This is a genomic window from Bradyrhizobium sp. 482_C4_N1_8, from assembly GCF_052075965.1.
Taxonomy (GTDB): domain Bacteria; phylum Pseudomonadota; class Alphaproteobacteria; order Rhizobiales; family Xanthobacteraceae; genus Bradyrhizobium; species Bradyrhizobium barranii.
Window position 1 is genome coordinate 8615736 of sequence record NZ_CP197231.1, and the last position, 112609, is coordinate 8728344.

Genomic DNA, 112609 nt, shown 5'->3' on the forward strand with positions numbered 1-112609 from the left:
CATCTGCTCGCCCTTGGTGATGTTCACCGGGACCACCTTGTAAGGCAGCCCCATTTCCTCCAATGCGACCGAGATCTTGCGGCCGTTCGGCGTGTTCCAGGTGTGCAGCTCGATGGTCATTCAGGCATTTCCTTCCCCGAGATATCTGGCATCCAACTACTCCAGAAGGTTGCACCCCCACAACTGACGGACCGGGATGGCCGATCCCTGTTGACTCGACCGGTCCCCTCTGGAATGTCGCGGCCGTCGCGGATAAATTCCGCCACCTCCAAAAAGCCCCGAGGGACCGCCGTGTCGAAATCTGCCTCCCGCGCCCGCCTGTTCGAAATCATCCGCCGGCGCTCCTTCGGCCGCGGTGACGTCACGCTCGCGTCGGGCCGCAAGAGCGATTTCTACTTCAACCTCAAGCCGACCATGCTCGACCCCGAGGGCGCGACGCTGCTCGCCGAGCTGACCTATGAGGCGCTGAAGGACGACCAGCTCGACTTCATCGGCGGGCTTGAGATGGGCGCGGTGCCGCTGGCCGGCGCGCTGGCGCAGATCTCCTGGATCAAGGGCCATCCAATCGCGGCGTTCTTCGTGCGCAAGAAGCCGAAGGAGCACGGTGCGAAGCTCGCGATCGAAGGTCTGCCCAAGGGCGAGACGCTCGAAGGCAAGCGCGTCGTGATCGTCGAGGACGTCACCACCACCGGCGGCTCGGCGATGAAGGCGGTGGAATCCGTACGCGAGACAGGCGCCGAGGTGGTGCTGGTGCTGACCATGGTCGACCGCGAGGAAGGCGCCACCGACACGTTTGGTGCGGCCGGCCTGCCGTTCCGCTCGCTGTACAAGGCGTCGGAGTTCCTGAAGGCTTAAGGCCGCGAGACAGTCCGTCCATGCCCGGGCGTTGCCCGGAAGCAACCATCCGCCGGAAGCTGTGCCCGGCCTTGAAGAGGTCACGGCCTCGACTTGAAATCGCCTCCGCTCAACTGCTCATTTACCATCCAGCACTATGGTGAATCATGTGCCGAGACCTCGGAAGGTTCCGGCCGGTTCAGTAGCGTCGGAGTGAGCATTGCGTACAGCCTTGTCCCATGCGCGTCGCGCGATGCTTGTGGCCGCCAGCCTGGCGGCCCCGCTGCTTGCGGTTCCAGCCCCGGCTTCGGCCGAAGGCCTGTTCGACTTCTTCTTCGGCGGAATGCAGCGGCCCCGGCCGCAGCGTGAGGTTCCGCAGCAGTCGAACTCCTTTGCCGATCCCTTCGCCAGCCAGCAGAATCCCGCAAACCCGCAATATGTGCCCCCGACACGCGCGGCGGCGGCCGGCGGCTCCGGCCCGGCCTTCTGCGTGCGCACCTGCGACGGCAAATATTTTCCGCTGATGCGCGGCCTCGCCTCGCCCGCTCAGATGTGTCAGGCGTTCTGTCCTGCCACCACGACAAAGGTCTATTTCGGCTCTTCGATCGACGGCGCCGCTTCGCAGACCGGCGAGCGCTACGCCGACAGCGAAAACGCGTTCGCCTATCGCAAGGCGCTACGTGCCGACTGCACCTGCAACGGCCGTGAGCCGGTCGGCCTCGCCCCGGTCGATCTCGCGCTGGATTCCTCGCTGAAAGCCGGCGACGTGATCGCGACCAGCGACGGCCTCGTCGCCTATACCGGCATCCGCGTCGGCAATGACCAGGCTGCGGACTTCACGCCGGTTGCCTCCTACCCCGGCCTCACCGCGCAGGTCCGCGCGCGGCTCGGCGAGATGAAGGTGGCACCGGTGCGCGCGGAGACGGTCGCAGCAGATGCGCCGGCCTCAGTCGAGATCGTGCGCGAGGCGCTGCCTGACGTGACGGTGCCGAAGACCCCAGCACAGAAGCCGGCGAAGCGGGCGGGGCTGGACTAAGCCCGAACTGAATCAAAAGTCGTCATTGCGAGCGCAGCGAAGCAATCCAGTCTGTCACCGCGAACAGATTATGGATTGCTTCGCTACGCTCGCAGTGACGGAGAGTGCTGCGTCACCTTCCGATGATCACCCCGATCACGTTCGGCGCCGCCAGATATTTTTCCTCGATCGCCGCGCGCGCGGCGGCGCGGTTTTCCTGAGTCAGCAGGCCGCGCTTCTCGGCCAGGATCATCCAGCAGAAGCCCCACCAGTCGGTGAGCATGCCCGCCTCGCCGATGAGATCGTAACCCTGCTCGGCTGCGAAGATGCGCGCATGCGCTTCGTCCAGCGTGTCGAGGAACAGATGATCCTCGGTCGAGAACAGATCGTCGCTGACGTCGTCGATGGTGTAGCCCCAGATCGACTGGCACACCGCGTTGAACTCGCGGTCGAACTGGTCGTCATCGACCGCGTAGCGCCGCGCGGCCTGATGCAGCCGCGACAGCGAGCGCGCGAAATCGGCGATCCGGGTGAGGGCAAATTGATCGAAGGCGATGGTGGACATGTAGTCCTCGCAAAGTCTGACGGACGCTAGATATTGTGTCGGCAACGCACCGAATCACAATGATATATCAAAGACTTGCCAAAGTGTTCTTAATTTGTTCCGGAACAGGGGACAAAGTCCGACCGGCGGAATCGAAAGGGGTCGCCTCGCAGCGACCCCTTTGCCGGTTGCAATCGTGTTCGGGATGAAATCCAGCCCCGGCAATTGGCAAGTTAGAGGTACCTATGAACTTAGGCGATTCCGGATAAGTACTGGACGTAGTCCTGTCCTATTTTCCGTTGCCGGGCCCGATGGATCCGGTTGGCACGAGGCCGGGATCTCAACAACAGCGCGAGGCCGCAATGGCGTGGACGCGGCGGTCACCGAGCAGATGGGCGACAAAGCCATTGCTGGGAAAGATCCTTGCGAACGCGGCATCGCGGATGCTGAGACCGCCGGCATAGGCGCCGAAGGCGGGCATCACGGCGCGCATCCCATCGCTGGCGAAGCAGCGGCGTTCCATCGAGCGGCCGCGTGCGGAGACGCGCGCCTTCGGATGCAGATGGCCGGCGATCTCGCCGCGCACACCTGTTGGCTCATGACGGAAGGTGATCGGGCCGATCGCGACTTCGTCGGCGATGGTCCCGCCGAGATCGCGCGGCAGCATGGGATCGTGATTGCCCGAGATCCAGATCCAGTCGCGGCCGGTCTGGAGCGCGGCGACAGCATCGCGATCGTCGGACGACAACCGCTCATGCGCGGTTCGGTCGTGAAAACTGTCGCCGAGCGCGATGACCGTTCGGGGATTATGGCGGGAGATGACGGCAGCGAGACGGCTCAGCGTTGCCAACGTATCGTAAGGCGGCAGCAGCACACCGCGCGTGGCGAAGCTCGACCCTTTTTCCAGATGCAGATCGGAGACGACGAGCAGGCGCTGCTCTTCCCAGAACAGCGCGCCGGAGAGATCGGCGTGGAGCGCGATGCCAGCCACATCCAAAGTGCGTGTCGATGAGATCGATAGCGCCACTTGCTCCGTCATGGCCGGGCTCGTCCCGGCCATCCACGTTCTTGCCGCGGAAGCAAAGACGTGGATGCCCGGGTCAAGCCCGGGCATGACGATGTGGATGGAGTTGCGCGCACCACTGGTAAAATTCTCTACGACATCGCCTCTTTGACCAGCTCGTCGGCGGCCTCCGCCAGGAGCTCGTCGCCAGCTTCGCCATAGACTGACTCGCGGCCGATTTCCAGCATCACGGGGACGGCGAGCGGCGAAACGTGATCGAGTTCCCGATGCGTGATGCGGCCCTGGATGCGGGCAAGCATGGCGCCGAGACGGCGCAGGTCGAGCAGGCCGGTAGCGGCATCAGCACGGGCGGCGCGCAGCAACACGTGATCGGCCTGGTGCTTGCGCAGGACGTCGTAGACGAGATCGGTCGAGAACAGCACCTGGCGGCGGCTCTTGTCCTCGCTGGTGAAGCGCCGCTCGATCAGGCCGGAGATCAGCGCGCAATTGCGGAAGGTGCGCTTCATCAGCGCGGATTCCGCGAGCCAGGCTTCGAGATCGTCCCCGAGCATGTCCGGGTTGAACAGCGCGTCGAGGTCGAGCTGGCCGTTGCGGATCATGAAGGAGGCATCGCCAAGCCCCCAGATCGCCACCGCATATTCATTGGCGACGAAGCCGAGCGGCCGGGCGCGCATCCGCTCCAGCCGCCGCGTCAGCAGCATGCCCAGCGTCTGGTGCGCGAGCCGGCCCTCGAAGGGATAGCAAATGAGATAATGCTTGTTGCCGCGTGGAAAGGTCTCGACCAGCAGTTCGCGCACGCCGGGCACACGTGAGACGTCTTTCTGCAACGACAGCCAGTCGCGCACCTGTTCAGGCAAACCATTCCATGCACGGCGATCATCGAGCAGGCGCCGCACGCGCTCGGCAAGATAGGTCGAGAGCGGAAATTTGCCGCCCATATAGGACGGCACTTTCGGGTCTTTGTCGTTGGCGCGGGAGACATAGACCTGATCCTCGGCCAACGCCTCATAGCGCACGACTTCGCCGCCGAACACAAACGTGTCGCCGGCGGTCAGGCCCTCGATAAAATATTCCTCGATTTCGCCGAGCACGCGGCCGCCGCGCGCTATGGCGCCGGTCGAGCCGCTGCCGGTGGAGCGCCCACGAACGAGCCGCACCTTCAGCATCGGCTCCTCGACGATGGTGCCGACATTGAGACGATAGCTCTGCCGCACCTTTGGATTGGCAACGCGCCAGCGGCCCTGCTTGTCCTGCCTGATGCGGGCGAAGCGCTCATAGGTCTTCAGCGCGTAGCCGCCGGAGGCGACGAAATCGACGACGTCGTCGAAATCCTGCCGGGCGAGATCTGAGTAAGGCGCGGCCGTGAGCACCTCGCCGTAGAGATCATCGCTCAGAAACGGCTCGCCGCAGGCGCAGCCGAGCACGTGCTGGGCCAGCACGTCGAGTGCGCCGGTGCGCAAGGGTGACGTATCCTGCGCATTCTCGGCGATCGCATCGATCGCGGCGCGGCACTCCAGCACCTCGAACCGGTTGGCCGGCACCAGCACCGCGCGCGAGGCTTCATCAAGGCGGTGATTGGCGCGGCCGATCCGCTGCATCAGACGCGAAGAGCCTTTTGGCGCGCCGATATTGACGACGAGATCGACATCGCCCCAGTCGACGCCGAGGTCGAGCGAGGAGGTGCAGACCACGCCGCGCAGTCTGCCCGCCGACATCGCGTCCTCGACCTTGCGGCGCTGGGCGACGTCGAGCGAGCCGTGATGCAGCGCGATCGCGAGGTTGTCGTCGTTCATGCTCCAGAGATTCTGGAACAGCATCTCGGCCTGGCTGCGGGTGTTGACGAAGACGAGCGTGGTCTTGTTGGCCTTGATCAGCTCGTAGATTTCAGGAAGCGCGTGGCGCGCGCTGTGGCCTGCCCAGGGCAGGCGCTCGCGCGTATCCAGCATCTCGACCAGCGGCGGCGCGGCACCGCCGGCGACGACAATGTCGGCGGCCGCCTCCTTCCCGCCGGGCTGCGGCACCAGGAAGCGCGCAAGCTGGTCCGGCTCGGCCACGGTCGCCGACAGGCCGATCGCGCGCAGCTGCGGCGCCAGCCGCCAGAGCCGTGCCAGACCCAGCGAAAGCAGATCGCCGCGCTTGGACGTCACCAGCGCGTGGAGCTCGTCGAGCACGATGCGCTTCAAGGAGGAGAACAGGAACGGCGCGTCGTCGGAGGAGAGCAACAGCGCGACCTGCTCAGGCGTCGTCAGCAGGATATCGGGCGGATAGCGCCGCTGGCGCTGCCGCCGCGACACCGGCGTGTCGCCGGTGCGGGTCTCGACGTTGACAGGCAGCCCCATCTCCGCAATCGGCCGCTCGAGATTGCGGGCAATATCGACGGCGAGCGCTTTCAGCGGCGAGATGTAGAGCGTGTGCAGGCCATCGCTGCGGCGAACATCGCGGCCGGTGGAGACGAGGCTTTGCTTCGTCCTTCCGTCCCGCTCGACCGGCTGCGTCGAGAGCTCCACCAGCGTCGGCAGAAATCCCGCCAGCGTCTTGCCCGCGCCGGTGGGCGCGACCAGCAGTGCGGAACGATCCTCGCGCGCCTTGTCCAGCAGCGCGAGCTGATGCTCACGCGGCGACCAGCCGCGGGCCGCGAACCACGCCTGGAAGCGGTCGGGCAGCAGCGTGGCCGGCTCGGCCGGAATTTTGAGGATGCGGGGCGGCACGGCATCACAGGTAAGCCGTGGGGGTGGGTTCGTCGAGGGGTGGAGATGTGAATAGCGGGGCGCCCCTTTTCCCTCTCCCCTTGCGGGAGAGGGTGGCTCGCCGCGACAGCGGCGAGACGGGTGAGGGGTATCTCTCCGCGCGTCATTCTCCTTCGAGTACGTGGAGAAGACCCCTCATCCGGCGCTTCGCGCCACCTTCTCCCACAAGGGGAGAAGGAAGAAAGCGCGGCCTACTCCGACATCGGCTTGTCGGAGATGTCCCAGTCCTTGCCGCTGAAGGTGGAGATGAAGAGCGTCTTCATCGGCGTGTAGTCCTCGGGCGTGTAGCTGTAGGTGACGCCGTCGAGGAAATAGGGCGAGTGGAAGCCTGCGAGCGTGGACGCCTGCTTCAGCACGTTGGCGCGGGTGAGATCGTCGCCGCAGCGGCGCAGGATCTCGCCCATGGTGACGGCCTGGCCGTAGCCGGCAAACGCGATGGTGTTGTCTTGATCGATCGCCGGCGTGTACTTCTTGCGCAGCTCCTCGAACGCCATCACGTCGGGGTCCTTCTCCCATTTGGGCAGGCCGACCTCCTTGTTGTAGCGGATGGCGACGATGCCGGTGGCGTTCTCGAGGCCTGCTGCGTTGAGGATCGAACGACCGGTCGAACCGGCTGACAACAATTGCAGCGGCTTCCAGCCGAGCTCGGCCACTTTGCGGATCGACTGCGACGACGCCTTGCCGGTGGAAATGTTGTAGAAGACGTCGGCGCCCGATTTCGAGAGATTGATGAGCTGGGAATCGACGGTCGGATCGGTCAGATCGTAGGTCTGCTCCATGATCACCTGCGCGGTGCCCCCGGCATCCGCCAGCACCTTCTTGAACGGACCGAGGAAGTCACGGCCGAAATCGTCGTTCTGGTAGAGAATGCCGACCTTGGCATTCGGCTTCACGCTGAGGACGTGCCGCGCCAGGATGCGCGCTTCGGTCGGATAGAGCGGCAGGCCCGCCATCGTCCATTTGAACTCTTTTGGATTGTTCCACTTGGACGCGCCGGTGTTGAGCAGCAGTTGCGGCACGCCTTTCGAATTCAGGTATTTGTGCACGGAGGTCTGCGGCGCGGTGCCGAGCGAGCCATAGAGCGCCAGCACCTCTTCCTGCTCGACCAGGCGCCGCGTCGCCTCGACGCATTTCGGCGCGCTGTAGGCGTCGTCCATGGTGAGGAACTTGACCTTGCGGCCGTTGATGCCGCCCTTCTCGTTCAGCATCTGGAAATAGGCTTCGCCGATGCGGCCGAGCACGCCGTACAGCGAGCCGGGCCCGGAATGCGGCACGGTCTGGCCGATCTTGATCTCGGTGTCGCTGGCGCCCGCATCGTATTTCTTCTCCGCGGCCCAGACATACGGCGCAGGCAAGGTGGATGCGGCGATGGTGGCGAGCGCGCCGGCGCTGAAATCGCGCCGCGTTGGATTCTTCGTCATTTTTTGTTTCTCCCTAGCGCCCGCATTGTGCTGGCATCGCAGCGCGGGTCGCAAGTGGGAAGTCGCAGCTCAGCGACGCAATGACGCTTAAATCGCGGGGCTTTTAGCGCCTAAACTCAAGTTTTCTCGGCGACGACGACGAGGCCGCGCACCGGCTCGTTGTTCTCGATGCGTGGCGATGCCGGCTCCAATGTCAGCAGCTTGAACCCGGCCTTCGCCATCGCACCACGCACATATTCCGCCGAATGGGCATAGCGCAGGCCTTCGCCGAGCACGATGCCGCTGCCGTCATGCGTCTCCAGCGTGAAGGCGAGCACGCCGCCGGATATGAGCACGCGCTTCGCCTCGATGAGCACTGGCGCGAGATCGGAGAGATAGACGAAGGCGTCTGCGGCGACGACGAGGTTCGCGCTCGCATCGGCCTTGCCGCGCAGGCCTTCGATCATGTCGGCGACTTCGAGTTCGGCATAGAGTTCGGTGGCGCGCGCCTCCTTGATCATGCCGGGCGACAGATCGATGCCGATGAAATGATCGACCTGTTTGGCGAAGGCGGCGGCCGCGAGCCCGGTGCCGCAGCCGAGATCGATGGTGCGCTTGAACAAGGCCGGCTTCTTCGCGACGACGCGCGCGGCCACCACCGCCTTGAAGATCAGCGACGGTGCGCGATAGTCGAGATCGTTGATCAGCGTGTGCTCGAAGCGCGGCGCGTACTGGTCGAACAGCGCCTGCACGTAGGCCTTGGGCATCTCGGACAATTGCTCGTCGCCGAGCCGTATCAGATGCAAATGGGCGCCGTGCTGATCCTCGGGATCGGACTCGCGTGCTTTGCGAAATGCTGCGATGGCCTTGTCACGCTCCCCGAGCTGGCTGCGGATTTCACCGAGCGTGAACCACGCGGACGTAAAATTGGGCGCGAGCTCGATCGCCTGCTCGATGAGGTCGGCGGCAGCGGGCAGATCGCCCTTGAGCTGGAGGTCGCGCGCGAATTCGAAACGGCGGTCGGCCATGAGATCGCCGGAGGACTGGAACAGGCGCAGGGGCATAGGAACTCGGCTCGTCATCGCCGGGCTCGACCCGGCAATCCATCAAAAAGGGAACTGTTTAAAAGGATGGAGGCGCGGGTCCCGCCTCCGCCAATTGGCTTCGGCGGGCTTTTACACCGCCGGGCCGGCGAAGCCTAGCGGAGACGGCAAGCCCGCGCATCACGGGTTCATTTGGGGTGGCCGCTCCCTATATGACGCATATGCGTCCGCAAGACATCCTGCTGCCAACTGCTGACGGCCTGTGCTGCAAGCCCGGCACCTTCCACATCGACCCTGTCCGCCCGGTCGAGCGGGCCGTGATCACCCACGGCCATTCCGACCATGCCCGCGCCGGCCATGGCGCGGTGCTGGCGACGCAGGAAACGCTGGACATGATGCGGCTGCGCTATGGCGAGAACTTTGCCGGCTCGACGCAAGCGATCCGCTATGGCGAGGAGATCCGGCTCGGCGACGTGCGCGTGAGGTTTCACCCGGCCGGTCACGTGCTGGGCTCGGCGCAGATCGCCGTGACCTGCAAGGACACCTGCATCGTCGCCTCCGGCGACTACAAGGATGCGCCCGACCCGACCTGCACGCCGTTCGAGCTCGTGCCCTGCGACGTCTTCATCACTGAAGCCACCTTCGGCCTGCCGGTGTTTCGCCATGGCGATGCCGCCGGCGAGGTGAGGAAGCTGCTGGCCTCCGTTGCATTGTTTCCCGAGCGCGCGCATCTCGTCGGCGCCTATTCGCTCGGCAAGGCGCAGCGCGTGATCGCGCTGTTGCGACAGGCCGGCTATGACGCACCGATCTACCTGCATGGCGCGATGGAGAAGATCACCGAGTACTATCAGAGCCGCGGGATCGATCTCGGCGAGCTCAAGCCGGTGCTGGGCGTCAAGAAGGCGGCGCTCGCCGGCACCATCACGCTGGCGCCGCCGTCGGCCACCTCGGACCTCTGGACGCGGCGCTTTCCCGACCCCGTCACCGCCTTTGCCTCGGGGTGGATGCGGGTGCGTGCCCGCGCACGGCAGCGCGGCATCGAGCTGCCGCTGGTGATCTCCGACCATGCCGATTGGGATGGCCTCACCGCGACCATCGCGGCGACCGGCGCCAGCGAGATCTGGGTGACGCACGGCCAGGAAGACGCACTGGTGCATTGGTGCAAGTCGCAAGGTCTTCGCGCGCAACCGCTCGATCTCGTCGGCTATGGCGACGAGGAGGAGAGCGAGACACCGCTTCAAGATGAGGCCGAAGCATGAACCGCTTCGCCGAACTGCTGGATCGCCTCGCCTACGAGCCCGGCCGCAACAACAAGCTGCGGCTGATCACCGGCTATTTCCGCGAGGTCGGCGATCCCGACCGCGGCTACGCCCTGGCCGCGCTGACCGGCGCGCTGAGCTTCAAGCATGCCAAGCCCGCGCTGATCCGCGATCTGATCGCGGCGCGCACGGATGAGGTGCTGTTCGGGTTGTCTTACGATTACGTTGGCGATCTCTCGGAGACGGTGGCGCTGATGTGGCCGCGGCGGGTGCCCGGTCATGACGAATCTTTTCCGGGCCACCCCTCTCCCCCTCCCTCCCCCGCAAGGGGGGAGGGAGCGCAGCGGAGCGCGCGGCGGCCGGTGAGCATCACGACCGACAGTGATTCAGCGAGTGATGGAGGCACCACTCTCTCCGTTCCCTCCCCCCTTGCGGGGGAGGGGCAGGGAGAGGGGTACCGCGGGCGGGATGCTCATGAGTCCACACATCCAAGCAACCACAACAACCCGCCGCCCCCAACCCTCACCGAGGTCGTCACCACGCTGCGCACGCTCGGCAAGACCGAGCTGCCAAAGCAGCTCGAACGCTGGCTCGACGAGCTTGACGAGACCGGCCGCTGGGCGCTGCTGAAGCTCGTCACCGGCGCGCTGCGCATCGGCATTTCCGCGCGCCTCGCCAAGACTGCAGCCGCAGCGCTTGGCGACAAGGACCCGCATGAGGTCGAGCTGATCTGGCCGGGGCTCAGCCCTCCCTATCTCGACCTGTTCGCCTGGCTCGAAGGCCGCGGCGAAAAGCCGGTCAATCGCGATCCCGCGCCGTTCCGGCCGGTGATGCTCGCGCACGCGATCGAGGACACGGATTTCGCCGCGCTTGATCCCGCCGACTACATCGCCGAATGGAAATGGGACGGCATCCGCGTGCAGGCGGTGGCGGGCCGCGATGAGCGCGGGCAGATCACGGCGCGGCTCTATTCGCGCACCGGCGAGGACATCACGGGGAGCTTTCCGGATCTCGTGCCGTCGCTGCGGCTCGCGGGCGCAATCGACGGTGAGCTTCTGATCCTGCGCGAAGGCCGCGTGCAGAGTTTCAATGTTCTGCAACAGCGCCTCAACCGCAAGGTCGTTTCGCCGAAGCTGATCAAGGAATTTCCGATCCATTTGCGCGCCTATGATCTGCTCGGCGACGACGCGAACGATCTGCGCGAGCTGCCTTTCGCGGAGCGGCGCGAACGGCTGGAGACGTTCATCGGCAAGCTCGACGATCCCCGCATTGACCTGTCGCCGACCGTGCCTTTCGCAAGCTGGCAGGCGCTGACCGCGGCGCGCGCCGATCCCGCGAGTGCCGGCGCGGGTGCGGATGCTGATGCCGTCGAAGGCGTCATGCTGAAGCGGCGCGATGCGCCTTACCTGCCGGGGCGGCCAAAAGGCCAGTGGTGGAAGTGGAAGCGCGACCCGCACATCATCGATGCCGTGCTGATGTATGCGCAGCGCGGCCACGGCAAGCGCTCGTCCTATTACTCCGATTACACCTTCGGCGTCTGGACCGAAGGCGAAGCCGGCGAGGAGCTGGTGCCGGTCGGAAAAGCCTATTTCGGCTTCACGGACGAGGAGCTCTTGCAGATCGACCGTTTCGTCCGCCGCAACACCACCGAGAAATTCGGCCCCGTGCGCCACGTCGTGCACGAGCGCGACAAGGGGCTCGTGCTGGAGGTGGCGTTCGAGGGGCTGCAGCGTTCCCCGCGGCACAAATCCGGCGTCGCCATGCGCTTCCCCCGCATCAGCCGGCTGCGCTGGGACAAGCCGCCGCGCGAGGCCGACCGGCTGGAAACGCTGGAAAAGATGCTGAAGGCTGACGAATCCCTACCAACAATTAAGGTTGCAGCGTCCGCCGACAGCCATTGACGAGGGAATGCGGGTTCCCCATGTGCCCCGCCGTGACCTATAATGGGGTCGAATCCCCGCGAGGAGTTTTGAGATGGTCCAAGACGTCAGAGATTTGCCGGCCGGCCGCAGCGATGGGCTGAACCGCTTTCTCGGCGGCTCGCCGCTGGCGGTCGCGTTTCGCCTGGTCCTGCTCTCGATCCTGGTCGGCGTCGTGCTCGCCGCGATCGGCTTCGATCCCTGGAATATCATCTACAGCATCCGCTTGCTGTTCCAGCGCCTCTGGGATCTCGGCTTCGACGCGGTGAACTGGCTGTGGCGCTACTTCCTGCTCGGCGCCGTCATCGTGGTTCCGATCTGGCTGCTCTCGCGCGTATTCGGCGCGCCGCGCAACAGGTAAGGATTTGGGAGCCCGCAGCCGATGCAGTTACGCTTTGTCGGCTGCGGCGACGCCTTCGGCTCGGGCGGCAGGCTCAACACCTGCTTCCACGTCTCGGGGCGCGCGGCCAACTTCCTGATCGATTGCGGCGCGTCGGCCCTGCCGGCGTTGAAGCGACTCGAGATCGACCGCAACGAGATCGACCTCATTCTCATCACGCATTTCCACGGCGACCATTTTGCCGGGCTGCCGTTTGTCCTGCTCGATGCGCAATTCTCGCGGCGGACCCGGCCGCTGACGATCGCGGGCCCGCAAGGCCTCGAGACGCGGCTCGCCCAAGTGATGGAGGCGCTGTTCGAGCACTCCTCGAAGACCAAGCAGCGCTTCGAGCTGAACGTCATCGAACTCGCGCCTGGGCAAAGCCAATCCTTCGGCGGAGTGAATGTAACGCCCTACCCGGTGGTGCACGGCGAATCCGGCGGGCCGCATCTGGCCTACCGCGTCGAGGTTGAAGGCCGTACGCTCGCCTACAGCGCCGACACCGAATGGACGGAGACACTCATTCCGCTGGCGCATGGCGCGGACCTTTTCATTGCTGAAGCCTATATGTACGAGAAGGTGGTCAAGAACCATCTCAGCCTGAAGACCTTGGAACAGCATCTGCCAGCAATCGGCGCGAAACGCCTGGTCCTCACCCATATGAGCGACGACATGCTGTCGCGCCTGGACGACGTACCGCATCTCGCCGCCGAAGACGGCATGGTGCTCGTGTTCTGACATGCACGCGCCCGTTCATCCCAGGATCGGCTCCCGCCAGGTGTTCGCCATTGCCGGTCCCGCGATGGTCGCGAACCTCACCACGCCGCTGATCGGCGTGGTCTCGACCACCGCGATTGGGCGGCTCGACGATGCCGCGCTGCTTGGCGGCGTCGCGATGGCCTCCGTCATCTTCGACTGCCTGTTCTGGCTGTTCGGCTTCCTGCGCATGAGCACGCTCGCCTTCACGGCGCAGGCGCTGGGCGCGGGCGAGACGCGCGAGGAGACCGTGATCCTGGTGCGCGGCTTCATCGTCGCGGGCCTGATCGGCGCCGCGCTGATCGTGCTGCAACTGCCGCTGGCCGCCGGGCTGTTCGACCTGATGGGCGGCAGCGAAGGCGTCACGCGCGCGGCAAAGACCTATTTCATGATCCGGATCTGGTCGTCGCCGTTCGCCTTCGCCAACTACGTCATTCTCGGCTGGCTGGTGGGGCAGGCGCGCGCCAATCCGGCGCTGCTGCTGCAGGTCGTCATCAACCTCATCAACATGGCGGCGACGATCTTGCTGGTGCTGGTCTACGACACCGGCATCGCGGGCGCGGCGATCGCCGCACTGATCTCGGAGACGATTGGCTTCGTGCTCGGCGTGATCGTCTGCCGGCGCTATGCGGATGGCGGCTTTGCGGTGCCCCTTGCCACGCTGCTCGACCGGGCAAAACTGATGCGGCTGCTGGCGGTGAACTCCGACATCATGATCCGCACCGCGGCGCTGATCGCCGTGTTCCTGTTCTTCACCGCCAAGGGCGCACGCGCCGGCGACGTCACGCTGGCGGCGAATTCCGTGCTGAACAATTTCCTGCTGGTCAGCGCGTTCTTCCTCGACGGTCTTGCGAACGCAGCCCAGCAGCTCTGCGGCCGCACTTTTGGCGCGCGCGATGCCAGGGGCTTTGCGGACTCGACACGGCTGGTGCTGCTGTGGGGCCTCGGCTTCGCGCTGGTCGTCGCGGTGCTGTTCGCGCTGTTCGGGCCGAACCTGATCAATGTCATGACAGCGAGCGAGGACGTCCGCCGCGCCGCGCGCGAATTCCTGCCGTTCATCGTGCTTGCGCCGATCCCCGGCGTGTTCGCGTTCGGCTTCGACGGCATCTATGTCGGCGCGACCTGGGCACGCGAGATGCGCAATCTGATGCTGTTATCGTTCACGATCTTTCTCGGGGCCTGGTGGGCGCTGCAATCGTTCGGCAATGCCGGGCTGTGGAGCGCGCTGATCGCCTTCTACGTCGCCCGCGGCGGGTTGCAGGGCGCGCGCTATCCGGCGCTGTATCGGGTGACGTTTCCGAAATCGTAGATTCGTAGCCCGGATGGAGCGCAGCGAAATCCGGGGTCTTCGTGCTCGCGGAAAGATTCCCGGATTGCGCTGCGCTCCATCCGGGCTACTGGACGGTGGCTACATCCCCGGCCAGTCTTCCGCCGTGAGTGTCGCCGCGTCGGCGCCGACGATTTCGGACAGCGAATCCCGCCCTGTCCGCAGCAGCGTCGAGGTGAGATCGCGTTTGATCTCGTCGACGAGGCCGAGGCCCTTGTAGACCAGCGACGAATAGAGCTGGATCAGGCTCGCGCCGGCGCGGATCTTCGTCAGCGCGGCGCCGCCGGAATCCACGCCGCCGACGCCGATCAAGGGGAACGCGCCCTCGACGCGCACATAGGTCTCCGCGACCATGCGCGTCGACAGGCGGAACAGCGGCCGGCCGGACAGACCACCCTGCTCCTTGGCGCGCATTTCCTCGCGCAGCGTGCTCGGCCGCGCGATCGTCGTGTTCGCCACGATCATGCCGTCGACCCGGCGCGAGCGCGCCACCTGCACGACGTCGTCGAGCTGGGCGAGGCTCAAATCAGGCGCGATCTTGAGCAGCACCGGCGTGTCGCCGGCCTTCTGGCGCACCCGCTCGCGCGCGTCGATCACCCTGGCGAGGAGATCGTCCAGCAGCGCACCTTCCTGCAAATTGCGCAGACCCGGCGTGTTCGGCGAGGAGACGTTGACGGTGAAATAGCTCGCGACCGGCGCAAAAGTCTCGATCAGCTTGACGTAATCGCCAACGCGATCCGGCGAATCCTTGTTGGCACCGACATTGACCCCGACGATGCCGCCGTGCTGCGCGCGCGCCGCGAGCCTGCGCAGCGCGACTTCCGCGCCGTCATTGTTGAAGCCCATGCGGTTGATCACGGCCTCGTCGCGCTCCAGACGAAATAGCCGCGGCCGCGGATTGCCGCTTTGCGGCTTCGGCGTCACCGAACCGATCTCGACGAAGCCGAAGCCGAGCCGCAGCAACGCATCCGGCACCTCGGCGCTCTTGTCGAAGCCCGCGGCCATGCCGATCGGATTGGGGAAGTTGAGCCCGAAGGCACGCACGGCGAGCTTGGGATCGTCAGGCCGCGGCTTGACCGGCGGCAGGAAGCGCAGGCCCTGGATCGCGAGGCGATGCGCATCCTCCGGATCGAGCCAGCGCAGCACCGGCAGCGAAAAGGCGTCGAAGGCGCGGATCACGGGTTAAGCTCCGGAACGTCGTGGCCGCCATCGGAGCGCATGTTGAGATTCATCACCGACAGCACCGCGCCGAGATCGAGCTCGCCATAGAGGTGCGGAAACAGCTCCTCATTGCGCGAGCGCTCCCAGCGCAATGCGCTGCCGAGCGCGTCGCCGTCGACCTCGACCAGGAACAGCGCGCGCTGCCCGAAATAGTGCTTGCGCAAGGTCTCGGGAACCTGGGGCGCGGTCGAGAAATGGATGAAACCGTCGCGCGAATCGTCCGCGCTGCCCCGGTAGACACCCTGCCGTTCCGCCTCGCGCCAGGCCGAGGCCGGACAGATTTTGTAGATCTTGACCACCGCTCACGCAGCCCTGTTTGCTCTTTGAGTCTTTTGGGTTTTTTCGTCTCGTGCGGGTCCTCAAAACCCGGGCGCGACCGTAATGGCCGCCCCCTCCGAACTCAAGGCTTAGAGCCATTTCCGTTCCGATGAAATCGGAACGGGGCTTTAAATTCTTGTTTTGACGCGTTTTCTTGACGCGAACCGGTATCCGCTTCGCTTGAAAATGCTTCTCCCGCCACCCCTTGCGCGAAAAACGGAAAACCGGTTGATTTGAGGACAGTTTTCCTGAGTTGCGACGGGCTGGACCTTCCATGGTCAGACAGGCCAAAGCGCAGAGGATACTGACTCACGACCAGATCTGGGGAGCGCTGGATCGGCTGGCGGAGCGTGCCGGCCTGTCGCCGTCCGGCCTCGCCAAGCGGGCCGGGCTCGATCCCACCACCTTCAACAAGTCCAAGCGTGTCACCCCCGACGGGCGCGAGCGCTGGCCATCCACCGAATCGATCGCGAAAGCGCTGGCGGCGGCCGGCTCCTCGATGGACACCTTTGCCGGGTTGACCGGTGACGACGCCAGCGACGGCCGCTCGGTGCCGCTGCTCGGCCTCGCACTAGCCGGCGCGAGCGGAGCTTTCGACGAATCCGGCTTTCCATCCGGCAAGGGCTGGACCGAACTTGCGTTTCCCACCGCCGAGGACAGTCGCGCCTTTGCGCTGGAGATTTCCGGCGATGCGCTTGCCCCGGCCTATCGCGACGGCGACGTCATCCTGATCTCTCCCCGCGCGCCGATCCGCAGAGGCGATCGCGTGGTGGTGAAGACCAAGGCGGGCGAGGTGACGGTCGCGACGCTGAAGCGCCGCACGGCAAAGGCACTGGAATTGCAGCCGCTCGATGCATCGCAGGCGGAGCACACGATGGCGCCGAGCGACGTCGGCTGGATCGCGCGAATCGTGTGGGCGAGCCAGTGATTGCGTCGTGACTGGACCATGACGCCGGCCGCGCCGCTTCTCGCCCCGGCGACCTTGCGACTCACCACCCCTCTCGCATAGGTTGCGGCCGATTTTGCCGATCAAATTCATCGCAGGGGGATATGATGAATCGCCGTCACGCATTGAAGGCCCTGGCGGGTCTCGCGCTTTGTCCGCTGTGCAAGCCGGCCTTTGCCGCCGAAGGCACGCATTGGAGCTACGAGGGCGCCGGCGGCCCGGCCAAATGGGGCGATCTCGACGCGGCCAACAAGGCCTGCGCGGTCGGCCTGCAACAATCGCCGATCGACATCGAGGGGACGATCAAGTCGCAATTGCCTGTTCTGAAGCTGAACTGGGGCAAGAGCGCCGACACCATCGTCAACAACGGGCACACGATCCAGCTCAACTTCGCCGAAGGCAGCACGCTCACGCTCGGCGACGTCAAATACAAGCTGCTCCAGGTGCACTTCCACCGGCCGAGCGAGCACATGATCGGCGGCAAGAACTTTCCGATGGAAGCGCACTTCGTGCATCGCAACGATGCCGGCGGGCTCGCCGTGGTCGGCGTGCTGATGGCGGAAGGCAAGCCGAACACGGCCTTCGGCAAGATCGTCAAGACCATGCCGGCGGCGGAAGGCCCCGCGGTGAAGGCCGATGCAGCGATCGATCCCCACGCCATGCTGCCGCACAGGCTGAGCTACTTCCGCTACTCCGGCTCGCTGACGACCCCACCCTGTTCGGAGGTCGTCGAATGGCTGCTGCTGACCGACCCGATCCAGGTGTCAGCCACCGACGTCGCTGCGTTCGCAAAGCTCTATCCGATGAACGCGCGCCCGGTGCAGAAGGACAACCGGCGCTTCGTGCTGCGCTCGATCTGAGGCGCGCTTCAAATCTGTAGCCCGGATGAGCGTGGCGACATCCGGGCTACGTACGGCATCTACTACGCGCTTCGCGCCAGCGCACCGTCGATCATGTTCACCGCGTTCTGCACGCCGTAGACCGCGACGAAGGAGCCGAAGCGCGGGCCCTTCTCCTGGCCGAGCAGCACCTGGTAGAGCATGTTGAACCAGTCGAGCGTCACGCCCGGACGGCCGTCCTTGCCCTTCTTGACCTGGTCGAGGAACGGCTCGCGGCGGCCGATCTCGTAGACGACGTTCTGGATGTCCTCGGCCGAGGATTCCTGCGGAAGCTGCGACAGCGCATCGCGCAGATCCTGCAACGCGGCGCGCTCAACCTCGGTCGGCTCGCGGAACTGCTTCGTCGGCGCCACGAAGTCACGATAATAGTTGATGGCATAGCCGACCATCGCATCGAGCTTCGGATGCGTCTGCGGGCTGACGCCGGGACGATAGCGACCGATGAAGCCCCACAGCGTCTCGGCATTCTCCGCATTCGACGACGACACCAGCGTCAAGAGGAGCTGGAACGTGACGGGCATGTCGCCCTTCGGCGGATGGCCGTTGTGGATGTGCCAGACCGGATTGCCGAGCTGCTGCTTGCCATCCTGCTTGGCAAAGCCATCGATGAACTGCTGGTAGTCGTCGACATTGCGCGGGATGACATCGAAATACAGCCGCTTGGCCGCCTTCGGCTCGCGATACATGAACAGCGACAGCGATTCCGGCGAGGCGTAGCGCAGCCATTCGTCGATGGTGAGGCCGTTGCCCTTCGACTTCGAGATCTTCTGGCCCTTGTCGTCGAGGAAAAGCTCGTAGTTGAAGCCTTCGGGCGGCGTGGCGCCGAGCGCCCTGGCGATCGCGCCTGACAGCTTCACGGAGTCGATCAGATCCTTGCCGGCCATCTCGTAGTCGACGCCGAGCGCGACCCAGCGCATCGCCCAGTCGGCCTTCCACTGGCACTTGACGTTGCCGCCCGTCACCGGCGTCTCGACTTCCTGGTTGGTATCGGGATCGACATAGGTCACCGTGCCGGCCGCGACGTCGCGGCGGATCATCGGCACTTGCAACACGACACCGGTGGTCTTGCTGATCGGCAGGAACGGCGAATAGGTGGCGCGGCGATCGGGGCCGAGCGTTGGCAGGATGATCGCCATCACCTTGTCGTAGGCAGCTAACATCTTCAGCAACGTCGCGTCGAAGCGGCCGGACGTATAGTAGTCGGTCGAGCTCGCGAACTCGTAGTCGAAGCCGAAATGATCGAGAAAGGCGCGCAGGCGCGCGTTGTTGTGGTGCCCGAACGACGGGTACTCGTTGGAGAACGGATCCGGCACCCGCGTCAGCGGCTTGCCGAGATGCGCGGCCAGCATCTCCTTGTTGGGGACGTTGTCGGGCACTTTCCGAAACCCGTCCATGTCGTCGGAGAACGCCAGCAGGCGCGTCTTGATCTTGTCCTCGGTGAGCACACGGAAAGCATGGCGCACCATCGAGGTCCGCGCGACCTCACCGAACGTGCCGATATGCGGCAGGCCGGACGGGCCGTAGCCGGTCTCGAACAGCACCTCGTCCTTCGGGCTTTTCTTCAGCCGCGCAACAATGGCCTTCGCCTGCTCGAACGGCCAGGCGTTGGATTGTTCGGCGAGCGCACGCAGATCGCTCGGGTTCGCGGCAAGATCGATGACAGACATTCAGGGGCCTCCGGGCCGCGGAAAATAGCGATTTCCGGGCAGAATGCAAAAGTAGCAGCGCCTTTATCGTGGAATCGTAGGGTGGGCAAAGCGAAGCGTGCCCACCACTGCCAAAGACGGTGGGCACGGCGCTAGCGCGCCTTTGCCCACCCTACGGCACTAAAACGGGCTCACCGAAAAATACCGCAGCCACAGATCGGTGTAGCGGCCTTTCTCCCAGACGCGGAACAGGGCCCAGTTCAGGGCCTGGCGCAGCACGTCGTTGCCCTTGCGGACGGCGATGCCGATGCCCTCGCCGAAGAAGCGGCTCTCGACGAAGGGGCCGCCGGAGAAGGCGCAGCAATCGCCGGAATCCGTGCCGTTGATCCAGAACGCCAGCGAGATGGCGTCGCCGAAGATGAAGTCGACCTCGCCCTTGCGCAAGGCGGCGCGCATCGCGTCGTCGTTGGGATAGGGGTGCAGCTCGGCGTCGGTGAACATCGCCTTGAGATAGGCTTCGTGCGCGGAGCCGGCGATGACGCCGACTTTCTTGCCCTCGAGGTATTCGGGCCGGATCTCCGGCATCACCGCATCCTTGCGCGAGGCGAAGCGCGCCGGCACGCGGTAATAGGGATCGGTGAAATCGACGCGGACGCGGAGCTGCGGACTCACCGCCATCGAGGCGATGATGGCATCGCCCCGGTTGGAGGAGAGCGCGTCGACCAGGGTCTCGAAGCGGCGCATCTGCACCGTGCAGGTGACCTTGATCTCCTCGCACAGCGCGCGGGCGAGATCGACGTTGAAGCCGGCCGGATTGCCGTCGGCGCCGGTGTAGTTGAACGGCGGATAGTCGGTCTCGGTCAGGAAGCGGATCACGGTCAGGCGCGACAGGTCGGGCCGCTCCGGCCGCCGCCGCGGGTCCCAGAAGCCGGGCACGGCCTGCGGGGCAGCCTGAGGCGCGACCTGCGGCGTGGCCTGGGGTGCCGCCGGAGGCTGCTTGGCCGGGGCCTGGGCCTTTGCGGAGGGCAGGCCTGCGAGCAGACATGCGCAGGCGACCAGCCCGGTCAGGACGCGGCGCACGGTTTTGGACGATTTTGCCTGTCGCGACGGGGCCATCGGCGGGAAATGAACGAATTTCGTTGGGATCGGAAGGCGTTATAGACCATCCCGCCGGGAACGCGAGCGCCGATTGCGGGATGGGTAAAGGTCTCTCAGCCGTCATGCCCGGGCCCGTCCCGGCCATCCACGGACTTTCTCGCCCGCCCAAGAACGTGGATGGCCGGGACAAGCCCGGCCATGACGATGTGGAAAGGACTGCACCCAAACAGGGTCCTCAGAGATACCGCTTCAAATCGGCCGCGGCCTCTTCCGGCGTCCGCTTCATGTTGAACGGCGATACGAACCGCCCGTCGCGGTCCATCAGGTAGATCAGCGCGGTGTGGTCCATGGTGTAGTCGCCGTCCTTGGTCGGGACCTTCTTGGCATAGACCCGGTAGGAGGTGATCACCTTGGCGGTCTCGGCGGGGTCGCCGCTGAGCCCTTCGAGGTGCGGGTCGAAGCTCGACAGATAGTCCTTCATCGTCGCCGGCGTATCGCGCTCGGGATCGACCGAGATGAAGACGGCATTGACCTTGTCGGCATCCTTGCCCATCGCGCGCAGCACTTCCGAGATCTCGAACAACGAGGTCGGGCAGACGTCGGGGCAATGGGTGTAGCCGAAGAAGATCAGGGTCGGCTTGCCCTTCAGGTTCTTGTCGGTGACGGCCTTGCCGTGCTGGTCGGTGAGCTGGAACGGGCCGCCGATCGCGGCCGGCTGCGCCACTTTGCTGACCCCGCCCATCGCCCAGAACACGATCAACAGTCCGACGACGAGGCTTGCAGCGAAGGCGGTCGCGATCACCAGCGGACGGGCGGTGGAGCTCATGAGCGGAAAACTTCCTGTCGCAGGTCAGAAGCAGGCGGCAAAGCCGGTCCTGATCATTTCGAAGAACACCTGGCTGCCGTAGTGGAACCAGAGCGCCAGCGCACCGAGCATGACCAGACCACCGATCCCCGCGCCAGCCAACAGCAGCACGAACGGCAGCCGGCCGGCAGTGGGCGAATTGTCCTGTAGCGGTTGGGCCGGGTGCAGTGGTTGAGCCATAACAACGATCGGGGCGAAGGCCCCGGTTCCCTTGCCATTCAAATAGGCGTTGGCCTGGGCCCGGGCAAGCGCCACGGGTGCTCCAAGGAATACTTCCCGGAATCAGATCGCGCCGATGACGTCAGCGAAGCAGCTGGCCCCGAGCGGACTCCAGCTCTTCCGCCTGCGGGAGAGCCCGGCGCAGGGGGCGGTTGGTCGAGGCCTGCGCGTCGAGGTAGCAGGGCTTGTACATGGCCTGGAGCTGCTTGCCCCTCAGGAACAGCATGTGCGGGGTGAGGCCGCCGCGCTGGTTGATCCAGCGCTTCACCTGCGAGGGATACATCGCATAGAGCATCTGGGTCGCTTCGGAGTTGGTCACCGCACGGCCGTTGGCGCCAAAATCCCAGGCGGCGTGGAAGCCGAGGGTCGCGTGCGAGGTCACACAGATGCGGTCGCGCGGAATGGCGCCGAGGACGATGGTGCAGGCCGAGGCACAGAGACCGTCGATGATGACGGTGTCGCCTGACTGGCGCAGGTCCTGGTATCTGTCGACGTAGGTTCCGATCCGGCCACCGCGGTCATCCGCAATCCGAACCACTGCGTGAGAAGCCCCCATGCTCGCGATGAGGAGAACCGCCGCGAGCAACCCCGTCAGAAACTTCATTGTCCCCCGCCCCAGTCGAATTCGAATCTGCGTGTCAGGTGGTGATGCGTTGCTAGCGTCCGTCGTAACCGTGGTTTTGTCTAGGCGCGCCGGCTGGCTCAAAACAAATTCAAATCCAGTGTTGCGCCCGCGCTGCACCAGGCCCGACTCGGTCCCAAACCGGAACAAGTTAACGATGTCTTACGCGCCAAGCCCTTGATCTCAGTTGCAACGGCTGGCTTCAATCCGGACAACTACAGGGGGGAACCTATGGCGGAAGAGACAGACGTCATCGTCGTCGGCGCGGGACTATCGGGACTGGTGGCCGCAACCGAGATCGCCGACGCCGGCAAGCGGGTGATCGTGGTCGACCAGGAAGGCGAGCAGTCGCTCGGCGGCCAGGCGTTCTGGTCGTTCGGCGGCCTGTTCCTGGTCAACTCTCCCGAGCAGCGCCGGCTCGGCATCAAGGACTCCTTCGATCTCGCAATGCAGGACTGGCTCGGCACCGCCGGCTTCGACCGCGACGAGGATTTCTGGCCGCGCCAATGGGCCGAGGCCTATGTGGCGTTTGCCGCGGGCGAGAAACGCGACTGGCTGCGCGCGATGGGGCATCGCATCTTCCCGGTGGTCGGCTGGGCCGAGCGCGGCGGCTATGACGCGATGGGCCACGGCAATTCGGTGCCGCGCTTCCACGTCACCTGGGGAACCGGCCCCGGCATCGTCGAGCCGTTCGAGCGCCGCGCGCGCGAGGCCATGAAGAGCGGCCGGCTGACCTTCAGGTTCCGCCATCGCGTCGATGCGCTCTCCATCACCAACGGCACGGTGGACGGCATCAGCGGCGCCGTGCTTGCCCCTGACAATGTCGAGCGTGGCAAGAGCTCGTCGCGCAACGTGGTCGGCGAGTTCGCGCTGAAGGCGCAGGCCGTGATCGTGGCGTCCGGCGGCATCGGCGGCAATCACGAGCTGGTGCGGCAGAACTGGCCGAAGCGGCTCGGCGAGCCGCCGAAGTTCATGATCTCCGGCGTGCCGGAGCATGTCGACGGCCGCATGATCGGCATCACCGAGAAATCGGGCGCGCGGCTGATCAACCGCGACCGCATGTGGCATTATGTCGAAGGCATCCAGAACTGGAATCCGATCTGGCCGCGCCACGGCATCCGCATCCTGCCCGGCCCGTCCTCGATGTGGTTCGACGCAACAGGCACGCGGCTGCCGGCGCCGTTGTTTCCCGGCTCCGACACGCTCGGCCAGCTCCAGTACATCATGTCCACCGGCTATGATTATTCCTGGTTCATCCTGACCCAGAGCATCATCAAGAAGGAATTTGCGCTGTCGGGCTCGGAGCAGAATCCCGATCTGACAGGCAAGAGCTGGCGGATGACCCTGCGCCGCGCCACCAACAAGGGCGCGCCGGCGCCGGTGGAGGCATTCAAAAGCCATGGTGTCGACTTCATCGTACGCGACAAGATCGAGGATCTTGTCGCGGCCATGAACAAGCTCGCCGGCAGCGACCTCCTCAAGCTCGAGCATGTCAGGATGCAGATCGAGGCGCGCGACCGCGAGATCGCCAATCCCTACGTCAAGGATGCGCAGGTGATGAACATCCACAATGCGCGGCGCTATATCGGCGACAAGCTGATCCGCACCGCCTCTCCGCACCGCATCCTCGATCCCGCGCAGGGGCCGCTGATCGCGGTCAAGCTCAACATCCTCACCCGCAAGACGTTGGGCGGTTTCGAGACCGATCTCGACTCGCGCGTGTTCGGCAGCGAGGGCAGCGTCATTCCCGGCCTCTATGCGGTCGGCGAAGCCGCAGGCTTCGGCGGCGGCGGCGTGCACGGTTATCGTTCGCTGGAAGGCACCTTCCTCGGCGGCTGCCTGTTCTCGGGCCGCAATGCCGGCCGCGCCGCGGCGAAGGCCGTGGGCTAGATCATGCGGAGGTGGATGCAGATCGGGGCGCTTCTTGCGGCATTGGCCGCAGCCTCGGCCGCATCCGCCGATACGATCGACGTCAACGGCGTGAAGCGATCCTACACCGCGCAACTGCCGGCGAAGCGGCTGGTGCCGCTCGTGGTCGTGCTGCACGGCAAGACCCAGCGCGGCGCCGACATGGTCGCGCGAACAGCGTGGCCGCAGGTCGCGAAGCGCGAAGGTTTTGCCGTGGTCTTTCCCGACGGGCTCAACCATGCCTGGGCCGATGCGCGGACGAAGGCTGGACCGGCGCTGCGTGGCCCGCCCGAGGGCACCGACGACGTCGCCTTCATCGCAAAGCTGGTCGAGACGCTGGTGACGAACGGCACGGCGGACCCGAAGCGTGTCTATGTCGCCGGCATCTCCAATGGCGGCGCCATGGCGATGACGCTGGTTTGCGCGCGCGCCGATCTGTTTGCGGCGGGCGCGAGCGTGATCATGAATCTCACGGATGAGGCCGCAGTCACCTGCCATCCGTCGCGGCCACTGCCGATGCTGCTCATCAACGGCACCGCCGACCCGCTGGTCCCCTACGAGGGAGGACGGGGATCGAGCTATTATGCCGCAGACGGGTTCTGGTCCACCGAAGAGACGCTGGCTTTCTGGCGCAAGCTCAATGGCTGCGAGACCGACGATGCCGAGGTGACCGATTTGCCCGAGAAGGCGCCCGCGGACCAGTCCACGGTCACACGGATCTCCTCACGCTGTCCCAAAGGGCACGACGTCGTGCTCTATCGCATCAACCATGGCGGCCACCGCATGCCCGGCTTCGCTCCGGATGCCCGCTTCCCGAAGGTTGCAACCAGCCTGCTCGGGCCACAGAACCGCGACATCGACGGTGCCGAGACGATCTGGTCGTTCTTCAGTCAGTTTCCGTGAACGGCGCATGCATCAGCGGGCCACGCATGCGTACCCGGCAACGCATGCGTGCCTGGGGTGGCAGAGCTGGGGGCGCTGGGTTAGACAGGGCCGCCATTCCCACCAGGAGATCCCCCAATGAGCATTCAGCGTTTCGAAACCGGCCCGCGCATGAGCCAGGTCGTCGTGCACGGCAACACCGTCTATCTCGCCGGCGTCGTCGCCAACAAGGCCGCCGGTGAAAGCGTCACGAAGCAGACCCAGGACATCCTGGCGACCATCGACAGCCATCTCGCCAAGGCCGGCACCGACAAGTCGAAGCTGCTCTCGGCCACGATCTACATCACCGACATGAAGACCTTTGCCGAGATGAACGCGGTGTGGGACGCCTGGGTCTCGCCCGGCAACACCCCGGCTCGCGCGACCGTCGAAGCCAAGCTCGCGGCGGCTCAGTACACCGTCGAGATCATGGTCACCGCGGCGAAGTAAATTCGCGCTGAAATTGTTGCGAACGTCCGAAGCGCGATGAGAGCATCATCGCGCTTCTTTTCTGCGTGCGCATGACCTCCGGGGTAATCGATCTGCGCGTGCGAACCTTCGATAGTCGAGACAGCCGAACACGGCGCCATCGAAGGAGAACACCATGACCGACCCCGTCACCATCGCCCGCCGCTACATCGAGCTCTGGAACGAGCGCACCGCAGGCCGCCGTCGCGAACTGCTCAGCGAAAACTGGACGGCGGATGCGAGCTATGTCGATCCCCTGATGAAGGGCGACGGCCGGGACGGCATCGACGCGCTGATCGCGGGCGTGCAGCAGCGTTTCCCCGACTTCAAGTTCACGCTGATCGGCGAGCCCAACGGCTACGGCGAGCATGTCCGCTTTTCGTGGGGCCTCGGTCCCGACGGTGTCGACAGCCCGATCAAGGGCACCGACTTCGCCGTGCTGAAGGACGGCCGCATCAGGAGCATCACGGGATTTCTGGACCAGGTGCCCGCGGGCGCGTAACGCCTCTTACCCTCCCCTGGAGGGGGAGGGTCGGCTCACATTGAGCGCAGCGAAATGTGAGACGGGGTGGGGTGACAGTCTCTCCACCGATGCGGTGCCCGAGCGGAGAGATCACCCCACCCCGCTCGCGCTACGCGCGATCGACCCTCCCCCTCCAGGGGAGGGTAAGCAAGAGCCCGGCCCTTAGCTTGCAGTTGCCAGCCGATAGGCTCGCTTCGCATTCACACCAAATGCCTTCTCTCGAACATTCGGCCCAAGCTTCGCCAGGCACGCTTCCAGCGCCCCCTTGATCTCGCCATAACTCCCGGCAAGCAGACACACCGGCCAGTCCGAGCCGAAGATCAGGCGATCCTCGCCAAAACATGTTGCGGCATGTTCGACGAACGGAAACAGCCGCTCGGCATCCCAGTCACTCCACACCGCTTCCGTCGCGAGGCCCGAAATCTTGCACCAGACATTGCCGCAGGCCGCGAGAGCCGCGATGCGATCGGCCCATTCGGCGCTTCCGCCATCGGCGATCGGCGGTTTTGCGGCGTGGTCGAGCACGAAACGCGCTTGCGGAAAGGCCTGTGCAGTTGCGATCGCGGCGGGCAGTTCGCGGGTGCGGACCAGGAAATCGTAGGCGAGATCGCGGGCGAACGTTGCGGTGAGGCCGCGTTGAACGTCCTCGCGCAGCAGCCAGTCCGGATCGGCCTCGTCATGCACCTGGTGACGAATGCCGACCAGCTTGTCGCCGCCGGGCGAAGCGCGCAGCCGATCGAGCGTGTCGCCAAGCGCACCGTCCGTCAGATCGGCCCAGCCGACGACGCCAATCACCGAGGGCGTCGCATGCGCGATCCGCAAGAATTCCTCAGTCTCCTCCAGCGCGGAGCGGCACTGCACCACGATGCTCGCGTCGATGCCGTTTGCTTTCAACAGCGGCGCGAGATCGGCGGGGCCGAAGGCGCGGCGGATCGAGGCCAATTCCGGCGCGTCCATCCAGGGATAGTCGGCGCGCGAAGGATCCCAGAAATGCTGATGGCCGTCGACGATCATGCCTCACGCTCCGCCCGGCAACGGCGCGCGTGCGTCGACGAGCTTGCGCGCACGCAGCTCCTGCCAGAAGGCTTGTGGCACCGCCTTCTCCGACATCGCGATGTTGTCGGACACTTCCGCGGCGTTGCGCGCGCCCAGCACGGCAATTGTGACCGCCGGATGGGCCATGCAGAACTGAAGCGCGGCGGCCTTCAGCTCGGTCCCGTGCTTGCGGCAGAGCTCGTCGAGCTCGAGCGCACGCGCGATCAGCGCCGCGTCGGCGTCCTGATAGTTGAACTTCGCGCCAGGATGCGGATTGGCCAGAATGCCGCTGTTGTAGATGCCGCCGAGCAGGATGCCGATGTTCTTCTCGCGGCAGACCGGAAATAGCGCATCCAGCGCGCCCTGGTCGAGCAGCGTGTAGCGGCCGGCGAGCAGGAAGCAGTCGACCGGAACGGCCTGGGCAAAACGGACCAACATTTCCGACTGGTTCATGCCGGCACCGATCGCCTTGACCGTGCCGTCGGCGCGCAGGCGCTGGAGTGCGCGGAAGGCGCCGGCCACGGCATCGTCATAGTGATCGTCGGGATCATGCACGAGCAGGACATCGATGCGATCGAGCCCAAGGCGCGTCAGGCTCTCCTCCACCGAACGCATCACGCCGTCATGGGAGAAGTCGAACACCGGCCGCTCGCGCGACGTACCCTTGTAGTGCGCGTCCTCGGCGGCCGCGCCATCCGGCGCGCGCAGCAGACGACCGACCTTGGTCGAGATGACGTAGGAGTCGCGCGGCTGCTGCCGCAGGAAAGCGCCGAGCCGCCGTTCGGCGAGGCCAAAGCCGTAGAGCGGCGCGGTATCGTAGAAGCGGATGCCGGCCGACCAGGCGCGCTCGATCGTGGCGAACGCATCGGTATCGCTGACGGCGGTGAACAATCCGCCGAGCGGGGCCGAACCGAGACCGATTGAGGTGACGTCGAGGGAGCCGAGCCGCGACCGTTTCATTCCCATTGCCTTCCAAAAGTCTTCCTTCCAACCGTCCAATCATCTCTCCCGCTTGCGGAAACCGCAAGCGGGAGAGGTTCGCAGGAGCACGGGGCTGGCGACGCTCCTACTTCAACATCTGCGCAACGTTGTCCTTGGTCACGAGATCGAGGCCGGTATAGACGATCTCGGGTACCTTCTCGCCCTTCTTGATGGCGAGCAGCGTATCCATCGCCTTCTCGCCCATCTCGAACGGACGCTGGCCGACCAGCGCATTGGCGTAACCGTCGCGCAGCAGTTCGAGCTGCATCTTCAGCGTATCGGCGACGACCAGCGTGAACTTGCCGGAGTCGATGTCCTTCTTGTTCCTGGAGGCGAAGGCCTTGAAGCCTTCGGGGGCGAACATCGGCCAGCCGCCGATGGGAACGATCGAGGCGAGGTCGGGCGTGGCGGTGCGCATGTCCGTCATCTGCTGGACCGCCAGCGCCGGATCGTCGTTGCAGAAGGTCGGCGAGCCCGCGACCTCGGTCCATTTCGAGCCCTTCAGCGCCTCGCGGACGCCGTCGACGCGCTCGGCGAGATTCTTGGCGCCCGGACCGCCCGAGACCATCGCGTATTTGCCGCCATCGGGCCGCAGCTTCAAGAGCTCCTTGCCGAGCGCGACGCCGAACTCCTTGTTGTTGGTGCCGATATAGGCGATCCGCTTGGAGCCAGGCGCATCGGCATCGAAGGTGATGACGGGGATGCCGGCCGCGGTCGCCGCCTCGATCGACTTGGTCATGGCCGCAACGTCGGCGACCGAGATGGCGAGGCCGTCGACCTTCTGGGTGACGAAGTCCTGGATGATCTGCGCCTGCGTCGCCGGCTCATGCTCCACCGGCCCCTTGTAGATGCACTCGATGTTGCCAAGCTCCTTGGCACGCTTCAGGCAGCCGTCGCGCGCGAAGTCGAAGAACGGATTGTTCATCGCCTTGGGCACGATCACGAAACGGTAGTTCGCGGCAAACGCCGGCGTCGCCATCATCGCGACCGCGATGCCGGCAAGAAGAAGTTTCCTCATTGTTTCCTCCACCCTTATCTGGCGCCCGTCCTCTTAAGATCGTCCGGGGAGCGGACAGGCGACATTTTCGTTGCCCTCCCGGAACGACGTCATTTCAGATCATCCGCGAGCGGATGCGGTCGACCAGCACAGCCAGGATGATGATCACGCCGACCAGCGTCTGCTGCCAGTAGGAGCTGACCTGTGCCAGCACGAGGCCGTTGCGGATCACTTCCAGCAACACGCAGCCGACGATGGCCCCCAACGGACCGCCGATGCCGCCGGCGAGGTTGGCACCGCCGATGACGGCCGCCGCGATCACGTTGAGCTCGTAGGACGTCGCCATGTTGGCGGGCGCCGATCCGAGCCAGCCGGAGATGATGATGCCTTGCAGCCCTGCGGCAAGCGCGCAGATCACATAGACCTCGATCTTCACCCGCACGACCGGTATGCCCGTGAGCTCGGCGGCCTTCTCGTTGCCCCCGAGCGCGAACACGTGGCGGCCGAACGAACTGTGGTGCAGGACCACGGCCATCGCCAGCGCGAGGACCACGAGATAGATGAAGGGCACGGGCACGCCGAGCACATCGCCCGAGGTGAGCGCGTAGAAGTAATCAGCGTCCGGCCCACCCGGAAAACTGCCGCGGCCGTTGGAGACGACGTAGCCGAGCCCACGCACGATCGAGAGCATGCCGAGCGTGGTGACGAAGGGCGACAGGCCGAGCACGGCGATACAGAAGCCGTTGACGAGGCCCGCGATCAGCGCGACGCCGAGGCCCGCGAGGATCGAGATCAGCAGGATCAGACCCGGCACGTTGGCCAGCACGGTCTTGCCGTCAGCGGCCATATGCACGAACAGCGAGCCTGCGGGCGAGCCGGGCGCCGACAGCTCGGTCATGACCATCGAGGTGATCATGGCGGAGAAGCACATCATCGAGCCGACCGACAGATCGATGCCGCCGGTGATGATCACGAAGGTGACGCCGAGGGTGGCGATGGCGATGAAGGAGAAATTCTTCGCCACGTTCTGCATGTTGCCTTCGGTGAAGAAATAAGGGCTGGCGAAATGCATCACCACCAGCAGCATCGCCAGCGCGAGCAGGACATAGCCGGTCTGGGAGGCGAAGATGCCGCGCTGCCACCATCTGATCCGGCCGACATTGGTGAAGCTGATCGGAGATTCCAAGGGCATGGCCATCACGCCGCCTCCTTCGCGCCGGTGATCAGGGCGGTGACTTCCTCGGGCGACGTCTGGTGGATCGGCTTGTCGGCCCGTTTCTCACCGCGGCGCATGACGATCACGCGATCGCACACCGCGAACACGTCGGGCATGCGGTGCGAGATCAGCATGACGGCGACGCCCTGCTCCTTCAGCCGGTGGATCAGGCCGAGCACCTGCTCGACCTGGCGTACCGAGATCGCGGCGGTCGGCTCGTCCATCATGACCAGCCGCGCGTTGGACAGCCGCGTCCGCGCGATCGCAACCGCCTGGCGCTGGCCGCCAGACATCTGCTTGACGAGATCGTCGGGGCGCGTCTCCGAGCGCAATTCGCCGAACAGCTCCAGCGCACGCGCCGCCATCGCCTTGTGGTCGAGCAGTGCGAGCGGGCCGAACCTGCGCTTCAGCTCGCGGCCGAGGAAGACGTTGGCAGCAGCCGTCAGATTGTCGGCAAGCGCGAGGTCCTGGTAGACGACCTCGATGCCGACGCCGCGGGCATCGACGGGCCGGTTGAAATGGACCGCGTTGCCGGCAAAGCGGATCTCGCCATGGCTGGGACGGAAATTGCCGGCGATGATCTTGACCAGCGTGGACTTGCCCGCGCCGTTGTCGCCCATCAGGCCGACGACCTCGCCGGGCTGGACCTGCAGGTCGACGCCGTGCAGCGCGCGGATTGCGCCGAACTCCTTGCCGATGCCGGTCAGCTCGAGGACCGGTGTCGCTTCAGCCTTTGTCATCAGCGGCCTTCCTCAGACGTAGCGGTTTACCAGGGATTCCAGATATTCCTGCCGTCCCGAGCGCGGCCGCGGGTCGAAGCCGGGGCTGAGCGCACGGTCGGCAAGTTCGGCGAGCGAGCGCTGGCCGCCGAGAATGGCCCGGCCTTCGGGTGCCGCCCATCCCTCGTAGCGCTGCGCGAGCGGTGCGGTGAGGGCGCCGGCATCGAGCATGTCGGCGGCGGCGAGGAACGCGCGCGCGCAGGCATCCATCGAGCCGACATGGGCATGGATCAGATCGTCGGGGTCGATCGACTGCCGCCTGATCTTGGCGTCGAAATTGAGCCCGCCCGAGGTGAAGCCGCCGCGATTCAGGATCTCGTGGAACACCAGGGCCAGCTCCGGCACGTTCATCGCGAACTGGTCGGTGTCCCAGCCGAGCAGATCGTCGCCGCGATTGACGTCGAGCGAGCCGAAGATGCCGAGCGCCTCGGCGAGCGCCACCTCGTGATGGAAGGAGTGGCCGGCGAGGATGGCGTGGTTCTGCTCGATGTTGAGCTTGACGTCGTTCAGCAGGTCGTAGCGTTCCAGGAAGCCGTAGCAGGTGGCGACGTCGAAATCATATTGATGCTTGGTCGGCTCCTTCGGCTTCGGCTCGATCAGGATCGGGCCCTTGAAGCCGATCTTGTGCTTGTGCTCGACGACCAGCGAGATGAAGCGGCCGAGCTGGTCGAGCTCGCGCTTGAGATCCGTGTTGAGCAGCGTCTCGTAGCCCTCGCGGCCGCCCCACAGCACGTAGTTCTGGCCGCCGAGCCGGTGCGTCACCTCCAGCGCGGCGCGGACCTGGCCGGCGGCATAGGTGAAGATTTCGGGGTCCGGATTGGTCGCGGCACCCGCCATGTAGCGGCGATGCGTGAACAAATTGGCTGTGCCCCAGAGCAAGCGGACTTTTGCGGAGGCCATCTTCGCTTCGAACAGATCGGCGATCGCGTTGAGATTGGCGACGGACTCGCTGAGCGAAGTGCCTTCCGGCGCCGCATCGACGTCGTGGAAGGTGAAGAAGGGTACGTCCAGCAGGCGGAACAGCTCGAAGGCGACATCGGCCTTGGCGCGTGCCTGCGCCATCGCATCAGCACCTTGATGCCAGGGGCGCAGAAAGGTCTCGCCGCCGAAGGGATCGCCGCCCGGCCAGCAGAACGAATGCCAGTAGCAGACCGCAAAGCGCAGATGATCCTCGAGCCTGCGGCCATGCACGAGCCGGTCCTTGTCGTACCATCGGAAGGCGGGCGTGTTTCCCGCATCCTTGCCGCCGAAGGCGACAGGGGCGCTTGCATCGAAGAATTTTGCTGGTGCGTTCACTTAAGGCTCTCCTTCAACGCAGGATAAAGTTCGCGCCACCGCCGATAGGCGTCGTCATAGGCCGCAGTGACGGATGCGCGGGGCGCAAAGCTCGCGAGCCGCCGCGGGCGCTTGCACACTTCCGCGGGATCTTCGCCGGTAGCGGCGAGCCGGCCGAGCCTCGCGGCGCCGAGCGCCGCCCCGACCTCGCCTTCCTCGACGCGGTGGACGGGAATGCCGAGCACATCGGCGCAGATCTGCGCCCACAGCGGCGAGCGCGAGCCGCCGCCGACGAGATCGACCTCCGCGATTGGCCCGCTGGCCGCGCTCAGCGCCGCGAGGTTGTCGCGCGCGGCGAAGGCGACGCCTTCCAGCACGGCCTGCACGATCTGGCTGCGCCCGCTCGCACCGCGCAGGCCGACGAAGGCGCCGCTGGCGGCGGCATCGTTGTGCGGCGTGCGCTCGCCATCGAGATAGGGCAGGAATTTTATGGAGCTCGGTCCGTCGACACGCTCGCCGAGCGGCGCCAGGAGCGCGGCGGCCGGCGTCTCCATCACGCCCGCGAGCCAGGCCAGCGAAGCCGCGGCCGACAGCATTACGCCCATCTGATGCCAGAGGCCGGGCAGCGCATGGCAGAACGCATGCACGGCCGAAGCCGGTGCCGGTGCAAACCGGTCGGTGACGCGGAACACCACGCCGGATGTGCCGAGCGACAGGAATGCATCGCTTGGCGCGATCGCGCCGAGCCCGATGGCGCTCGCGGCATTGTCGCCGGCACCGCCGGCAATCACGACTTCATTCGTCATGCCCCAGCGCCGCGCGAATTCGGGCGCGAGCACTGCACTGACCTCGCTGCCCTCGACGAGGCGGGGCATGTGGTGGAGATCGAGCCCGACGGCATGCAGCAGCAGCGCCGACCAGCGGCGCAGACCGACATCGAGCCACAGCGTGCCCGCGGCGTCGGACATGTCCTCGACCATCTCGCCGGTGAGGCGATAACGCACATAGGCCTTCGGCAGCAGCACCTTTGCCACGCGCTCGAAGATCTGCGGCTCGTGCCGCGCGACCCAGAGCAGCTTTGGCGCGGTGAAGCCGGGCATCGCCAGATTGCCGGCGATCGTGTGCAGCGACGGGCAGCGCCGCTCGAGCGCGACGCATTCGGCGTGAGAGCGGCCGTCGTTCCACAGAATAGCGGGGCGCAGCGGCCGTCCGTCCTCGTCCAGCAGCGTCGCGCCATGCATCTGGCCGGACAGCCCGATGCCGCGCACCTGCGCGACCTCGCGCGGATGGCGGGCGGCGAGATCGTCGACGGCGCCAACCGCCGCATCGACCCAGGCGTCGGGATTCTGCTCGGACCACAGCGGCGCGGGATGCGACAGCGCAAGCTCGCGCGCGGCCGTCGCGACAATCGCGCCGGTTTCGCTCACGAGCACCGCTTTCACACCGGATGTGCCGATGTCGATACCGAGATACACGCCGTCCTCCCTTTCGCCTGATGCGGTGCGCGATCTCAGAGTCGCCCTTTCCGCAACGGACCGTTTCGAAATCCACCCGCCCCTAGGGCAAATTGTCCCGCATCACGATGTCGATCCTGATCTTCTCCTGTTCGCGCAAGATCGGCTCGCCGCGCGCAAGCGCGAGCAGCACGCGCACGGCGGCGCGCGCTTCATGCCCGGGGTTCTGCGAGATCGCGGCATCCATCACGCCCTGCAACAGAAGCCGGCGCGTCAGTACGGTGACGTCGTGTCCGACGAATACCACCTGCTTGCCGCGGCCGGCATCGCTCAACGCTGTGGCGACGCCTTGCGTGCCTGCGCCGACGTTATAAAGGCCGACAATGTCAGCATGCCTGCCGAGCAGCTGCGCCAGAACCTGTTCCGAACGGCCGTCTTCGTCGCGCCCTTCCAGCACCGGCAGCACGCTGAGATCGGGGAATTCCGACGCCATCACCTGGCTGAAGCCGAAGATGCGTTCGGAATGGTCGCGCAGGCCCTGCGAGCCCGCGACGATCGCGACCTTGCCGGACCGTTGGCCGACCAGCCGACCGACCAGCGCGCCGGCGGTGCGTCCCGCCGCAATGTTGTCGATGCCTACATAATGGTGGCGACGCGAGGACGGGACGTCCGAGACCAGCGTCACGACCCTGGTCCCGGCGTCGACGAGATCGTTGATCGCGGCGCGGACCCCGGGATGGTCCAGCGCCACCACGGCGACGCCGTCGTAATCGCCGGACAGCGCCTCCAGCGAGGCCGCGAGCACGGACGGGTCGAACACATCCGTGGCGACCACCTCGACGCCGAGACGGCGGGCCGAGAGCCAGGCCGACATCTCGCCGAGATAGGCCTCGATCTGCTGCATGAAGGGGTTCGGCCCCGCCGGCATCACGAAGGCAAAGCGGCGGGCACGGCTGCGGGCGAGCTCGGCGGCGGCGACGTGCGGCTGGAAGGCGTTGCGCTCGATCGTCGCCTTGACCCGCCGGACCGTATCGGGCCGCACGCCCGGGCGGTTGTGCAGGACGCGGTCGACCGTCGCAAGGCTGACACCCGCCTCGCGGGCGATGTCCTTCAGCGTCAGCGCGGTCGCGGTGAGAGTATCGGCCATGGCTGAAGGTTATCGAGGTGTTTTGAGGTACGCAACTCATTTTGAGGCGCACGACGATGTTTTCGGGTCCGGGTCACACCGCGCGGCCTCAGCCGCCCATAAGGTCGCGCGTCAGGAACAGGCTGTTGGGATCCTCGACATAGCCCTCGAACGGGCCGCAGAGCACAAAACCGTGCGCCTGGTAGAGCGCATGCGCGGGCTTGAAATAATCCCAGGAGCCGGTCTCGAGGCTGAGCCGCTTCAAGCCACGCGCGCGGGCCTCAGCGATGATGTGGCGGAGCATCCGGCCGCCGAAGCCGCGCCTCCGCGTGGTTTGCAGCGTGTGCATCGACTTCACCTCGCCATGGTCGGCCGAGAGCATCTTCAGCGCGCCGGTGGCGACCAGCGTCTCGCCGTCCCAGCCGGTCCAGAACGCGACGTCGCTCGCGCGCAGCCCAGCGAGATCGAGCGCATGGGCGCTGCCCGGCGCGGTCTGCGCCCGCGCAGCCGTGACATGATGGTCGAGCAGCTCAATGACGCGCGGATCAAAGGTGTCGCCGGTACGGACCTGCATCGTCACGGCCTCACCTCACTTGAAAGCCGCTTCTGCATGAGGACCATATCGAGCCAGCGGCCGAACTTGCAGCCGACCTCAGGCATACGGCCAACCTCGGCAAAGCCGAACGACGCGTGCAGCCCGGTCGAGGCGGAATTCGAGGCCTCGATCGCGGCGACCATCGTGTGCTTGTTGAGCGCAGTAGCGCGCTCGATCAGCGCGGCCATCAGGCAGCGGCCGACGCCGAGCCGATGATGTTGCTCGCCGACATAGACCGAATTCTCCACGGTGTGGCGATAGCCGGGCCAGGGGCGGAAATCGCCGAATGATGCGAAGCCGACGACGTCCCTGCCCTTCATTGCGACCAGCACGGGATAGCCGGCCGCTTGCCGAGCGCGCATCCACTCGCGCCGCGAATCCAGATCGGCCGGTCCGTCGGTCCACACCGCCGTGGTGTTGATCGCGGCGTAGTTGTAGATGGCCAAAATATCTTCGGCATCCTCCAGCGTGGCGTCCCGCACGATCAGCGACATCACATTTTCCCATACGATGTGCCGCGCCGCGTGATGATGACGTAGCGCGCATCCTGTTTGGTTTCGTTCTCGAAGGTCACCGCCCGCATCACGTCGAAATCGAGACAATCGCCGTCGCGCAGCCGCACGGTCTTGGCGTCGATATGCACGCAGACCGCACCCTCCAGCATCAGGAGCTGCTGGGTGAACGCGTTGCGGCCCCAGGGGCTGTAGGAGACACGCGCTCCGGCCGGCAGGTCGACGACGATGATCTCGATGCCGCTCGCCGCATCCGGCGGCGAGGCATGACGCCGCCGGTAGCCGCTGTCGGGATCGCGCCAAAGCGGCTGGTCGGCAAGCCGCATCAATCGCTCCGGCGGTTTCTCGGCGAGCGCGACGACGTCACTGAGGGTGACATCGAGCGCCGCGCAGAGCTTGTTGAGCAGCGCAGCGGTGGCGCTGCTCTGCGCCCGCTCCACCCTCCCGATCATGGCCCGGCTGACACCGGAGCGCGTCGCGAGTTCGTTCAACGTCATGCCCGCCTGCGTCCTCAAGGTCTTCAAGCGACGACCGATCGCACGGTCGAGTTTCTGCTGGTCCATGGCTTTCATCCGAATATTGCCCGACAGGAGGACCGCACCCATCAGGGCGGGAGAAGCTTAAGCCGGGCGGGGCGCGCATGCCGGATGCGAAGAGCTAATATATTAGAATTTTTGCGCGGCAAATTCCCTGGCGAATTGCCACAGCCCGCCTGGACATGGCGGGCTCGGCAAAGTGTCCTTGGGGAAATTCGCTAGACCAGAAAATCCGGCGCCGCGCCGTGGGCCTGCGGGATCAGGGATCCGGGCGCGAGGTGAAGCGTCATCGCATGATGATCCGCATCGGTCAGCGTCAAAATATTGGTCTGAGTGTCGAAGGCCGCGTTCACCTTGGCGTCGAAGCCATCCAGCACCAGCGTCGTGCCTGGCGTATAGTTTGAGATGACACCGGATGTTTGCCGGGCGTCGGGCCCGAAAACAAACGTGTCCGTACCCGTCAGAACGACATTGCTGCTCAAATTACCGGTGACCACCAATGTCCCGTTGTTGACGTTGACCGTTCCGGTCCCGCTCAAATTGTCGACCTTGAGCACGCCATTATCCAGGACAGTGGCGTTGTTGACGAGGTTGCCCGAGACATCCACCTCACTGCCGGCGTGGACATTGACGATGCCGCCATTGGTCAAGCCATTCCCGAAATCGATCGTGCCGCCCTGATCTGCGGTGATCGTTCCAAAGGTGTTGAAAACGGCGTCGTCGAAATCGAGCGAGGCATGCACGGCTTCGATCAGGCCGCTGCTGGTGACGGAATTGCCGGTATTCACCGCAAGCGGCTGGGACCCGTTCGCCTCGAGCGTGCCGGAGACGCCGATATCCAAGGTGAGGCTGTGATCTCCGTTTCCGATCGTGCCGGCGCCGTCGATCGTGCCGCCGTCAAGGTCGAGCGTGTGATGTGCACCGCTGTTCAGGATCGAGGAGCCCGGATCGAGCTTGATCTCGCCATTGCCAATGACCGTGGCGTCGCCGGTCAGGATGGCTTTCGCGAAATTGAAGAACTCGATCTTGCCGCCATTGTTCAGCGTGCCGCTGACATTCAGAACGCTTCCGGCACTGTCGTCAAACACGGCGCCAGCCTTGAGTGTCACGTTGTTGAAGCTGTTGGCGCTGCCTGCAACGGATTCGATAAGCCCGCCTGACGTCGCATCCAACGACGTCCCGTCCAGATGCACGTTGTCGAAGGTGATGGTGCCGCCATTGGCGACGATCGCACCGAGGGAACCGCCGGCGATCGTATCGTTCACGAACGCGAGCATCGCCTGGGCTTCGCTCAGTGAACCGAGATTGTTGATCGTGCTGTTGCTGATGACACCGGCGCTGCCGGTCTCGTGCAAATTGCCGGTCACGCTGATATTGATCGTGGCCCGGTCAATCGACGTGAAGCCGGTCGAGCCGGTGACCGTCAGAACGCCACCGCCGCCGCTGGTGTCATTCACGTCAGTGACCGTGATCGCGACGTTCTTTGTCGCGATCTCTGTCCCGTCGCTGACCGCGACGGTGACGTCATAGACGTTGTCGTGGTTCGCGTCTTTCGGCGCCTCGAAGTCGGGCGCGGACTTGAACGTCACATCGCCCGTCGCCGACACGTCGAACAGAGCCGCGTCAGTGCCGGACAGCGAATAGGTCAGCGCGGGACTGTCCACATCGGTCGCCGCGACGTGGTAGGCGACGCCAGAGCCATTCTCCGCGAAGCTTGCCGTCGTGCCCGAGCTGATCACGGGCGCATCATCGATTCCCCTCAGCGTCACGGTGATGCCCTGTGTCCCGTAGAAGCCGTCGAGGACCAAGATGAAGATGTCGGTATGGGTCTGTCCGGCCGCGAGCGGAGCGATGTCGGCATGAGAGACATCATAGCTCCACGTCACCTTGCCATCGGCAACGTCGATGGTGGCCGTGAGTGTGCCGAGATTGCCGTCTTGCGGTGCCACCGCGACCGTGTGGGCACCGGCAAAGAAACCCGCCTGCGATGTCGAAACATGGGCAGCGCCATTGTCCGTCAGCTTCGCTGCGGTGAAGGAAGGCGTAGTAAGATCTCTTACAAAGATGTCGTAGGTATGGTTGGTATCGCCCGGCACCAGAATGCTGGATAAAGACTCGAATGCCACCTTGGTGCCATCAGGCGAGAACACGGGAAGCCGGCTGCCGCCTCCGAATTCCCACGGCCTGCCCCCATTGGTCGAGACGGCCGTGATGGCACCCGTGGCCAGGTCCTTCACATAGACGACCTGATCGGCATTGACACCCGGCACGAGATTGGTGGCACTGGAATAGAACGCAATCTTGGTGCCATCAGGCGAGAACACGGGTTTCTGGGCTTCGCCGTTGTTCTGCGGGACTCCGTCGGCATCGGTCGATACCAGCGTGACCGCGCCTGTGGTCAGATCCTTAATGACGATGTTGCCGATTAGGTTGTTAGAACTACCCGGCACAAGATTGTCGGCAAAGGTATAGAACGCCACCTTGGTGCCATCTGGCGAGAACACCGGGTCGAAGCTGCCGCGATCCCCACGAGCGCCGCTGGCGCTCTCCGACACCAGTGTGGTGGCCCCGGTGGAAAGGTCCTTGATGTAGATCTCGGTGGTGTCGCCGCGCACTGTGGCCGACCCGAACACGATTTTGGTGCCATCGGGCGAGAACGAGGGGGGGGGGAGGTAAAGCCATTCTCAAGCCCGCCGCCGCCGGGTCCTCCGTTGTATGGACTGGGCGCTATGAGCGTTATCGCGCCAGTGGTCAGGTCCTTCACGAAGATGTCGCGCACGTGGTCGGTATCATCAGGCACGAGATTGTCGGCATCGGAATAGAACGCAACCTTGGTGCCATCAGGCGAGAATATCGGGTTGGTGGTCGATAAGCCGTCCGCCTGCTCCCCACTGGCACTCGTCGATACGCGCGTGAGGGCACCGGTGGCCAGGTCCTTCACGAAGATGTCGACGCCCGTTGCGAACGCCAGCTTGGTGCCATCGGGCGAAAAAATCGGCTGGTAGCCACCCAGCTGAACCCCGCTGGCATCGGTCGACACGAGCGTGATCGCCCCGGTCGAAAGGTCCTTCACGAAGACGTCGGGTGCACCGTTGGTATCGCCGGGCACCAGATTGTCGGCATAGGATGCGAACGCCACTTTCGTGCCGTCGGGCGAGAACGCTGCCTGGACACTCGCGCCATCCGCCTGCGCCCCGGTTGCGCTGGTCGACACGCGCGTGAACGCATCGTCGCTGCCACCGCCAGCGGTGAAAACAGGTGCTGAATTTGTCATCAATGCCTCCGTTTGCCCGGCAACAGGCCGGACCCGAATGTTTTGCACGACAATCAGAAACAGAAACGCGGCACCAATGAGTCCCTGCTGTCCAAGGCAAGTTTAGTGCCCCTAGATGACGAACGCTTGATGCAGCCGCGAAGGATCAGATGAAGGATCAGATTGAGCGTCGTTGGCTGCGCCGCTGCACAACAGGCAATCAAAACTGCGCCAGCAGTCTTTCACGATACGCAGCCGCGCCGAACTGCGAGAGCGCATAGCATCCCTCAGGGTGATCTCGTGTCGTCGGGATGAATAAGCCGCTCCATTCTGAAATGCAGCGCGAGCGGTGATCCGTTACATCACCAAGAATTGCCATCGCCAAAAATTGGCCACTTTAACCGACGCTGGGGAGACCGACGCCATTTGGCGGATCTTTGGCCCCTTCATGCTTCCGGATACGCCAAGATGAACGTGGCCATGGGTCGGAGAAACATCCAACACGCCAAATCAGCGGCCATCAATTTTTGAATGGAGCGGGCGAAGGGAATCGAACCCTCGTATGCAGCTTGGGAAGCTGCCGTTCTACCATTGAACTACGCCCGCTTATGCGCATGCAGCGCCCGCTCTGATTAGCCGAGACGGCGCCTCCCGCCAAGCGGTTTGGCGCACCCGGCCGGACGCTTCTTAACGTTTCAGTAAGATTCCAGGTGCGCCGGATTGTGGCGGTGTTATGATCGCGCGTCTGGGGAGAGACGTGCACTGAGTGGGGCGTGTGCATGCTGGGGCGTGGCTACACGATATTCAACACGGCCATAGGGCGCTGCGGCATCGTCTGGAGCAGCACCGGCGTGGTCGCCGTGCAATTGCCGGAGGCGCGGGAGATCGATACCCGCCGCCGGATTTTCGCGGTCCATCCCGAGGCGCGCGAGCAGCAGCCTCCGCTGAATGCCGAGCTTGCGATCGAGGGCATCGCAGGCTTGCTGCAGGGCGGCGACCCTGATTTTTCCGAGGTCAGCCTGGACGCCGGCGGCGTCCCCGGCTTCCATCGGCGCGTTTATGAAGCCGCCTGCGCCATTCCGCGCGGGGAGACCCGCACCTATCACGAGATCGCCAAGGCGCTGGGCGCCTCCGGCGCCGCGCATTCGGTGGCGCAGGCGATCGCCAAAAATCCCTACATGCTGATCGTGCCCTGTCACCGGGTGCTGGAGGCCGGCAATTACGCCGACCGACTCTCGCCTTACGGCGGGGTGATCTCCAAGCGGCGGCTGCTGGCGCTCGAGGGCGCCCATCCGGTCGCGAGCAAGACGCTGTTCGAGGTGCTGCTGCCCGTTGCGCCACCGAGGCCCAGCTAAGGCGCGATCGGAATCGCACCTTAGCTTTGTTTTTTTGGGCATGATCTTGTCGGACAACCGCTACACACTTGTCCGGACCATGCCTAGATAGGTGGCATGGATGCGACCACGCTGCTGACCACGCAATCGATGACGGTCTCGGAGTTTCGCTGCGATGCGGGACCGGACGACAAGCCGTTCGCGGAGTGCCGCACCGGGCATTCCATTGCCTATGTCCGCTCCGGCAGCTTCGGCTGCCAGTGCCGCGCCGGCTTCTTCGAGCTGGTGGCGGGCTCGATGCTGGTCGGCGCTCCACGCGAGGAATACACCTGCACGCATGAGCACGTCAGCGGCGACGTCTGCCTGGGCTTCTTCTTCAGCGAGGACCTGGTCGGTGCCCTCGGGGGACGGCGCGAGATCTGGCAGGTCGGCGCGACACCGCCGCTGCCCGAGCTGATGGTGCTGGGCGAGCTCGCCCAGACGGCGGCAGATGGCAACAGCGACCTCGGTCTCGACGAGGTCGGTCAAATTCTGGCCGGCCGCTTCATCGATGTCGTCTCGGGCAAGGCGCGCAAGCCGGCCACGCCCACCGCACGCGACCGCCGCCGCGCAGTCGAAGCCGCGCTGTGGATCGACGCCAACTCGCATGCCGAGGTCGACCTCGAACAGGCGGCGCGGCAGGCGGGCCTCAGCCCGTTCCATTTCCTGCGGCTGTTCTCGGCCGTGCTCGGCGTCACCCCGCATCAATATCTGGTGCGCTCGCGGCTACGCCATGCGGCGCGGCTGCTGACAGATGATGACATCGCGGTCACCGACATCGCCTATGACGTCGGCTTCGGCGATCTCTCCAATTTCGTCCGCACCTTCCATCGCGCCGCCGGCGTGTCGCCGACGAAGTTCCGGCAGGCGTCGAAGGGCGAGCGCAAGATTCTCCAAGAGCGCGCGACCCTCAACTGAATAGGGTCGTCTCCGGCGCGCGCCAGTTGCGGCGCGCTTTGCAATGGAGACGATCATGTACGACCACATCGGACTGCGTGTTGCCGACCTCGACGCCGCCACGCGCTTCTACACCGCGGTGCTGGCGCCGCTCGGCTACGCCCTGTGCTCGAGCGGCGACGGCTATGCGGGCTTCGGGCCGAAGGGCGAGCCGGCGCTCTGGCTGCACCTGAACAAGGGACGCAAGGCCGACGGCGCGCATATCGCGTTTCGCGCCAAGGACCATGATGCGGTCAAGGCATTCCACAGCGAAGGCTTGAAGAGCGACGGCCGTGACAATGGCGGCGCCGGCCCGCGCAAGGACTATAGCCCGACCTACTACGCGGCGTTCCTGATTGATCCCGATGGCAACAACATCGAGGCGGTTTGCGTGTGAGCCCGCCGCGCACGAGCACTCGCAGGGTGGGCAAAGCGACTTGTCCGCCGTAGCTCGAAGAGCGAAGGCGGAAGCGTGCCCACCATCGCGTGCGACTGTGCCGATGAATGGTGGGCACGACGCGCGAAGAGCGCGCCTTTGCCCACCCACGAACCTCTCAATCAAGGACACCTTCATGGCCTCCATCCACAACGACATCCCCCTCCCCGTTCCCGCCCGCGACGTCTGGGACGCCGTACGCGATTTCGGCGCGCTGCCTCAGCGGCTGGCGCCGGGCTTCGTCACCGCCTGCACGCTCGACGGTGATGCACGCATCGTCACCTTCGCCAATGGATCAGTGGCGCGCGAGGTGCTGGTCGATTGCGACGATGCGCGGCAGCGGCTGGTCTACGCCATCAACAACGAGCGGCTCAGGCATTACAGCGCCTCGGTGCAGGTGATCGCCGAGGGCGAGGCGAGCTGCCGCCTTGTCTGGATCATCGACATGCTGCCGAACGAGCTTGCGGCTTATGTCCAGGGGCAGACCAGGGACGCCGTCGCCGCAATACACCGGGCGTTCCCGGCCGTGGCTGCGTGATCTTTCGCACAGAGCCCTGCCCTCGCCGGCCCTAACCATGGCCGCGTGCGTCCGGTTGGCTCCGCTCTCCCGGCGGAGCCACGCACGCGAGGAGCAGGCCATGAGAGGTGCGGATAAGGTGATCTGCCAGGCGGCCGCCGTGCTGCTGCTGTTTTCGATCTCGAGCGCGCCGGCAAAGGCGCAGTTCCTCGGCGGCGGAGGCGCCGGCGGCGAGGACATGATGACCCAGATGGCGCCGATGCTGGAGATGATGAAGGCGAAGATGGGCAAGCGCCGCTTCGCCATGCTGATGCAGACCATGGGTCCGATGATGAGCCGCATGATGGAGAACGGCGGCGGCGGGCTCGGCGGCATGATGGGGGGCGGCGGCAGCCTGAGTGGCGGCAATTTCGGCGGTGGCTTCGGCGCGCCGAACTACGGCGGCTACACGCCGATGGGCGCAGGCGGCTACATGCCGACCGGAATGGGCGGCATGGGTGGCGGCGACATCATGGGTATGCTGGGTGGTTCCGGCGGCGGCGACATGATGGCGATGATTCCGCAGCTGATGCGGCTCGCCAATGTCGGCGGCGGTGGCGGCCATCGCCGCCACAGGCACCGCTAATCGGCAGCCGACAGAGCCGGCCTGATCGCAGGCTTGCTCTCGCGCGGCCCCCAGCGTGTCAGCACCACGCTGGAGCTCGAGAGCAGGCCGAGCACGACCATCGAGCTCGCGGCCAGCCAGAAGAAGCTCTGCGCGGTGGCGTCGTGCGTCGACAGCCACCAGCCGATCGCCGCGATGTAGATCAGGCGCGCGGTCTGCGCCAGCACCGGCCCGATCACCTTGGCCGCGCCCTGCGACGAGAAATACATTGTCGAGGCGAGCCCGATGAAGGCGTAGAACGGCGCCACCGTCGACAGATATTGATGGCTGGTCGCACGCACCGTTGCGCTGTCGGTGAAGATGTTGACCCAGAGATCCGGGAACAGCGCGACGAGGCACGCCGGCGCGCCGACGGCGACGAACGCGCTCGCACCGGCGATCCAGGCGATGCGCCGGGCGCGCGCGATGCGCACCGCGCCGATCGCCATGCCGATCATCGGCACCGAAGCGATGCCGAACGAGAACGCGATCGAGGTCAGCAAAAATTCCAGCCGCGCGCCGATGCCGTAGCCGGCGAGGATCGCAGTGCCGAACTTTGCCAGCATGTGGGTGAAGATCGAGATCGTCAGCACCGATTGCAGCGGCGAGAAGCAGGCGATGGCGCCGACCTTCAGGATATCGAAGAACATCGCCCATTGAACGCGAAGCCCGCGCAGTTTCGGCACGATTCGGGCGCGGCCGGATAACAGGTACCAGCCCATCACGCAGATATTCACGGAATAGGCGATCAGCGAGCCGGCCGCGACGCCGCGCATGCCGAACTGCGGCACGGGCCCGAGCCCGAGGCCCAGCGTGCCGCCAAGCACAACCTGCATGACCGCGGAATTCAGCATCAACAGCGAGGGCAGCTTCATGTTGCCGGTGCCGCGCAACACGCCCGCCATGGTGTTGAGCAGCCACGGCAGCACGGCCCCGCCAAAAAACACCTGTGTGTAGGCGACCGCATGCGTCAGCACATCCCCCCGTCCGCCGAGCATTTCCAGAACGCGCGGCCCGAAGATCAGCATGCCCAGCATGAAGACGAGGCCGAAGGTGATGCCGATCAGCAGCGCATGTGCGGCGAGCGTGCCGGCGCGCTCGCGGTCGCCTGCGCCGAGCGCCCGCGCGATGGCCGACGCCACGGCGCCGCCCATGGCCCCGCCGGACATGGTCATGGTCAGGATCACTGTCGGAAACACCAGCGCCATTGCCGCCAGCGCCTCGACGCCGAGCCGGCCGATATAGGAGGTCTCCGCGATCACCACACAGGTGCCGGCCGACAGCGCGACCACGTTCGGCCAGGCGAGGCCGAGCAGCGTGCGCAGAATCGGCCCGTCCATCAGCGCGCTTCGTACCGGCCGCGGAGGCGGCGGCAACGGACGCTCTTGTTCATCGACCGGGATTTCGGCGATGTCGGACATGTCCTCTCCCGGGCGCAGGCCATTCGCGGCGCGGCAATGCGTAGGTGTGCCAATAAATTTCGTCGCGCGGAAGGCGCGGCGACAGGCTTAGCACGGCAATTGCCGATTCCTCCTGCGCCGGATGCAGGCGTGCCCTGCGGCAGCGCATTTCAAGTGGTGGAATTACTCAATGGTCCACACCAGCGGCGGCCGACCGCCCGCTGTCGGGCGCAGGTGCACGCCGATGTGCCGCCCGCATCCGGCAGCGAGCCCCTCGAACAACCCTTCCAGCACCTTGGTGCAGGCGCGATGATAGTCGGCGACGTCATCCATCAGCTTCCAGCTCTGCTGACGAAATTCAAACGTGCCTTCTGACGCGGTCGTCTCGGCAGAGTCATCCTGCGCGGCAATCAGCGCATTCAGGAACGCTGCGAACTCGCTGGCGCCACCGCGGCTCATGGACAGTGCCGCCGCGACCTCGTCAAAATACTGCATCCCGATCAGCTTGCCGGTGAGGTGCAGGAGATAGCCGGCGTCTTCCGGGCCGAACAATTGCACCATCACGGGCGCGGCGGTGCGCACATATTCCATCGCGTAGTTGCGATAGGCTTTTTCCAGCCGCGGTTTTGGCCAGCTCGAAACAGGTAGCGCAGGCGCACTCTTCGCATCGAACAGCGGCGCTTCCAGATGACGCGCGAAGACCAGGCGCTGATCCAGCTCGAGCGGGTGGTCGTACTGATAATAATAGCCTTCGAGCCCATCCTGACCGTCGACGCTCTGCTTGGTGCAGACGAAGCCGAGCCTGGTATCGCCGAGCGCGACGCCATTGTTGGCGTGCCAGCCGCGCAGCATCGCGCGGCTGACCTCACCCGGCACGCCGCAGATCGCGGTGCCCTTCCAGATCCAGCGCGGCGGCGGATAGCGGATCCAGGCTTTGCGATCGCTCTCATACATGTACTCGACATGCACGCCGCCGATCCAGTTGGAGAGATAGTGATATTGCGCGGCGGCCACCGCAGGCGGCAGATGACTGAGACCGAGCTTTTCGAGCCCCGGCAGGAAGCGCTCCTGCTGCTGGCGGCGAAACACGCGGAAGACGAATTCGGCAGCATCCGCCGTGCCGCGCCGTGTGACGACGGTGAGGATGAGTCCGGTGAAATAGGCGTGATAGAGGTCGGCGACCGCACGCCAGCGCTTCCATTGCGCTTCCTCTGCTGCGTCTGTTGCGGCGGTCATGTTCGCTCCCGATCGTTGTTTTGATCGAGGGTGTCACTGCGCCCTGTACGAGGCAACCTGACGCTCAAGCAGAGCGCCCTGCACGCCAGCCCGTCAATTCCGCATCACGAATTTTGCGCAAGCCTGGCCGCGCGCTCGCGCTCGACGCGTTCGGTGACGTCGCGCGCCATCGCGACCGATCCGACCACGGCACCACCGGCATCGCGCACCAGCGCGAAGGTCATCTCGATGTAGAGCTTGCGTCCGCTCTTGTGCAACGCGCGGGTCAGCGTCGGCCTGCCCGCGAGCTTCATCGCCCCGGTGGCAAGCGCAGCTTCGAAGCCCTTCCAGTGCGCGGCACGCAGATGTTCGGGAATGATCAGATCGAGGTTCTGGCCGAGCGCCTCGTCCGCCGAGAAGCCGAACAGTGTGGTCGATGCGCGATTCCAGCGCGTGATGGTGCCGGAGCGATCCGAATAGATCAGCGCGTCCGCGACGTCGTCGACGATCCTTGCGTCGAGTTCGGATTGAACACTCATCTCGCCACCTCGCATGCAGCCGGATTTCAGCTTGCATCCCGGCAGTAGTCAATCGAGAGGCTGCGGCGTACTGGATGCCCCGGTCAAGCCGGGGCATGACAGTAGGGTGTGTAGCTACACCCGAAAATGCTTCGATAGTTTGAGCCCCTGCGCCTGGTAGTTCGAGCCGATGCGCTGGCCGTACATCGCGTCGGGGCGCGACAGCATTTTCTCGTAGACGAGACGGCCGACGATCTGGCCGTGCTCGAGGATGAACGGCACCTCGCGCGAGCGCACTTCGAGCACGGCGCGCGATCCCTGCCCGCCAGCGCCGGCATAGCCGAAGCCGGGATCGAAGAAGCCGGCATAGTGCACGCGGAACTCGCCGACCAGGGGATCGAACGGCACCATCTCCGCGGCGTAATCGGGCGGCACCTGCACGGCTTCCTTGGAGGCGAGGATGTAGAACTCGCCGGGATCGAGGATCAGGCTGCCGTCGGGACGCGCCGAGATCGGTTCCCAGAAATCCTCCACCGCATAGCCGGAGCGGCGGTCGACGTCGACGACACCGGTGTGGCGCTTGGCGCGATAGCCGACGAAGCCGTTGGCCTTCTCGCCGGAGAGATCGACGGAGACGGCGACGCCGCCGGTGAGATCGGCATCATCGAGATCGACGAGACGCTCAGTCGCATGCAGCGCCTCGAGCTCGTCGATGTTGAGGATCGCATCTCCGGTGCGGAAGCGCACCTGACTCAAGCGCGAGCCCTCACTGACCAGCACCGGAAACGTCTTCGGGCTGATCTCGGCGTAGAGCGGGCCGTGATAGCCGGCGCCGATCATGTCGAAGCGGCGGGTGCCGTCGGCGATGACGCGGGTGAAGACATCGAGCCGGCCGGTCGAGCTTTTCGGGTTGGCGGCGGCGACGATCTCCGGCGGCAGCGCCAGGCTTTCCAGGAGCGGCACGATGTAGACGCAGTTGGTCTCCAGCACCGCGCCATCGGCGAGGCTGAACTCGTGCAGCTTCAACTCGTCGATGCGCTCGGCGACGGTCGCGCCGGGACCCGGCAGGAAGCTGGCGCGAACGCGATACGCGATGTCGCCGAGGCGAAGGTCGAGGCTCGCCGGCTGGATCTGGCTTTCGACGAAGTCATAAGCGGGCAGGATGAGGCCCGCCTTCGCCATCGCCGCGATCATGCGGTCGGGCAGGATACCATTGGCGTCGGCGGCAACCGTGAAGCTCAACCGGGGGTCCTCGTCAGGGGTCAAATGCATCCGGACATGCGGGAAATAGCAGCCTTTTACGGCTATCCGATGGACGCCTTGACGGAAAGGCCATTGCGGAATATGAGCATCACTTATCCCGTGGTGATTTGAGCCGGCCGGCTTGCAGCCACGTTAAATAAGTCGCTAAACAGGCCGGGGACCTCTGTGATCCCGGCCCGTGGAAGTTATCCAGGCCGGTTTTTTTGTGACCATTTTCGATGGTCACGCAGAGGAGGTCCTATGTCGAAGTCCCCGGCGTCCACCACGCAATACCGTCCCGAAACCCGACTGGTCCATTCCGGCACCCTGCGCTCGCAATATGGCGAGACGTCGGAGGCGCTGTTCCTGACCCAGGGCTACGTCTACAACAGCGCCGAGGAGTGCGAGGCGCGGTTCAAGGGCGAGGACCCCGGCTTCATCTATTCGCGCTATTCCAACCCGACCATCTCGATGTTCGAGCGCCGCATGATCGAGCTCGAAGGCGCCGAAGCCGCCCGCTCGGCGGCGACCGGCATGGCCGCGGTGACGACCGCGATCCTGGCGCCGCTGAAGGCCGGCGATCATGTGGTGGCCTCCCGTGCCCTGTTCGGCTCGTGTCTCTACGTCATTCAGGATCTCTTGCCACGCTACGGCATCGAGACCACGCTGGTCGACGGAGCCGATCTCGACCAGTGGCAGCGCGCCTTGAGGCCGAACACCAAGACGTTTTTCCTGGAGAGCCCGACCAACCCGACGCTCGACGTGCTCGACATTCCAGGGATCGCCGAGATCGCGCACAGCGGCGGCGCGCGGCTCGTCGTCGACAACGTGTTCGCGACGCCGATCTGGCAGAGCCCGCTCGCGCTAGGGGCAGACGTCGTCGTCTATTCCGCGACCAAGCACATCGACGGCCAGGGCCGTTGTCTCGGCGGCATCATCCTGTCGTCGGAAGCGTTCATCGCCGAGCACATCCACAATTTCATGCGCCAGACCGGCCCGTCGATCTCGCCGTTCAACGCATGGGTCCTGCTCAAGGGCCTGGAAACGCTGGGCGTACGCGTGCGCGCGCAGACCGAGACGGCGGGACGCATCGCCGACGTGCTGGCGAGCCATCCGAAGATTTCGCGGCTGGTCTATCCCGGCCGCGCCGATCATCCGCAGGCAGCTCTCGTGAAGAAGCAGATGCGCGGCGGCTCGACGCTGGTCGGCTTCGAGGTCAAGGGCGGCAAGCAGGGTGCGTTCCGCGTGCTCAACGAGCTCAAGCTTGCAAAAATCTCGAACAATCTCGGCGATGCCAAGAGCCTCGTCACGCATCCGGCGACCACGACGCATCAGCGCCTCAAGCCGGAAGACCGCGCCGCGCTCGGCATCAGCGAGGGCTTCATCCGCTTCTCGGCGGGGCTCGAGCATGTGGACGATCTGATCGAGGATCTGACCGCGGCGCTGGAGAAGGCGTGAGGCGATTGGGCTCTTGTAGGGTGGGCAAAGCGACTTGTCCGCCGTAGCTCGAAGAGCGAAGGCGGAAGCGTGCCCACCATTCACGATCATATCGCCGATAGATGGTGGGCACGGCGCGCGAAGAGCGCGCCTTTGCCCACCCTACGGCACCGAGCCTACATCGGCCGATACGTTCGCACGTCCGCGGGCACGTTGACGCCGAGCTTGATCTGGCCGACGGAGCGGATGATGTCGTCGCCGAGGATCTGCGCGAAGCAGGCATAGCCCCAATCGTTCATATGCAGGCCGTCGGCGATCACGAAACTCTCGACCGGGATCGATTGATTCTCGTGCCAGTCGCGCATCACCTCGAAGCGGGGGAAGATGCCGACGTGACGGAGCTCGGCGACCTTCCCGAGCAGGTGCACCATCTTGCCGGCGCTCTCCTTGCGCTGGTTGACGGCTGGCGAATATTGCGGATCGACCAGCACGATGTCGGCGCCGCCAGCGGCCTGGATGCGGGAGATGCCGTCCTCGACCATCTTGGCGGTGTCACCGGGATCGAGATTGCGCAGCACCGCATTGGTGCCGACCTGCCAGATCACGAGATCCGGATGCACGTCGATCACCTCCTTCTGGAGGCGCTTCATCATCTCGGGCGCGTCCTCGCCGCCGACGCCGGCGTTGATCACGGTGATGTCGGCGGTCGGATATTGCCGGCGGAGCTGCGCGGCGAGACGGTTCGGATAGTTGAAATCGGGCGAGCTCGCGCCATAGCCCGCCGTCGACGACGAGCCGAACGCGACGATCACGACGGGTTTGCCGGCGACGAGCTTGCCCGCGACATGCGGCAGCGAGCCCATCGCCTTCGAGCCACCCTTCGGCGTGAGGCAGGGCACGCGGCTGAAAATGTCCCCGGCGGATTTCGCGACCTGCTTCACCTTGTCGATGGCGCGGGCGGTCACGCCGCGCTGCTCGTGGGACGTCGCGGCGACGGTGGTCTGGGAGGGCGAAGCGGAAGCCGGACTAGCGGCCTGCTGCGGCGCGGGCGTTGCCTGCGTGGCCTGCGCCTGCACTGGTGCCAGCGACATCGGCGTCAGGAGCAGCAGAGCCGCCGCGGGCGCAGCCAGCCATGCCGTCAACCAAAAAGGGCGGAGAGAACTCATTAACGCTAGACCTCAATTTTGCTGCTGGGCCGGCCCCAGATGGGCTGCGTCGATCACAAACTGTGCCAACGCCCGGCCAAGGCAGTCATGGACCTGTTTCGCCAGCTCTGGCCCACGGGACGGGCTGAACAGGTCGAACTGACCCTGATCATTCCACTGCCGCATGATCGCGAAACGGTCGAACAGCGGGATGTCATGCTCCTGCGCCACCACCCGCATATTGTCGAGATAGGGCGGCACCGAGATCATGGTTTCGGTACGCGGGCTGTACTGCAAGTTCATCAACACAACGTCAGCCCCTGCTTTTTGCAGCGCGGAAACCCCTTCGGTCACCGCCCCGCGAAAATCATCGGGATCAATCGCTCGGATAGCATCCACAGTCCCGGTCTGCCAGATGACCAAAGTAGGCCTTTTTGCTTCCATCAGCTTAACGAAGGTCGCGGCCGCCTCCTCGGCCGTCTTCTTGCTCTGTATTTCTACGGAGACGTGCACGGTCTCCGACGGCAGCAGCCTGTCCTGCAGGATGGCCTGCATGCGCGCCGGGTAGGAGCTGTCCTCCGAGGCCGGAATCGTGGTCGAACGGCTGCCAATGACCAGGATTTCGAGCGGTTTGCCGGCCTTGATGGCATCGGCGACCCTCGGAAGCTGGCTTTCAGTGGTGAGCAGATAGGATGGCAATTCGCAGGCCGGGGGCGCGGCCGGAGCAGCCGGCACGGCATCGCCCGCGCGCGCCAGGGGCGCGGCGAGGTTACCGCACAGCAGGACCAGGCTCAGGAGAACCTTCGCCTTCATCAGCCCCCTCCCGCCAGATCGGCGTTGCCGACGGCGTTTTTGGTTTTCGCACCGCTCTTGTCAGCCACGCGCTTGTACCACGAAATCACCCAGGCAACGCCCCACATGATCAGGATTCCGGAGAGACTAATCAGCGCATGCATGGCTGCGCCGCCGGAGACTTCGGCCAGGATGAAATGGCCGGCGAAGGCGAGGAAGACGCCGAGGCAGAAGATCTCCAGGGAATGCTGGCCGCAGAGGATCAGCGGCCGCAGCCAGGGCGATTTCAGGCCCGGCCATTCCCGGGGCAGGAAGCGAACGGTGAGTGCGGCGAACGCCAGGAAATGCGTGAAGCGCAGCACGTCGAGATCGGCCTTGTCGATCGGATACATCCACTGCTCGAGCCGCCTCGGCATGAAGTGGGAGAGCTGCGGCACATACCAGGTCAGCGTCACGTAGAACGCCGCGACCAGATAGGCGATCGATATCCACATCGTGACGCGGGACGCCAGGATGCGCGACATGCGTCGCGCACCTCCGAGCGCACACCATGCGCCGAATACGAAAAGCAATTGCCAGGCGAAGGGATTGAACGCCCAGAAGCCGTTCGGATAGGCCGACAGATACAGGTCGTATTCCCAGGTCACCGCGTAGAGCAGAACCGAGAGGCCGAGCGTCACGTCGGGCCGCCATTTCATCAGCCACAAGATCAAGGGCAGCGCCAGCATCAGCACGATATAGAGCGGCAGCACGTCCATGTTGACCGGACGAAAGCGCAGCAGCAGCGCCTGCACGATCGTGACGTCGGGCTGCTTGAGGAAATCCATGATGCCCATCTCTTCGGTGTAGAGCGGGTTCTCGAACCTGGTCGCAACGTAGGAGATTTCGGCGAGGAAGATCGTGAACAGAAAGACGTGGGCGACATAGATCTGCCAGACGCGCCGCAGGATGCGCGCGGTAGCGACGACGAAGCCGCTTTCGAGCATGGCACGACCGTAGACGAACGCCGCGGTGTAGCCGGAGATGAAGATGAAGATCTCGGTGGCGTCGCTGAAGCCGTAATTGCGGATCGTGAACCAGGTCAAAAGGCTCGGCGGCAGATGGTCGACGAAGATCAGCCACAGTGCGAGCCCGCGGAACAGGTCGAGCCGGAGCTCGCGCTCGCCGATGGCGGGCAGCGTGATGGCCGGCGCGGCGGAGCGCAGCTTCGCCTCCGCAGGTCTGGCCTCCGCAGGCTTGCCGGTTCCCGCGATCGTCGATCCCGTCACTTGGTCGGCAATGGTCATCGGGGGTTCGAAACCCTTCCGCAAATCGCGACGTGTCATGGAGTGTACAGGTCCGGCCGTCGTCTCGCAAAGCGGCCGGATCACATTGGGTCTACTTCCTCGGCAATTCTGGCGGCACGATGTCACCAAAACCGCCTGCGGGCGTTGGTTCCCGGCCGGGTTTTCGTTATGATGGCAGCCATGTATCGCGCCGTGACCCGCCAGATCGAAGTGACCGTCGAGCCGAACTTTGTTCCGGAGCAGTCGTCGGCTGACCGCTCCCGCTATTTCTGGTCCTACACCATCGTCATCACCAATTCCGGCGACGAAACCGTGCAGCTGAAGACGCGGCACTGGATCATCACCGACGCCACCGGCCGCCAGCAGGAGGTCAGGGGCGAGGGCGTCGTCGGCGAGCAGCCGACCCTGGCTCCCGGCGAGCGCTTCGAATACACCTCCGGCGTGCCGCTCGCGACCGCCTCGGGCTTCATGACCGGCCGCTACCAGATGGTCAGCGAAAGCGGCGAACGCTTCGAGATCGATGTGCCGACGTTCTCGCTGGACAGCCCGGACAACAAGCGGGTGTTGAACTAGGGGCAGGCGATTTCGTGCGAACACCCACAACTGTCATGCCCCGGCCTTGACCGGGGCATCCAGTACGCCGCGGCTTTTCGAATCCATCACAACAGTTTCGGAGTACTGGGCGGATTCAAACGGTCGTCGCAACACTCGGAGGTTGGAGGTTGCGATGAACGTTGTAAGGCGCCGATCGGCGCGGTCAGGACGAGCCCCATTGCCATCGCCAGGACGGCCGTCTGTTGCAGGACGCGATGAACAGAATAGATTTTGGCTGGCGATTGCCGCGGGGCTAAGCAGCGAGGATGCTGCGCTGGAAGCCGGATTGTCACAACCTGTCGGAAGCAGATTATTCCGAAAGGCGGGCGGCATGCCACCAGCGATGTTCAGATCTTCGGCAAAGGTACTCTCCGGGCGGTACCTCTCATTGGTAGAGCGCGAGGAGATCGCACTCCTCAAGGTGCAGGGCCATTCCAGGCAAGAGATTGGACGTCGCCTGGGGCGGGCTGCTTCGACAATATCCCGTGAACTGCGACGCAACGCGGCTACCCGCGGCGGCGGGTTGGAGTATCGGGCAACAACTGCCCAATGGCATGCGAATCGATCCGCCCGCCGACCCAAGCCGACCAAGCTTGCGCTCAATGCAACCTTGCGCACTTATGTGGAGGAGAGACTTGCTGGCGGCGTCGTAGCCCCGAGCGGCGCGCTCGTTCCTGGTCCCGCCGTTCTGTGGAAGGGCCGCCGGCATGGCCCACGCAAGGATCGGCGATGGGCCAAAGCCTGGAGTCCCGAGCAGATTGCCCGACGCTTGCCGATCGACTTCCCGGACGACAAGACGATGCGCATCAGCCATGAAGCTATCTATCAAGCTCTCTTCGTTCAGGGCCGTGGGGCGCTGCGCCGCGAGCTGACGGCCTGCTTGCGAACCGGGCGTGTATTACGGATGCCCAGGGCGCGCGTACGCAGGCGAGGCAAGGGGTTTGTCTCGCCGGAGATCATGATCAGTGAGCGCCCTGCTGAAGCTGCCGATCGAGCAGTGCCGGGACATTGGGAGGGAGACCTCATCCTCGGTCTTGGCAGCTCGGCAATCGGCACGCTGGTCGAGCGCACGACGCGCTTCACGATGCTATTGCACCTTCCCCGGTTGGCGGGGCACGGCGAAGCTCCGCGCGCGAAGAACGGACCTGCGCTCGCGGGACACGGGGCCGAGGCCGTGCGCGACGCGATCACGCGCACCGTCATCACCTTGCCCGAAGAACTGCGTCGCTCGCTGACCTGGGATCAGGGAGCCGAAATGGCTCAGCACGATCGTCTCAAGATCGATGCGGGTATCCAGGTCTACTTCTGCGACCCGCAAAGCCCTTGGCAGCGCGGTACTAACGAGAACACCAACGGGTTGCTGCGACAGTACTTCCCGAAAGGCACAGACCTCAGCATCCATAGCGCCGACGAGATATCCGCTGTGGCAGCGGCCCTCAATGCCCGTCCGAGAAAGACACTAGGCTGGAAAACGCCGGCGGAGGCGCTTGACGAATTGCTGTTATGAGTGAAAACAACTGGTGTTGCGACGACCGTTTGAATCCGCCCTGGATCGCCCGATCAAGTCGGGCGATGACACCGAGTGTGTGGCTTGCAACGACGGAGGATGCGACGCCTACGCGTCTTCCACGCCCGCCTCGTGCGGCGTGAACTGGTACACCGACGAGCAGAATTCGCAGGTCACGACGACCTTGTCGTCCTTGACCATCGCGGCGCGGTCGTCGGGCGAGAAGCTCTTCAGCATCGCACCAACCGCGTCGCGCGAGCAGGAGCATTGCGCCTTCAGAACCAGCGGATTGAACACGCGCACGCCGCGCTCGTGGAACAGGCGGAACAGCAGCCGCTCGCCGGAGAGTTCGGGGTCGATCAGCTCGACGTCCTCGACGGTCTCGACCAGCGAACGCGCCTCGACCCAGGCGTCGTCTTCGGCGACAGCATGCACCTCCGCGCCTTCGGGCGCATCGCCGGGATGCAAATCGGCCTGACGCGCGCGCTCGGGCGCCTTCGGCAGGAACTGCATCAGCATGCCGCCGGCGCGCCAGCGATGCTTGCCGCCGTCGTTCGAGCGCCACTCCTCGCCGACGGCTAGACGCACGCGCGTCGGGATCTGCTCGGAGCGCAGGAAGTATTCGTGGGCGGCATCTTCCAGGCTGCCACCGTCGAGCGCGACCAGACCCTGGTAGCGGCTCATGTCGGGACCCTGGTCGATGGTCATGGCGAGATGACCGTTACCGAGGAGCGTGCCGGAATCTTTTGTCTCGCCGAGGCGCTCGGCATCGTAGCGCGCATAGGCGCGCAGGCGATCCGGCGCCATGTAGTCGACGACCAGGAACGACACCGGACCGTCGGTCTGGGCCTGGAGGATGAAGCGGCCCTCGAACTTCAGCGCCGAGCCGAGCAGCGTCGTCAGCACGATGGCCTCGCCGAGCAGCTTGCCCACGGCAGCGGGATAATCGTGCTTGGTCAGGATCTCGTCGAGCGCGGGACCAAGCCGCACCAGGCGACCGCGCACGTCGAGTGCGTCGACCTCGTAAGGCAGCACGGCGTCATCGATGGGAACCGCTGATGGCGCGCGAACCGGGCCTTCAGGCCCGGTTTTCATGTCAGGGGATTGGGAAACCATGGCGCTTTATCTGGGGTCGATGGAGGAAAATGGAAGAGGGCGCGGAACGCTCCCCGGCATGCAGAAAAGATCGCACGAAAGCACGACAAACTCAGGGTCGTCCCGGGGGTGCGCAAAGCGCGAGCCCGGGACCCATAACCACAGGATTGCAATGTAACCGGCGACGACCACTCCGCGTCCTCGCCAAACAACTTCCTGTGGTTAAGGGTCCCGGATCGGCGCGCCGCTGTGCGGCGCTGGTCCGGGACGACAGCGGTGGATGCGGCCGCCAGCGCGGCCACCCGCTCCACCGTCGCGTTACTTCACCGCGTCAAAGCACCAGGCCAGAATGCCCTTCTGCGCATGCAGGCGGTTTTCGGCCTCGTCGAACACGACCGATTGCGGGCCGTCGATCACTTCGTCCGTGACTTCCTCGCCGCGATGGGCGGGCAGGCAATGCATGAACAGCGCATCGGGCTTGGCCAGCGACATCAGCTTCGAATTGACCTGATAGGGCTTGAGCACGTTGTGACGGTGCTCGCCTTCCTTGTCGCCCATCGACACCCAAGTGTCGGTGACGACGCAGTCGGCCCCCTTCACGGCAGCCTCGGGATCGGTGCCGAGCACGATCGGCGCGCCGGTGGCCTTGATGAAGTCCCGCATCACCTTTTTCGGCGCAAGCTCCGGCGGCGTCGCGACATTGAGCTTGAACTTGAAACGCTCGGCGGCATGCGCCCAGGACGCCAGCACGTTGTTGTCGTCGCCGGTCCAGGCCACCGTCCTGCCCTCGATCGGGCCGCGATGCTCTTCGTAGGTCATGAGGTCGGCCATCACCTGGCAAGGGTGCGAGCGCCGTGTCAGGCCGTTGATGACGGGCACCGTCGCATATTCCGCCAGCTCCAGCAGGGCCTCGTGATTGAGGATGCGGATCATGATGGCGTCGACATAGCGCGACAGCACGCGCGCCGTGTCGGCGATGGTCTCGCCGCGGCCGAGCTGCATCTCGGCGCCGGTCAGCATGATCGGCTCGCCACCGAGCTGGCGCATGGCGACGTCGAACGAGACGCGGGTGCGGGTGGACGGACGCTCGAAGATCATCGCCAGCGTCTTGCCTTCCAGCGGCTTCACCGGCTGGTGCGCTTTCTGCTTCGCCTTCATGGCGGAGGAGGCCGCGAGCATGCTCTTGAGCTCCGACAACGGGAGCTCGTTGATATCCAGAAAGTGCTTCGGGGACTTGCTCATCAGCTCGCCGCCCGCTTGGTCTGACTGGACGAGATCGCGGCGCAGGCGCGCTCGAGCCGCCCGACGCTGTCCTCGATTTCGGCTTCGGTGACGATCAAGGGCGGCAGGAAGCGCACGACATTGTCGCCGGCGCCGACCGTGAGCAATTTTTCGTTGCGCAACGCCGCGCCAAGATCGCCGGATGGCACCACGGCCTTGATGCCGATCAGAAGGCCTTCGCCGCGCACTTCGCTGACGATGTCGGGATAACGATCGATCACGGAGGCGAGCTTCTGCTTGAGCAGCAGCGACATCTTCTGCACGTGGTCGAAGAAGCCGGGCTTGAGCATGACGTCGAGCACGGCATTGGCAGCCGAGATCGCGAGGGGATTGCCGCCGAAGGTCGAGCCGTGCGAGCCGGGCCCCATGCCGGCAGCCGCGTCCGCGGTCGCCAGCACCGCGCCGATCGGGAAGCCACCACCGAGCGCCTTGGCCAGCGACATCACGTCAGGCGTGACGCCGGTGCGGCGATGCGCGAACAGATCGCCGGTGCGGCCCATGCCAGTCTGCACCTCGTCGAACGCGAGCAGCAGGCCCTTCTCATCGCAGAGCTGGCGCAACGCCTTCAGGAAGGCGGGCGTTGCCGAACGCACGCCGCCCTCGCCCTGGATCGGCTCGATCAGGATGCCGGCGGTCTGCGGACCGATCGCCTTCTTGACGGCTTCGATATCGCCATGCGGGACCTGGTCGAAGCCGTCCATCGGCGGGCCAAACCCTTCGAGATATTTTGCCGAACCGGTCGCGGCGAGCGTTGCCAGCGTGCGGCCGTGGAAGGCGCCTTCGAAGGTGATGATGCGGTAACGTTCCGGATGACCCTTGGAGAAGTGATGATGGCGGACCAGCTTGATCACACCTTCCAGCGCTTCGGCGCCGGAATTGCAGAAGAACACGAAGTCCGCGAAGCTTTCGTTGCACAGACGCGCGGCGAGCTTCTCGCCGTCCGGGCTCTGGAACAGGTTCGACATGTGCCAGAGTTTGGTGGCCTGCTCTTGCAACGCCTTGACCAACGCAGGATGAGCATGGCCGAGCGCATTCACCGCCACACCCGAGGTGAAATCGAGATAGCGATCGCCATTGGTCGCAATCAGCCAGCAGCCTTCACCGCGCTCGAAACCGAGGTCGGACCTGGCGAAAACGGGGAGCAAATGCGGCGCTGCGCTGTTAGTCATGACGATCACTTGAATGTTGCGGACGGTGTGAGCGTGCATTGCGCAACGCACCATTGACCGGCCCGGAAAACGAAACGTGCCGCCTTTTAAGGGCGGCACGCCTGACTATCTTATGCCTGGTGAAACCGGTGTCAATGCCGCCCGGAAAGCCTCGCGAAACGCAGAATCCGTAGTCTTGCGGTGGCGATTTTGCGTATTTCCGCCACGGAACATGTGGAAGCGAGTCGGCGGACTCTTGCGCGTGAGTCACGCCATATTGTAGCGTTTGGCTTGTCAGATACGACATCTCGTGCAGCAGTTCTGATCCTCTAAGTCCTCATGTACCGGCGTAAGCGTTCGGGCGCATCTGGTGCGCCCGGCGAGCCTTAAGGGATTCTGGCGGCACGGGTTTTTCGAAGCTTAGGCATTCGCCGTGCGGCCGCCAGGATGGCAGGCGCCGGCGAAGGAAAGGGTGCAATGACCGTTTTGACCTGGTCGGATGATCGCGTCGAGCAGCTGAAAAAGCTCTGGGAGGCCGGACTTTCGGCCAGCCAGATCGCCGCTGAACTCGGCAATGTGACCCGCAATGCCGTAATCGGCAAAGTGCACCGGCTCGGCCTGTCGGGCCGCGCCAAGAGCCCTTCATCGGCAGCGCCGCGGCCGCGCAAGGCGCGCCCCGCCCAGCACATGATGCGGGTGACACGCCCGATCGCGCGCGGCAACACCGCGCTGGCGCAGGCCTTCGAAGTCGAGGTCGAGGCCGAACCGGTCACCTACGACAACGTCGTGCCGATGAGCCAGCGGCTGTCGCTGCTGGAGCTGAACGAGGCCACCTGCCACTGGCCGGTCGGCGATCCCTCGAGCCCGGATTTCTTCTTCTGCGGCGGCAAGGCGCTCTCCGGCCTGCCCTACTGCGCCCAGCACTCGCGCGTGGCGTATCAGCCCGCGGCCGATCGCCGGCGCGCGCCGGCGAAGCCGGGTCCGCGCTGAAGTCGTTCTGAGCTCAGAAAGGAGCCGTCACACGATGGCGGCTCAACAAATCCGATGTCGTCCCGGACAAGCGCGCCTCGAGCGCGCGCAGATCCGGGACCCTTAACCACCGCAAGATGTGGCTACGGGGACTCGGAGTTACCTTTTCACAAAATAACCGCTCGCTGTGGGTGTCCCGGACCCGCGCTTGCGCTTGTCCGGGACGACACCGAGAGTGTGGCCGCAGCTCACCGAGCTACGCCTGCTCCGCCTTCGCAAAGCGATCGTCCAGTGCGTAGCCCGCGCCGCGGACGGTGCGGATCGGGTCCTGCTCGCGGCCGAGATTGAGCAGCTTGCGCAGGCGGCCGATATGGACGTCGACGGTGCGCTCGTCGATGTAGATGTCACGGCCCCAGACGCTGTCGAGCAGCTGCTCGCGCGAGAACACGCGGCCGGGATGCTCCAGGAAGAACTCCAGCAGGCGATATTCGGTCGGACCGAGATCGATCGGCCGGCCCGAGCGCGCCACGCGGCGCTTGTCGCGGTCGAGCTCGATGTCGCCATAGGCGAGCACGGTGGCGAGCCGCTCGGGGCTGGCGCGCCTGAGCAGGCCCTTCACGCGTGCCAGCAGCTCCGGCACCGAGAACGGCTTGACGATGTAGTCGTCGGCGCCGGTCGCAAGGCCCCGCACCCGCTCGCTCTCCTCGCCGCGCGCGGTGAGCATGATGATCGGGAGCTGCTTGGTCTCGGGCCGGGTGCGCAGCCGCCGGCACAGCTCGATGCCGGAGAGGCCCGGCAGCATCCAGTCGAGCACGATCAAATCGGGGATGTGCTCCTTGAGGCGGGTGTCGGCGTCGTCGCCGCGCATCACCGTCTCGACGTCATAGCCGTCGCCTTCGAGGTTGTAGCGGAGAAGCTCGGTGAGAGCTTCCTCGTCCTCAACCACCATAATGCGTGCGCCCATGGTGTTCGTCGCTCCTTAAGTGTTCGGGACCGTCGTGGCGAAGGTCGTCATGTCGCCCTTCGGCCGCTTGTCGGTGATCGCCTGGCCCTCGATCATGTAGAACACGGTCTCGGCGATGTTGGTGGCGTGGTCACCGATGCGCTCGATGTTCTTGGCGCAGAACATCAGATGGATGCAGAACGAGATGTTGCGCGGATCCTCCATCATGTAGGTGAGGAGCTCGCGGAACAGCGAGGTGCAGATGGCGTCGACTTCCTCGTCGCCCTTCCACACCGCCATCGCCGCCGGCAGATCGTGCGCGGCATAGGCATCCAGCACCGACTTGACTTGTTGCTGCACGAGGTCGGTCATGTGCTCCAGACCGCGGAACAGCTTGAGCGGATGGAAATCCGTCTCCAGCGCCGCGACGCGCTTGCCCATGTTCTTGGCGAGGTCGCCGATCCGCTCGAGATCGGTCGCGACGCGCATGGCGCCGACGATCTCGCGCAGATCCACCGCCATCGGCTGGCGGCGCGCGATGGTGAGAACGGCGCGCTCCTCGATCTTCTTCTGGAGCGCGTCGAGCTCGGCGTCGATGGTCACGACGCGCTGGCCGAGCGCGACGTCGCGGCGGATAAGCGCGTCGACGGAATCGACGATCATGCGCTCGGCGATGCCGCCCATCTCGGCGACCAGGCGCGTGAGCTCCTGGAGGTCGGTGTCGAAGGCCTTTGCGGTATGTTCAGAACCCATGTTCCGTCTCCTCAGCCGAACCGGCCGGTGATGTAATCCTGCGTGCGCCGGTCGGTCGGCGACGTGAAGATCTTGCTGGTGTCGTCGAACTCGATCAGCTCGCCGAGATACATGAAGGCGGTCTTGTCGGAGACGCGCGCCGCCTGCTGCATGTTGTGGGTGACGATCGCGATCGTGTAGTTCTCGGACAGCTCCTGGATCAGCTCCTCGACCTTGGCGGTCGAGATCGGGTCGAGCGCCGAGCAGGGCTCGTCGAACAAGATCACCTCGGGCCGCACCGCGACCGTGCGGGCGATGCAGAGGCGCTGCTGCTGGCCGCCGGAGAGCGACAGGCCGGAGGCGTTGAGCTTGTCCTTGACCTCGTTCCACAGCGCGCCACCGCGCAGCGCCTTCTCGACGCGGTCGTCCATCTCGGACTTCGAGATCTTCTCGTAAAGGCGGATGCCGAAGGCGATGTTCTCGTAGATCGTCATCGGGAACGGCGTCGGCTTCTGGAACACCATGCCGACGCGGGCGCGCAGCAAATTGAGGTCCAGCTTGGGGTCGAGGACGTTGGTCTGGTCGAGCATGAGCTGACCGGTGACGCGCTGGCCCGGATAGAGGTCGTACATCCGATTGAAGATGCGCAGCAGGGTCGACTTGCCGCAGCCCGACGGGCCGATGAACGCCGTGACGCGGTTGGTGCCGAGCGCCAGATTGATGTTCTTCAGCGCGTGGTGCTCGCCGTAATAGAAATTGAGGTTGCGCACCGTCACCTTGGCCGGAGCTTCGGGCAGCACCGGCGCCTGGGGCAAACCACCGGCCGCGCTCATCGATACGGAAAGATCACTCATTTTGCGGTCCTCTCGGCGCTCAGAATGCGCGCGCCAATATTCAGGGCAAGAACGGTCAGGGTGATGAGCAGCGCGCCGCTCCAGGCGAGCTGCTTCCAGTAGGCGTAGGGGCTCTGCACGAAATTATTGATGGTGACCGGCAGGTTCGCCATCGTCTTGTTCAGACCCAGGCTGAAGAACTGGTTCGACAGCGCGGTGAAGAGCAGCGGCGCGGTCTCGCCGGCGACGCGGGCGGTGGCCAGCATCACGCCGGTGATGAGGCCCGAGCGCGCCGCGCGATAGGCGATGCGCTTGATCACCAGCGAGCGCGGCAGGCCGAGCGCCGAGGCCGCCTCACGCAGTGCGTTCGGCACCAGCAGCAGCATGTCCTCGGTCGTGCGCAGCACCACCGGGATGACGATCACCGCAAGCGCGAGGCAGCCGGCAATCGCCGAGAAGCCGCGCATCGGCACCACCACCGCACCATAGATGAACAGGCCGATGATGATCGAGGGCGCCGAGAGCAGGATGTCGTTGATGAAGCGGATCACCGAGGTCAGGCGGTCGTTGCGGCCGTACTCGGCGAGATAGGTGCCGGCGAACAGACCGAGCGGCGCGCCGATGCCGACGCCGAGCACGGTCATGATGATCGAACCCACGATGGCGTTGCGCAGGCCGCCCTCGGTCGAGCCCGGAGGCGGCGTGTCCGCAACGAAGAGCTCCAGGTTCAGGCCGGCAATGCCGTTGTAGAGCAGCGTCATCAGGATCAGCGCGAGCCATGTGACGCCGAAGGCAGCGGCAGCCAGGCAGAGCACACGGATGACGATGTCCATGCGGCGGCGGCGTGCGTAGATCGGGTTCATGTTACTTCCCCGCCTTCTTTTCAAGACGCATCAGCATCAACCGTGCAGCCGCGAGCACGAAGAATGTCAGCACGAACAGCAGCAGGCCGAGCAGGATCAGGCCGGACTGGTGCAGGCCGTCGCTCTCGGCGAACTCCGATGCGATCGCCGCCGAGATCGTGGTGCCCGGGGCAAAGATCGACGACGAGATGCGGAACGAGTTGCCGATGATGAAGGTCACCGCCATGGTCTCGCCGAGCGCGCGGCCGAGCGCCAGCATGACACCGCCGATGACGCCGACGCGGGTGTAGGGGATCACCACGCTGCGCACGACTTCCCAGGTGGTGCAGCCGACGCCGTAGGCGGCTTCCTTGAGCACCGGCGGGACCGTCTTGAACACGTCGACCGAGATCGAGGTGATGAAGGGCAGCACCATGATGGCGAGGATCAGCGCCGCGTTGAACAGGCTGAGATAGGACGGCGGGCCTGCGAAGATCGCGCCCAGCACGGGGACGCCGTCGAAGATCTTGATCATGAAGGGCTGGAACGTGTTGGCCAGGAACGGGCCGAGCACGAAGAAGCCCCACATGCCGTAGATGATCGAGGGAATGCCGGCGAGCAGCTCGATCGCCATGCCGATCGGGCGGCGCGCCCATTGCGGGCAGAGCTCGGTCAGAAAGATCGCAATGCCGAGACCGACCGGAATGGCGATCGCCATCGCGATGAAGGAGGTGATGAGCGTGCCGTAGATCGGGCCGAGCGCGCCGAGCACGGGCGGATCTGCCGACGGCGCCCAGCGCTGCGTCCACAGGAAGGCGAAGCCGTATTCCTTCATCGCCGGGAACGCGCCGACGATCAGCGAGATGATGATGCCACCGAGGATGAGGAGCACCGAGATCGCGGACAGCCGCGTGATCCAGTAGAAGGTGAGGTCGCCGAGCTTGAAGGCGCCCAAGGCCTTGGCGCGGTCATACGGTCCGGCGTCGTCGATTACATCGCTCTGAACGGCCATCTCTGCCACGCCGATCCCCTGTGCCCGTTTGATATACGCTTGTTGTCGGTCTTGTTGTTGGTCTTGCGCTCCGGATGCGGCGCGAGGCCGATCCGGAGCGGAGGTCTTGTGAGATCCCGGCGCCCAGTCCGGGACAAGAGCGCTTAGCTCTTGATCTCGGCAGCCCAGGTCTTCTCGATCAGCTGGACGACCGGGTCCGGCATCGGGATGTAGTCGAGTTCTTCAGCCGCCTTGCCGCCGCTCTTGAAGGCCCAGCGGAAGAACTTGATGGCTTCCTGCGAGGCTGCCTTGTCGGTGGCATCCTTGTGCATGAGGATGAAGGTCGCCGCCGTGATCGGCCAGGACTTGTCGCCGGGCTGGTCGGTCAGGATGACGTAGTAGCCGGGCGCCTTGGCCCAGTCGGCATTGGAAGCCGCGGCCTGGAAGGCCTCGACGGTCGGCTGCACCGGCTTGCCGGCCTTGTTGACGAGACCGGTGTAGGTCAGCTTGTTCTGCTTGGCATAGGCGTACTCGACGTAGCCGATCGAGTTCTTGGTCTGGCTGATGTTGCCCGACACGCCTTCGTTGCCCTTGGCGCCGACGCCGACCGGCCACTCGACCGCCGTGCCCTCACCGACCTTGCTCTTCCAGTCCGCGCTGGCCTTGGCGAGGTAGTTGGTGAAGTTGAAGGTGGTGCCCGAACCATCCGAGCGGCGGACCACGGTGATCGCGTCCGACGGCAGCTTCACGTTCGGATTGAGCTTCTTGATCGCGGCGTCGTCCCACTTGGTGATCTTGCCGAGATAGATGCTGGCCAGGGTCTCGCCGTCGAACACCAGCTCGCCGGGCTTCACGCCCTCGATGTTGACGACCGGAACGATGGCGCCCATCACCATCGGCCACTGGACGAGGCCGTCCTTCTCGAGCTGCTCGGCCTTGAGCGGCGCGTCGCTGGCGCCGAAGGTCACGGTCTTGGCCTGGATCTGCTTGATGCCGCCGCCCGAGCCGATCGACTGGTAGTTCAGACCGTTGCCGGTCTCCTTCTTGTAGGCGTCAGCCCACTTGGAATAGATCGGGAACGGGAACGTCGCACCGGCACCCGTGATGTCGGCAGCAAACGCCGCCGTCGCCGATGCGGCGACCAAGCCGGCAGCGACGATAGTTTTGATGAAATTCATGGTGGTCTCCATACAGGGGAGCGAAGCGCCATCCGCGCCCGATCGCGCTCCCCGTGCCGCCCCTTTAGGAGCGGTCGGCTGTGCTTTTACGAAGGTTTCGTGACAGCTGGATGACACGGCCAAGCGATTGAAATCGCTTGAATATCAGGTTGAAGCCGCGGTCTTCGCCTGGGGAAAACAGGCCGTGAAAACGGCGCCCTGCTTGGGCACGCTCTCGATCAAAAGCCGGCCGCGATGGCGGTTAAGAATATGTTTCACCAGCGATAATCCGAGCCCCGTCCCGCCCTGCGAGCGGCTGTCGCCGACGTCGACCCGGTAGAACCGCTCGGTCAGTCGCGGCAGATGCTCGGGCGCGATGCCGGGTCCGAAATCGCGGACCAGGACCCGGATTTCCTGAGTTCCATCAGTGGCTGCCGCGGCGGCCAGCGACACGATGACACGTCCGCCCGACGCCCCGTATTTGAGGGCGTTTTCGATCAGGTTCTCGAACAGGCGGAGCAATTCCTCGCGATCGCCCGCGATCATCACCGGGGTCTCAGGCAGATGGGTTTCGACCTCGACCTGGCGCTCCCGCGCCAGCGGCTCGAGCCCGTCGGCGACCTGGAAGATGATCGGCAGCAGGTCGACCAGGGTGTCGGGCCGCACATGGGCCGACAGCTCGACCCGCGACAGCGAGAGCAGATCGTCGATCAGGCGCGCCATCCGGGTCGCCTGGTTGTGCATGATGCCGAGGAACCGCTCGCGTGCCTTGGGATCGTCCTTGGCCTGGCCCTGGAGCGTGTCGATGAAACCCGACAGCGCGGCGAGCGGCGTGCGCAGCTCGTGGCTGGCATTGGCGACGAAGTCTGCGCGCATCTCCTCGACCCGGCGCAGCGGCGTCTGGTCGTGGAATGTCATCAGCATGCATTTGTCGGCGCCGCCGAAGGAGGTCGGCACCGGCACCGGTGTGATGGTCAGCTCCATCCAGCGGTCGACCGGCACATGGTCGAGATAGGTCGTGCGCCGCGGCTCGGTGGTCGCGATCGACTCCCGCAGCGCCGTGATGATCTCCGGCGAGCGCAGCGCGAACTGGGCGAGCTCGTTCTTGCGCAGTGCCGGCGCCAGCTGGGCGGCGGCGGCATTGAGATGGATGACACGCCCGGCGCGGTCGAGCAGCACCGCCGGATCCGGCATGCCGGCGACGACCGCGGCCACCGCCGCGCTCTCGACCGGGTTGACGCGGCGGGTGTCGTCGCGCGAGGCGGCATTGTCGTGCAGCCGCCAGGGGATCAGCGCTGCGGCCGCGATGCAGAGGAACACCGTCGCCGCCCGCATCACCGACAATTCGCCGAGCGAGACCACCACCGACAGCGCCAGCGCCGCGGCGATCAGGATGACGGTCGAGTGCCGCAGCCGGTCGGACCAGGGCTGCGCGGAGGGAGAAGATGGGGCGTCGATCGCCATCGGGGCGGGCTTCTCCTAAGGGGATGCGCCGGTCAGGCGCCGGTGTCGCTGCGCTCTCTCACATAGGCGGCTTCACGCGCCGGGCCGGGGTCGAGCTTGAGCGCCGCCTGCTGCAAGCGCTTCGATCGAGCGCCGATTATAACCTCGCGAAACGTCAGCAAGATTACAGATATGACGAAGGGGGAGAGATAATAGAGGACGCGGAACAGGAGCATGCCACCCAGCAGTTCCTCGCGGTCCATCTGCCAGAGGCCGACCAGCATGGCGGCATCGAACACGCCGAGCCCTCCCGGCGAGTGGCTGGCGAAACCGAGCAGCGTCGCCGAGACGAAGATCACCGCCACCACGACGAAGCCGAGATTGGGCTCGTCCGGGACCAGCACGTACATCGCCAGCGCACAGAAGCCGAGATCGATGATGCCAATGGCGATCTGGAGCAGCGTCAGCGGGCCGCCCGGCAGCACCACGGTCCAGGGCCCGCGGCCGACCACCCGCGGCTGGGTCCAGACCCAGACCACATAGGCGACCAGCCCCGCGATGATCATCATCGCCAGCATCCGGTTCAGCCAGGGCGGAAGCTGGTCGATCGCGGCAGCGGCTTCCGGATGGTAGGAGATGCCGAGGCCGAGCACCGCGGCATTGCCGAGCCAGAAGGTCAGGCCGGCGAGGAAGCAGATCTTTGCGACGTCGATCGCGTTCAGGCCATAGGCCGAATAGATGCGGTAGCGCACCGCGCCGCCGGTGAAGACGCTGGCGCCGACATTGTGGCCGATCGAATAGCTGGTGAAGGCGGCAAGCGCATTGATGCGGTAGGGCACATGGGCGTGACCGATCGCGCGCACGGCGAACAGATCGTAGAAGGTCAGGGTGAAATAGCCCGCGGCCACGAACAGCGCCGCCATCGCGATCTGGCTCGGCTCGGTGCTCTTGATCGCTTCGAGGACCTCGTTGACGTCGATGCCCCGCAGCATGTGGTAGAGCACATAGCAAGCGATGCCGATGACCGCGACGCTGATCACAACTCCAAGCTTATGCAGGACTTGCTTCTGGCGCAGAAACGTCATCGCCCTGCGTATGGCTTCCAGCATCTAGACCTCGAACAACGCTTCAGCGGCCGGGGTGGCCGGCGGACAGGCGGACGACGCACAGGCATTCAACGAACCCTTGCCGCCGGCTCCGGCATCGCGCATGCCCCATGCCCTTCCACTAGCGCGTTTTGGGGCGGAGTGGAATTCAGCAATTCGAACAAAAACTCGTGCCTTCAATATTTTAGGCAGGGTTGCGGGCTCCTGATGCACGGATTGGCGCTTTCGGCGGCAAGACTGACGCGAATCTCCATGGCAATCCTGCGCAGGCGCCATGAAGTTTTGATGATTTCGACCGCACAATGTTCCGTCACGACTTAAGCCGACGTCAATCCATGGGCCGCCCCCGCCTGGCGAAAGAGGGGGTGGCCGGCGCTGTTGTTCAGGGATTCAGGTGGGCCGAAAGGCCGCGGCGACGGTAGCGGCCTCAGGAAGCGATCGGAATCCGCCCCGGATCAGTGCCACGCGGAAGTGACGGCGGCCACGATTTCGTCGGTACCGGGAAAGTGGCCCTTCCTGCGGCTGGCGACGATGCTGTCGCCGACCTTGACCTGGAAGATCCCACCCTTGGCGGGCACGAGAGCCGCCTCCAGCGCCAGATGCTGCCGCAGCGCAGCAGCGGCGTCCTTGGCGCGCTTCTCGTAGCCGCAGGGACGACAATAGATGATGGTCACATCAGCCATCTCGCCCGCCTTCAGGCAGCGCGCTGCTGGCGCACGGCCTCGATGCCGGCGATCCAGCCGGCGACGGAGCGGCCGATCGCCTCGGGGTGATCCTCCTGGAGAAAGTGCAGCCCAGGTCCGAGGCGCACCAATGCGCAGTGATTCAGCGAGGCTGCGAACCGCTCGGCGAATTCGGGCGCGACGAGCGCGCCGGGCATGCCCGAGAACAACAGCTTCGGATAGGACGATGCAGCCAGCGCCGCATGCGCGGATTGGAGCATCTCGTAGACGTCGGCAGGCTCACCCGCGATCGGCAGTTCGCGGGGAAAGGCGAGAACGGGCCGGCGGCTCTCCGGCGTCGGGAATGGCGCACGGTAAGGCGCCATCTCGTCCTCGCCGAGCTTGCGAACGATGCCACCGGGCAGCACGCGTTCGACGAACGCGTTCGCCTCGAGGATCATCGCTTCGCCCTCGCCCGGCGTCCTGAATTTGCGGAACGCCGCCCTCGCCGCCTCGGCGTGGTCCTGCTCCTCCGCGACCTCGGTGTGGTGAAAGTCCTGCCAGGTCGGCATCGGGCGGATGAACTCCATGAAGGCAAGGCCGCGCACGAAATCCGGCCGGCGCGCGGCGAGATGGAACGCGAGCGCGGTGCCCCAGTCCTGCGCGACGAGGTAGGCCGATTTGATGCCGCGCTGTTCGATGAATGCATCGAGATAGCGGACGTGGTCGACGAAGCGATAGCCGATGTCGGGCTTGCCGGATTGGCCGAAGCCGACGAGATCGGGCGCGATGCAATGTGCGACCGGCGATACAAGCGGCAGGATGTTGCGCCAGATATGTGACGACGTCGGGTTGCCGTGCAAGAACAGGGCAACGGGCGCATCGCGATCTCCCGCCTCGCGATAGGCCATCGTGCCTCCCAGCACAGACGTTTTGAGAATCTCGATTTCAGTTGGCTTGCTCATGTCAGCTCCCTGAAGACGGTTTGAAAGGCGATGGTCTTGAAACGTTCGAGGGCGTTGGGATTTCGGTCGACCTTCATGCGCAGGATCGCGCCCTGCCAGGACGCGAGCAGGAAATCGGCAAGCTCTTCGGGCTCGAAATCGGATGCGATCTCGCGGCACGTCTGGGCGTCCCTGATGCAAGCGGCGAACGGCGCGCGCCATTGGGCGAAGATTTCGGCGAGACGTACACGCAGCATTTCGCTGCTGGCCGATGCCTCCAGGCTGAGATCACCGATCAGGCAGCCGCGGCCATAGCCGTCGGCCTCGAGCCGGCCGGTGATGATGTCGAGATAGCGCCGCAGCCGCGCGCGCGGCGTCAGCGAGGTGTCGTCGAGTGCCTGCGCGACCAGTCCCCTCGTGGTGTCGAAGTAGCGGTCGAGCACCTCGGAGGCGAATATCTCTTTGGAGCGAAAATGGTTGGTGAAGGACCCCTGCGGCGCGCCTGCCGCAGCGGTGACGTCGCGCACGCTGGTGCCGTGATAGCCGGTCCTGAACATGACCTTCAGGCCGGCATCGAGGATGGCGTCTTTGAGTGAGGGCTTTGGCACGAGGGAATTAATACGTACGTACGTATTAATGTCAAGCGCATTCTGATCGTTCAGCAATTTGCTTGCCGATCAGGCCGTTATCGCAATGTTGGATAGAGGCCCGCCCTCCGAGAGAGCCCAAGGACTCAGGCCGCCGGCTGGCTCCGCGAGACCACCCTGTCGCGAAGCCAGGCGCCGATGGTGCAGCCGACTAGGTAGCAGGCGAACATGACCAGCCCGAGATCGAGCCAATAGCCGAAGCGGCCGGGCACCACATGCGCGAAGGAGGCTGCGACCAGGGCGGCGGCAAGCACGGCGAGCCAGCGCGCGGTCACCTTCGAGGTACCGTTGCCGCGCTGGACCACCGAGATCCAGCCCATGCAAAAGCCCAGCAGCAGCGAGCCGATCAGCCAGCCCAGATGGAATGAGACGAGATAGGGCATCGTCACCTCACCAGAAATTCGATGCGGCGGTTCTGCGCCTTGCCTTCGTCGGTGTCATTGCCGGCGAGGGGCTGCGTGGCGCCATAGCCGACCGGGGTGAAGCGGGTGGCCGGCAGCCCGGCCTTGACCAGATAGTCGATCACGGCCTGCGCGCGCTTCTCCGAGAGAGCCTGGTTGAAGGAGTCCTCACCGTCGGCATCGGTGTGCCCGGCCACCTCGATATTGGTGGTGGGGCAGCGCAGCGCCGTCTCGATCAGGTGGTCGAGAATGCCGGCGGAATCCGGGTCGATGTCGGCGCGTTTCGTTGCGAAGCGGATCTTGCCCTTGTTCAGGAGCTCCGTGAACAATTGCTGGCAGACCGTGCCGTCGACCGGGCCCGCGGCAGGCTTCACCGTAATCTCCGGCTTGTACTGCCAGTTCTTCGGGAAGTCCTTGCCGAGGCCTGCGCGGATGTCGTTGGCGGCCCCTTCGTAGAGCGCGTCACCCGACAGCTTCACCTCGCGATCGGACACCACGAGCGTACCGGTCGACAGCCGCGACAGCCCGCCTAGCGCTGCGACCACGGCAGTATTGAAGGAGCCGGGTGCGCCGACGCTGGCCTTGAGATTGTCGACGACCTTTTCGGTGAAGAACTTTCGCGAGGCACTCGTTGCAATGGCCGCGTGCACGTTGTTGTCAGGCACGTAGCCCGTCAGCGTCACCGTCGCAGCAACCGGGTCCTTGTAGGCCTGGAAGATGTAGGGCGGCGCCTTGACATCGTTGGCGGCGACCGAAAAGCCCTCCGGCAGGTTCTTGAGCGCGGCCGCGATCGCCTCACGGCCGCCGAGGTCGCGCGCCATGCCCGACAGATTGACCTTGGTGTCGGTGATCGTGATCTTGCCGTCCTTGAGCTTGCCGATCTGGTCGAGCAGCAGCATCGCTGCGGCCTCGAACCGCGGCGGTGCGCCCCTGGCCAGGCCCATCTGATCGGCGACCTCGGTCCCGTTGACCTCCTTGCGCGCGGCCTCGGTCAGGCGCGCCTTCATCGACGGCAGGGGCGCGGAGCCGGACAGCGTCACCCGCACCACGTCACGCTCGGCATTCCAGACGAAGGGCGTTGCTTCGGGAACAAGGCGGGTCCGGTCGTCGACCAGGCGCACGCCCGGGACGAGCTCGACCGCCATCACGGCATCGCGGCGCCCCTCCTCGGAAAAGGCGTCCGCGGCCAGGCCGACGTCCCGGCCGTCCACCGCGATCCGGGTCTTGTCCAGAACGGTCTCCTTGAGCGCCGCCGAGCTGCGGGCGGACAGGTCCGCCTCGACCGGCAAGGTATTATTCCAGGCCGCAAATCCCCACATGACGGCCAGGGGGATCAGCCCTGGCCACCATTTGCTGGCCCACCTGAAAAGCTTCTGCATTCAACGACCCGAACTCTGGAACCGGAGACAAAACAAACCCTTGGCGGGCTGTCAAACCGGAAATGATGCCCTTCCGAAGGCCATGCGTCGACAATTGGAATAACTTTTTCTTCAAGGGTTCTTCCGTAAGTTGAAAGTGGAATGCCAGAGTTCGCCAGCCGGTCATGAAACAACTCCGAAACAACGTCATCCGCGCCGGGCTGGGGGCACTCTATTTCAGCGGGGCGCACCACCTGTTGCGCCCGCTCTTGTCGGGCGTCGGCGCCATTTTCATGCTGCACCATGTGCGGCCGGCCCGCGAGGCCGCGTTCCAGCCGAACCGGCACCTCGAAGTCACCCCCGATTTCCTGCGCGCCACGCTGAGCCATTTGCGCTCGCGCGGGATCGACATCGTCAGCATGGACGAGCTGCATGAGCGGCTGGTGCAGGGCCGCTTCACCCGCCCCTTCGCCGCCTTCACCCTCGACGACGGTTACCGCGACAATCTCGAATTCGCGCTGCCGGTTCTGCGCGAATTTGACGCGCCCTTGGCCGTCTATGTCGCGAGCGAGTTTGCCGAGGGCACCGGACGTCTGTGGTGGACCGCGCTGGAAACCGTGATCGCCAAGGCCGAACAGATCGACATCCAGATCGGCAATTCCGCGCTTCGGCTGGATGCAACGACCCCTGCTGCAAAACAGGTTGCGTTCGACCGCCTGCACGATTGGCTGCGCGCGCTGCCGGGCGAACATGATCTCAAGCGCGAGATCGAGGCGCTCTGCGCCAGATACGACGTCGACATGGCCGCGCTGTGCCGCAGCCTGTGCCTGTCCTGGGACGAGGTGAAGGCATTTTCCGCCGATCCGCTGGTCACGATCGGCGCGCACACCATCAGCCATTGCAATCTCGCCAGGCAGAGCGAGGGGATCGCCGCACAGGAGATGGCGGTAAGCCGCGCGCGGATCGAGCAGGCGCTCGGCCGTACCGTGCTGCACTTCGCCTACCCCTATGGCGACCGCGAAGCGGCGGGCGAGCGCGAATTCGCTCTCGCTGCATCGGCCGGCTTCAAGACCGCGGTGACGACCCGGCCCGGCATGCTGTTCGCCGAGAACGCCGGCCACATGACCGCGCTGCCGCGCGTCTCGCTCAACGGCAATTACCAGGACGCGCGAATTTTGCCGGTGCTGACCTCAGGCGCCGCGACCGCAATGTGGAACGGCTTTCGCCGGATCGCGGCGGCCTGATCCATCAACACACTCAGACCTCATCCTGAGGAGCGCTCCAAAGGAGCGCGTCTCGAAGGATGGCCGCCCGCATCCTTCGAGACGCGCTGACGCGCTCCTCAGGATGAGGGCGGAGCTGGCCAGCGCCTTCCTTGACTCCCCTCTCGGCCGCGCTCAAAACGGCGTCAACCAAGGGAGGCACCATGTTCAACGATCTGTTCTCGCTCAAAGGCCGTGTCGCGCTCGTGACCGGCGGGTCGCGCGGCATCGGCAAGATGATCGCGGCGGGCTTCCTCGCGCAAGGCGCGGCGAAGGTCTACATCACCGCGCGCAAGGCCGGGCCGTGCGAGGCGACGGCGAAAGAGCTCTCCGCCCAATATGACGGCGAATGCGTCGCGCTGCCGATCGATATCTCGACCATCGAGGGCTGCGACAGGCTGGCCTCCGAAATCATCAAGCTGGAGCCGAAGCTCGACATCCTCGTCAACAATGCGGGTGCGGCCTGGGGCGCGGATTTCGACGAATTCCCGGAGAGCGGCTGGGACAAGGTGATGGACCTCAACGTCAAGTCGCTGTTCTTCCTGACCAAGGCGCTGGCAAAGCCGTTGCGCGCGGCGGCCTCGCACGAGCGGCCAGCCAAGGTGATCAACATCGCCTCGGTCGACGGCATCTTCGTCAATCCCAGCGAGACCTATTCCTACGCCGCCAGCAAGGCCGCCGTGATCCATCTGACACGGCGCATGGCGACGAAGCTGATCAAGGACAACATCAACGTCACCGCGATCGCGCCGGGCGCGTTCAAGTCCGACATGAACCGCGCTGCGCGCGACCATGCGGACGAGGTCGCAAAGCGCATTCCGGCGCGGCGTATCGGAACCGATGAGGACATGGCCGGCGTCGCGATCTACCTCGCCTCGCGCGCGGGTGATTACGTGGTCGGCAACACCATCGCGGTGGATGGCGGCGTGGTGTACGCCAATGCGGGGCTGGAGATCGCCGGGTAGGCGGGGCGTTTCAGCACAGAGCGCGCGTCACACTCCGCAGTCATGCCCCGGCTTGACCGGGGCATCCAGTACGCTGCAGCGTCTCGATCTATCTCTGCCGCCTCTGGAATACTGGATCACCCGCTTTCGCGGGTGATGACACCATTTGCATTGTGCGAGGGTCGAACCCTGACTCTTACGACTCGATCTTCACGTACTCGAAATCGCCGGGCTTGTTGTCGATGCCGACCTTCGGCGGCGAGATCCAGGAGGCGAACTGGCCGGTCTCGGTGACGGGCTGCATCAGCGAGGTGATGAAGTCGCCGTCGGCGGTCGAGGGCAGCCACTCGTCCTTGCGCTTCGCCCAAATGGCATCGTCGATCAAAAGACCATCCGGCGTCGCATGGATGCCCTTGAACTCGCCGATATGGCGATGGAAAGCGACGTTGGGCAGTTTGAGCTGGAAGTTATAGCCGGCGGTCGAGATCACCTTGTTCCAGCGCAGCATGCCCTTGACGCAGTCCTGGCTGTAATCGTCGCGCAGGCGCATGTTGAGCGCCGTCAGCGCCGGCTCGTCGACCAGCTTGATCTCACCGTCGATGAACTTGAGCACCGGATAGGTGGCGTTCTTGAGCTGGTGATCGTCGTCGATCTGGGTCTCGTGATAACGGCCCTTGATGCCGGTGTTGAAGGCGTTGGCCGCGTTGGTCGAGACCTCCGAGCCGAACAGGTCGAGCGACAGCGTGTAGTGCAGGTTCAGCTTCTTCTGGATCGTCGGCAGGTCGATCACGCCGAGCGCGCGAACCTTTGCGATGTCGGTGGGATCGGTGATGCCGGCTTCGCGCATCGCGTCACAAGTGCGCTGCACGACGCGGGTGATGCCGGTCTCGCCGACGAACATATGGTGCGCTTCTTCCGTCAGCATGAAACGGCAGGTGCGCGACAAGGGATCGAAGCCCGACTGCGCGAGCGAGTGCAGCTGCATCTTGCCGTCGCGGTCGGTGAAGTAGGTGAACATGAAGAAGGACAGCCAGTCCGGCGTCGCCTCGTTGAAGGCACCGAGCATGCGCGGCGCATCGGCATCGCCCGAGCGACGGCGCAGCAAGTCATCCGCTTCCTCGCGGCCGTCGCGGCCAAAGTACTTCTGGAGCAGGTAGACCATCGCCCAGAGGTGGCGGCCTTCCTCGACATTGACCTGGAACAAATTGCGCATGTCGTAGAGCGAGGGCGCGGTCTTGCCGAGGTGGCGCTGCTGCTCGACGGAAGCCGGCTCGGTGTCGCCCTGGATCACGATCAGGCGGCGCAGCATGGCGCGATACTCGCCCGGGACTTCCTGCCACGCAGGCTCGCCGAAATGCTCGCCGAACGGAACGACGCGGTTCTCCTCCTGCGGCGCAAGCAGGATGCCCCAGCGATAGTCGGGCATGCGGACGTAATCGAACTTGGCCCAGCCGCGCGGATCGACGGAATAGGCGGTGCGCAGGTACACCAGCGACTCCTGGAAGCCCTCCGGCCCCATGTCGCTCCACCAGTCCATATAGCCGGGATGCCAGCCTTCCAGCGCCTTCAGCACCTGGCGGTCTTCGGCGAGATTCACGTTGTTCGGAATCTTGGTCGAGTAGTCGACGTTCATGATGTTCATGGTGGACCTCCCGTGGGGGACTGATTCATTCAACGATTGGCATCGAACCGTGAGCTTGCGAATGGCGAATGGTGAGTAGCGAATGGAAATCCCTATTCGCCATTCACCACTCCTACTCGCTAAACTCTCGTCATATCGAATTTCGGCTTCTGGCCGCTGCCGTAGCGGCGCAGCGCGCCTTCCTCGCCGACCGCGTTCGGGCGCTGGAAGATCCAGTTCTGCCACGCGGTGAGGCGCGCGAAGATTTTTGATTCCATCGTCTCGGGGCCGACGAAGCGCAGGCTGGCTTCCATGCCGGTGAGGCTGTCGGGCGAGAAGCTGGCGCGCTCCTCGAGGAACACGCGCACCTCGTCGTCCCAGTCGATGTCGTCGAGCGCGAAGGTGACGAGGCCGAGCTCTTCCGCCTGCTCGGCGTCGAGCGCGGTGCCCATGGTGGCTTCCGCACGCTCGACGTCGGACGGATCGGCCTGGAAGCGCGATTCCAGCCGGGTCAGGCCGTGGCTCATCGGATACGGACCGAAGTTCATGGCCGACAATTCGATCGACGGCGGCGGACGGTTGTCGCCCTGGCGCGTGCCGATCAGCATGTAGGAGCGGTCGGCGGCGAAGACGAGCTCGGCGAGCGTGCCGGCAAAGCAGGAGCCGGGCTCGACCAGCGTCACCAGCGTGCGCGAGGTGACGTCGATGCGCTTCAGCACGCGCTTCCAATAGTGCCTGATTTCGTTGACCAGCCAGTGCGCCTTGTTGGCTTCGAGGAAGCCATCGGATGCCAGCACATGGGCGCGGTCGCCATGGCTCTTGAAGACGAGCATCGCAATCTCGAGCTCGTTGATGCGCAGATGCAGGATGGCGTCGTCGAGCTCGCGCGCGACCTGGAGCGGCCAGAACGAAGATCCCTGCGCCATCACGCCGTCGACGTCGGCCGGCGGAGCGGCCTCCGGCGCCTTGATCGAGATGGTGGCGATGCGCGCCGTGCGATCGATGTCGACGCTGACAAAACCGTAGCGGATGCTGGTCTCGTCGATGACGCGCCTGAGCGGCGTCAGCGCGATGCCCTTGCCGCTGCCCTTGCGCTTCGACTGGCCTGCGAACTCCTTGGCGCGCTCGGCGATCTTGGCCTCGAGCTTCGAGTTCGGCGCGATCTCGTCGACGAGGCGCCACTGCACGGCGCGCTTGCCCTTCACGCCTTCCTCGATGGTGCAGAAGAAATCGGCGTGGTCGCGGCGCACCTTGCGCTTGTCGACGACGCGGGTGAGGCCGCCGGTGCCCGGCAATACCGCGAGCAACGGCACTTCGGGCAGCGCAACGGCCGACGAGCCGTCATCGGCGAGGATGATGTGGTCGGTCGCGAGCGCCAGCTCATAGCCGCCGCCGGCGGCCGAGCCGTTCACCACCGTGATGAAGCGCTGGCCGGAATTCTCCGACGAATCTTCCATGCCGTTGCGGGTCTCGTTGGTGAATTTGCAGAAGTTCACCTTGTGGGCATGGGTCGAGCCCGCAAGCATGCGGATGTTGGCGCCGGCGCAGAACACGCGGTTCTTGGCCGAGCGCATCACCACGACCTTCACCTCGGGGTGTTCGAAACGCAGGCGCTGGACGACGTCCGCCAGCTCGATGTCGACGCCGAGATCGTAGGAATTGAGCTTGAGCAGATAGCCTTCGAACAGGCCGCCATTCTCGTCGACGTCCATGGTCAGGGTGGCGACGTCGCCATCGACCGCAAGCTTCCAGTGCTTGTAGCGGGACGGGACGGTCTGGAAATCGATGAATGTCGCGCCGCCTGCGAGGCGCCGATCTTCCCCGGCCATGGGCCACCCTTGAGCTTGGTTATGCGTTTTGGCTGTAGCGTTAGATGCACAATAGTGCATCTTTTCGAAAGCGTCTAGCCCTTAACGGCCATCGCATGCACTTTGTTTCATGAGGCCTATTGAGACCGCACAATGGCGCCGAGGGTGATCCAGTCCGCCTTCGAGAGTTCGGAACGGCCCAGCTTGGCCTGGAGCAGAGCCGTCAGCGCCGGAATGGGGAAGCTCTCGACAAAGCCGTCGCCGCCCGCGGCTGCCTTGCGCGAGTTCAGCGCCCGTAACTCTGCCTGCGCGTCGCCGAACAGGCGCGCGGCCGAATGCAGCCGCTGCATGCGCAGTCGCAAATTGGCATTGGCGATGTGAATGCAGGCGCGCAGCAGAATACGCTCGCGGCCGCCTTGCGGGGCTGCGGCCCACACCGCTTCCAGCACCTCCTGCGATTCCCAGAAATAGCCGCGGTCGTTGAGCGCGAGCCCGTAGCGCAGCGCCGGATGGCGCGCCGGCACGTAGCCGCGGAAGGCCGAGGGCACCAGCACCTTGGCCAGGTCAAGCGTCTCGTAATCCGCGTCGACCCCGTCGGTCTCGCCCGGCACATAGGCCCATCGCGGCCACGGCAACGGGCCGCTTGCATCCGAAGGCACATTCATGGATGTGCCTTCGCAGAATCATGCGGCGCGTCCTTGAAGTCCCTGATCGTCGCGCAGGGCCGCTCTTGCAAATTGCTCAATCGCGTCAAGCGTCGCCCCCGGCGCTTCACGATGCGGGGAATGTCCCGCGTCTGAAATAATTTTCAAATCTACCGGACAATAACACTCTTCCTGCGCAATATCGACCTGTCGCAGTGTCCCATATTGGTCGTCCTTGCCCTGCACGACCAGGATGGGAACGCGGATGTAGGCGAGGTATTCCGAGATGTCCCAGTCGCGGAATTTCGGATCGAGCCAGGCACGGTTCCAGCCGTAGAAGGCGTTGTCGACATCCTTGTGCCAGCGCGCCAGCTTCGCCTTGAGGTCGGTGGTCTCGAAGGTCGTCTTGATCGCAGCGATGGATTTCACCGAGATGTCCTCGACGATGAAATGCGGCGCCATCAGCACGAGGCCTTGCAGACGGTGATCCTGATGCGCACCGGCATAGATCGTCGCGATCGAGGCGCCGTCGGAATGGCCGAGCAGGAGGCCGCGCTTGAAGGAAATCGCGTCGAGGATCTTCGGCAGCACATCCAGCGCCTCGCGCTGCATGTAATCGAGCGGCCGCGGCAGCGTGACCGCGCTGGATTGGCCGTAGCCCGCGCGCGAATAGACGAAGATGCCGGCGCCGGTGGCTAGCTGGAGCTTCTCGGGGAAGTCGCCCCACAGGCCGACGGAGCCGAGGCCTTCATGCAGCATGACGATGGTGGGTGCATCGGCGTCCTGCGGGGCGAGCCATTTGTATTCGAGGCTGGCGCTGCCGATGGTCAGGAAGCCGGTGGGGGTGAGGTTGGTCATTTCTTCGCTCTTCTTTCTCCGTCGTCATGCCCGGGCTTGACCCGGGCATCCACGCCTTTCCTCAATCGCGGATGCACGTGGATGGCCGGGTCAAGCCCGGCCATGACGACCGATTGCTAGTTTGCGCCCTCGCGCAATTTGAACCGCTGGATCTTCCCCGTCGCCGTCTTCGGCAGTGACTCCACCACGTCGATCCAGCGCGGATATTTCCACGGGCCGATCTTCTGCTTGACGTGCTCCTTCAGCATCTCCTGCAAGTCCGCCGTCGCCGCGCCCGGACGCAGCACGACGAAGGCCTTCGGCTTCAGCAGGCCTTCCGGATCGGCTTCGGGCACGACGGCCGCTTCCAGCACGGCGGGATGCGTGATCAGCGCGCTCTCGACCTCGAACGGCGAGACCCAGATGCCGGAGACCTTGAACATGTCGTCGGCGCGGCCGCAGAAGGTGTAGCGGCCTTCGCCATCGCGGACATATTTGTCGCCGGTGCGGGTCCATGGCCCTTCAAACGTGCGGCGGCTCTTGTGGCGCTGGTTCCAGTAGCCCTCGCCGGCGGAGGGCGCATCGACCAGCAGCTCGCCGACCTCGCCGTCGGCGACATCCTGGCCGGCCTCGTTGACGAGCCGCACCGCATAGCCCGGCACCGGCTTGCCCGAGGAGCCGTATTTGATGTCGCCGGGCGCGTTCGACAGGAAGATGTGCAAGAGCTCGGTCGAGCCGACGCCGTCGAGGATGTCGACGCCGAAGCGCGCCTTCCAGCTGTTGCCGACGGATTCCGGCAACGCCTCGCCGGCCGAGGTGCAGATGCGGAGCGACTTGCCGCCGCGCTCGGCCTTCATCGTCTCGTCGTTGAGCATCGCCGCGAACAGCGTCGGCACGCCGTAGAAGATCGAGGGATTGTACCTGTTCATCAGGTCGAACATGCGCGCCGGCGTCGGGCGCTCGCTGTTCAGCACCACGGTGGCGCCGACCGACATCGGAAAAGTCAGCGCATTGCCGAGGCCATAGGCGAAGAACAGTTTTGCCGCAGACAGGCAGACGTCGTTCTCGCGGATGCCGAGCACCTGGCTCGCATAGGTGTCCGCGGTCGCCTGCAAATTCGAATGGATGTGGCGCACGCCCTTGGGCATGCCGGTTGAGCCCGACGAATACAGCCAGAATGCGGGCTCGTCGGGATGCGTCGCGGCGGTCGTGAACTGGTCGCTCTCGCCGGCGAGCTCTTCCGCGAGCTGCTTGTGGCCGTTCATCTTGGCGCCGGAGACCACGACATGCTCGAGATCCGGCATGCGGCCGACGACGTCCTTGATGACGGGATAGAGTGCTTCGGAGACGAACAGCACGCGCGCGCGGCAATCGGCGAGGATGTAGGCGTATTGATCTGATGTCAGCAGCGTGTTCAGCGGCACCGGCACGATGCCGGCGCGGATCGCGCCCAGAAACACGATCGGGAAATCGACCGTGTCCAGCATGATCATCGCCACGCGCTCCTCGCGGCGGACCCCGAGCCGGCGCAGCATGTTGGCGGCGCGCCGGGTCTCGCGCTGGAGCTCGCCATAGGTGAGCCGCGAGACGGTGTCGTCGAAGGCGAGCTTTCCTCCCCTGCCGTCCTCGACGTTGCGGTCGAGCAGCCAGGTCACCGCGTTATAGGATCCCTCGCTCACGGACTTCTCCCCCGATTTTAGAATTATAATTCATAGAAAGACACCGCGGCGGCTTGCTGTCAATGCTGGCAGGCACTATGTTTCATTAAAACGCGCCGCAGGGCATCAACTAAAGAAGGCCCATGATCTGCAGTCCATGACCGACAGTCCCGACGCCGAATCCCGATTTCTCGAACAGCTCGGCCAGCGCGTGCGCACCATGCGCGCGCTGCGCGGCATGTCGCGCAAGGTGCTCGCCAAGGTATCGGGAATTTCGGAGCGCTACATCGCGCAGCTCGAGAGCGGCAAGGGCAACGTCTCCATCGTGTTGCTGCGCCGCGTCTCCGATGCGATGGGTGCGCATCTCGAAGACCTGCTTCCCTCGGCCGATCCGACGCCGGACTGGCAGATGTTTCGCGATCTCCTGCGCAAGGCGACGCCGGCGCAAATCGCTCAGGCCAAGGACGTTCTCGCCGGCGGCAGCGCGTCGGCGCCGCGGCGCGCACCGTTCTGCGGCATCGCGCTGATCGGCCTGCGCGGCGCCGGCAAATCGACACTTGGGCGGATGCTGGCGAAGAAGGTCGGCTGGAGTTTCGTCGAGCTCAACAAGGAGGTCGAGCAGCAGAACGGGCTCTCGGTCGCCGAGATCATCGCGCTCTACGGCCAGGAAGGCTTTCGCCGCATGGAGCAGGCAGCGCTGCAACAGCTGCTCGCGCGCAACGAGCTGATGGTGCTGGCGACCGGCGGCGGCATCGTGTCGGAGCCGTTGACCTTCGACCAGATCCTGTCGTCGTTCTACACGATCTGGCTGAAGGCCGAGCCCGAGGAGCACATGGCCCGCGTTCGCCGCCAGGGCGACCTGCGCCCGATGGCGGACGACCGCTCCGCAATGGCCGAGCTGCGCAACATCTTGCTGAGCCGCGAACCGTTGTATTCGCGCGCGACGGCGGTGGTCGATACGGCAGGGCTGTCGGTCGATGCGGCGGCTGCACGGCTGATCGATGCGGTGCGGCCGGTGCTGCAAAACGAAGCGCGGAGTTTCGGCCTGCGCAGCGTGGCGCTGTAAGGCGATCTCTCACGGCACGCTCGCTGCGTTCCCTCCCCCCTTGCGGGGGAGGGTTAGGGAGAGGGGTGCCACACGGGGACTCCATCACTCGCGCAACGCGCTTCTTCTTCGCGACAACCAACACCATTTCCTGGGCGACCCCTCCCCTGCCCTCCCCCGCAAGGGAGGAGGGAGCAGAGCTGAGCGCGCAGCTACGCCATGCGTCCCCTTTTCGTTTCGCAAAGGGAGACGATATGAAGAGCCTTGCACCAGACAGGACTCACGATGACCTCCAGCGACGTCACCACCTCCATGTTCGAGCGGATCGGCGGCAGCGCGACGATCGACTCTCTGGTCGACCGTTTCTACGAGCGCATGGACACGCTGCCGGAGGCGAAAATAATCCGCGCGATGCACGCGGATGACCTCGGACTGATCAGGGACGTGCTGAAGCGCTATCTCACCGAATGGACCGGCGGCCCAAAACTCTATTCCGTCGAGAAGGGCCATCCGCGGCTGCGGCAGCGGCATATCGGCTTTGCCATTGGCGACGCCGAGCGCGATGCGTGGCTGCTCTGCATGCGCGGCGCGCTGGACGAGACGGTCACGGACGCCGCCGCGCGGCAGGACCTCGACAAGGCGATATCGGGCCTTGCCGACTGGATGCGCAATCGGCAGTGACACAGAACGCGAGGCGGGGACGCGGTGGGCTACTCCAGCGGACTGCGCTTCGCGCAGCTGCAGGTTAACCCACCCTGCGCACCCCAGCCCTGTCATTGCACGCGTCAAACACCGAGCGATCCAGCGCCTCGGCCACAAAGCCCGCCACATAAATCAATGCCAGGATCGCCGCGGAGATCGCCATTGTCTCCGCATGCGCGAGCCCCCACCGCAACAACCGCTGCAACAATGTCGGCGGCGGAAAGCGGTAGGTCCGGCCCTTCGGCGTGATCAGGTCAAACGACCGAACCGACCGCGAGCGCACGTGGATCTTGCTGGGCAGCATCCGGATTTCTCCTCTCCAGCTCCTCGATCATGCCGCGCGCGATCTCCCGCTCGCCCATGATGACGACATCCGCCCCCAGCCCCTTCAAATGATCGACCTCGGCATCCGCATGCGCTCGCGCGATGATGCGGATGTCCGGATTGGCCGCACGCGCCTGCTGCACGATCTGCCCTGCCTCGAACGCCTCGGGGATCGCGATGACGAGATGCCGCGCCCGTGACGGATTGGTGGCGCCGAGAATTTCGGGCTGCGCGGCATTGCCCATGACGGTCTCGATGCCGCCCTGCTTCAGCTTCGCCAGTGCACTCTCGCCGACCTCGGCGACAAGGAACGGCAATTGCCGCTGCTTCAGGGCATCGCCGACGAGCGCGCCGACGCGGCCATAGCCGATCACGATCGTATGGTCGGTCAGGTCCGTGGTGCGGATCGGTTCGGGCACGGCGGCCGCGGCCTGCGGTGAATCCCGGCGCGGGTCGAGACGCGGCGCGAGCCAGGTGGCGGCCGCGAACATCAGCGGGTTGAGCATGATGGAGAGGATCGCGCCAGCCATGATCAGGTCGCGGCCGTCGCTGGGCAGGATCTGCGAGGCGACGCCGAGCTCGGCCAGGATGAACGAGAACTCGCCGATCTGCGACAGGCTCGCCGAGATCGTCAGCGCGGTCGCGACCGGATGCCGGAACAGGACCACGATCAGGAACGCCGCGAGTGATTTGCCGAGCATGATAATCGCCAGCGTCGCCAGCAGCGGCCAGGGCTCGCGGACCACGCTCATCGGATCGAACATCATGCCGACCGAGACGAAGAACAGCACGGCGAAGGCATCGCGCAGCGGCAGCGATTCCTGCGCGGCGCGTGCACTGAGCGGCGATTCCCGCAGCATCATGCCGGCGAAGAACGCGCCCAGCGCCAGCGACACGTCGAACAGCTTCGTCGCCCCGAATGCGATGCACAGCGCGATCGCAAGCACGCCAAGACGGAACAATTCGCGCGAGCCGGTATGCGCGATGTAGTGCAGGATCCAGGGAATCACCCGGCGCCCCACCACCAGCATCAGCCCGATGAACACGATGATCTTGGCCAGGGTCAGCATCACGATGCCGGCAAGCCCGAAGCCGGCCTGCGCGGCCAGCGGCTCGAAGGCTGGCTTGTCACCGCTGGCGCCCTGAAGGCTTGCGATCGCCGGGAACAGCACCAGCACGAGCACCATCGCGAGGTCCTCGACGATGAGCCAGCCGACCGCGATGCGGCCGCGATCGGTCTCCATCAGGCGCCGCTCCTGCAGCGCGCGAAGCAGGACCACAGTGCTCGCGACCGACAACGCCAGTCCGAACACGAGTCCCGCACCGACGCTCCAGCCCATCAGCCATGAAAGGCCGAGTCCCATCAGTGTGGCGACCGCAATCTGCACGACGGCGCCCGGAACGGCGATGTGCCGGACGCTCAGCAGATCCTGGAGCGAAAAATGCAGGCCGACGCCGAACATCAGCAAGATAATGCCGAGTTCGGCAAGCTCGGTCGCAAGCGCCTGGTCGGCGACGAAGCCTGGCGTGAACGGCCCGACGGCAACGCCGGCGAGCAGGTAGCCGACAAGCGGCGGAATGCGGAACCGCTGCGCTATAGTTCCGAGTACGAAAGCTAGTCCAAGTCCGACGACGATGGTGGCGATGAGAGGTGTGTCATGCGGCATTTTTGCCTTTTGACACAGCGCGCGCGCCGGCGCACCGCGACCAAGTGAGGCGGCTCAGCGCGCGACGCCTGCCGCAATCGCGCCGTCAGATCGACCAATAATTTGGGTGCGCGTAGGGCCGCGAACGATCGCCCCAGTCGAATTCGTCGCCGTCGAACTCGCTCGGTCCGCTGGCGAGTTCGTCCTGCGTCACCTCGACACGAAAAGCCTGCCGCGCGGGATCGTATTTCAGCGCGCCCCACTGCACAGGATAATGGTGGTGCGTGCCGAGCAGCCCGCCGGTCCTGATCACGGCGTAGGCGACCGTGCCGGTCACCTTGTCGAGCATCAGCCGCTCGATCGAGCCGAGCTTCGCGCCGTCGCGCCCGTAGACGCAGACGTGCTCCACGCGATCACTGGGAACCATGGTGTGTTTCATGGCGTCCTCCCTGTTGTCTTGCGTGACGAGATTATAGGCCCGCGGACGCGCGGCGCCAACGATCGTTGCTATAACAGCTGCGACCGCACGGACTCCGCGCCTTCGCGGAGCAGCGGGAGCAACCGGTCGATCAGCTCCCCTGCCGGCACGCGGTCGACATGGGCGCCCATGTTGATGGCGGCGACGATCACGCCGTCGTAGCGGCGCACCGGAACCGAGATCGAGCGGAAATGCGGCTCTGCCTCGCGATCGACCAGCGAATAGCCTTGCTCGCGATCGGCTGTGATGCTGGCCAGCAGCGCCTTCGGATCGGTCACCGTCTGCGGCGTCAACATCTCGCGCTTCGTTGTCTTCAGGCGTGCGGCAAGCGCTGCATCATCGAACTGCCCCAGCATGGCGCGGCCGACCGAGGTGCAGAACGCCGGCAGCCGGTAGCCGATCTCGAGCCCCCCCGAAAACATCCGCGCCGGGCTGCTGCGTGCGACAAACACGACGTCGTCGCCGTCGAGCACCGCGAGCGAGGCGATTTCCTGCGCTGCCGTGGCGACGCGATCGAGCACCGGCTGAAGCACGGCGACGAGGTGGCTGGAGCGCAGGTAGGACGCCGCGAGCGTCAGTACGTGCGGGGTCAGAGAGAACAGCTTTCCGTCGCCGGCGACGAAGCCGCCGCGCTGGAGCGTGAACAGCATGCGGCGCGCGGTGGCGCGCGGCAGCTCTGCCGCCCGGGCGAGATCGCTCAGCGTCATCGGGCCGGTGGTCGTGCCGAAACATTGCAGCAGGCGCAGGCCGCGATCGAGGCTCTCGACGAAATCCGTCGCCCGCTCTTCGCTTTCGCTTCGCTTCAGCTTGGGCATAGGTCCGGGAACATCCTGCAAAATATTGCTTGCCGCCGGACCAAGGCATGGCATAATTCGCCCATTCGTTCAATAGGCGAACAAACGCCTCTCCGACAAAGGACGCACCCGCCATGATGAGCCAGGAGCAGAACGACCTGATCACCCGTACCGGTCCGAAGGACCCCTGCGGCAAGCTGATGCGGAGCTACTGGCAGCCGGCGGCGCTGGTCGACGAGCTGGAGGGCGCGCGCCCGATCCGTCCCGTCAAACTGCTCGGCGAGAATCTGGTGCTGTTCCGCGACGAGAGCGGACGCTACGGCCTGATCGACCGTCACTGCGCCCATCGCGGCGCCGACCTCGCCTTCGGACGTCTCGAACATGACGGCCTGCGCTGCGCCTTCCATGGCTGGCTGTTCGACGCCACCGGCCAGTGCATCGAGACGCCGGCCGAACCGAAGGATTCAAAACTCTGCCAGAACATCCGCCAGCGCTCCTATCCCGTGGTCGAGAAGAGCGGCATCCTCTGGGCTTATCTCGGCGAGGGTGAGCCGCCGGCGTTTCCGGAGCTCGACTGCTTTGTCGCGCCCGGCACGCACACTTTTGCGTTCAAGGGCCACATGGCCTGCAACTGGCTTCAGGCGCTGGAGGTCGGCATCGATCCCGCGCACGCCTCCTATCTGCACCGCTTCTTCGAGGACGAGGATACGTCGACGGCTTATGGCAAGCAGTTCCGCGGCGCCTCCGCCGGCTCTGATCTGCCGATGACAAAGATCCTGCGCGAATACGACCGGCCGATCATCAATGTCGAACACACCGAATATGGCCTGCGGCTGATCGCGCTGCGCGAGATCGACGAGGAGCGCACCCATGTGCGCGTCACCAACCAGCTCTTCCCGCACGGCTTCGTCATCCCCATGAGCACGGAAATGACGATCACGCAGTGGCACGTGCCGGTCGACGACGAGAACTGCTACTGGTACGCGATCTTCACCAGCTACACCAACCCGGTCGACAAGCAGAAGATGCGCGATCAGCGGCTCGAGCTCTATGAGCTGCCCGACTACAAGTCGCGCAAGAACCGCGGCAACGATTACGGCTTCGATCCGCACGAGCAGGCGACCGCGACCTACACCGGCATGGGCAACGACATCAACGTGCACGACCAGTGGGCGGTGGAATCGATGGGCGCGATCCAGGACCGCACCAAGGAGCATCTCGGCTCCAGCGACAAGGCGATCGTGCAGTACCGCCGCCTGCTACGGGCTGAGATCGAAAAGGTCGGCGGCGGCGAAAAGCCGATGCTGTTCCTGGACGAGAGCAGGGCGCGCAGCATCCAGGGACCGGCCACCATGGACGGCATCGGGCCGACCCAGGGTTGGGAGCTCTACTGGATGGAGGTCGACGTCAAGCGCCGCCGCGGCGCACCTTGGGCCGCGCCGGTGCCGAAGGAGATCGCGGACAACGTGCACCGGCTGACGGCGGCGGAGTGATAATGCCGTCAATCAGCGGCGGGCGCCACATACTTCACTGTCATGCCCCGCGAAGGCGGGGCATCCAGTACGCCGCGGCCTCTCGTGGACACGTCGCCGTCTCTGGAATACTGGATCGCCCGCCTTCGCGGGCGATGACAGCACGGACTGAAGGAGCAACCGAGTGACTTTCGTCGCGCGTCATGCGCTGTGGTCGGATGAGCAGAGGGACGCCGCAGCGCGCCTGCGCCGCATCGTCGAGGAAAAGAACCTCGAGGTCATCCGCCTCGCCTTCCCGGACCAGCACGGCATTTTGCGCGGCAAGACCATCATCGCCGCCGAGGCGATCGCCTCGCTGGAGAGCGGCTGCTCCATCACCACGACCATGCTCGCCAAGGACACCTCGCACCGCACGGTGTTTCCGGTGTTCACGTCAGGCGGCGGATTCGGCATGAAGGAGATGGAGGGCGCGGCCGACGTGTTGATGGTCGCCGACCCAACCACGTTCCGCGTGCTGCCATGGGCGCCCGCGACGGGCTGGGTGCTCTGCGATCTCTATTTTGGCGACGGCCGTCCCGTGCCGTTCGCGACCCGCGGCCTCTATCGCAAGGTGCTCGATGATCTCAGCGGCCGCGGCCACGATTTCGTCGCCGGCCTCGAGGTTGAATTCCACATCTTCAAGCTCGACGACGCGCATATGCGGCCCGAGGATGCCGGCCAGCCCGGCACGCCGCCGTCGGTGAGCCTGCTCAGCCACGGCTATCAATACCTCACCGAGCAGCGCTTCGATCAGATGGAGCCGGTGCTGGAGATCCTGCGCCGCGATATCGTCGCGCTCGGACTGCCCTTGCGCTCGGTCGAGGTCGAGTTCGGGCCGAGCCAGTGCGAATTCACCTTCGCGCCGAAGAAGGGGCTGGAGCCCGCCGACAACATGGTGCTGTTCCGCTCTGCCGTGAAGCAGATCGCGCGCCGCCACGGCTATCACGCCACCTTCATGTGTCGGCCGAAACTGCCGAATATGTTCGCGAGCGGCTGGCACCTGCACCAGTCGATCGTCTCGCGCGCGTCTGGCGAAAATCAGTTCATGACGAAGGACGGCAGCGAGCCGCTCAGCGCGTTCGGCCGGGCGTACCTTGCCGGCCTGCTCGACCACGCCCGCGCCTCGACCGTGTTCACCACCCCGACCATCAACGGCTACAAGCGCTACCGCTCCTATTCGCTGGCGCCGGACCGGGCGATCTGGGGCCGCGACAATCGCGGCGTGATGATCCGCGTGCTCGGCGGCGCCAATGATGCCGCAACGCGCTTGGAGAACCGCATCGGCGAGCCCGCCGCCAATCCCTATCTCTACATGGCCTCCCAGATTCTCTCGGGCCTCGACGGCGTCGACCGCAAGCTCGACCCCGGCCCGTCCGCCGACACGCCCTACGAGACCAAGGCGCCGCCGTTGCCGAAGAGCTTGCGCGATGCGGTCGCCGCGCTGAAGGACGATCCGTTCTTCCGCGAGAAGTTCGGGCCTGAGTTCGTCGACTACTACACCCACATCAAGAATGCCGAGATCGACCGCTTCCTGTCAGAGGTGACCGACTGGGAGCACCGCGAATATTTCGAGGTGTTTTGAGGGAGATACGTCTCACGCCCGCGTGAGGCGACTTCGTCCGGTCTGTTCCGACGACATCACGGCGCTCGCCGACGAAGCCATTTTCCCTGTCCCTCGAAAACGGCCGGAAAGACTGGGGGCCTAATATCCTGCATATGATCAACAGTGGAGTTCGATCATGTGGGTTCAATTGTTCAGCCTGATCTACCGCCTGTCCTGCCGGACCACCTTGGTTGAAATCGGCACCCACCACCTGGCGCGTTAGTCGCCGGCGCCAGCGATTTGGGTAAGACATATTGACCGGATAACCGGGCTTCTCAGGCGCAAGCTGGTTCACCAGCGATAGCCGAGCGTTGCGATGACGGTCAGCGGCGCGCCGCGGTAGCAGTAACCGACCTGGCACGTGGTGTAGTGCAGATTGAACAGGTTCTTGGCATTGACCTGGAACTGGAGGCCCTTCAGCTCCTTCATCGCCTGGCCAAAATCATATTTCAGCGCCGCGTCGATCAGGGTTACCGAGCTGTTCTTGAACGTGTTCGCATCATCGCCGTAGCTCCAGGACATGTAACGCGCGCCGCCACCGACGCTCAATCCTGCAAACGGTCCGGCCAGCGGCAGGGCGTAGTTCGCCCACAGCGTCGCGGTATGCGGGGGATTGCCCGAGGGAAACTTGCCAATCAGCGAGTCGTCAGCGGCCTGCTTGGTCACCATGTCGAGATAGGTGTACGACGAGGTGATGTCGAAACCACCGCCCAGGCTGGCAAGCGCCTGCAATTCGAAGCCGCGGCTTTGAATCTCGCCACGCTGGACCGTCACGCCCGTCCCCGTCGTGACCAGGCCGCCGTCCTGGGTCAAATCGAACACCGCCGCGGCAATGAAGCTCCTCGTGCCCTGCGGCTGGTACTTCACACCGACTTCGGTCTGCTTGCCGGTGGTCGGCTTGAAGAAGGCGCCCGACGGATCGACGCCGAGATTGGGAAAGAACGAGGTCGAATAGGCAACGTAAGGCGCAACACCGGAATCGAACACATAGGTCAGCCCGGCTCGCCCGCTATAGGCCTGATCGGACTGCGTCTGCCGCGTCAGCGCGAACAGATCCTCGCCCGTGGTGCTGACCCAGTCGCTGCGGCCGCTCAATGTCAGGATCCAGTGATCGAGCCTGGCCTGGTCCTGAACATACACGCCGGACTGGGTTTGCCGCTGGGCCGTCGAGGACGAGATCGCGGGATCGGGAATGGATTCCGGCGCGTAGACCGGCGCGGCCAGGTTGAGATCGGAGACGCCGAAGCCGAATCCCTGCTTGTCGTTGAACTTCGACGCGGTGTAGTCGGTGCCGACCAGGAGCGTGTGCTGCACGGGCCCGGTCGATAGCCTGGCCTCGACCTGGTTGTCCATAATGGCCGATTGCAGCGTGTCGTGGACGTAGCCGGTGTAGCGTGAGACGACATTGCCCACCGGCGCGCCGAGAAAGCCCACATAGCGGGTGACCGCGTCGACATCGACGTAGCGGAATTTCTGGCGGACGGTCACGGCGTTGTTGAACGCATGCTCGAACAGATAGCCCACGCGTCCCTGCTCCTGGTCGAGCGAATTGTAGGACGGGCTGCCCGTGAAGATGTCCGTGGCGGTGCCGGTGCCCGTGGAGTAGGTGAACATGGATCCGGGCGTCTTCGACTTCTGATAGGACCCGAGAATCGTCAGGGTCGTCGATTGATCCGGCTTCCAGGTGACGGCGGGCGCGATGTAGGTCCTGTTATCCTTGCCGCCGGGCACGAACACGTTCGCGTCACGCATCACGCCGGTCAGCCGATACGAAAACTGACCGTTGGCATCGACCGGACCCGAAAGATCGAAATTGCCCTGGACGCGATCGCGGTCGCCAAACACCGTTTGCACCTCGTGAAACGGCTGGCTGGTCGGCAGCTTGCTCGACAGATCGATCAGTCCGCCCGGCGAGCCGAGCCCGTAGAGTGCCGAGCTCGGCCCACGGACCACGGTGATGCTGTCGACCCCATAAGGCTCGGTCTTGAACACGCTGAGACCTGCTCCGACGAGGCGCAATCCGTCGAGATAAACGCCGTTATAAGTGATGTCGAAGCCGCGGATCGCGATCGCGTCGAAACGCGGATCGTAGCCTGAAGCATCGATGCGGACGCCGGGTTCATAGCCAACTGCCTCCGTCAGCGTCTGGACGGCGCGGTCGTTGAGTTCCTTGCGCGTCACGACCGAGATCGACTGCGGCGTCTCGAGCAACGGCGTGTTGGTCTTGGTACCCGCCGAGCTGCTGTCTGCAACATAGCTGCTCTCGCTCGACGCGTTGGCGCGACCGGCACCGGCCTCGCGCGCGCCCGAATTTCTGGCTGGCGCGGGCCCGGCATTGCGTTGCGTCGCGATGCGGCCGCGCGACGACTGCGAAGCTCGCTGAGCGGGCTGGGTGCGCGGACGCGCCTGGATCGGTGCCTCCACCGTGACGGGAGGCAATGTCGCCGCCGTCGACGTTGCATTGGTCCCGGAGGTCTGTGCGACCGACGGCGTTGCGTGCAGGACTATTCCCAGGCCGGCCGCTCCCAGACCAGTTCTCGCCATCCGTTCCCAGCCGAGCATCCGCCCGTCGTTGCGCGTCATTGTCTTCCCCGAGTTCCGTGTTCGAACAACCCGGGAGTAACCAGATCGAGGCGCACACCGCCTTTGCGCGCGCGCAAATCACCTTTGATCGCACGTGGAGGCGTTCAAGTTTACTGACAGTGGCTCGGCGAATAGCCGAAGTGCCTGCGGAATGCCGTCGCGAAATTGGCCGGATGGGCATAGCCGACCCGAAAGGCCGCCTCGGTGACCGACAACCGTTGATGAATCAGAAGGTCACGTGCGGCATCGAGTCGGCGGGCCCGCAAATAGTCGATCGCGCTCTCGCCATACGCCATCTGGAATTTCTGGTTGAAGGACCGGCGGCTCAGCCCCGCATTCCGCGCCAGTTCGTCGATGCTCCAGGGATAAGCGAGATCGGCATCCATGCGCGCCTTGACCGATTGCAACCGCACCCGCTGGAGGTCGGCTGCAGGATCGAGCGCGATCCCGCGCTTGCCGAACAAGGCGTGGACCACGATCTCGGCGGCATGCGCCGACAGCAGCAATTGCGTCGCGTTTCCGGCCACCGGTGGCGAGAACATTTCTGCCGCGAGGGCCTGCACACGCGGAGACGCCGTGACAGAGACGATGGCCGTGCCCAACGCGTCGGTCTTGAACAGCGCCCGAACCTCGTCGCCGAGTCCAAGCCCGTCGATGGAGGCTTGCGGAAGCGCCAGGCCGATCGCGGGACGTTCGCCGCAGCGAACCGAGCCTCCTACGGCGACGGATTCGCGCACGGCAATCGCCGTCATCTGCCCTGCACCGGTTGTGCGCGTCAGAATGCCGCGGCCTGCGCCTTCATCGAGCGCAACGGAGATGAACAAGCCCGGCCCTACGATCGCTGGCCGATCGGGATCGGCGCGAAACTCACCTCTGATGAACACACAGCCCGGGAAATCCAGCCACTGAGGCGCTGTCGAAGCGCCTCGCTGTGCGGAGCCGATGATGTCGTCGTCAGGCCGTCCGGCAATTTGATTGTAAAAGTCCTGCATCGAATCCGCTACGCCGCGACATTGGCGGCTGGCGGCAACGCACTCAAGACCTCTGCGCGCAGTTTGGAGAGCTTCGAAACTGACGTCCTCGACGAGGTTCTGCGCGCGCGGCGATCCTGCACGGCAGTCAGATCCAGGAGCGCGTCAGATGCCCAGATATTTGTGCTGGAGATCCGGCTCGGCCATCAGCTCGACGGACGTGCCGCTCCACACCGTCTTGCCGCGCTCGATGATGTAGTGGCGGTCGCAGATGCGGGCGAGGTGGTCGACGTTCTTGTCGACGACCAGGATCGACTGTCCCCGGCTCTTCAGCAGCGACAGGCAATTCCAGATTTCTTCGCGGATCAGCGGCGCAAGGCCTTCGGTCGCTTCGTCCAGGATCAGCAGTTTCGGATTCGTCATCAACGCGCGGCCAATCGCGAGCATCTGCTGCTCGCCGCCGGAGAGCTGGTTGCCCATGTTGGAGGCACGTTCGGCGAGGCGCGGAAACATCACGTAGATCGCGGCGAGCGTCCAGGGATTGGGGCTAGCGAAGCGATCGGCCGCGGCCGCCACCAGGTTTTCGCGCACGGTGAGGTTCGGGAAGATCTGGCGCCCCTCAGGAACGAGACCGACGCCGAGTTTTGCAATTCTGTAGGATGGAAGCTGCCGCACTTCTGCGCCGGCGAAGCGGATCGTGCCTGATCGTGCCGGTGTCAGGCCCATGATGGAGCGGATGGTGGTCGTCTTGCCCATGCCGTTGCGGCCCATCAGCGAGACCATCTCGCCCGGCTTGATCGACAGCGACAGGCCGAACAGCACCTGGGAGAGGCCGTAGCAGGTCTCGATGCCGTCGACGTTGAGCAGCGTGTCAGCCATCGCCTTTTCAGACATGGTGCGTCACCACGTGCTGGTCGCCGAGATAGGCGCGCTTGACGTCCTCGTTGGCGCGGATCGCGGCCGGATCGCCCGAGGCGATGACGCGGCCATAGACCAGCACCGAGATGCGGTCGGCCAGCGCGAACACCGCCGGCATATCGTGCTCGACCAGCACGATCGAGACTTCCTTCCGCAGCTCCTGAAGCAGTTGCACCATGCGCTGGGATTCGGTGACGCCAAGACCCGCCATCGGCTCGTCCAGCAGCAGCAGCTTCGGCTTGCTCGCGAGCGCGACCGCGAGTTCGATCTGGCGGCGCTCGCCATGGCTGAGCCTGGACACCAGGACATCGGCGCGATGGCCGAGCCCGACGCGGTCGAGCGCGGCATGGGCGGCATCGCGCAGGCCCTTCTCCTTGCGCGCATTGGCGAAGAAGCGGAACGAGTGGCCTGCATGCGCCTGCGCCGCCAGCGCGACATTGTCGGCGGCGGTGAAGTCGAGCAGCAGCGAGGTGATCTGGAACGAACGGGCGAGCCCCAGCGCGCAGCGGCGATAGGCCGGCAGATAGGTGATGTCGCGACCGCCGAGCGAGACGCTGCCGGAATGCGGTTCGAGGTGCCCTGTGAGCTGACTAATCAGCGTGGTCTTGCCGGCACCGTTCGGGCCGATGATGGCGTGCAACTCGCCGCTAGCTACGTCGAGCGAGACGTTGTCCGTCGCAACGATGCCGCCGAAGCGGCGCACCAGTTTTTCGACGCGGAGCAGCGGTTCAGCCACGATTGAGCCTCCCGAGCAGGCCCATGATGCCGCCGCGGCCGAACAGCACGATCAGCAGCAAGAGCGGGCCCATGATCAGCGCCCAGTATTCGGTGATCTGCGACAGGAATTCTTCCAGCAGCAAAAACACCACCGCGCCCATCACCGGGCCGAACAGCGTGCCCATGCCCCCCAGGATCACCATCACCATGAGGTCGCCGGAGCGGGTCCAGTACATCACGGCCGGGCTGATGAAATCGGTGTTGTTGGCGAGCAGTGCGCCGGCAAGGCCGCACATCATACCGGAGATGACGAAGCAGACGAGCTGGTAGCGTTTTGCCGGAAAGCCGATCGCCTGCATCCGCTGCTCGTTGGAGCGCAGGCCCTGCAAGACGAGCCCGAAGCGCGAATTGGTGATGCGCCAGATCAGGACGATCACGGCGAACAGGCAGGCGAGGCAGAGATAATAGAACTGCGTGCGGTTCGACAGGTTGATCAGGCCGGAGAAGTCGCTGCGCTTGTAGACGGTGAGACCGTCGTCGCCGCCGTAACGCGCGAGGCCCGAGGCGACATAATAGGCCATCTGCGCGAAGGCCAGCGTGATCATGATGAAGTAGACGCCACGCGTACGAAGGGAGAGCGCGCCGATCACCAGGGCGTAGATCGCGGAAGCTGCGAGTGCGACCGGGAACTGGATGAAGCCGCTTCCGACGCCTTCCTGCGCGAGCATGCCGACCGCGTAGCCGCCGATGCCGAGATAGGCGGCGTGGCCGAAGCTCATCATGCCGCCAAAACCCATGATGAGGTTGAGGCTCGCGGCCGCCAGCGCCAGGATGACGATGCGGGTAAACAGCGTCAGGATGAAGATGTTGCCGGACAGCTGCGAATAGAGCGGCAGCAGCACGAGGCCCGCCAGCATCAGGGCCGTGACGGCCTTGCTCACAGTGAAAGCCTTCATCGACGGTTGGCCGGAAACAGCCCCTCCGGGCGCACCACCAGCACGATCGCCATCAGCAGATAGATCAGCATGGACGACAGTGCGGGCGCGGCGGTGGAGGCGGCGGCGCCGCTCAGCACCTGCCGCAACAGGTTGGGCAGGAAGGCGCGGCCGAGCGTGTCGATCATGCCGACGAAGATCGCGGCGAGGAACGCGCCACGGATCGAGCCGATGCCGCCGATCACGATGATGACGAAGGCGAGGATCAGGATGTTCTCGCCCATGCCGATCTGCACGGTGAGGATCGGCGCCTGCATCAGGCCGGCGAGGCCGGCGAGCGCGGCGCCCAGGCCGAACACCAGCGTATAGAGCAGCTTGATGTTGATGCCGAGCGCACCGATCATCTCGCGGTTGGAGGCGCCGGCGCGGATCAGCATGCCGATGCGGGTGCGCATCACGCCGAGATAGAGCAGCAGCGCGACCAGCAGCGCCACCACGATGATGGCGAGACGATAAGCGGGATAGTGGATGCCGGGCAGGATCGGCACCGGCACCGTGAGCCAGGCCGGCAGCGGCAGCGCAAGCCCGGCCGGACCCCAGATCAGCCGCACGGCTTCATTGAAGAACAGGATCAGGCCGAAGGTCGCGAGCACGTGGTCGAGATGGTCGCGCCCGTAGAGATGCCGCAGCGCCGACATCTCCAGCACGATGCCGAGCACCAGAGTCGCGCCGAGCGCCAGCAGCGCACCGAGCAGGAAGCTGCCGGTCCAGGCCGCAAAGGTCGCGGCGAAATAGGCGCCCATCATGTAGAGCGAGCCGTGCGCGAGGTTGACGAGATCCATGATCCCGAACACCAGCGTCAGGCCGGCGGCGAGCAGGAACAGGAGCAGGCCGAACTGCAATCCGTTCAAGAACTGTTCGACGACGAGCAGCATCAAAACTCTTTCAGGCGCACGCGGTGTCGCGCCGATGTTCGAACACGGTCGCCATCAGTGAAAGAGCTCCCCCTGCCTCTTCAAGGCGGAAAAATGGGTAATGGCAGTATCGTTCCGAGGCAAGAGCGATTCAACACCAGACATGCACTTTGTTGCATGCCGGTGCATGCGATCGAAATTGGCCTTGCAAGAAGGCTGCCGCACAGGATGGGTCAACCTGCCGCACCCAAACGATCGCCCTCCCCCAGGCATGCCTGGGAGAGGGCGCGAAGGTCGACGGAAGTAGGAGAAGGCGTCTAGTGCGACGTCATCTGCCGGGGGAGATCATCCGGCTCGGCCAGCACGCTGTTGGCCGTCGAGGCTTCCAGCGCCGCCATACGGAACAGATAGGCGAGCGTTGCCAATCCGGTGTCTTCCGCCATCTGCGCCAGCTCGAGCGCCATGTCGGACATGTAGCCGAGATTCTCGTCCTTGGTCTGCGCCATGATCTGGCTGTCCCGCATCATGTTCGACATTTCAGGCGCTCTTTCGTTGTGCGGCAGCAAGGCCGCAGAGGTTGGCACGGGCGACGGCGTCCAGACGCGGGCCGTCTTGTTGTACGATCGAATCCATGCCGATGCGATCATGCAGGGCATCGAGGGTCTCGCGGCGAATGTCGATGGTCGCCGCCATGGTCCAGGCGTTCTCCACCAGCGCGGGCAGACCAAGCGGCGTCACGACGAAGCCGGCCTCATGGAAGCGCGGCAGCCACCAGGTCTCCATGATCGCGCTGACCTGCGCGATTCCCTGATCGAGGCAGAACTCCTGCACCGCTGCCATCAGTTGCAGGTTGAGAGTGCCGTCGCGGCGATCGCGCACGACAAAGTAGCGCGACCATTCCCAGACCAGCGGATTCGCAGGGCAGCCGCGAACCGATGCCAGATGCGGGAAGACCTCGCTCATCATCGAGGGTTTGGTGGTGGGGTAGAGCCGGTGACCGCCGACGACGCGCCGGCCTTCCAGCGCGAGCAGATAGACGGTGTCCTCGTCGTCGTAGGAATCGACCTCGCGGCAATCAGGCCGGCGCAGCGTCTCCCAGTGCCGCTCCTCGACGAAGATGTCGTGGCGTAGTCGGAAGTGCTGCTCGAGTACGTCTTCGTAAAGGTGGCGATTGACCGAAGAAATTGCGTGAATCATGAAAACCCCCATTCAGCCGGAATGAGGGGCAGCCTCTGCGAAAAGAGGCAGGTTCGATATTGGGAAATTTCCCAGTACGTCGCTTAGGGATTGATGAGCTTGTTGCGAATCGCCAGTGCAACCGCATGCGTACGGTTGACGGCGCCGAGTTTGCGCGCGGCGGTTGCAAGATGCTCTTCTGCGGTGCGCTGCGTGATGTGCAGGATCTCGCCGATCTCCCAGGCCGACTTGCCCTGCGAGGCCCAGGCGATCACCTCGCGCTCTCGCGGGGTGAGACGCGTCGACAGATGCGGCGCCGGATCCAGCAGGCGGCGAATATGGTCGAAGCCATACATTGCCATCAGGTGCAGTGCCGGCTTGCTGCGGGGATTGAGGTCGAGATGGACGCCGCCGAGCGACACCGCCGCCTCGTAGCCGGTGAGCCCGTGGATCGGCACGATGAAGCCGCGCGACATGCGAAAATCGCCGGCGCGGTTCATCACCTCGGCCGCGCTCGGCTCGAGCTCGGCATCATAGGGCGCTTCCGACCACTCGAACGGATTGACCGATTGCCGGCACAGCCGCACCACGGGGTCGACGCGGTCGTAATTGTTCTGGGTGTAGAGATTGAACCATCCTGCCGGCCAGCGCTTGGCGAGCACCATCTGCGCGAACCGCTGATCGGGATTCGGCAACCCCGTCACGATGATGGTCTCGAAGCCGAAGCGACCGAACGCCGCCTCAAGCGCATTCATGGCGTCCGGTACCTTGCGATAGGTCCCCAGGCCTTCGATGAAGTCGAGCGCTTCCCGGCCATAATCTACGGCGTCTACGGCGGACATCGGTGCGTTTCCTGAGCCTCGCCGTCGGTATAGCACGTATTTGGGAGCTGCCTCAATTCGCTGCTTCCGTAGTTTACCGGCCCTCGTCTGCACCCGAGATTTAATCTACTTGTGGAGGAAGTGACGTCAAGTTACACCTATGGCGTCTGAAGCGGGAAAATCACGATGGAAGACGAGGACATCGCCCTCAACAGCGTGCTCGGCCTGGAACTCAACCGCGTGTTTTTCGCCGTCCGCGAAACGGCAAACAAGCAGAAGATCATCGAGTACGCGCGCGAAGTGCTGCAGCGCGAACGCGCGGAGCGGCCCGGCAGCGCGTCGCCCGAGAGCCCGGCGAGCTAGAACGCGGTTACAGGTGAGGCATACGTTCTGCGCGAGCGGCGCCCTTCCATTCGAACGTGCCGATTTTGGCCGAAACATTCTGACTGCGAAGTTAATCAGCAATTGTTGCCGGTGAGCGAGCTGCGCTCTTACCCTCCCCTGGAGGGGGAGGGTGAAGCGCCGCCCGCTCCGTCGCACACTTGCCGCTGGATGACATCACGGCTCTCGTGAGATGATCGCCACCACGATCCTCTTTGGGATGCCCACGACATGATGACGCTGCGCCAGGTTGAAGTGATCCGTGCCGTGATGGTGACGGGTACCATCGGCGGCGCGGCGAAGCTGCTCAACGTGTCGGCGCCGGGGATCAGCCGGCTGGTCAAATACACCGAGCGCACGCTCGGCATCCGCTTCTTCCAGCGCCAGAACGGGCGCTATTTCCCGACGCCGGAAGCCGAGAACATCTTTGAGCAGATCAACGGCGTCTACAAGAAGGTCGACGACCTCTCCGAGCTCATCTCCAAGATCGGCCGCGGCGGTTTGTCGGAATTGCGCATCGGCTCGGTGCCGAGCATCTCCCAGGTGATGGTGCCGCGCGCGATCGAGCGCGTCCGGCGCCGCTATCCCGATCTCGGCATCGACATCAACATCCTCAAGCTCGAGGAAGCCATCGACTACCTCCTGCTCGGCCGCGGCGAGTGCGTGGCGATGAGCTACCGGCTCGAGCATTCCGGGCTCGACTTCATGCCGCTCGCCTCGGGTGAGCTCTATTGCATCGTGCCGCCGGGTCACGAGCTTGCCGGCCGCAAGCAGGTCTCGGCCGCCGAGATCACCCGCTATCCGCTGATCGGCATCGATCCCAACGATCCCTACGGCCGGATCATGGCCGGGATCTTTGCGCGCCACCGGCTCGACTACAACATCACGATCCGCGCGCGCTTCGGCACCACGGTGTGTGCGCTGGTGAAGGCGGGGCTCGGCATCGCCATCATCGACCAGTTCACGGTGGCCCATGGCGGCTATCCGGGAATCGAGCTGTTGAAGATCACCGAGCCGACGCGGTTCGAGACCTATATCGCGGTGAAGCGCGGCGCGCCGCTGTCGCTCCATGTCGAGTATTTCATCGAGTCCCTGCGCGCCGAGATGCGCGCGGTGGAGCCGTCCCGCAGCGAGGGCAACGCCGCCCCGGCACGCGCGCGGAAGAAATAACATTATGTTAGGTTTGCCCAATAAATGGGTAATTGTGTTAGGCACGGGAAAGGCTATCGTCGCAACTGGAAGCCCCCTTGGAATTGTGCGGATTTCCCCGCTAATGGCCAGGACCCAACGCTCCCAACGAGACGATAGCCAACCATGTCCAAGCGCGGATACGCCGCCAGCAAGAAGCTTCTCACCGGCCTAATCGGGGCGCCGATCGCGCATTCCGCCTCCCCTGCCATGCACGAGCGGGCCGCCGAGGCGCTCGGCCTGCGCGGTCACTACCAGCTCATCGAGGTCGCCGGCGCCGATGCGGCCGGGCTCCGCATGATGCTCGAGGGCGTGCGGCGGCTCGGCTTTGCCGGCGTCAACGTGACTTACCCTTACAAGGAAGCGGTGGTCCCGCTGCTCGACGAGCTGGCGCCGGGCGCGGCCGCCATGGGCGCGGTCAACACCGTCGTCGTCAGGGACGGCCGGCTGATCGGCCACAACACCGACACGACCGGGTTTGCGCGCGCGGTCGCGCCGCTGTTGGCACCGTCCGGAAATGCAGTCGCCGTGATCGGAACGGGCGGCGTCGGCAAGGCAATCGCCTTTGCGCTGGCGAGCCTGAAGGTCTCCGGCCTCCGCATTTTCGACAGCGAGACGGCGCGCGCCGAAAAGCTCGCTTCATTGCTTGCCAGGCACGGCGGCGCCACGGTGGCGAAAAGCGTCGAGGACGCGCTCGATGGCGCAACCGGCCTCGTCAACGGCACGCCGGTCGGCATGCTGCCGAACCGGGGCATGCCGGTCCCGGCGGCCTTGCTGCACGAGAAAATGTGGGTCGCGGACGCCGTCTATTCGCCGCTGATCACGCCGCTGCTGGCGGCGGCACAGGCCAAGGGCGCGCGGATCATGACCGGGCGGGAGCTCGCGATCTACCAGGCCGCTGACGCCTTCGAATTGTTCACCGGCCTTGCCCCATCGACCGAGGTCATGGGAGAGGCATTTGACGAGGTGATGGCGGCACGAAGCGCGGCCTACCACGCCGCGTAACCGAAGCGGCCGGACACAAGGCCGCGGACAACATCAACGAAAAATGGGAGGAGTGACCATGAAATCGACCCTAGTGGCAGGCGCCTTGCTTGCCTTCGCGACTGCAACCAGCGTCCATGCGCAGGCGATCAAGCTCGCCGACGTCGCCGAGCTCTCGGGCGGCGGCGCCACCGTCGGCACCAACTGGAAGAACGGCATCGACCTCGCGATCGAGGAGATCAACGCCAAGGGCGGCGTGCTCGGACGCAAGCTGGAGGTCACCCATGCCGATTCGCAGTCCAACCCCGGCGTTGCCCGCGCCCAGGTGCAGAAGGCGCTCGACGCCGAGCCCTATGTGCTGCTCGGGCCCGGCTATTCCGGCTCGGTCAAGGTGACGGCGCCGCTCGCGGCCGAGGCCGGCATCGCTCAGATCATGGGCGGCGAAGCCGCCGAGCTGACGCAAGCCGGCAACAAGTTCCTGTTCCGCACCTCGTTCGGCCAGCAATCGTCGATGCCGAAGGTCGCAAAGTACATCCACGACGACATGAAGGCGAAGACGGTCGCGGTGGTCTGGGTCAACAACGACTTCGGCCGTGGCGGACGCGACGTCGTCGTGAAGGAACTCGACCGGCTTGGTTCCAAGGTGGTCGCCGATCTCTCGACTGAAGCGGGACAAGCCGACTTCGCCGCCGACGTCGGTAAGATCAAGGCCGCCAATCCCGACGCCGTGTTCGTCTACCTGAATGAAGAAGAGAGCGCGCGCATCCTGAAAGAGCTGAAGCGCCAGGGCGTCACCGCGCCGCTGATGGGCGAGACCACGCTGATCGGCCAGAAGGTGATCGAGCTCGCCGGCGATGCCGCCAACGGCGCGCGCGGCCATGTCGGCCTCACCACGGACGCACCGGTCGACCTGATCAAGGCGTTCCGCGACAAGTTCGCCAAGAAGTACAATTACGTGCCCGACCATAACGGCCTGAAGGGCTATCTCGCCGTCTACATGGTGAAAGCCACCACCGAGAAGATGGGGAAGGTCGACAGCAAGGCGTTCGCCGACACGCTGCACGGCCTGACCATCAAGGCCGCGGACGAGCCGGGCATCCTGATGGACGTCACCTTCAGCGAGACCGGCGACATCGACCGGCAGAGCTTTCTGGTCGAGGTGGTCGAAGGCAAGCAGGTGGTGAAGCAGGTGCTGCCGAAGGTGAAGTGACGATCTTCGCTCTCCCCGCGCCCGTCCCGCCGAAGCTTCAGCGAAGGCGGATGCGGCGAGAGATCTCTCCTCTCCTCTCCCTCTCCCCGCTCTTCGCGGGGAGAGGGGCGGGGTGAGGGGTGATTCTGCAAGGACGGTGAGAGATGGGCTCGCGGATAGTGCCCCTCACCCCGCCCTCTCCCCGTAAGAACGGGGCGAGGGAGACGACAGAGCTGGGCGAGGGACAGGAGAGGGGAAAATGTCCAATCTGTTCGATCTTCTGGTCGCGGGACTAGCCACTGGCGCGATCTATGCGCTGGTCGCGGTCGGCTTCACGCTGCTGTGGCAGACCTCGCAGACCATCAATTTCGCGCAAGGCGAGTTCGTGATGCTGCCGGCGTTCCTGATGCTGGCGGCGATGCATGCCGGCGCGCCGTTCTGGCTTGCGATCATCCTCGGCATCCTGCTCTCGATGCTCCTGCTGGGCCTCGCCTTCAAGATGCTGCTGGTCGATCCGATGATGCGCCATGGCGTGCTGCCGCTGGCGATCGCGACGATGGCGCTCGCGATCGGCATCAAGGAGGCCGTGAAGCAGTTCTTCAGCGCGGAGGCCTCGCCCTTCCCATCGATCGTGCCGACCGGTGATATCTCCATTCTCGGACATGCCGTCTCGCTGCAAAGCATCGGCGTCCTCGTCCTCGCCATTCTTGCCGTCTTCGGCCTGACGAGCCTTCTCAACCGCACGTCGCTCGGTCACCAGATGCAGGCGGCGGCGCAGAACCCGACGGTGGCGCGCATCATCGGCGTCCCGGTCGAGCGCATGATCCTGCTGACGTTCCTGATCAACGCCTTCCTGGTCGCGCTGGCGTCGCTTTTGATTACACCGATCTACCTCGCAAAATTCTCCTCCGGCGAAGTGCTGGGCCAGGCCGCCTTCATCGCCGCGATCGTCGGCGGCTTCAACCAGGTGCGCGGCGCCATCGCCGGCGGCCTCCTGATCGGCGTGCTCGACAATCTCGCAGCCGCCTATGTCTCGACGCAGTACCGCGCCGCCGTTCCGATGATCTTCCTGATCGCCGTCATCCTGTTCCGGCCGCAGGGCTTGCTCGGCCGCGCCGAGGAGCGCACCGTATGAGCGGCTTCGCCAAACCGTTGAAGATCGCGCTCGGCCTCATCGTCATTGCCGGCCTGATCATCGTCCCCATGAACTTCAACCGCTACGGCCTGTTCATCCTGAGCCAGTGGGCGGTGATGAGCATCGCCGCGATGGGGCTCAATTTGACACTCGGCTATGCCGGCCAGGTCTCGCTGGCGCAAGGCGCCTTCGTCGGGATCGGCGCCTATGCGGCAGCGATCATGACGACCCATGGCTGGCCGCTGCCGGCGGCGATCGTGGTCGCGATTGCCTTGAGCTTCGCGGTCGGCTGGGTGCTCGGCTATCCCGCGCTGCGCGTGCAGCACCATTACCTCGCCTTCGTCACCCTCGCCTTCTCCACCCTCGCCTTCCTGGTGTTCCGCAACGAAAGCTGGCTCACCGGCGGCATCTACGGCATCTCCAACATTCCCCGGCCGCACATCTTCGGCATCGCGACCAACAAGCCGCTGCCGTTCTATTATGTCTGCCTCGGCTCGCTTGCGATCGTGTCGCTCGCGGTGTGGTGGCTGATCCGCTCGCCCTGGGGCCGCGCCTTCATGGCATTGCGCGAAAATCCGCTGCGCGCGCAGTCGCTCGGCGTCGACACAAGGCGCTATACGCTGATGGCCTTCGCGATCGGCTCGGCGCTCGGCGGCGTTGCCGGCGCGCTGTATGCGCCGCTGACGCAATATATCGATCCCGTGCCGTTCAACCTGTCGCTCTCGCTCGACCTCTTGATGATGGTGATCGTCGGCGGTGCCGGCTTCTACTTCGGCCCCTTCCTCGGCGCGATGATCGCGGTGCTGTTGCCGGAATGGCTGCGCTTCACGGAAGGGTATTATCTGATGCTCTACGCGGTCGCGGTGATGCTGCTGTTGATCTGGTCGCCGACCGGCATTCTGGGAATTCTCGATCGCTATCTCGCCGAGCGCCGCACCAAGGCGGCCTCCGCGCTGCGGGCCGTGGCGAAGTCCCGGCTGGAGACGGTGCAATGAGCGCGGTCCTGGAAGTCACCGGCATCAAGAAGAATTTCGGCGGCATCAGCGCGGTCGACGGCGTCTCATTCGACGTCCGCGAGGGCGAGATCCTCGGCCTGATCGGCCCGAACGGCTGCGGCAAGTCGACCCTGTTCAACTGCATCCTCGGCCAGCTCACACCATCAGGCGGCGAGGTCAAGCTCGACGGCAAGGTGGTCACGGGCCTGCGTCCTGCCGAGCTCAACAAGCTCGGGGTCAGCCGCACCTTCCAGCTCCTGCAGGTCTTCCCAAAGCTCTCGGTGCGCGAGAACCTGATCCTCGCAGGGCAGGAGCACCAGGGCAATATGGCCTCGCGCCTGGTCGGCCGCTCCGATGCCGGGTTGACCGAGGTCGCCAACCAGATGATCGGCTTCTTCAAGCTCGACCATCTCGCCGACGAGCCGGCCGGCGGGCTCTCCTATGGCCAGCAAAAACTGCTCGATGCCGCGATGGCCTTCATGGGCGGCCCGCGCCTCGTCCTGCTCGACGAGCCCGCCGGCGGCGTCAACCCGTCGATGCTGTCGGACCTGAAGGACCGCCTGGTCGCGATCAACCGCGAGAAGAACGCCACCTTCGTCGTGATCGAGCACAACATGGAATTCGTGATGTCGCTGTGCTCGCGCGTGATGGTGATGGCGGAGGGCAAGGTGCTGGCGATGGGGCGGCCGGACGAAGTGCGGAAAAATCCCGCCGTGATCGAAGCCTATCTCGGACATTAGGAAGCCATCATGAGCGACCCGATCCTCTCGGTTCACAATCTCGTCGGCGGCTACGGCAAGATGACGATCCTGAACGGCACCACCTTCGCCGTGCCGCAGGCCACCATCACCACCATCATCGGTCCCAACGGGGCCGGCAAGTCGACGGTGTTCAAGGCGATCTTCGGCCTGTTGAAGCTGCGCGAAGGCAAGATCAGCTTTGCCGGCCGTGACGTCACCAATCTAAGTCAGCGCGCGCTGCTCAATGCCGGCATCTGCTACGTGCCACAGGGCCGCAACATCTTTCCCGAACTGTCGGTGCGCCACAATATCGAGCTCGGCGGAGTCTCCGCCGGCAAGGGCATCGACCTGCCCGCACGCATCGAAGCCGCACTCGACCTGTTTCCCGCGCTGCGCCGCAAGTCGGCGCAGCAGGCCTCCACGCTCTCCGGCGGCGAGCAGAAGCAGCTTGAGATCGCGCGCTCGCTACTGCTCGAGCCAAAGCTCGTGCTGATCGACGAGCCCTCGATCGGCCTGTCGCCGCTGATGGTGCAGCAGACCTTCGACATCCTGAAGAGCTTGCGCGACCGCGGCGTCACGATCCTGATGATCGAGCAGAACGCGCGCTCGGCGCTGGAGATTTCCGACATCGGCATCGTGCTCGAGCTCGGCCAGACTCGCATGGTCGACAGCGCGAAACGCATTTTGAACGATCCGCGCATCGGCCAGCTCTTTCTCGGCGGCGCCATGGAGGACAACGCAGCATGAACAAGCGCTCGATCGCGACCGTCTCGCTCTCAGGCAGCCTGGACGAAAAGCTCCGCGCCATCGCATCAGCCGGGTTCGACTCGGTCGAAATCTTCGAGAACGATCTGCTGTCGTTCGGCTCCGGCCCGCGCGAGGTGGCGCAGCTGTGCAAGGACCTCAATCTCGAGATTTGCGCATTCCAGCCGTTCCGCGATTTCGAGGGCATGCCGGAGCCGCAGCGGACACGCAACTTTGCCCGCGCCGAGCGCAAGTTCGACCTGATGCAGGAGCTCGGCACCGACCTCCTGCTGATCTGCTCCAACGTCTCGCCCGCCTCGCTCGGCGGCATCGATCGCGCCGCGGACGATTTTCGCGAGCTAGGCGAGCGCGCGGCCAAGCGCGGCTTGCGCGTCGGCTATGAGGCGCTGGCCTGGGGCCGCCATGTCAACGACTACCGCGATGCCTGGGAGATCGTGCGGCGCGCCGATCATCCCGCGATCGGCGTCATCCTCGACAGTTTTCACGCGCTCGCGCCCGGCTTTCCGGTACGCGCCATGGCCTCGATCCCCGGCGACAAGATCTTTCTGGTGCAGCTCGCGGATGCGCCAAAGCTCGAGCTCGACATCCTCTCATGGAGCCGGCACTTCCGCTCCTTCCCCGGCCAGGGCGACCTCCCGGTCGGCGAGTTCATGCAGGCGATCGCGGCGACCGGCTATGCCGGGCCGCTGTCGCTCGAAATCTTCAACGACCAGTTCCGTGCCGGCTCGGCCGCGCAGACCGCGGTCGACGGCCTGCGTTCGCTGATCCTGCTGGAGGACCAGCTTGCACCGGATTGGCCGAAGCTTGCCGGCGAGCCGCTGGCGCCGAAGGCCAAGAGCCACGGCACCGGCTTCATCGAGTTTGCCGTCAACGAGACCAAGGCGGTCGACCTCGCCCGCCTGTTCGCGCAGCTCGGCTTCCGCAGGACGGGCAAGCATCGCAGCAAGGCCGTGGAGCGCTGGTCGCAGGGCAAGGTCGAGCTCGTGATCAATTGCGAGACCGACGGCTTTGCGCATTCGCATTACGTCACGCACGGCCCCGGCGTCTGCGCGATTGCGCTCGACGTCGACAATGCCGGTCTTGCCATGCAGCGCGCCGAAGCGCTGAAGACGCGCACCTTCTACCAGCCGGTCGGGCCGGGCGAGCTGGAGATTCCCGCGATCCATGGCGTCGGCGGCAGCCTGCTCTATTTCCTCGATCAGGCCGGCAAGAACTGGGACACCGATTTCGAGCCGGTCGCAAGTGACGCGAACGCCGACGCCCTGCTTGCCGTCGATCACATCGCGCAGTCGATGCCCTACGACGAGATGCTGTCCTGGCTGCTGTTCTACACTGGCATCCTCGACCTGAAGCGGCTGCCGCAGATGGAGATCGCCGACCCGCGTGGCCTCGTGCAGAGCCAGGCGGTCATCAACGCCGACCAGAGCCTGCGCTTCGTGCTCAACGGCTCATCCGCCAACCGCACCCTGCCGGCGCGCTTCATCTCGGAGTTCTTCGGCTCGGGCGTGCAGCACGTGGCGTTCTCCTGCCGGGACATTTTCGCGACGGTCGCCGCGATGCGCAAGCGTGGCGCGGATTTCCTGGATATCCCTGACAATTACTACGACGACATCGAAGCCAAATATGACCTCGCGCCCGACCTGATGGCGCAGCTGCGCGCCAACCACATCCTCTACGACCGCGAAGGCGACGGCGAGTTCTTCCAAGTCTACACCCACATCTTCGATGAGCGCTTCTTCTTCGAGATCGTGGAGCGACGGGACTATCAGGGATTCGGCGCAGCCAATGCCGGGATCAGGCTCGCGGCGCAGGCCCGCGAGGTAAGACCTGCGAGCATGCCGCGGGTGTAGGTCTTCGCCTCTCCGCGCCTGCGGGGAGAGGCCGGAATTTGCGGCAGCAAATTCCGGATGAGGGGGACTCTCCGAGAGTCATATGTCCCCCAGGAGCAACGCTCTCTCAACACGTCATTGCGAGCGCAGCGAAGCAATCCAGAGTCCCTCCGCGGAGACAGTCTGGATTGCTTCGCTGCGCTCGCAATGACGATGTGGGGACTATCGAGGAATACAACGACCTCCGTCCCCGCGGAGACTCCCCCTCACCCTGACCCTCTCCCCGCAGACGGGGAGAGGGGAAAAGGCATCAGCTCACTTCATCGCACACTTGTCGTGGAATCGATCCTGGTCGTTTTCCACGATCGTCGCGACCGTCTTCAGCGAGAGCTGGCCTTCGCCGTCCTTGACCACGTCCTGGAGATAGAAGCTCTGCACCGGGATGTGGTTCTTGCCGTATTTGAACGGGCCGCGCAGCGACTTGAAGTTGGCCTTCTCCATCTCGGCCTTCATCGCGTCCTTCTTGCTGGTGTCGCCCTTCACCGCGACCACCGCGCTGTTGATGAGCTGGGCCGCGTCATAGGCCTGGGCGCCGTAATAGGTCGGGCGCAGATTGGGGTACTTCTTGCGGTAGTCGGCGACGAAGCGCTTGTTCTGCTCGTTCGGGAGGTCGTTGACCCATTCCTGCGCGCCGGGAACGCCGAGCGCGTTCTCCTTCTGGAGCGGCAGCGACAGCTCGTCGACCGTGAAGGCGGTGTAGAGCGGCATCGTGCTCTTCAGGCCGGCCTGCGCATATTGATTGAGGAACTGCACGCCGGCCGCACCGGGATAGAACACGAAGATCGACTCGGCGCCCGAGGCGCGCGCCTTGGAGAGCTCGGCGGAGAAATCAAGCTGGCTCGGCCAGACCGTGTATTCCTCGCCCTTGACCTCACCCTTGAACGTGCTCTTCAGGCCTGCGAGCATGTCCTTGCCGGCCGCGTAGTTCGGCCCGATCAGGAACACGCTCTTGACGCCCTTCTGGTTCATGTAGAGGCCCATGGCGGCCGGCGTCTGGTCGTTCTGCCAGGAGGTCGAGAACACGTAAGGCGAGCACAGCTCGCCGGCGAGCTGCGACGGACCGGCATTGGCCGAGATCAGGAAGGTCTGCGAGTCCACCGCGGTCTTGAGCGAGGCCAAGAGCACGTTCGACCAGATGTAGCCGACGATGAAATCGACCTTGTCGGACTGCACCAGCTTCTCGGTCTTCTGCTTGCCGACATCGGGCTTCTGCCCGTCGTCCTCGTAGATCACCTCAACCGGCTTGCCGTCCATCTTGCGGCCGATGTGGTCGAGCGCGAGCTCGAAGGAATTGCGCATGTCGTTGCCGATCACGGCGGTCGGGCCGCTGAAGGTCGAAACGAAGCCGATCTTGATGGTGTCGCCGGCGAAAGCCTGATTTGCCAGCACCAGCGCCGCTGCGCCCGCCAGCCAGAATGCCGTCCTCATAACCACTCCCCTCCTTATTATTGATCCCGGAAACGGGGTGATCGCCGCCCCGGGTCTGTCTCTATTGAACGCAAAATCTGTCGCGCCGCCAATGGCTCAGCGCCCGCCCCTGCACCATATTTCGCCCCAATCGAGGATGGCAAGAAATATAATTCTACTCACTTCGACCAAGGCTGCGGCGCTTTTTCGCGGGATGACGATACGCCCGGCCTATGCCGCGATTGATGACGGCTATTGGACTACGGCGCCCAATGCGCACTTAGATGAAGGAGAGCAGCAGCGAGATTCGAGGGTGTATCATGGCCGCAAATCCCCACCGCGTCGTCATCGTCGGAGCCGGCTTCGGCGGGCTGGAGGCGACCTACCGGCTTGCGGGCGCGCCGGTCGAGATCACGCTGATCGACCGCCGCAACCATCACCTGTTCCAGCCGCTGCTCTACCAGGTCGCGACCGCCTCGCTCGCGACCAGCGAAATCGCCTGGCCGGTCCGGCACCTGATGCGCGACCGGCGCGAGGTGACGACCCTGTTTGCGACGGTGAGCGGCGTCGATGCCGACCGGCGCTGCGTGCTGATCGACGACGGCAGCGAGGTGCCCTACGACACGCTGGTGCTCGCCACCGGCGCCCGCCATGCCTATTTCGGCCATGACGAGTGGGAGCAGTTCGCCCCCGGCCTGAAGACGCTCGAAGACGCGACCACGCTGCGCCGTCACATCCTGGTGGCATTCGAGCGCGCCGAGCGCGAGACCGATCCGGCCAAACGCGCGGCGCGGCTGACCTTCGTCATCGTCGGCGCCGGCCCCACCGGCGTCGAACTCGCCGGCACCATCGCCGAAATGGCGCACCACACGCTCCCCGCCGACTTCCGCAACATCGACACCCACAAGGCACGCGTGGTGCTGATCGAGGCCGGACCGCGCGTGCTCGCAGGCTTCCCCGATGATCTCTCGGCCTATGCGCAGGCCTCGCTGGAAAAGATCGGCGTCGAGGTCGTGCTGGGCCAGGCCGTCACCGAGATCAACCGTGAGGGCGTCGTGTTCGGCGGAAAGCTGCTCGAAGCAAAGACGCGGATCTGGGCCGCCGGCGTGCGCGCCTCGCCCGCCGCCGAATGGCTGGGCGCACCAAGCGATCGCGCCGGGCGCGTGGAGGTCCAAGACGATCTGACGATACCTGGTCATCCCGAAATCTTTGCGATCGGCGACACCGTTGTGATCAATGCCTGGGAGGGGAAGCCGGTGCCCGGCATCGCTCCGGCCGCCAAGCAGCAGGGCCGGCACGTCGCCGAAACCATCAAGACGCGCCTGCGTGGCGAGAATAAAGGTGCATTCCGCTACAAGCACTCCGGTAGCCTCGCACAGATCGGCAAGCGGCTCGCCGTGATCGATTTCGGCAAGGTCAAACTGCGCGGCACGATCGCATGGTGGATCTGGGGCATCGCCCACATCTACTTCCTGATCGGCCTGCGCCACCGCCTCAGCGTCGCCCTGAGCTGGCTCTGGATCTACGCCCGCGACCAGCGCGCGGCGAGGTTGATCACGCAGGGAAGTAGCAAGGTGGCGTAGATCTTTCTTCCTTCTCCCCTTGTGGGAGAAGGTGGCATAGGCGGCCTTCGGCCGCCGTTCTCAAGAACGCCGAAGCAAAGCTTCGGTTATGGCGCCGGATGAGGGGTTCTCTCCACTCGCACGACCATTCGTGAGGAGAGAGACCCCTCACCCGGCTTCGCTTCGCGAAGCCACCCTCTCCCACAAGGGGCGAGGGTGCAGCAGCGCTCGTAGCTATCTTTTACTTCACCAGCTCACATCCGCCCTCCGCGAGCGGCCTAAACGCCTGATCCGCGGGAATCGTCGAGACCAGCTTGTAATAGTCGTACGGATATTTCGACTCCTCCGGCTTCTTCACCTCGAACAGATACATGGGATGCACGACGCGGCCGTCCTGGCGGATCGTGGTGTCGCCGAACAGCTTGTCCTTACCCCTGAACTTCTTCATCGCGGGCACGGCGTCCTTCGCATTGTCGCTGCCGGTTGCGGCGACCGCGTTCAGATAAGCGAGCGTCGAGGCATAGACGCCGGCCTGGTTGCCGCTCGGCATCTTGCCGTTCATGCCGGGCCGCGCCGCAAATCGCTTGGCGAAGGCGCGGGTATCGTCGTTCATGTCCCAGTAAAACGCTTCCATGAGCTGGAGGCCCTGCGCGACCTTGATGCCCATGCCATGGACGTCGTTGATGAAGAGCAGGAAGGCGACGAGCTTCTGCCCGCCTTGCTGGATGCCGAACTCGGCAGCCTGCTTCACCGCGTTGATGGTGTCGCCGCCGGCATTGGCGAGGCCGATCACCTGCGCTTTCGAGCCCTGCGCCTGCAACAGGAAGGAGGCGAAATCGGAGGTGCCGAGCGGATGTTTCGAGGAGCCAAGCACCTTGCCGCCATGCGCCTCGATGTATTTCTGCGCCTCCGCCTCGATGCCCTTGCCGAGCGCATAGTCGACCGTGAGGAAATACCAGTCCTTGCCGCCGCGCGCCATCATCGCCGCCGCGGTGGTGTTGCCGGTCGCCCAGGCATCGTTGACCCATTGGATCGTATTGGGCGAGCAGGCCTTGCCGGTGAGATCCGAGCTCGCCGTGGACGACGCCAGGAAGGTCATGCGGCTGTCGCGCAGCAGCGTGTTGATGGAGAGGCCGACGGCCGAATTCGGCACGTCGACGATGGCATCGACACCCTCGACATCGAGCCATTTGCGCGCGATCGCGTTGCCGACATCGGCCTTGTTCTGGTGGTCGGCATAGACGATCTCGACCTTGATGCCTTTGCCGCCGCCGTTGAAATCCTCGGCGGCCATGCGCGCGGCCTCGACCGAGCCCATGCCGTTGGTGTCCTGGAAGATGCCCGAGATGTCGTTGAGCACGCCGACGCGCACGACATTGTCGGAGATCTCGGCGCTCGCCGCGCCGCTCATCAGGCTCGCCGCCAGCGCGAGAGTCCATTTCAGGTGTTTCATCGTTCCCTCCCCTTTGTGTGTCGCGCCGGTCGCCGCCGGCTCGTTCTGGAATCAGACCTGCCGTTCCGGCAATCTCAGCACCAGCCCGTCGAGCGCGGGCGTGATCATGATCTGGCAGGCCAGCCGGCTGTTCGGCAGCCGCTCGGCGGCGGTGCCGTCGAGCAGCGCGTCTTCGTCATCAGCCATCGCGGGCAGGCGCGCGAGCCAGGCTGCGTCGATATAGACGTGGCAGGTCGCACACATGGCATTGCCACCGCACTCGGCCAGGATACCGTCGAGACCATGGCGGGTCGCGGCCTGCATGGCGCTTTCGTCGCCTGAAGTTTCGACACGATCGAACTTGCCGTCGACATGGATGAAAGTGATGGCTGGCATCGAGGCTCCTCGTCAGGCCGGGGTGATGGTGACCGGCAGGCTGTCGAGCCCGCGCAGCGTGTTGTTGAAGCGGCGTTTCGGCTCGCCCGTGATCTCGATCTTCGCGATACGCCGCGCCAGCGCCGTCAGCATCACTTCGCCTTCGAGGCGCGCGACGAGCTGGCCGACGCACATGTGGATGCCGGAGCCGAAACCGACATGGCCGGACGAGCGACGCGTGATGTCGTAGCTGTCGGGCTTGTCCCAGCGACGCGGATCGCGATTGGCGGCGGCAAGGAACATCAGCACCTTCTCACCTTCACCGATCGTCGCGCCTGATAGCTCGACCTCACGTGTGGTGGTGCGGAAGAAGGTCTGCACCGGGCTTTCGAAACGAACCGCTTCCTCGAAGGCGCTACGCGCGAGCGTGAGATCGCCGCGCAGGCGCTGCCATTGCTCGGGGAAGCGCGCGAGGCAATAGACGGCCGCGCCGATCCCGTTGACAGTGGTGTCGAGGCCAGCCGACAGCAGCGAGCGCACCAGCAGTGGCGCTTCGGTGGCCGTGATCGCGCCCTCGTCGACCTGGGCATGAATGCAGGCGCCAAAGCCGCCGGGCGCAAGGTTCTCGCGCTGGCACTGCTCGGCAACATAGGCTTGATGGGGCGTCGAACGCGCAATCGCCTCCCGGCGCAGCTCGTTGGGCGGCCCGAATGCGTTGAACACGACGCTCGCGTAGGGAATCAGATGCTCGCGCCCCGCGGATTTCAGCCCGAGCGCATCCGGGAAGATCGAGAGCGGATAGGCCTCGGCGAGGTCGGCGATCGCGTCGAAGCTGCGCCTTTCGATCAGCGCGTCCACCCGCTCCTCGGCCGCCGCGGCGAAGCGGTCGCGCACCTGCTTCATCACGGTCGGCGACAGCACCTTCGAGAGCACGGCGCGGGTCCGCGTGTGCGCGGGCGGATCGGCCTCGAGGATCAGGCTCGGCGGCCGCCACGGCGTCTCCTTCTTGAAATCGGAGAGGCCGACGCCGCGGCTGGAGCAGAACGTCGCGGGATCGTTCAGGACGGCATGGACCTCGGCATAGCGTGCCACGCCATAGACGTTCCACTTGTCGAGATAGACGACCGGACCTGCCTCCCGCAGCAGCTCGTGCGTGGGATAGGGGTCGGCGAAAAAATTCATGTCGAAGGGATCGACGTCGAGATGCGGGACGCCTGATACGGCGGAGCCAGGTGCGCTCATTGAAGTCCTCCCTCATTTTGATCTTGTGAAAGAGCCGCGCTTGCCCTTAGGTCTTCGGACACGCCGCGAGACAAAAGACCGATATGCCGCCGTCTTCGACCAGAGCCCGCCAAAGGCCCGCACCCGCCGAAACCGGGCCGACGCTCGATCTCGACCGTTA

Annotated in this window: 110 protein-coding genes, 1 tRNA gene and 1 riboswitch (2 of these 112 only partly in view); of the genes, 39 read left to right on the forward strand and 72 right to left on the reverse strand. The window is 64.9% G+C overall.

The window, feature by feature from the left end; genetic code table 11:
- Positions 1-120, reverse strand: partial view of a glutathione S-transferase family protein gene (locus AB7Z56_RS40870; protein ID WP_038959906.1) — the 5' portion only. It extends 507 nt beyond the left edge of the window; only the first 120 of its 627 coding nucleotides appear in the window; its start codon is at positions 118-120; its stop codon lies off the left edge, out of view.
- Between the two features lie 171 nt (positions 121-291).
- On the opposite strand from AB7Z56_RS40870, the gene pyrE reads away from it, so the two are divergent.
- Both pyrE and AB7Z56_RS40880 read left to right on the forward strand, forming a co-directional pair.
- Entirely contained in the window at positions 292-855 is a 564-nt protein-coding gene (pyrE, locus tag AB7Z56_RS40875) for an orotate phosphoribosyltransferase (RefSeq protein WP_014491354.1), read from the forward strand.
- A 232-nt stretch (positions 856-1087) separates the two neighbouring features.
- Positions 1088-1870, forward strand: coding sequence for a DUF2865 domain-containing protein (locus AB7Z56_RS40880; protein WP_038959907.1), 783 nt, complete (start codon positions 1088-1090; stop codon positions 1868-1870).
- A 112-nt stretch (positions 1871-1982) separates the two neighbouring features.
- Here the strand turns inward: AB7Z56_RS40880 and AB7Z56_RS40885 are convergent, their stop codons facing one another.
- The 5 genes from AB7Z56_RS40885 to AB7Z56_RS40905 all read right to left on the reverse strand — a co-directional run bounded on the left by AB7Z56_RS40885 (position 1983) and on the right by AB7Z56_RS40905 (position 8628).
- On the reverse strand, positions 1983-2414 hold the full coding sequence (locus AB7Z56_RS40885; RefSeq protein ID WP_014491352.1) for a hypothetical protein: 432 nt from the start codon (positions 2412-2414) through the stop codon (positions 1983-1985).
- 319 nt (positions 2415-2733) lie between these two features.
- The gene (pdeM, locus tag AB7Z56_RS40890) at positions 2734-3432 is read right to left on the reverse strand and encodes a ligase-associated DNA damage response endonuclease PdeM (protein ID WP_063985921.1); all 699 of its coding nucleotides are present in this window, start codon (positions 3430-3432) and stop codon (positions 2734-2736) included.
- 116 nt (positions 3433-3548) lie between these two features.
- Complete coding sequence (locus AB7Z56_RS40895; RefSeq protein ID WP_441256811.1) at positions 3549-6125, reverse strand: ligase-associated DNA damage response DEXH box helicase; 2577 nt, start codon at positions 6123-6125, stop codon at positions 3549-3551.
- 230 nt (positions 6126-6355) lie between these two features.
- Positions 6356-7585, reverse strand: a complete 1230-nt coding sequence (locus tag AB7Z56_RS40900) for an ABC transporter substrate-binding protein (protein ID WP_231143695.1) — start codon at positions 7583-7585, stop codon at positions 6356-6358.
- Positions 7586-7701: 116 nt separating this feature from the next.
- The gene (locus tag AB7Z56_RS40905) at positions 7702-8628 is read right to left on the reverse strand and encodes a methyltransferase domain-containing protein (RefSeq protein WP_441256812.1); all 927 of its coding nucleotides are present in this window, start codon (positions 8626-8628) and stop codon (positions 7702-7704) included.
- A gap of 200 nt (positions 8629-8828) precedes the next feature.
- Between AB7Z56_RS40905 and AB7Z56_RS40910 the strand changes: the two genes are divergently transcribed.
- The 5 genes from AB7Z56_RS40910 (at position 8829) to AB7Z56_RS40930 (ending at position 14229) form a co-directional block, all read left to right on the forward strand.
- Entirely contained in the window at positions 8829-9866 is a 1038-nt protein-coding gene (locus AB7Z56_RS40910; protein WP_063979847.1) for a ligase-associated DNA damage response exonuclease, read from the forward strand.
- Positions 9863-11767: a cisplatin damage response ATP-dependent DNA ligase gene (locus AB7Z56_RS40915; RefSeq protein WP_063979848.1), complete on the forward strand. Its 1905-nt coding sequence runs from the start codon at positions 9863-9865 to the stop codon at positions 11765-11767. Before AB7Z56_RS40910 ends, AB7Z56_RS40915 begins: the two co-directional genes overlap by 4 nt.
- 73 nt (positions 11768-11840) lie before the next feature.
- The gene (locus tag AB7Z56_RS40920) at positions 11841-12146 is read left to right on the forward strand and encodes a DUF6460 domain-containing protein (protein WP_063979849.1); all 306 of its coding nucleotides are present in this window, start codon (positions 11841-11843) and stop codon (positions 12144-12146) included.
- A gap of 21 nt (positions 12147-12167) precedes the next feature.
- Positions 12168-12902: an MBL fold metallo-hydrolase gene (locus tag AB7Z56_RS40925; protein WP_063979850.1), complete on the forward strand. Its 735-nt coding sequence runs from the start codon at positions 12168-12170 to the stop codon at positions 12900-12902.
- A gap of 1 nt (position 12903) precedes the next feature.
- Complete coding sequence (locus AB7Z56_RS40930; RefSeq protein WP_063979851.1) at positions 12904-14229, forward strand: MATE family efflux transporter; 1326 nt, start codon at positions 12904-12906, stop codon at positions 14227-14229.
- A 99-nt stretch (positions 14230-14328) separates the two neighbouring features.
- Here the strand turns inward: AB7Z56_RS40930 and AB7Z56_RS40935 are convergent, their stop codons facing one another.
- The gene (locus AB7Z56_RS40935) at positions 14329-15426 is read right to left on the reverse strand and encodes a quinone-dependent dihydroorotate dehydrogenase (protein ID WP_063979852.1); all 1098 of its coding nucleotides are present in this window, start codon (positions 15424-15426) and stop codon (positions 14329-14331) included.
- The gene (locus tag AB7Z56_RS40940; RefSeq protein ID WP_063979853.1) at positions 15423-15767 is read right to left on the reverse strand and encodes a DUF952 domain-containing protein; all 345 of its coding nucleotides are present in this window, start codon (positions 15765-15767) and stop codon (positions 15423-15425) included. The genes AB7Z56_RS40935 and AB7Z56_RS40940 overlap by 4 nt, the downstream gene beginning before the upstream one ends.
- A 293-nt stretch (positions 15768-16060) precedes the next feature.
- On the opposite strand from AB7Z56_RS40940, the gene AB7Z56_RS40945 reads away from it, so the two are divergent.
- The gene (locus tag AB7Z56_RS40945; protein WP_063979854.1) at positions 16061-16714 is read left to right on the forward strand and encodes a S24 family peptidase; all 654 of its coding nucleotides are present in this window, start codon (positions 16061-16063) and stop codon (positions 16712-16714) included.
- Positions 16715-16839: 125 nt separating this feature from the next.
- Complete coding sequence (locus AB7Z56_RS40950; RefSeq protein WP_063985922.1) at positions 16840-17592, forward strand: carbonic anhydrase; 753 nt, start codon at positions 16840-16842, stop codon at positions 17590-17592.
- Positions 17593-17654: 62 nt separating this feature from the next.
- On the opposite strand, the gene AB7Z56_RS40955 is transcribed toward AB7Z56_RS40950, so the two are convergent.
- The 5 genes from AB7Z56_RS40955 to AB7Z56_RS40975 all read right to left on the reverse strand — a co-directional run bounded on the left by AB7Z56_RS40955 (position 17655) and on the right by AB7Z56_RS40975 (position 22063).
- Entirely contained in the window at positions 17655-19298 is a 1644-nt protein-coding gene (locus tag AB7Z56_RS40955; RefSeq protein WP_063979855.1) for a lysine--tRNA ligase, read from the reverse strand.
- A gap of 159 nt (positions 19299-19457) precedes the next feature.
- Positions 19458-20393, reverse strand: a complete 936-nt coding sequence (locus AB7Z56_RS40960; protein WP_063979856.1) for a transporter substrate-binding domain-containing protein — start codon at positions 20391-20393, stop codon at positions 19458-19460.
- A 217-nt stretch (positions 20394-20610) separates the two neighbouring features.
- Positions 20611-21201, reverse strand: a complete 591-nt coding sequence (locus AB7Z56_RS40965; protein WP_014491337.1) for an SCO family protein — start codon at positions 21199-21201, stop codon at positions 20611-20613.
- Between the two features lie 24 nt (positions 21202-21225).
- Complete coding sequence (locus AB7Z56_RS40970; protein WP_231143696.1) at positions 21226-21495, reverse strand: hypothetical protein; 270 nt, start codon at positions 21493-21495, stop codon at positions 21226-21228.
- 46 nt (positions 21496-21541) lie between these two features.
- A complete protein-coding gene (locus tag AB7Z56_RS40975; protein WP_063979857.1) occupies positions 21542-22063 on the reverse strand; it encodes a hypothetical protein in 522 nt (173 codons plus the stop codon).
- Positions 22064-22312: 249 nt separating this feature from the next.
- On the opposite strand from AB7Z56_RS40975, the gene AB7Z56_RS40980 reads away from it, so the two are divergent.
- The 4 genes from AB7Z56_RS40980 (at position 22313) to AB7Z56_RS40995 (ending at position 25880) form a co-directional block, all read left to right on the forward strand.
- On the forward strand, positions 22313-23971 hold the full coding sequence (locus AB7Z56_RS40980; RefSeq protein WP_063979858.1) for an FAD-binding dehydrogenase: 1659 nt from the start codon (positions 22313-22315) through the stop codon (positions 23969-23971).
- Between the two features lie 3 nt (positions 23972-23974).
- On the forward strand, positions 23975-24892 hold the full coding sequence (locus AB7Z56_RS40985; protein ID WP_094183948.1) for an alpha/beta hydrolase family esterase: 918 nt from the start codon (positions 23975-23977) through the stop codon (positions 24890-24892).
- 117 nt (positions 24893-25009) lie between these two features.
- Positions 25010-25360: a RidA family protein gene (locus AB7Z56_RS40990; RefSeq protein ID WP_014491332.1), complete on the forward strand. Its 351-nt coding sequence runs from the start codon at positions 25010-25012 to the stop codon at positions 25358-25360.
- Between the two features lie 154 nt (positions 25361-25514).
- Positions 25515-25880, forward strand: coding sequence for a nuclear transport factor 2 family protein (locus AB7Z56_RS40995; RefSeq protein WP_063979860.1), 366 nt, complete (start codon positions 25515-25517; stop codon positions 25878-25880).
- A 183-nt stretch (positions 25881-26063) separates the two neighbouring features.
- Here the strand turns inward: AB7Z56_RS40995 and AB7Z56_RS41000 are convergent, their stop codons facing one another.
- From AB7Z56_RS41000 to AB7Z56_RS41065, 14 genes are all read right to left on the reverse strand, one after another.
- On the reverse strand, positions 26064-26915 hold the full coding sequence (locus tag AB7Z56_RS41000) for an amidohydrolase family protein (protein ID WP_063979861.1): 852 nt from the start codon (positions 26913-26915) through the stop codon (positions 26064-26066).
- A 3-nt stretch (positions 26916-26918) separates the two neighbouring features.
- Positions 26919-27896: an aldo/keto reductase gene (locus AB7Z56_RS41005; RefSeq protein ID WP_063985924.1), complete on the reverse strand. Its 978-nt coding sequence runs from the start codon at positions 27894-27896 to the stop codon at positions 26919-26921.
- A 106-nt stretch (positions 27897-28002) separates the two neighbouring features.
- Positions 28003-28935, reverse strand: coding sequence for a sugar-binding protein (locus AB7Z56_RS41010; RefSeq protein ID WP_063985925.1), 933 nt, complete (start codon positions 28933-28935; stop codon positions 28003-28005).
- A 94-nt stretch (positions 28936-29029) separates the two neighbouring features.
- Positions 29030-30112, reverse strand: coding sequence for an ABC transporter permease (locus AB7Z56_RS41015; protein ID WP_085399632.1), 1083 nt, complete (start codon positions 30110-30112; stop codon positions 29030-29032).
- Complete coding sequence (locus AB7Z56_RS41020) at positions 30112-30870, reverse strand: ATP-binding cassette domain-containing protein (protein WP_014491326.1); 759 nt, start codon at positions 30868-30870, stop codon at positions 30112-30114. Before AB7Z56_RS41020 ends, AB7Z56_RS41015 begins: the two co-directional genes overlap by 1 nt.
- A gap of 12 nt (positions 30871-30882) precedes the next feature.
- On the reverse strand, positions 30883-32205 hold the full coding sequence (gene xylA, locus AB7Z56_RS41025) for a xylose isomerase (RefSeq protein ID WP_063979862.1): 1323 nt from the start codon (positions 32203-32205) through the stop codon (positions 30883-30885).
- Positions 32202-33659, reverse strand: a complete 1458-nt coding sequence (xylB, locus tag AB7Z56_RS41030) for a xylulokinase (protein WP_063979863.1) — start codon at positions 33657-33659, stop codon at positions 32202-32204. Before xylB ends, xylA begins: the two co-directional genes overlap by 4 nt.
- An 82-nt stretch (positions 33660-33741) precedes the next feature.
- Entirely contained in the window at positions 33742-34785 is a 1044-nt protein-coding gene (locus AB7Z56_RS41035) for a LacI family DNA-binding transcriptional regulator (RefSeq protein ID WP_231143697.1), read from the reverse strand.
- 88 nt (positions 34786-34873) lie between these two features.
- Positions 34874-35338: a GNAT family N-acetyltransferase gene (locus tag AB7Z56_RS41040; RefSeq protein ID WP_063979864.1), complete on the reverse strand. Its 465-nt coding sequence runs from the start codon at positions 35336-35338 to the stop codon at positions 34874-34876.
- A 2-nt stretch (positions 35339-35340) separates the two neighbouring features.
- A complete protein-coding gene (locus tag AB7Z56_RS41045; RefSeq protein WP_063979866.1) occupies positions 35341-35853 on the reverse strand; it encodes a GNAT family N-acetyltransferase in 513 nt (170 codons plus the stop codon).
- On the reverse strand, positions 35853-36434 hold the full coding sequence (locus AB7Z56_RS41050) for a helix-turn-helix domain-containing protein (RefSeq protein ID WP_028160282.1): 582 nt from the start codon (positions 36432-36434) through the stop codon (positions 35853-35855). The genes AB7Z56_RS41045 and AB7Z56_RS41050 overlap by 1 nt, the downstream gene beginning before the upstream one ends.
- Positions 36435-36625: 191 nt before the next feature.
- Positions 36626-38911 (reverse strand): VCBS domain-containing protein, encoded by a 2286-nt coding sequence (locus tag AB7Z56_RS41055; RefSeq protein ID WP_441256855.1) that lies wholly within the window; start codon positions 38909-38911, stop codon positions 36626-36628.
- A complete protein-coding gene (locus tag AB7Z56_RS41060) occupies positions 38833-39681 on the reverse strand; it encodes a TolB family protein (RefSeq protein WP_441256813.1) in 849 nt (282 codons plus the stop codon). The genes AB7Z56_RS41055 and AB7Z56_RS41060 overlap by 79 nt, the downstream gene beginning before the upstream one ends.
- A 511-nt stretch (positions 39682-40192) precedes the next feature.
- Positions 40193-40266: transfer RNA gene (locus AB7Z56_RS41065), tRNA-Gly, on the reverse strand.
- A 173-nt stretch (positions 40267-40439) separates the two neighbouring features.
- Between AB7Z56_RS41065 and AB7Z56_RS41070 the strand changes: the two genes are divergently transcribed.
- The 5 genes from AB7Z56_RS41070 to AB7Z56_RS41090 all read left to right on the forward strand — a co-directional run bounded on the left by AB7Z56_RS41070 (position 40440) and on the right by AB7Z56_RS41090 (position 43547).
- Positions 40440-41015, forward strand: a complete 576-nt coding sequence (locus AB7Z56_RS41070) for a methylated-DNA--[protein]-cysteine S-methyltransferase (RefSeq protein WP_063985926.1) — start codon at positions 40440-40442, stop codon at positions 41013-41015.
- A 96-nt stretch (positions 41016-41111) separates the two neighbouring features.
- Positions 41112-41951, forward strand: a complete 840-nt coding sequence (locus AB7Z56_RS41075) for a helix-turn-helix transcriptional regulator (protein WP_441256814.1) — start codon at positions 41112-41114, stop codon at positions 41949-41951.
- A gap of 55 nt (positions 41952-42006) precedes the next feature.
- On the forward strand, positions 42007-42366 hold the full coding sequence (locus tag AB7Z56_RS41080) for a VOC family protein (protein WP_063985927.1): 360 nt from the start codon (positions 42007-42009) through the stop codon (positions 42364-42366).
- A 175-nt stretch (positions 42367-42541) separates the two neighbouring features.
- A complete protein-coding gene (locus AB7Z56_RS41085; protein ID WP_028148013.1) occupies positions 42542-42943 on the forward strand; it encodes an SRPBCC family protein in 402 nt (133 codons plus the stop codon).
- 100 nt (positions 42944-43043) lie between these two features.
- A complete protein-coding gene (locus AB7Z56_RS41090; protein ID WP_063979869.1) occupies positions 43044-43547 on the forward strand; it encodes a hypothetical protein in 504 nt (167 codons plus the stop codon).
- On the opposite strand, the gene AB7Z56_RS41095 is transcribed toward AB7Z56_RS41090, so the two are convergent.
- From AB7Z56_RS41095 to AB7Z56_RS41110, 4 genes are all read right to left on the reverse strand, one after another.
- Entirely contained in the window at positions 43544-44986 is a 1443-nt protein-coding gene (locus AB7Z56_RS41095) for an MATE family efflux transporter (protein WP_231143699.1), read from the reverse strand. The genes AB7Z56_RS41090 and AB7Z56_RS41095 overlap by 4 nt on opposite strands.
- Before the next feature lie 162 nt (positions 44987-45148).
- Positions 45149-46201 (reverse strand): hypothetical protein, encoded by a 1053-nt coding sequence (locus tag AB7Z56_RS41100; RefSeq protein WP_063979871.1) that lies wholly within the window; start codon positions 46199-46201, stop codon positions 45149-45151.
- Positions 46202-46305: 104 nt separating this feature from the next.
- Positions 46306-46719 (reverse strand): PAS domain-containing protein, encoded by a 414-nt coding sequence (locus AB7Z56_RS41105; protein ID WP_063985928.1) that lies wholly within the window; start codon positions 46717-46719, stop codon positions 46306-46308.
- 114 nt (positions 46720-46833) lie between these two features.
- The gene (locus tag AB7Z56_RS41110; protein ID WP_371496797.1) at positions 46834-47970 is read right to left on the reverse strand and encodes a 2'-deoxycytidine 5'-triphosphate deaminase; all 1137 of its coding nucleotides are present in this window, start codon (positions 47968-47970) and stop codon (positions 46834-46836) included.
- An 80-nt stretch (positions 47971-48050) separates the two neighbouring features.
- Positions 48051-48130, forward strand: a riboswitch (SAM riboswitch).
- A 71-nt stretch (positions 48131-48201) separates the two neighbouring features.
- Here AB7Z56_RS41110 and AB7Z56_RS41115 point away from each other — a divergent pair.
- Entirely contained in the window at positions 48202-49398 is a 1197-nt protein-coding gene (locus tag AB7Z56_RS41115; RefSeq protein ID WP_063979873.1) for an O-succinylhomoserine sulfhydrylase, read from the forward strand.
- Positions 49399-49553: 155 nt separating this feature from the next.
- Here the strand turns inward: AB7Z56_RS41115 and AB7Z56_RS41120 are convergent, their stop codons facing one another.
- Genes AB7Z56_RS41120 through AB7Z56_RS41130 form a run of 3 tightly spaced genes read right to left on the reverse strand, consistent with a single transcriptional unit; the run spans position 49554 to position 52600 of the window.
- Entirely contained in the window at positions 49554-50543 is a 990-nt protein-coding gene (locus AB7Z56_RS41120; RefSeq protein WP_063979874.1) for an SGNH/GDSL hydrolase family protein, read from the reverse strand.
- Positions 50544-50555: 12 nt separating this feature from the next.
- A complete protein-coding gene (locus AB7Z56_RS41125) occupies positions 50556-51335 on the reverse strand; it encodes an SGNH/GDSL hydrolase family protein (protein WP_063979875.1) in 780 nt (259 codons plus the stop codon).
- Positions 51335-52600 (reverse strand): OpgC domain-containing protein, encoded by a 1266-nt coding sequence (locus tag AB7Z56_RS41130; RefSeq protein WP_063979876.1) that lies wholly within the window; start codon positions 52598-52600, stop codon positions 51335-51337. The genes AB7Z56_RS41125 and AB7Z56_RS41130 overlap by 1 nt, the downstream gene beginning before the upstream one ends.
- Before the next feature lie 180 nt (positions 52601-52780).
- On the opposite strand from AB7Z56_RS41130, the gene apaG reads away from it, so the two are divergent.
- Together apaG and AB7Z56_RS41140 are read left to right on the forward strand one after the other, a co-directional pair.
- Entirely contained in the window at positions 52781-53173 is a 393-nt protein-coding gene (apaG, locus tag AB7Z56_RS41135; RefSeq protein ID WP_014491305.1) for a Co2+/Mg2+ efflux protein ApaG, read from the forward strand.
- A gap of 154 nt (positions 53174-53327) precedes the next feature.
- Positions 53328-54701 (forward strand): IS30 family transposase, encoded by a 1374-nt coding sequence (locus AB7Z56_RS41140; RefSeq protein WP_210168703.1) that lies wholly within the window; start codon positions 53328-53330, stop codon positions 54699-54701.
- 108 nt (positions 54702-54809) lie between these two features.
- Here the strand turns inward: AB7Z56_RS41140 and AB7Z56_RS41145 are convergent, their stop codons facing one another.
- The 3 genes from AB7Z56_RS41145 to AB7Z56_RS41155 form a co-directional block, all read right to left on the reverse strand.
- The gene (locus tag AB7Z56_RS41145; RefSeq protein WP_063979877.1) at positions 54810-55817 is read right to left on the reverse strand and encodes an Hsp33 family molecular chaperone; all 1008 of its coding nucleotides are present in this window, start codon (positions 55815-55817) and stop codon (positions 54810-54812) included.
- A gap of 297 nt (positions 55818-56114) precedes the next feature.
- A complete protein-coding gene (gene argF, locus AB7Z56_RS41150; protein ID WP_014491303.1) occupies positions 56115-57038 on the reverse strand; it encodes an ornithine carbamoyltransferase in 924 nt (307 codons plus the stop codon).
- Complete coding sequence (locus AB7Z56_RS41155) at positions 57038-58246, reverse strand: aspartate aminotransferase family protein (protein WP_063985929.1); 1209 nt, start codon at positions 58244-58246, stop codon at positions 57038-57040. Before AB7Z56_RS41155 ends, argF begins: the two co-directional genes overlap by 1 nt.
- Positions 58247-58702: 456 nt before the next feature.
- Here AB7Z56_RS41155 and AB7Z56_RS41160 point away from each other — a divergent pair, with 456 nt between their 5' ends.
- On the forward strand, positions 58703-59215 hold the full coding sequence (locus AB7Z56_RS41160) for a GcrA family cell cycle regulator (protein ID WP_014491301.1): 513 nt from the start codon (positions 58703-58705) through the stop codon (positions 59213-59215).
- Positions 59216-59450: 235 nt separating this feature from the next.
- On the opposite strand, the gene phoB is transcribed toward AB7Z56_RS41160, so the two are convergent.
- From phoB to AB7Z56_RS41225, 13 genes are all read right to left on the reverse strand, one after another.
- Positions 59451-60158, reverse strand: coding sequence for a phosphate regulon transcriptional regulator PhoB (phoB, locus tag AB7Z56_RS41165; protein ID WP_014491300.1), 708 nt, complete (start codon positions 60156-60158; stop codon positions 59451-59453).
- Between the two features lie 15 nt (positions 60159-60173).
- Positions 60174-60890, reverse strand: a complete 717-nt coding sequence (gene phoU / locus AB7Z56_RS41170; RefSeq protein WP_028155152.1) for a phosphate signaling complex protein PhoU — start codon at positions 60888-60890, stop codon at positions 60174-60176.
- A gap of 11 nt (positions 60891-60901) precedes the next feature.
- Positions 60902-61723 carry a phosphate ABC transporter ATP-binding protein PstB gene (pstB, locus tag AB7Z56_RS41175; protein WP_063979878.1) on the reverse strand — a complete coding sequence of 274 codons (822 nt, stop codon included), beginning with the start codon at positions 61721-61723 and terminating at the stop codon, positions 60902-60904.
- The gene (gene pstA, locus AB7Z56_RS41180) at positions 61720-62565 is read right to left on the reverse strand and encodes a phosphate ABC transporter permease PstA (protein ID WP_063979879.1); all 846 of its coding nucleotides are present in this window, start codon (positions 62563-62565) and stop codon (positions 61720-61722) included. The genes pstB and pstA overlap by 4 nt, the downstream gene beginning before the upstream one ends.
- Position 62566: 1 nt before the next feature.
- Entirely contained in the window at positions 62567-63556 is a 990-nt protein-coding gene (pstC, locus tag AB7Z56_RS41185) for a phosphate ABC transporter permease subunit PstC (protein ID WP_063979880.1), read from the reverse strand.
- Positions 63557-63699: 143 nt separating this feature from the next.
- A complete protein-coding gene (pstS, locus tag AB7Z56_RS41190; RefSeq protein WP_063985930.1) occupies positions 63700-64713 on the reverse strand; it encodes a phosphate ABC transporter substrate-binding protein PstS in 1014 nt (337 codons plus the stop codon).
- 144 nt (positions 64714-64857) lie between these two features.
- Complete coding sequence (locus AB7Z56_RS41195; protein ID WP_063979881.1) at positions 64858-66156, reverse strand: ATP-binding protein; 1299 nt, start codon at positions 66154-66156, stop codon at positions 64858-64860.
- 32 nt (positions 66157-66188) lie between these two features.
- Positions 66189-67244 (reverse strand): lysylphosphatidylglycerol synthase domain-containing protein, encoded by a 1056-nt coding sequence (locus AB7Z56_RS41200; protein ID WP_063979882.1) that lies wholly within the window; start codon positions 67242-67244, stop codon positions 66189-66191.
- A 452-nt stretch (positions 67245-67696) separates the two neighbouring features.
- The gene (locus tag AB7Z56_RS41205; RefSeq protein WP_063979883.1) at positions 67697-67924 is read right to left on the reverse strand and encodes an Rdx family protein; all 228 of its coding nucleotides are present in this window, start codon (positions 67922-67924) and stop codon (positions 67697-67699) included.
- An 11-nt stretch (positions 67925-67935) separates the two neighbouring features.
- A complete protein-coding gene (locus AB7Z56_RS41210) occupies positions 67936-68868 on the reverse strand; it encodes a haloalkane dehalogenase (RefSeq protein WP_063979884.1) in 933 nt (310 codons plus the stop codon).
- Entirely contained in the window at positions 68865-69455 is a 591-nt protein-coding gene (locus AB7Z56_RS41215) for a TetR/AcrR family transcriptional regulator (RefSeq protein WP_166348139.1), read from the reverse strand. The genes AB7Z56_RS41210 and AB7Z56_RS41215 overlap by 4 nt, the downstream gene beginning before the upstream one ends.
- Positions 69456-69580: 125 nt before the next feature.
- Complete coding sequence (locus AB7Z56_RS41220; protein WP_063979886.1) at positions 69581-69877, reverse strand: hypothetical protein; 297 nt, start codon at positions 69875-69877, stop codon at positions 69581-69583.
- Positions 69878-69879: 2 nt separating this feature from the next.
- Entirely contained in the window at positions 69880-71274 is a 1395-nt protein-coding gene (locus AB7Z56_RS41225; protein ID WP_063979887.1) for an OmpA family protein, read from the reverse strand.
- A 164-nt stretch (positions 71275-71438) separates the two neighbouring features.
- Here AB7Z56_RS41225 and AB7Z56_RS41230 point away from each other — a divergent pair, with 164 nt between their 5' ends.
- Both AB7Z56_RS41230 and AB7Z56_RS41235 read left to right on the forward strand, forming a co-directional pair.
- Positions 71439-72497, forward strand: a complete 1059-nt coding sequence (locus AB7Z56_RS41230; RefSeq protein ID WP_063979888.1) for a polysaccharide deacetylase family protein — start codon at positions 71439-71441, stop codon at positions 72495-72497.
- A 182-nt stretch (positions 72498-72679) separates the two neighbouring features.
- Entirely contained in the window at positions 72680-73480 is an 801-nt protein-coding gene (locus AB7Z56_RS41235) for an SDR family oxidoreductase (RefSeq protein ID WP_063979889.1), read from the forward strand.
- Between the two features lie 175 nt (positions 73481-73655).
- Here AB7Z56_RS41235 and boxB read toward each other — a convergent pair whose 3' ends face one another.
- From boxB to AB7Z56_RS41260, 5 genes are all read right to left on the reverse strand, one after another.
- Positions 73656-75092 carry a benzoyl-CoA 2,3-epoxidase subunit BoxB gene (gene boxB / locus AB7Z56_RS41240; protein WP_063985931.1) on the reverse strand — a complete coding sequence of 479 codons (1437 nt, stop codon included), beginning with the start codon at positions 75090-75092 and terminating at the stop codon, positions 73656-73658.
- 128 nt (positions 75093-75220) lie between these two features.
- Positions 75221-76909 carry a 2,3-epoxybenzoyl-CoA dihydrolase gene (gene boxC / locus AB7Z56_RS41245; protein WP_063979890.1) on the reverse strand — a complete coding sequence of 563 codons (1689 nt, stop codon included), beginning with the start codon at positions 76907-76909 and terminating at the stop codon, positions 75221-75223.
- A 116-nt stretch (positions 76910-77025) separates the two neighbouring features.
- On the reverse strand, positions 77026-77553 hold the full coding sequence (locus AB7Z56_RS41250) for a DUF309 domain-containing protein (protein ID WP_063979891.1): 528 nt from the start codon (positions 77551-77553) through the stop codon (positions 77026-77028).
- 18 nt (positions 77554-77571) lie between these two features.
- Positions 77572-78390 carry an alpha/beta fold hydrolase gene (locus tag AB7Z56_RS41255; RefSeq protein ID WP_063979892.1) on the reverse strand — a complete coding sequence of 273 codons (819 nt, stop codon included), beginning with the start codon at positions 78388-78390 and terminating at the stop codon, positions 77572-77574.
- Between the two features lie 116 nt (positions 78391-78506).
- Positions 78507-80048, reverse strand: a complete 1542-nt coding sequence (locus AB7Z56_RS41260) for a benzoate-CoA ligase family protein (RefSeq protein WP_063979893.1) — start codon at positions 80046-80048, stop codon at positions 78507-78509.
- Positions 80049-80076: 28 nt separating this feature from the next.
- On the opposite strand from AB7Z56_RS41260, the gene AB7Z56_RS41265 reads away from it, so the two are divergent.
- A complete protein-coding gene (locus AB7Z56_RS41265) occupies positions 80077-81093 on the forward strand; it encodes a helix-turn-helix transcriptional regulator (RefSeq protein ID WP_256376492.1) in 1017 nt (338 codons plus the stop codon).
- Between the two features lie 264 nt (positions 81094-81357).
- Positions 81358-81753 (forward strand): group II truncated hemoglobin, encoded by a 396-nt coding sequence (locus AB7Z56_RS41270; protein WP_063979894.1) that lies wholly within the window; start codon positions 81358-81360, stop codon positions 81751-81753.
- A 64-nt stretch (positions 81754-81817) separates the two neighbouring features.
- Here the strand turns inward: AB7Z56_RS41270 and AB7Z56_RS41275 are convergent, their stop codons facing one another.
- The 4 genes from AB7Z56_RS41275 to AB7Z56_RS41290 all read right to left on the reverse strand — a co-directional run bounded on the left by AB7Z56_RS41275 (position 81818) and on the right by AB7Z56_RS41290 (position 85037).
- The gene (locus tag AB7Z56_RS41275) at positions 81818-82078 is read right to left on the reverse strand and encodes a hypothetical protein (protein WP_063979895.1); all 261 of its coding nucleotides are present in this window, start codon (positions 82076-82078) and stop codon (positions 81818-81820) included.
- Positions 82029-83765, reverse strand: a complete 1737-nt coding sequence (ybaL, locus tag AB7Z56_RS41280) for a YbaL family putative K(+) efflux transporter (protein WP_231143701.1) — start codon at positions 83763-83765, stop codon at positions 82029-82031. Before ybaL ends, AB7Z56_RS41275 begins: the two co-directional genes overlap by 50 nt.
- Positions 83766-83850: 85 nt before the next feature.
- Complete coding sequence (locus AB7Z56_RS41285) at positions 83851-84183, reverse strand: PRC-barrel domain-containing protein (protein ID WP_063979896.1); 333 nt, start codon at positions 84181-84183, stop codon at positions 83851-83853.
- 68 nt (positions 84184-84251) lie between these two features.
- Positions 84252-85037, reverse strand: coding sequence for an IclR family transcriptional regulator domain-containing protein (locus tag AB7Z56_RS41290; RefSeq protein ID WP_063979897.1), 786 nt, complete (start codon positions 85035-85037; stop codon positions 84252-84254).
- Between the two features lie 113 nt (positions 85038-85150).
- Between AB7Z56_RS41290 and AB7Z56_RS41295 the strand changes: the two genes are divergently transcribed.
- Together AB7Z56_RS41295 and AB7Z56_RS41300 are read left to right on the forward strand one after the other, a co-directional pair.
- Positions 85151-86509: an aromatic ring-hydroxylating dioxygenase subunit alpha gene (locus AB7Z56_RS41295; protein WP_063979898.1), complete on the forward strand. Its 1359-nt coding sequence runs from the start codon at positions 85151-85153 to the stop codon at positions 86507-86509.
- Between the two features lie 163 nt (positions 86510-86672).
- A complete protein-coding gene (locus AB7Z56_RS41300; protein ID WP_063979899.1) occupies positions 86673-88109 on the forward strand; it encodes a glutamine synthetase family protein in 1437 nt (478 codons plus the stop codon).
- 312 nt (positions 88110-88421) lie between these two features.
- Here the strand turns inward: AB7Z56_RS41300 and AB7Z56_RS41305 are convergent, their stop codons facing one another.
- The 9 genes from AB7Z56_RS41305 to AB7Z56_RS41345 all read right to left on the reverse strand — a co-directional run bounded on the left by AB7Z56_RS41305 (position 88422) and on the right by AB7Z56_RS41345 (position 97186).
- Positions 88422-90713, reverse strand: a complete 2292-nt coding sequence (locus AB7Z56_RS41305; protein ID WP_084794898.1) for a TonB-dependent siderophore receptor — start codon at positions 90711-90713, stop codon at positions 88422-88424.
- A 110-nt stretch (positions 90714-90823) separates the two neighbouring features.
- Entirely contained in the window at positions 90824-91537 is a 714-nt protein-coding gene (locus AB7Z56_RS41310) for a helix-turn-helix transcriptional regulator (protein WP_245328506.1), read from the reverse strand.
- A gap of 312 nt (positions 91538-91849) precedes the next feature.
- Complete coding sequence (locus AB7Z56_RS41315) at positions 91850-92578, reverse strand: ABC transporter ATP-binding protein (RefSeq protein WP_063979901.1); 729 nt, start codon at positions 92576-92578, stop codon at positions 91850-91852.
- Entirely contained in the window at positions 92571-93338 is a 768-nt protein-coding gene (locus AB7Z56_RS41320) for an ABC transporter ATP-binding protein (RefSeq protein ID WP_063979902.1), read from the reverse strand. The genes AB7Z56_RS41315 and AB7Z56_RS41320 overlap by 8 nt, the downstream gene beginning before the upstream one ends.
- Positions 93331-94275: a branched-chain amino acid ABC transporter permease gene (locus tag AB7Z56_RS41325; RefSeq protein WP_063979903.1), complete on the reverse strand. Its 945-nt coding sequence runs from the start codon at positions 94273-94275 to the stop codon at positions 93331-93333. The genes AB7Z56_RS41320 and AB7Z56_RS41325 overlap by 8 nt, the downstream gene beginning before the upstream one ends.
- A complete protein-coding gene (locus tag AB7Z56_RS41330; RefSeq protein ID WP_008143427.1) occupies positions 94272-95189 on the reverse strand; it encodes a branched-chain amino acid ABC transporter permease in 918 nt (305 codons plus the stop codon). Before AB7Z56_RS41330 ends, AB7Z56_RS41325 begins: the two co-directional genes overlap by 4 nt.
- 296 nt (positions 95190-95485) lie before the next feature.
- Positions 95486-95704 carry a hypothetical protein gene (locus AB7Z56_RS41335; protein ID WP_008540920.1) on the reverse strand — a complete coding sequence of 73 codons (219 nt, stop codon included), beginning with the start codon at positions 95702-95704 and terminating at the stop codon, positions 95486-95488.
- Position 95705: 1 nt separating this feature from the next.
- Entirely contained in the window at positions 95706-96365 is a 660-nt protein-coding gene (locus AB7Z56_RS41340; protein WP_063979904.1) for an acyl-homoserine-lactone synthase, read from the reverse strand.
- Between the two features lie 83 nt (positions 96366-96448).
- Positions 96449-97186, reverse strand: coding sequence for a helix-turn-helix transcriptional regulator (locus AB7Z56_RS41345; RefSeq protein WP_063979905.1), 738 nt, complete (start codon positions 97184-97186; stop codon positions 96449-96451).
- A 165-nt stretch (positions 97187-97351) separates the two neighbouring features.
- Here AB7Z56_RS41345 and AB7Z56_RS41350 point away from each other — a divergent pair, with 165 nt between their 5' ends.
- From AB7Z56_RS41350 to AB7Z56_RS41390, 9 genes are all read left to right on the forward strand, one after another.
- Positions 97352-97528, forward strand: coding sequence for a hypothetical protein (locus tag AB7Z56_RS41350; RefSeq protein ID WP_014491261.1), 177 nt, complete (start codon positions 97352-97354; stop codon positions 97526-97528).
- Positions 97529-97777: 249 nt separating this feature from the next.
- The gene (locus AB7Z56_RS41355) at positions 97778-98716 is read left to right on the forward strand and encodes a LysR family transcriptional regulator (protein WP_063979906.1); all 939 of its coding nucleotides are present in this window, start codon (positions 97778-97780) and stop codon (positions 98714-98716) included.
- A 144-nt stretch (positions 98717-98860) separates the two neighbouring features.
- Positions 98861-99739 carry a shikimate dehydrogenase gene (locus AB7Z56_RS41360; protein ID WP_063979907.1) on the forward strand — a complete coding sequence of 293 codons (879 nt, stop codon included), beginning with the start codon at positions 98861-98863 and terminating at the stop codon, positions 99737-99739.
- Positions 99740-99797: 58 nt separating this feature from the next.
- Positions 99798-100928: an ABC transporter substrate-binding protein gene (locus AB7Z56_RS41365; RefSeq protein ID WP_063979908.1), complete on the forward strand. Its 1131-nt coding sequence runs from the start codon at positions 99798-99800 to the stop codon at positions 100926-100928.
- A gap of 238 nt (positions 100929-101166) precedes the next feature.
- Positions 101167-102042 (forward strand): branched-chain amino acid ABC transporter permease, encoded by an 876-nt coding sequence (locus tag AB7Z56_RS41370; RefSeq protein WP_063979909.1) that lies wholly within the window; start codon positions 101167-101169, stop codon positions 102040-102042.
- Positions 102039-103037, forward strand: coding sequence for a branched-chain amino acid ABC transporter permease (locus AB7Z56_RS41375; protein WP_071909113.1), 999 nt, complete (start codon positions 102039-102041; stop codon positions 103035-103037). Before AB7Z56_RS41370 ends, AB7Z56_RS41375 begins: the two co-directional genes overlap by 4 nt.
- On the forward strand, positions 103034-103777 hold the full coding sequence (locus tag AB7Z56_RS41380) for an ABC transporter ATP-binding protein (RefSeq protein ID WP_063979911.1): 744 nt from the start codon (positions 103034-103036) through the stop codon (positions 103775-103777). The genes AB7Z56_RS41375 and AB7Z56_RS41380 overlap by 4 nt, the downstream gene beginning before the upstream one ends.
- A 9-nt stretch (positions 103778-103786) precedes the next feature.
- Positions 103787-104524 carry an ABC transporter ATP-binding protein gene (locus tag AB7Z56_RS41385; protein ID WP_063979912.1) on the forward strand — a complete coding sequence of 246 codons (738 nt, stop codon included), beginning with the start codon at positions 103787-103789 and terminating at the stop codon, positions 104522-104524.
- Positions 104521-106392, forward strand: a complete 1872-nt coding sequence (locus AB7Z56_RS41390; RefSeq protein WP_063979913.1) for a bifunctional sugar phosphate isomerase/epimerase/4-hydroxyphenylpyruvate dioxygenase family protein — start codon at positions 104521-104523, stop codon at positions 106390-106392. Before AB7Z56_RS41385 ends, AB7Z56_RS41390 begins: the two co-directional genes overlap by 4 nt.
- A 294-nt stretch (positions 106393-106686) precedes the next feature.
- On the opposite strand, the gene AB7Z56_RS41395 is transcribed toward AB7Z56_RS41390, so the two are convergent.
- The gene (locus AB7Z56_RS41395) at positions 106687-107859 is read right to left on the reverse strand and encodes an ABC transporter substrate-binding protein (RefSeq protein ID WP_028148067.1); all 1173 of its coding nucleotides are present in this window, start codon (positions 107857-107859) and stop codon (positions 106687-106689) included.
- A gap of 299 nt (positions 107860-108158) precedes the next feature.
- On the opposite strand from AB7Z56_RS41395, the gene AB7Z56_RS41400 reads away from it, so the two are divergent.
- The gene (locus tag AB7Z56_RS41400; RefSeq protein WP_063979914.1) at positions 108159-109421 is read left to right on the forward strand and encodes an NAD(P)/FAD-dependent oxidoreductase; all 1263 of its coding nucleotides are present in this window, start codon (positions 108159-108161) and stop codon (positions 109419-109421) included.
- Positions 109422-109641: 220 nt separating this feature from the next.
- Here the strand turns inward: AB7Z56_RS41400 and AB7Z56_RS41405 are convergent, their stop codons facing one another.
- From AB7Z56_RS41405 to AB7Z56_RS41415, 3 genes are read right to left on the reverse strand one after another with little or no spacing between them, the layout of a single operon-like run.
- Complete coding sequence (locus AB7Z56_RS41405; protein WP_063979937.1) at positions 109642-110853, reverse strand: ABC transporter substrate-binding protein; 1212 nt, start codon at positions 110851-110853, stop codon at positions 109642-109644.
- A gap of 51 nt (positions 110854-110904) precedes the next feature.
- Entirely contained in the window at positions 110905-111228 is a 324-nt protein-coding gene (locus AB7Z56_RS41410; RefSeq protein WP_063979938.1) for a 2Fe-2S iron-sulfur cluster-binding protein, read from the reverse strand.
- Positions 111229-111240: 12 nt separating this feature from the next.
- A complete protein-coding gene (locus AB7Z56_RS41415) occupies positions 111241-112449 on the reverse strand; it encodes a cytochrome P450 (protein ID WP_063979939.1) in 1209 nt (402 codons plus the stop codon).
- Between the two features lie 83 nt (positions 112450-112532).
- Here AB7Z56_RS41415 and AB7Z56_RS41420 point away from each other — a divergent pair, with 83 nt between their 5' ends.
- A protein-coding gene (locus AB7Z56_RS41420) for a MarR family winged helix-turn-helix transcriptional regulator (RefSeq protein WP_063979940.1) crosses the window boundary here: on the forward strand, positions 112533-112609 show its 5' end (the start). Its footprint extends 430 nt past the window's final position; 77 of the gene's 507 nt are visible here — the first part of the coding sequence; its start codon is at positions 112533-112535; the stop codon falls past the right edge of the window.

Coding starts and splice junctions, on each gene's coding strand:
- pstA (WP_063979879.1), bottom strand. CDS start 62,565: ATGAACCCGATCTACGCACGCCGCCGCCGCATGGACATCGTCATCCGT.
- boxB (WP_063985931.1), bottom strand. CDS start 75,092: ATGAACGTCGACTACTCGACCAAGATTCCGAACAACGTGAATCTCGCC.
- AB7Z56_RS41355 (WP_063979906.1), top strand. CDS start 97,778: ATGATGACGCTGCGCCAGGTTGAAGTGATCCGTGCCGTGATGGTGACG.
- AB7Z56_RS41225 (WP_063979887.1), bottom strand. CDS start 71,274: ATGCAGAAGCTTTTCAGGTGGGCCAGCAAATGGTGGCCAGGGCTGATC.
- AB7Z56_RS41390 (WP_063979913.1), top strand. CDS start 104,521: ATGAACAAGCGCTCGATCGCGACCGTCTCGCTCTCAGGCAGCCTGGAC.
- phoB (WP_014491300.1), bottom strand. CDS start 60,158: ATGGGCGCACGCATTATGGTGGTTGAGGACGAGGAAGCTCTCACCGAG.
- boxC (WP_063979890.1), bottom strand. CDS start 76,909: ATGGCCGGGGAAGATCGGCGCCTCGCAGGCGGCGCGACATTCATCGAT.
- pdeM (WP_063985921.1), bottom strand. CDS start 3,432: ATGACGGAGCAAGTGGCGCTATCGATCTCATCGACACGCACTTTGGAT.
- apaG (WP_014491305.1), top strand. CDS start 52,781: ATGTATCGCGCCGTGACCCGCCAGATCGAAGTGACCGTCGAGCCGAAC.
- AB7Z56_RS41070 (WP_063985926.1), top strand. CDS start 40,440: ATGCTGGGGCGTGGCTACACGATATTCAACACGGCCATAGGGCGCTGC.
- pstC (WP_063979880.1), bottom strand. CDS start 63,556: ATGGCCGTTCAGAGCGATGTAATCGACGACGCCGGACCGTATGACCGC.
- AB7Z56_RS41250 (WP_063979891.1), bottom strand. CDS start 77,553: ATGAATGTGCCTTCGGATGCAAGCGGCCCGTTGCCGTGGCCGCGATGG.
- AB7Z56_RS40945 (WP_063979854.1), top strand. CDS start 16,061: ATGGTCAGACAGGCCAAAGCGCAGAGGATACTGACTCACGACCAGATC.
- AB7Z56_RS41335 (WP_008540920.1), bottom strand. CDS start 95,704: ATGTCGAACATGATGCGGGACAGCCAGATCATGGCGCAGACCAAGGAC.
- AB7Z56_RS41415 (WP_063979939.1), bottom strand. CDS start 112,449: ATGAGCGCACCTGGCTCCGCCGTATCAGGCGTCCCGCATCTCGACGTC.
- AB7Z56_RS40975 (WP_063979857.1), bottom strand. CDS start 22,063: ATGAAGTTTCTGACGGGGTTGCTCGCGGCGGTTCTCCTCATCGCGAGC.
- AB7Z56_RS40995 (WP_063979860.1), top strand. CDS start 25,515: ATGACCGACCCCGTCACCATCGCCCGCCGCTACATCGAGCTCTGGAAC.
- AB7Z56_RS41410 (WP_063979938.1), bottom strand. CDS start 111,228: ATGCCAGCCATCACTTTCATCCATGTCGACGGCAAGTTCGATCGTGTC.
- pstB (WP_063979878.1), bottom strand. CDS start 61,723: ATGAGTGATCTTTCCGTATCGATGAGCGCGGCCGGTGGTTTGCCCCAG.
- AB7Z56_RS41090 (WP_063979869.1), top strand. CDS start 43,044: ATGAGAGGTGCGGATAAGGTGATCTGCCAGGCGGCCGCCGTGCTGCTG.
- AB7Z56_RS41365 (WP_063979908.1), top strand. CDS start 99,798: ATGAAATCGACCCTAGTGGCAGGCGCCTTGCTTGCCTTCGCGACTGCA.
- AB7Z56_RS41040 (WP_063979864.1), bottom strand. CDS start 35,338: ATGCAGGTCCGTACCGGCGACACCTTTGATCCGCGCGTCATTGAGCTG.
- AB7Z56_RS41270 (WP_063979894.1), top strand. CDS start 81,358: ATGACCTCCAGCGACGTCACCACCTCCATGTTCGAGCGGATCGGCGGC.
- AB7Z56_RS41100 (WP_063979871.1), bottom strand. CDS start 46,201: ATGACCGCCGCAACAGACGCAGCAGAGGAAGCGCAATGGAAGCGCTGG.
- AB7Z56_RS40955 (WP_063979855.1), bottom strand. CDS start 19,298: ATGTCTGTCATCGATCTTGCCGCGAACCCGAGCGATCTGCGTGCGCTC.
- AB7Z56_RS41045 (WP_063979866.1), bottom strand. CDS start 35,853: ATGTCGCTGATCGTGCGGGACGCCACGCTGGAGGATGCCGAAGATATT.
- AB7Z56_RS41295 (WP_063979898.1), top strand. CDS start 85,151: ATGATGAGCCAGGAGCAGAACGACCTGATCACCCGTACCGGTCCGAAG.
- AB7Z56_RS41075 (WP_441256814.1), top strand. CDS start 41,112: ATGGATGCGACCACGCTGCTGACCACGCAATCGATGACGGTCTCGGAG.
- AB7Z56_RS40885 (WP_014491352.1), bottom strand. CDS start 2,414: ATGTCCACCATCGCCTTCGATCAATTTGCCCTCACCCGGATCGCCGAT.
- AB7Z56_RS41120 (WP_063979874.1), bottom strand. CDS start 50,543: ATGAGTTCTCTCCGCCCTTTTTGGTTGACGGCATGGCTGGCTGCGCCC.
- AB7Z56_RS41285 (WP_063979896.1), bottom strand. CDS start 84,183: ATGAAACACACCATGGTTCCCAGTGATCGCGTGGAGCACGTCTGCGTC.
- AB7Z56_RS41020 (WP_014491326.1), bottom strand. CDS start 30,870: ATGACAAAGGCTGAAGCGACACCGGTCCTCGAGCTGACCGGCATCGGC.
- AB7Z56_RS41220 (WP_063979886.1), bottom strand. CDS start 69,877: ATGCCCTATCTCGTCTCATTCCATCTGGGCTGGCTGATCGGCTCGCTG.
- AB7Z56_RS41370 (WP_063979909.1), top strand. CDS start 101,167: ATGTCCAATCTGTTCGATCTTCTGGTCGCGGGACTAGCCACTGGCGCG.
- AB7Z56_RS41395 (WP_028148067.1), bottom strand. CDS start 107,859: ATGAGGACGGCATTCTGGCTGGCGGGCGCAGCGGCGCTGGTGCTGGCA.
- AB7Z56_RS41340 (WP_063979904.1), bottom strand. CDS start 96,365: ATGATTCACGCAATTTCTTCGGTCAATCGCCACCTTTACGAAGACGTA.
- AB7Z56_RS41200 (WP_063979882.1), bottom strand. CDS start 67,244: ATGCTGGAAGCCATACGCAGGGCGATGACGTTTCTGCGCCAGAAGCAA.
- AB7Z56_RS40980 (WP_063979858.1), top strand. CDS start 22,313: ATGGCGGAAGAGACAGACGTCATCGTCGTCGGCGCGGGACTATCGGGA.
- AB7Z56_RS41195 (WP_063979881.1), bottom strand. CDS start 66,156: ATGGCGATCGACGCCCCATCTTCTCCCTCCGCGCAGCCCTGGTCCGAC.
- AB7Z56_RS40990 (WP_014491332.1), top strand. CDS start 25,010: ATGAGCATTCAGCGTTTCGAAACCGGCCCGCGCATGAGCCAGGTCGTC.
- AB7Z56_RS41305 (WP_084794898.1), bottom strand. CDS start 90,713: ATGACGCGCAACGACGGGCGGATGCTCGGCTGGGAACGGATGGCGAGA.
- AB7Z56_RS40900 (WP_231143695.1), bottom strand. CDS start 7,585: ATGACGAAGAATCCAACGCGGCGCGATTTCAGCGCCGGCGCGCTCGCC.
- AB7Z56_RS41290 (WP_063979897.1), bottom strand. CDS start 85,037: ATGCCCAAGCTGAAGCGAAGCGAAAGCGAAGAGCGGGCGACGGATTTC.
- AB7Z56_RS41160 (WP_014491301.1), top strand. CDS start 58,703: ATGACCGTTTTGACCTGGTCGGATGATCGCGTCGAGCAGCTGAAAAAG.
- AB7Z56_RS40910 (WP_063979847.1), top strand. CDS start 8,829: ATGCGTCCGCAAGACATCCTGCTGCCAACTGCTGACGGCCTGTGCTGC.
- AB7Z56_RS41210 (WP_063979884.1), bottom strand. CDS start 68,868: ATGAGCAAGCCAACTGAAATCGAGATTCTCAAAACGTCTGTGCTGGGA.
- AB7Z56_RS40930 (WP_063979851.1), top strand. CDS start 12,904: ATGCACGCGCCCGTTCATCCCAGGATCGGCTCCCGCCAGGTGTTCGCC.
- AB7Z56_RS41125 (WP_063979875.1), bottom strand. CDS start 51,335: ATGAAGGCGAAGGTTCTCCTGAGCCTGGTCCTGCTGTGCGGTAACCTC.
- AB7Z56_RS41255 (WP_063979892.1), bottom strand. CDS start 78,390: ATGACCAACCTCACCCCCACCGGCTTCCTGACCATCGGCAGCGCCAGC.
- AB7Z56_RS41275 (WP_063979895.1), bottom strand. CDS start 82,078: ATGCTGCCCAGCAAGATCCACGTGCGCTCGCGGTCGGTTCGGTCGTTT.
- AB7Z56_RS41050 (WP_028160282.1), bottom strand. CDS start 36,434: ATGGACCAGCAGAAACTCGACCGTGCGATCGGTCGTCGCTTGAAGACC.
- AB7Z56_RS41035 (WP_231143697.1), bottom strand. CDS start 34,785: ATGGCCGATACTCTCACCGCGACCGCGCTGACGCTGAAGGACATCGCC.
- AB7Z56_RS41010 (WP_063985925.1), bottom strand. CDS start 28,935: ATGAGGAAACTTCTTCTTGCCGGCATCGCGGTCGCGATGATGGCGACG.
- AB7Z56_RS41375 (WP_071909113.1), top strand. CDS start 102,039: ATGAGCGGCTTCGCCAAACCGTTGAAGATCGCGCTCGGCCTCATCGTC.
- AB7Z56_RS41145 (WP_063979877.1), bottom strand. CDS start 55,817: ATGGTTTCCCAATCCCCTGACATGAAAACCGGGCCTGAAGGCCCGGTT.
- argF (WP_014491303.1), bottom strand. CDS start 57,038: ATGAGCAAGTCCCCGAAGCACTTTCTGGATATCAACGAGCTCCCGTTG.
- AB7Z56_RS41345 (WP_063979905.1), bottom strand. CDS start 97,186: ATGTCCGCCGTAGACGCCGTAGATTATGGCCGGGAAGCGCTCGACTTC.
- AB7Z56_RS40920 (WP_063979849.1), top strand. CDS start 11,841: ATGGTCCAAGACGTCAGAGATTTGCCGGCCGGCCGCAGCGATGGGCTG.
- AB7Z56_RS41115 (WP_063979873.1), top strand. CDS start 48,202: ATGTCGAAGTCCCCGGCGTCCACCACGCAATACCGTCCCGAAACCCGA.
- ybaL (WP_231143701.1), bottom strand. CDS start 83,765: ATGCCGCATGACACACCTCTCATCGCCACCATCGTCGTCGGACTTGGA.
- AB7Z56_RS40880 (WP_038959907.1), top strand. CDS start 1,088: ATGCTTGTGGCCGCCAGCCTGGCGGCCCCGCTGCTTGCGGTTCCAGCC.
- AB7Z56_RS41360 (WP_063979907.1), top strand. CDS start 98,861: ATGTCCAAGCGCGGATACGCCGCCAGCAAGAAGCTTCTCACCGGCCTA.
- AB7Z56_RS41380 (WP_063979911.1), top strand. CDS start 103,034: ATGAGCGCGGTCCTGGAAGTCACCGGCATCAAGAAGAATTTCGGCGGC.
- AB7Z56_RS41015 (WP_085399632.1), bottom strand. CDS start 30,112: ATGGCCATGCCCTTGGAATCTCCGATCAGCTTCACCAATGTCGGCCGG.
- AB7Z56_RS41315 (WP_063979901.1), bottom strand. CDS start 92,578: ATGTCTGAAAAGGCGATGGCTGACACGCTGCTCAACGTCGACGGCATC.
- AB7Z56_RS41330 (WP_008143427.1), bottom strand. CDS start 95,189: ATGCTGCTCGTCGTCGAACAGTTCTTGAACGGATTGCAGTTCGGCCTG.
- AB7Z56_RS40965 (WP_014491337.1), bottom strand. CDS start 21,201: ATGAGCTCCACCGCCCGTCCGCTGGTGATCGCGACCGCCTTCGCTGCA.
- AB7Z56_RS41005 (WP_063985924.1), bottom strand. CDS start 27,896: ATGAAACGGTCGCGGCTCGGCTCCCTCGACGTCACCTCAATCGGTCTC.
- AB7Z56_RS41205 (WP_063979883.1), bottom strand. CDS start 67,924: ATGGCTGATGTGACCATCATCTATTGTCGTCCCTGCGGCTACGAGAAG.
- AB7Z56_RS40925 (WP_063979850.1), top strand. CDS start 12,168: ATGCAGTTACGCTTTGTCGGCTGCGGCGACGCCTTCGGCTCGGGCGGC.
- AB7Z56_RS41235 (WP_063979889.1), top strand. CDS start 72,680: ATGTTCAACGATCTGTTCTCGCTCAAAGGCCGTGTCGCGCTCGTGACC.
- phoU (WP_028155152.1), bottom strand. CDS start 60,890: ATGGGTTCTGAACATACCGCAAAGGCCTTCGACACCGACCTCCAGGAG.
- AB7Z56_RS41350 (WP_014491261.1), top strand. CDS start 97,352: ATGGAAGACGAGGACATCGCCCTCAACAGCGTGCTCGGCCTGGAACTC.
- AB7Z56_RS41400 (WP_063979914.1), top strand. CDS start 108,159: ATGGCCGCAAATCCCCACCGCGTCGTCATCGTCGGAGCCGGCTTCGGC.
- AB7Z56_RS41085 (WP_028148013.1), top strand. CDS start 42,542: ATGGCCTCCATCCACAACGACATCCCCCTCCCCGTTCCCGCCCGCGAC.
- AB7Z56_RS41385 (WP_063979912.1), top strand. CDS start 103,787: ATGAGCGACCCGATCCTCTCGGTTCACAATCTCGTCGGCGGCTACGGC.
- AB7Z56_RS41155 (WP_063985929.1), bottom strand. CDS start 58,246: ATGACTAACAGCGCAGCGCCGCATTTGCTCCCCGTTTTCGCCAGGTCC.
- AB7Z56_RS41000 (WP_063979861.1), bottom strand. CDS start 26,915: ATGATCGTCGACGGCCATCAGCATTTCTGGGATCCTTCGCGCGCCGAC.
- AB7Z56_RS40960 (WP_063979856.1), bottom strand. CDS start 20,393: ATGGCCCCGTCGCGACAGGCAAAATCGTCCAAAACCGTGCGCCGCGTC.
- AB7Z56_RS40915 (WP_063979848.1), top strand. CDS start 9,863: ATGAACCGCTTCGCCGAACTGCTGGATCGCCTCGCCTACGAGCCCGGC.
- AB7Z56_RS41325 (WP_063979903.1), bottom strand. CDS start 94,275: ATGAAGGCTTTCACTGTGAGCAAGGCCGTCACGGCCCTGATGCTGGCG.
- AB7Z56_RS41110 (WP_371496797.1), bottom strand. CDS start 47,970: ATGCATTTGACCCCTGACGAGGACCCCCGGTTGAGCTTCACGGTTGCC.
- AB7Z56_RS40905 (WP_441256812.1), bottom strand. CDS start 8,628: ATGCCCCTGCGCCTGTTCCAGTCCTCCGGCGATCTCATGGCCGACCGC.
- AB7Z56_RS41130 (WP_063979876.1), bottom strand. CDS start 52,600: ATGACCATTGCCGACCAAGTGACGGGATCGACGATCGCGGGAACCGGC.
- AB7Z56_RS40950 (WP_063985922.1), top strand. CDS start 16,840: ATGAATCGCCGTCACGCATTGAAGGCCCTGGCGGGTCTCGCGCTTTGT.
- AB7Z56_RS40985 (WP_094183948.1), top strand. CDS start 23,975: ATGCGGAGGTGGATGCAGATCGGGGCGCTTCTTGCGGCATTGGCCGCA.
- AB7Z56_RS41140 (WP_210168703.1), top strand. CDS start 53,328: ATGAACGTTGTAAGGCGCCGATCGGCGCGGTCAGGACGAGCCCCATTG.
- AB7Z56_RS41230 (WP_063979888.1), top strand. CDS start 71,439: ATGAAACAACTCCGAAACAACGTCATCCGCGCCGGGCTGGGGGCACTC.
- pstS (WP_063985930.1), bottom strand. CDS start 64,713: ATGAATTTCATCAAAACTATCGTCGCTGCCGGCTTGGTCGCCGCATCG.
- AB7Z56_RS41405 (WP_063979937.1), bottom strand. CDS start 110,853: ATGAAACACCTGAAATGGACTCTCGCGCTGGCGGCGAGCCTGATGAGC.
- AB7Z56_RS41080 (WP_063985927.1), top strand. CDS start 42,007: ATGTACGACCACATCGGACTGCGTGTTGCCGACCTCGACGCCGCCACG.
- AB7Z56_RS41060 (WP_441256813.1), bottom strand. CDS start 39,681: ATGACAAATTCAGCACCTGTTTTCACCGCTGGCGGTGGCAGCGACGAT.
- AB7Z56_RS41095 (WP_231143699.1), bottom strand. CDS start 44,986: ATGTCCGACATCGCCGAAATCCCGGTCGATGAACAAGAGCGTCCGTTG.
- AB7Z56_RS41105 (WP_063985928.1), bottom strand. CDS start 46,719: ATGAGTGTTCAATCCGAACTCGACGCAAGGATCGTCGACGACGTCGCG.